Below are 114,763 nucleotides of genomic sequence, written 5' to 3' on the forward strand. Positions count from 1 at the left end.
TCGGCCAGGCACAAGGCGCGCAGCCGCTCGCGCCGCAAACGACCTACGCCGACTATAAGGTGATCCGCCGTAACGGCAGCGTGGTGTCGTTCGAACCGTCGAAAATCGCCATCGCCGTGACGAAGGCATTCCTGGCCGTCAACGGTGGTCAAGGCGCAGCCTCCGCGCGCGTGCGCGAACTGGTCGAGCAACTCACGCAGAACGTGGTGCGCGCGCTCGTGCGCAGCCGCCCGAACGGCGGCACGTTCCATATTGAAGACATCCAGGATCAGGTCGAACTCGCGCTGATGCGCGGCGGCGAACACAACGTCGCGCGTGCGTACGTGCTGTATCGCGAGAAGCGCACTCAGGCGCGCGGCCATGACGAGCAGATCGTCGCCAACACGCCGGGTCTGAACGTCACCGACAACGGGGTGACGCGTCCGCTCGACATGGCAGCGCTGCGCGGCATTATCGAATCCGCCTGCGCGAACTTGGGCGACGCCGTGAACGCCGATCCGATCATCGCGGAAACGGTGAAGAATCTGTACGACGGCGTGCCGATGAGCCAGGTCTACGACTCGGCGATTCTGGCTGCCCGCACGATGATCGAAAAGGACCCGGCTTATAGCCAGGTCACCGCACGCATCCTGCTGCACACGATCCGCCGCGAGATCCTCGAAGAGGAAGTCACGCAGACGGAAATGGGCGAGCGCTACGCCGAGTACTTCCCGCAGTTCATCAAGCGCGGCGTGCAAGCCGAGCTGCTCGACGACAAGCTGCTGCAGTTCGACCTGAAGCGCCTGGGCGCGGCGCTCGACAACAACCGCGACCTGCAATTCGGCTACCTCGGTCTGCAAACGCTGTACGACCGTTACTTCCTGCATCACGACGGCGTGCGCATCGAAATGCCCCAGGCATTCTTTATGCGTGTGGCGATGGGCCTGTCGCTGAACGAGATCGACCGCGAAGCGCGCGCGATCGAGTTTTACAACGTGCTGTCGAGCTTCGACTTCATGTCGTCCACGCCTACGCTGTTCAACTCGGGTACCCGCCGCTCGCAACTGTCGTCGTGCTACCTGACCACGGTCGACGACGACCTCGACGGCATCTACGAAGCGCTGAAGGAAAACGCGCTGCTGTCGAAATTCGCCGGCGGCCTGGGCAACGACTGGACGCGCGTGCGTGCGCTCGGTTCGCACATCAAGGGCACCAACGGCAAGTCGCAAGGCGTGGTGCCGTTCCTGAAGGTCGTCAACGACACCGCAGTGGCGGTCAACCAGGGCGGCAAGCGCAAGGGCGCGGTCTGCGCGTACCTGGAAACGTGGCACCTGGACATCGAGGAATTCCTCGAGCTGCGTAAGAACACCGGCGACGACCGTCGCCGCACCCACGACATGAACACGGCGAACTGGATTCCCGATCTGTTCATGAAGCGCGTGCACGAAGGCGGTGACTGGACGCTGTTCTCGCCGTCCACCTGCCCGGATCTGCACGACAAGTTTGGCGCGGAATTCGAAGCGGCTTACACGGCTTACGAAGACAAGGTCGCGCGCGGCGAGATCAAGCTGTTCAAGAAGCTGCCGGCGGCACAACTGTGGCGCAAGATGCTGGGCATGCTGTTCGAAACCGGCCACCCGTGGATCACGTTCAAGGATCCGTGCAATGTGCGCTCGCCGCAACAGCACGTCGGCGTCGTCCACTCGTCGAATCTGTGCACGGAAATCACGCTGAACACCAGCGACTCGGAAATCGCCGTCTGCAACCTGGGCTCGGTGAACCTCGTCGCTCACCTGAAGGAGCAGGCTGACGGCACCCTGGCGCTCGACCACGACAAGCTCAAGCGCACCGTCAGCGTGGCGATGCGCATGCTCGACAACGTAATCGACATCAATTACTACGCGGTTGCCAAGGCACGTAACTCGAACCTGAAGCACCGTCCGGTCGGCATGGGCATCATGGGCTTCCAGGACTGCCTGCACCTGCTGCGCACGCCGTACGCGTCGCAAGAGGCGGTGGAGTTCGCCGATACGTCGATGGAAGCGGTCTGCTACTACGCTTACTACGCGTCGACCGAACTGGCGCAGGAACGCGGCCGTTACTCCAGCTACCGCGGCTCGCTGTGGGACCGCGGCATCCTCCCGCAAGACTCGGTGAAGCTGCTGGCCGAAGCGCGCGGCGGTTACGTCGAAGTCGATTCGAGCGAATCGATGGACTGGACCGAACTGCGTTCGCGCATCGCCACCTACGGCATGCGCAACTCGAACTGCATCGCGATCGCGCCGACGGCGACGATCTCGAACATCATCGGCGTGTCGGCCTGTATCGAACCGACCTTCCAGAACCTGTATGTGAAGTCGAATCTGTCGGGCGAATTCACGGTGGTCAACGACTACCTGGTGCGCGACCTGAAGGCGCGCGGCCTGTGGGACGAAGTGATGGTCGCCGACCTGAAATACTTCGACGGCACGCTCTCGCGCATCGACCGCATCCCGGCCGACCTGCGCGCGATCTACGCGACCGCGTTTGAAGTCGATCCGAAGTGGCTGGTCGAAGCGGCTTCGCGCCGTCAGAAGTGGATCGACCAGGCGCAGTCGCTGAACATCTACATGGGCGGCGCGTCGGGTAAGAAGCTCGACGAGATCTACAAGCTCGCATGGGTGCGCGGCCTGAAGACCACCTACTACCTCCGCACGATGGCGGCAACGCACGTCGAGAAGTCGACGGTGGCACACGGCGCGCTGAACGCGGTGAGCTCGGGTGGCGGCGAAGGGTCGGGCGGCGCGGGCGGTGTCGGCGGTGGCGCGGCAGGCAGCTTCGGCGCGAACGGCGGTGCGGCTTCGGGCGGCATCCAGGTAGCGGCGGCAGCGCCGGCCGTTGCAGTCGAAGCAGCGCCGGAAGCGGACGGTCCGGTGTGCATGATGCGTCCGGGCGACCCGGGTTTCGACGAGTGCGAGGCTTGCCAGTAAGCGTCTGGCAACTGCGAGGCGAGCACGAAGCAGGCGGCAGGATCGCTGCGTGGCGGATGGGGTAGGTAAAGACCCGCATGCAGCGATCGGCAAGCCTGATAGAAGCAGTACAGAAGTGAAGTAGACGAGCGGCGCGGCGAAACAGAATCGACGTTACACCGCTCGTCGAACAGCAGCGAAGCGTGGCAAGCGGTAAGCAGGCAGTAGATGAAGCAGTCGGCAGCACAGACGAAGCGCTCGACATGAAGCGCTCAGCAAACGCTCCGGTCAAAGGTCGAACGACACAGCCGGCCAGAAGCATCGCTCGACATTGCATTGAACTTCACCTCGCCAGTACTGACGAACAGGCAATCCGCCGCGTCGGCGAGGCAGCAGGAAGCAATCGCAAAACGCTGCAAGCACGCTCCGCAATACAGATAGATAGAGCAGCGAAACGTCGCTTCGACACGTTGCTCTTCGAGCTCGCGCAGCACTTCGACGACACGCGTTCAACACGCTTCACATGAGGCGACACACACAGTCTGTTGAACAAAGTGTTGTATGAACGTAGCAACGCGAATCGAAAACAGGATTTTTCATCAGCGAACTCTTTTATCGCTCGTGAAAAGATGGTACAAACCGTTCTAAATTGATGGTGACATTTATGCTCAACTGGGATGACGAGATCACTGCCGTAACTCCCTCGAGCGCTACGCAACTGAATGTGTTGCGCAACGCTGCGGGATCGGCTGTCGGTTCGCAAGTCGGAACGCGTTCCGCTCCTCATGCTCCCTCGGACCGAAACGTCTTCGCGTCTCAAGACGTTTTCGAAAAAGGCATTGCCGCTGCTCACGCTGCCGGAACGGCTGCGATTTCCGAAGCGCGGGTCAATGTCGCCGACAAGCGCATCATCAACGGCCAGACCGACGTCAACCAGTTGGTGCCGTTCAAATACAAGTGGGCCTGGGAAAAGTATCTGGCGGGTTGTGCTAACCACTGGATGCCGCAAGAAGTGAACATGTCGCGCGACATCGCCCTCTGGAAAGACCCGAACGGGCTGACCGAAGACGAGCGCCGCATCGTCAAGCGCAACCTGGGCTTCTTCGTGACGGCTGACTCGCTCGCCGCCAACAACATCGTGCTGGGCACCTACCGCCACATCACGGCGCCCGAATGCCGCCAGTTCCTGCTGCGTCAGGCGTTCGAAGAGGCGATCCACACGCACGCTTACCAGTACATCGTCGAATCGCTGGGCCTCGACGAAGGCGAAATCTTCAACGCGTATCACGAGGTTGCCTCGATTCGCGCGAAAGACGAATTCCTGATTCCGTACATCAATGTGCTGACCGATCCGGGCTTCAAGACCGGCACGCTCGAGACCGACCAGACGCTGCTGCGCTCGCTGATCGTGTTCGCCTGCGTGATGGAAGGCCTGTTCTTCTACGTCGGCTTTACGCAAATCCTGGCGCTTGGCCGTCAGAACAAGATGACCGGCGCGGCGGAACAGTACCAGTACATCCTGCGCGACGAGTCGATGCACTGCAATTTCGGCATCGACCTGATCAACCAGATCAAACTCGAAAACCCGCAACTCTGGACGGCTGAGTTCCGCGCGGACATCCGCGAGATCTTCCAGCAAGCGGTCGAACTTGAGTATCGTTACGCGGAAGACACGATGCCGCGCGGCGTGCTCGGCCTCAATGCGTCGATGTTCAAGAGCTATCTGCGCTTCATCTGCAACCGCCGTTGCCAGCAGATCGGTCTCGATCCGCTGTACCCGAACGAGGAAAACCCGTTCCCGTGGATGAGCGAGATGATCGACCTGAAGAAGGAACGCAACTTCTTCGAGACGCGAGTGATCGAATATCAGACTGGCGGCGCGTTGACCTGGGAGTGATCCGGGTCCGAGTCGCAGATGCATTTCATTTTGGGGATGCCGGCAGGCTTCGGCCGCGGCAATTTAGTTAGGAGCAGAACCGCCTGATGCAAATCGTGCCCGGTGCGCCGCGTGCCTTCGCGGCCCACAAACATGGCTGGCACTTTGCGAACCCTTCAGTGGGATGGGCAAACTTCCCCCCGGAAAAAGCCGCTGGCGTTCGCGCCGGCGGCCCGATCAAGCAATTGCCGATGCTGATATCCAGCATCGACCAGATCTGGCGCGCGGTGCCCATTGGCACCGCGCGCCTTACCGCATTCATTAGCGTAAGCGCGCGGCACCTGCGTACGCCGATGAATAGCCCGCTTCGTAGCGCGCGCCCTGAGAAGCGTCCGCGGGAAACGGGTTTTGACGAAGGGTGTAGTTTGAACTGACTCTCATCTGAAAACCTGAAGGAGAAAATGATGGCAACTGCAAAGAAAGCGGCAGCTAAGAAACCCGCAGCCAAGAAGGCTGCACCGGCCAAGAAGGCTGCTCCGGCGAAAAAAGTCGCTGCAAAGAAAGTCGCAGTGAAGAAGGTTGCAGCGAAGAAGGCAGCACCGGCTAAGAAGGTTGCAGCGAAGAAAGCTGCTCCGGCCAAGAAGGTTGCAGCCAAGAAAGTCGCCGTGAAGAAGGTTGCAGCGAAGAAGGCGCCGGCCAAGAAGGCAGCACCGGCGAAGAAAGCTGCAGTGAAGAAGGTTGCAGCGAAGAAGGCAGCACCGGCGAAGAAGGCCGCAGCAAAGAAAGCAGCACCGGCTAAGAAGGCTGCTGCGAAGAAGGCTGCGCCTGCGAAAAAGGCTGCTGCCAAGAAAGCTGCGCCTGCGAAGAAGGCTGCTGCCAAAAAGGCTGCGCCTGCCAAGAAGGCTGCCGCGAAGAAGGCCGCTGCTCCTGCCAAGAAGGCTGCGCCTGCGAAGAAGGCTGTCGCCAAGAAGGCGGCTCCTGCACCCGCTGCGACTTCTGTCTCGAGCGCACCGGCAGCAACGGTGAAGACCGCGCTGAACCCGGCAGCGGCATGGCCGTTCCCGACGGGCAGCCGTCCGTAATCTGGACGACAAGCGGAAGAAGTACTTCGACACGCCGTACCTGTGTCGATGATCGAGTAGCGCTTAAGTAGCATGACCGAGCGCTACTCGGTCAGGGTCCCGTTGCCGGGTTTCTGGCGACGGGATTTTTTTTGCCCTGGCGAACGCGCCCGCTACCAGAAACGCTTTAAAACCGGCAGGCGAAAAAAAACGCATGCACAGGGGAGGGCATGCGTTTGAGGTCGTCGCGGAAGCGCGTGAAGCGCGACCGCACGAGAGGGGAAACCTAGTGTGTGACGCGCGTGACGCCGCCGCTGGAGAGCAGCCGGACGCGGTCGCCGGCGCGGAAGATCTCGCCGGTGGCGCTTTGCGTGATTGCGCGCATGTCGCCGTTATCGAGTCGCACGGTGATCTCGAGGCCGTCGTGCACCGCGACGCCGTTCTCGACCGCATTGCCTGCCACCGCACCGGCCAGGCCGCCGATGATGCCGGTCACGATCGAGCCGCGGCCGCCGCCGATCGCGCTGCCGGCTACCGCGCCCAGTGCGCCGCCGCCGATCGCGCCCAGGCCGCTCGGCTGGCCGTTGTTCGAACTGATCTTCACTGCGCGCACGCTGTCGACCGTGCCCATGCGAACCGTTTCTTCCCGCTGTGCCTGCGATGCCGTGTAGACGTCGGCGGAACTGCTGTTGTATGCACACCCCGACATGGCCAGCGAACCGGCGATCAAGGCGGCCACGACCAGGCGACTCGTTGTTCTCATTCCCTAACTCCAATAGCTTGCGGTATTACGGCAGGTCGTATGCGAACGCCTGCTTGAACCGTTCGTTGATCTCCGCCCGGCTGGGCGCGTAGTTTTGCGGGCCCTGGTGTTCGATCTTCAGCGCGCCCATCAGGCTCGCCAGGCGCCCCGTGGTCGCCCAGCCCAGCTTGTTCTCGATGCCGTACAACAAGCCGCCGCGGAACGCGTCGCCGCAGCCCGTGGGATCGAGCACCTGCTGTGCCTTGACCGCCGGAATCTCTTCGATCCCGCCGGCGTGATGAATTCGTGCGCCTTGCTCGCCGAGCGTGATGATCAGCGCCTCGACCTTGCCGGCGATTTCCTCGATCGACCAACCCGTTTTGTTGCTCACCAGTTTGGCTTCGTAATCGTTGACAGCTACGTAAGTAGCAAGTTCAATCATGCGGCGCAGCGACTCGCCGTTGAACAGCGGCAAACCTTGGCCCGGATCGAAGATAAACGGCACGCCGGCCGCTGCCAGATGCTCGGAATGCTGGATCATGGCGTCGTAACCGTCCGGCCCGACGATGCCCAGCGTGATGCCTTTCGCTTCGTCGGCGCGGTTCAGATGCGCCTGCATCATTGCGCCCGGATGGAACGCGGCAATCTGATTGTTTTCCAGATCGGTGGTGATCATCGCCTGGGCCGAATAGGTATCCGGCACCACCAGCACGTTCTCCGTCGACAGGCCGAGTTGCGCGAAACGGTCCATGTAGCGCTGCGCGTCGATCGCGCCGAGCGCGCCCATGATGCGCGCATTGCCGCCCAGCAGATGCAGCGAGTAGGCAATGTTGCCCGCGCAGCCGCCGAATTCACGGCGCATCGTCGGCACAAGGAAGCTCACATTCAGGATGTGAACCTGCTCCGGCAGGATGTGCTCCCGAAAGCGGCCTTCGAAGGTCATGATGTTGTCGTAGGCGAGCGAACCGCAAATCAGCGTAGCCAAGGTGAGCGTCCTGTAAAAATCGATAAAGAAAATGGGCGCGACGACGTGACAGCGCCGCGCATGAAGCGCGGCGCCGGGGTTCGTGCGCGAAGGTCTTACTTCAGCGCGGCGAGTGCTGCGTCGTAGTTCGGTTCGTTCTTGATTTCGCTGACCAGTTCGGCGTGCACGACCTTGTCGTTCTCGTCGAGGACCACCACGGCGCGTGCCGTCAGACCCGTCAGCGGGCCGCTCGTCACGTCGACGCCATAGGCTTGCGCGAACTCATGGCCGCGGAACGTGGAAGCCGTCACGACGTTCTCGATGCCTTCAGTCGTGCAGAAGCGCGATGCGGCGAACGGCAGGTCGCCCGACACGACGATCACGGCCGTGTTGCTCAGCTTGGCCGCGGCTTCGTTGAACTTGCGGGTCGACGTGGCGCAAGTCGGCGTGTCGAGGCTCGGAACGATGTTCAGCACCTTGCGCTTGCCGGCGAAGTCGGCCAGCGACAGCGGCTTCAGATCCTTGCCCACGAGCGAGAAGGCGGGGGCATTCTGGCCCACGGTCGGGAACGTGCCGGCTACTTCGATCGGGTTGCCACCCAGCGTTACTTGACTCATGTTGTTGTGCTCCGAAAATTCGTCAGTGATGACGGTGAATACGCCCGGTCAGTGCCGGGCGCGCGAGGTTGCGTTACGGATAAAAAATCTGCACGCGGAAATTGGATGCGACCGCATTGCCCGTGTCGAGGTGCACGATCATGGTCTGAGTCGTATGCGCCGGCAGGCCGGCTGCGATCGGCGTGCCCGGCGGGACGTAGTCTTGCGGCCACAGTACGCGGCGCACGGCGACATTGTTCTGGTCATCGAGCAGCGTGAGTTCGATGGCCGGATAGGCCAGCGCAATACTGAAGCGGTTGCGCAACGGCATCTTCAGTTCGAGCTTGTGGGGGCCGTCGATCTGACGCAGATCGGACGGCTCGACCAGCAAACCGTCGATGTCGTGCGGCGGCGTGAGCTGGCAGCCGAGTTGCGCGCAGGCCTTTGCATACAGCACCTGTGAGCGCGGCAAGAAGACCTGAACGGCTTCGCGCTGCCACCAGGCGAGTTGCGCGAGCAGCGCGATGGCCAGCAGCGCCGCGACCACCGAGCCGAAGACGATCCAGCCGAGGCGGCGCGGTTCGGGCGCGCGCGTTTCACGCACTACCGGGAAGGGATCGACGCCGTCGTCATTTACCGGCTGGACCGAGAAGGGTTCGCCGCTCGATCCGAATGCGGCTGTGCCGGGGCCATCCGTGCCGGCAGTACCCAAGCCGGCTGCCGCGGCTGAACCAGCGGGGGCGCCTGAGCCTGCGGCTGAACCTAAGCCGGCCCCACCTAAGCCGGCCGCACCGAAATGCGGCTCGTTGTCGGGAATCCCATGCAAGCCGGCCGGCTCGTTCAGAACCGGTTCGTCAGCATCCCCAGGATATTCGGAAGGGCGTTCGGTCTTGTGCCAGACCCGCGGCGCCGCCTCAACAGACGGGTTGGCCGCATGAGCGAAAGGCTCGGCCGGGACATCGGCGGGCACCTGTTCCGTGTAAGCGGAGGCTTCGCCGGGCGTCTGCCCGAGCGTAGGTTCGTTGTCGGCGGGAATCGGCGCGGTGAAGGCGCTCGCCGGCAATTCCGGCTCGGTAGCATGACGCGGCGTGACCGCGACGCCAGCCCCGGTGGAGACCGGCGAAAGAGGCAGATTGCGGGCGTTGTGAAGCAGGCGATTGTCGATCGTGGCGTCGGCGACCGGCGCCCACGGATCCCATGCTTCGGCGCTGAAATCGGGTTCCTTCGGGCGCACGCCGGACAAAGCCTCGATCGCCGCGGCGGCGGCAACCGGCCTGGCGGTGGAGAAGTCGCCGCCCTCGTTCAGTTCGAACAGGCTGCTCGAGGCGTCGAATGCTTCATTGCAATGCCCGCAGCGCACAAGACCGCGGCGCAGCGCGAGCTGCGCCGGTTGCAGGCGGAAGACGGTTTCGCAGAAGGGGCAACGCGTTGCCAGGAGCATATTGAGCCGGTAAGCCGAAAGGCCGTTGGTTGGGCAATACGCCTTATTCTAATGGCTTTCGCGGCGGGTTCCCGTCAGACATACCCAACCTTCGTGTTCGCGCCATATGCCGATGTCGATCCATCGTGCGTAGACCTGCGCCACTTCGTCCGCCTGGCGCGCCAGGATGCCTGACAGCGCGATCCGGCCGCCCGACTTGACCTTCGACGACAGCATCGAGGCCATCAGCTTGAGCGGATTGGACAGAATATTGGCGACCACGATATCGAATTCGCCGGTGGGGCAGGCGTCGGGCAAACCGTAGGTGACTTCCGCCCGGTTGCGCTCGCTGTTGTGGCGTGCCGATTCGACCGCCTGCGGGTCGATATCGATGCCGTACACCGGGTTGGCGCCGCACTTTTTGGCGAGGATCGCGAGGATGCCGGAGCCGCAGCCGTAGTCGAGCACGGATTGCTCCGCTTTGACCGATTGCTCCAGCCATTCCATGCACAGACGCGTGGTGGGATGGCTGCCGGTTCCGAACGCAAGGCCCGGATCGAGTTCCAGCACGAGGGCGTCGGGGTCCGGTGCATCGTGCCATGAGGGCACGACCCAGATGCGCTCGCCGATGGGAATCGGGTCGAATTGCGATTGCGTGAGCCGCACCCAATCCTGGTCCTCGACTTCACGCACGGTAAACGAGGGGGCGGTTTCCAGACCCACTTCATTGGCCGCGGCGGTGAGCAGCACGGCCGGTTCGTGTTCCGGCGCGAGCAGGGCGATCACCCGCGAACGCTGCCACGCCGTGCGATCCGGCGTGAGACCGGGCTCGCCGAACAGCGGCTGCTCGTCGGGCGTGTCGGCGTCCGCATCTTCAACCGATACGGACAGCGCGCCCAACTCGAGCAGCGCGTCGGAGAACTCCTCCGCGTGCTCGCGTGCCAGCTCGGCGATCAGTTCCCGGTAGCTCATGACTTACGCTTCTTCCGGCGCGGCCTGCTGCTTCGCGGCCAACCGGTTTTCGAGGTAATGAATGCTGGTGCCGCCTTCGACGAACTTCGCGTCCAGCATCAGCTCGCGGTGCAGCGGGATGTTGGTCTGAATGCCTTCCACCACCATTTCCGACAGCGCGATGCGCATCCGCTTGATCGCCTGCTCGCGCGTCGCGCCGTAAGCGATCAGCTTGCCGATCATGGAATCATAGTTCGGCGGCACGAAATAGCCATTGTAGGCGTGCGAATCGACGCGAATGCCGGGGCCGCCCGGCATATGCCACGACGTCAACCGGCCCGGCGACGGAATGAACTTGAACGGATCTTCCGCGTTGATCCGGCATTCGATCGCATGGCCCTTGAACACGATGTCGCGCTGACGGAAGGCGAGCTTCTCGCCCGCCGCGATGCGGATCTGTTCCTGCACGATGTCGACGCCGGTGATCAGCTCGGTCACCGGATGCTCGACCTGCACGCGCGTGTTCATTTCGATGAAATAGAACTCGCCGTTTTCGTACAGGAATTCGAACGTGCCCGCGCCGAGGTAGCCCATCTTCTTGCAGGCGTCCGCGCAGCGATCGCCGATACGGTCGATCAGGCGGCGCGCGATGCCCGGCGCCGGCGCTTCTTCGATCACTTTCTGGTGGCGGCGCTGCATCGAGCAATCGCGCTCGCCCAGCCAGACCGCGTTCTTGAACGAATCGGCCAGCACCTGAATTTCGATGTGCCGCGGGTTCTCCAGGAATTTCTCCATGTAGACCTGCGGATTGCCGAAGGCACGGCCGGCTTCTTCGCGGGTCATATTGACCGCGTTGACCAGCGCCGCTTCCGTATGCACCACGCGCATGCCGCGGCCACCGCCGCCGCCGGCGGCCTTGATGATGACCGGGTAGCCGACCTGGCGGGCAATTTTCACGATCTCTTTCGGATCTTCCGGCAACGCGCCTTCGGAACCCGGCACGCAGGGCACGCCGGTTTTGATCATGGTCTGCTTGGCCGTGACCTTGTCGCCCATCATCCGGATGGTTTCCGGGCGTGGGCCGATGAAGGTGAAGCCGGACTGCTCGACGCGCTCGGCGAAGTCGGCGTTTTCCGACAGGAAGCCGTAGCCCGGATGGATCGCTTCGGCGTCCGTCACTTCTGCCGCGCTGATCAGCGCCGGCATGTTCAGGTAGCTCAGATTCGAAGGTGCCGGGCCGATACAGACGGCCTCGTCGGCGAGCTTCACGTACTTGGCTTCCTTGTCGGCTTCCGAATAGACGACGACGGTCTTGACGCCAAGTTCGCGGCACGCGCGCTGAATACGGAGCGCGATCTCGCCACGATTGGCAATGAGGATTTTTTCAAACATAGCGGGTTTTCGACTCATCAATAGGCGCCCGGTTGATCACAACACAGGCTGCCTCAGAGGATCGGCCGCGCGCCGCGGGAGGGCAGGCGCGCGGGCGGCAGGCGCAAAAAAAGCGCAACGCGTGCCGCGTTAGCCGACCACGAACAGCGGTTGGCCGTACTCGACCGCCTGGCCGTTGTCGACGAGGATTTCCTTGACCACACCGGACTTGTCCGACTCGATTTCATTGAGCAGCTTCATCGCTTCGATGATGCAGATCGTCTGGCCTTCCTTGACCGTATCGCCCACCTGGACGAACGGCTCGGCGCCCGGCGACGGCGCACGGTAGAAGGTGCCGACCATCGGCGAGGTCACCACGTGGCCTTGCGGCGCGGCGGCGGCCGGCGTAGCGGGGGCGCCCGCTGCTGCAGCCGGCGCTTCGCCGGCCGGCATCGGCGCCGGCTGCGCATATTGCGGGGCATACGAAGCGGACGGTTGCACGTAAACCGGCGGCGCATTCTTGACGATGCGGACCTTGCCTTCGCCTTCGGTCACTTCGAGTTCGGAAATACCGGACTCCGAGACGAGGTCGATCAGAGTTTTCAGTTTACGTAGATCCATCAGGAAGCCCCTTTCAATGCGTAAAGTGCCGGCGCGTACGCAGCCGGCGCAAATTAGACGTGTTTGGAATCAGCCGCGCGACGAACCGGCGGACAGCCGGTCGAGCGCGAATTCGAGCGCGTACATATAGCCCTTCCAGCCGAGGCCGCAAATCACGCCCTCTGCCTGGTCGGAGAAATACGAGTGATGCCGGAACGGTTCGCGGCGATGTACGTTCGACAGATGAATCTCGACGAACGGGATGCCGACCCCCGCCAGTGCGTCCCGAATGGCCACGCTGGTGTGCGTGTACGCGGCGGGATTGATCAGTATGAAATCGGTTTCTTCAGTCCGTGCGGATTGGATGCGATCGACCAGCGCGCCTTCATGATTGCTCTGGAACGACGCGAGTTCGACACCGGCGTCTGCTGCGCGGTCCGCCAGCGCCTGATCGATCTGCGGCAACGTCACGCGGCCGTAGACCTCGGGTTCCCGGGTGCCGAGAAGGTTGAGGTTGGGGCCGTGCAGTACCAGCAGTCGCGTCATGGTCGCTTCTTTTTCCGTGGAATTGGGCGCACTTTAGCGCTGATTAGAGAAACTTGTCTAGTTTCCCGCGCGTTCGAAACGCCGCCGGCGACCTTTCGCCGCTTCCCCGCACGCCCATCTTCTCTCAAATTCGGCCGATTTGCGCCTAATTTCGCGCCTTTTACCCCGATCTGATCGTCAAAAGAATGTGAAATTTAGAGCGCGTCGAGGGTCTGTTTCAGCGCTTGCGGGTCGATTTGCCCTAATTTTGTCGAGCGGATATTGCCCTTGGCGTCGATAACGACGGTAAAGGGCAGGCCGCCGGCGTTATTGCCGAACGCGCGGGCGAGATCGGCGCCGCCGAAGCCGGTCACGTAGACCGGGTAGGCTACTTTCACCTTTTGCAGGAACGCCTGGACGTTTTTATCCGAATCGACGCCAAGTCCGACGAACTGGATGCCTTTCTTTGCATATTCGCGCTGAAGTTGCGAGAGAGCGGGCATCTCTTCGACGCACGGGCCGCACCACGACGCCCAGAAATTGACGACGATTGGGTGGCCTTTAAGCAAACTTAGCGATTGCGGCTTGCCGTCGACACTGGTAACGGGCGCGCTCCAGAGTTGCTCGACCGCGCTTTGCGCGGAGCCGGGTTGCGCCGCGAGGGCGACTTCCGGGTCGCTGTTGAGCCAATGGTTGGCCAGCATTCCGCCGCCCGCGGCGGCGATCGCGACCAGCGCGCCTGCCAGAATCCGTCTCGTATTCATTCCAGGTCTGTCTAATTAGTTGAAGAGGTGACGTTGCTGCTGTCGAGCAGCGCCTGAACCGCCTGCTGATTCGCCCGGGCCGTACGGCCGCGCGCGTCGGCGCGGACCGCGCCGCGCAAGTCGTCTGTTTCGTACAGCGCGACGTGGATGCCGGCCGGCTCCGCGTCGCGCCCTTCGTTCGTGGGGCGCCAGAGGAAGCTCAGCGTCTCGACATAGCCGCGGCCGCCAAAATGCCGCGTCTCCGACACGTCGTACTGGATGTTGGCGTTCAGAAAGTAGATCGCGACTTCTTTCGGGTTGTCGCAAAACACCTGAAGGTGAATATCCGAGTGCTCGCCAGCGGTACCGCCGAGCACCGCGCCGGTCAGATACGGATTGAACGGCGCGAGCCGCTCCATCCAGTCGATTGCAATGTGACGCAGTCGCCGCAGCAACGCCGGTTGGCTGTCACCCTGGAAGAGCGACTGGTACTCGCGGATTTCTTCTTCGATCTGGTCATTATCCGGCAGCCATTCGCCGGCAACACGGCTCTCGCCGACTACCTGCCGTGCCGCTTTACGCTTGGCCGTTGCGTAGTCCAGACCGTCTTCAGCGATCATCCGGGCAGCCGCGGTGGCGATTTCCTCGCGCACCCGCTGCGGATCGAAATGTGATTTGCGAACCATCTCTCAATCATACTAGAGATTGATGACAGCCCTTTCCGGGCGGGCCGCGCCGGGTACCTGGCACGGGCCGGGCGGACGGCCGCGCTGCCGGTCCCGTTCGTAGGGCGATTCGGAGGCGTCGGTTACAATAGCGTCCTTTGCAGACGGTCGTTTCGGCCGCTTCTCTGCACTCCCCTTCCTTGCAAAAAATACGCCCGCGCGGCACGACAGGCTTATGCACATCCACATCCTCGGCATCTGCGGCACGTTCATGGGCGGACTCGCGGTCCTCGCTCGCGGCGCGGGCCATACCGTGACGGGCTGCGACGCCGGCGTCTACCCGCCAATGAGCACGCAACTCGAGGCGCAAGGCATTCGTCTGATCGAAGGTTATGGCGCGGAGCAGCTGGACGGCCTCAATGCCGACCTATTCGTGGTCGGCAACGTGGTGACGCGCGGCAATCCGCTGATGGAAGCGATTCTCAATCGCGGCCTGCCGTACGTCTCCGGTCCGCAGTGGCTCGGTGAACATGTGCTGAGCGGCAAGTGGGTGCTGGCGGTAGCCGGTACGCATGGCAAGACCACGACCAGTTCGATGCTGACCTGGTTGCTTGAAGACGCAGGTCTCAATCCAGGCTTCCTGATCGGTGGCGTGCCGCTGAATTTCGGGGTGTCCGCGCGGCTGACCGATTCGAGCTTCTTCGTGATCGAAGCCGACGAATACGACACCGCGTTCTTCGACAAGCGCTCCAAGTTCGTTCATTACCGGCCGAAAACCGCGATCCTGAACAACCTCGAGTTCGATCATGCCGACATTTTCCCGGATCTGGCCGCGATCGAAACGCAATTCCATCACCTGATCCGCACTGTGCCGGGCATCGGCCGTATTGTGACCAACGGTCGTGAGGACGCGCTCGAGCGTGTGCTGACGCGCGGTTGCTGGAGCGAAGTCGAGCGCTTCGGCGTGCAAGGCGGCTGGGAAACCCTCCCGGCGGAAGACGGCGAGCCGGTCGACGAGCGCTTTGCCGTGTATCACAACAGCGAGCGTGTCGGGGTCGTCGAGTGGCAGGTTCAGGGTGAGCACAACCGCATGAACGCGCTGGCCGCGATCGCCGCCGCGCGCCATGTCGGCGTGCCGCCGGCACAAGCCGCGAAGTCGCTCGCGAGCTTCCGCAATGTGAAGCGCCGCATGGAAGTGCGCGGCAGCGTCGACGGTGTGACCGTCTATGACGATTTCGCCCATCACCCTACGGCGATCGAGACCACGGTAGCCGGCTTGCGCGCCCGTGTCGGTCACGAAAACACGCGAATCCTGGCCGTGCTGGAACCGCGCTCGAATACCATGAAGCTCGGCGTGATGAAAGCTCAACTGCCGGCGAGCCTCGCCGGCGCCGATCTGGTGTTCGGCTACGGTGCGCCGTCCGGCCGTGACGCGCTCGGCTGGAATCTCGCCGAAGCGCTCGCGCCGCTCGGCGGCAAGGCGCAGGCTTTCGACAATCTCGACGCGCTGGTCAAGGCGGTGGTCCACGCCGCGCGCCCCGGCGACCAGATTCTGGTGATGAGTAACGGCGGCTTCGGCGGCGTGCATCAGAAGCTGCTCGACGCACTTTCCGCGCGAGGCACGTCGTGATCCTCTACCTGCACGGTTTTCGTTCATCGCCCAACTCGTTCAAGGCGCGCGTGCTGGCGGCACGCCTCGTCGAACTCGGGCGCAGCGACGAATGGTGCTGCCCGATGCTGCCGGTCTCGCCGCTCGAGACCGTGGCGCTCGCCGAATCGCTGGTGGCGGCCGCGAAGCCGGCGAACGTCACAGTGATAGGCAGTTCGCTAGGCGGCTACTTTGCGACGCATCTTGCCGAGAAACACGGCTGGCCGGCTGTACTGCTGAATCCGGCGGTGGTGCCGCAGCGTGACCTGAGCGCCTATCTCGGCGAGCAGCCGTTGTGGCACGGCGGCGGCAGCATTACCGTCGAGCCGCATCATCTGGACGAACTGCGCGCTCTCGGCGTCGCGTCGATCACGCGGCCAGAACGCTATTATTTGATAGCCGCTACCGGCGACGAAGTGCTCGATTACCGTGAAATGCTTGCGCACTATCCGGGCGCACGCACTACGCTGATCGAAGGGAGCGACCACGCGATCAGCGAATTCGCGCAATACGTCGACGAGGTGCTGGCCTTTTGCGACGCCGAGGATATCGAGCCGCCGGCGCCGCGCGAAGCGGCCTGACAGTACCGACGATCCCGCGGCGAGGCTGTTGCGGATCACCAGATTCATACCGCCGGCGCGTGTGTCGCGCCGCGGATCCACTACCACGAACACGTTGCCGTGCCGCGCACGCAGTGACCGATAGCTGAACCCAATCGGGCGCGCCGGCGGATGCAAGTCAGAACGAGAGTATTGAGTGAACGTCTTCTTCGAGGAATCGGGCAGTTTCAAGGCGGGCAGCGTGCTGTCGCGCCAGGGCGATGCTTTTCAGGTCGAGTTGCCGGGCGGCCGGCGCACCAAGGTACGCGCGAAAGACGTGCTGATCGAGTTCGAAAAGCCGAGCGCCGCTGAGTTGATGCAGCAGGCTGACGCGGCCGCGCAGGACATCGATCTGGATTTCCTGTGGGAATGCGCGCCGGAAGACGAATTCCCGTTTGCCACACTGGGCGCCGAGTACTTCGGCGATTCGTTCGGCGCGATCGAACGCGCCGCGCTGGTGCTGCGCATGCATGGCTCACCGGTGTATTTCCGCCGCAAGGGCCGCGGCATGTACCAACGCGCGCCGCAGGAGCAGCTCAAAATGGCGCTCGCCGGGCTGGAGCGCAAGCGCCAGCAGGCGCTGGTGCAGGCCGGCTATGAAGAGGAACTGAAGGCGGGGCGCCTGCCGGAAGGCTTCAGCGGCAGCAAGGCGCTGGCCTTGCTCACCAAGCCGGACAAGAACACGATCGAGTACAAGGCGCTCGAAGCCGCGGCGGCGGCGCGCGGCATTTCGCAGGCGCGGCTGATGCTCGAATGCGGCGGGATTGCGTCGGCTCGCGCGTTGCACGAGGCGAAATTCCTCTCCGAGTTTTTCCCGCACGGCACCGGTTTCCCGCCGGTCACGGTCGGCGCGTTGCCGGAGGACCTGCCGGAAGCCGAAGTCGAAGCGTTCTCGATCGACGACATCACCACCACGGAAATCGACGATGCGTTCTCGGTCGAGCACCTGGCGGATGGCCGCGTGCGGATCGGCGTGCACATTGCCGCGCCGGCGCTCGGCATTACGCGTGGCGACGATATCGATGCGATCGCGCGCACGCGTTTGTCGACCGTTTATATGCCGGGCGACAAGATCACGATGCTGCCCGACAGCGTCGTCGAAGCTTTTACGCTGGCGGAAGGCGGCTTGCGGCCGGCGTTGTCGCTGTATGTGATCATCAACCGCGAGACGCAGGAAATCGTCGCGAGCGAAACGCGCGCCGAGCGTGTGTTCGTGAAGAATAATTTGCGCCATAACACGCTGGACGAACTGGTCACCGAAGAAGCGCTGGCCGCCGGTACGGGTGACTATCCGCATAAGGAAGACATCGCCGTGCTGTGGCCGTTCGCGCAGGCGCTGTTCGAAAAGCGTCAGACCGCGCGCGCAGGATACGGCCTGCGGCGTGAAGTGCAGCGCAACACCGATTTCAATTTTTACGTTGAAGGCGAGCACATCACGATCACGCCGCGTCGGCGCGGTTCGCCGCTCGACACGATCGTCGCGGAACTGGCGATTCTCGCCAACTCGTCGTGGGGCGCGTTCCTGCACGACCACGGTGTGCCGGGCATCTACCGGACACAACGCGCGTTCGGCGCGCCGACCGGTCCGAAACGCACCCGCATGCAGACCAATGCCGCTCCGCACGAAGGCCTGGGCGTCACGCAATATGCGTGGAGCACCTCGCCGCTGCGCCGCTATGTCGACCTCGTGAATCAGTGGCAGTTGCTTGCCTGTGTGCAGCACGGCGTCACAGCGAAACTGGCTGCGCCGTTCAAGCCGAAGGACGCCGATCTGTTCGCCGTCGTGCAAGGGTTCGACGACACCTACACCGCATACGCCGATCACCAGCGCCGCATGGAGTACTTCTGGTGCCTGCGCTGGCTGAAGCAGGAGAACCGCAAGCAGGTGGTGGCGTCGGTGGTGAAGGGCGATCTCGTGCGCCTTGAAGAAATTCCGCTATTGCTGCATGTGCCCGGCCTCGGCGTGCATGCGCGCGGCACGCGCTTGCAGATGGAAGTGATGTCGATCGATGAACTGACCGTTGAAGCGTCCGTGCGCCTGTTGCATGTGCTCGACGCGCCGACCGTGACGAGCGGCAGCGAGGCTGAAGAAGCCGACGAGGGCGAAGAGGAAATCATCGACGTGGCGGATGAGAGTGCCGAAGGCGAAGCCGAGGTTCAGGCGGAAGCCGACCTCGACGGTGCCGCGGGAGAAGCGGGCGATGCCGAAAACGGCACCGGCACCGGCGATGCGGCCGCCGATCAGCAGCACGTCGCGGAGCCGGGACGATGAGCGCGGATCAGTTACATGACCGCTACGCCGTGATCGGCAACCCGGTAGGGCATAGCAAGTCGCCGTTCATTCATGGCCGTTTTGCCGCGCAGACTGGCGAGCCGATCGAGTACGGCCCCCTGCTGGCACCGGTCGATGCCTTCGTGCCGCACGTGCGGGCTTTTATCGAAGCAGGCGGCCGCGGCATGAACGTGACTGTGCCGTTCAAGCTCGACGCACATGCCTTCGCCGATACCTTGTCGCCGCGCGCGGCGGCAGCGGGTGCGGTGAACACGCTGAAGTTCGACGCGAGCGGTGTTTACGGCGACAACACGGACGGTTTTGGCCTCGTGCGCGATATCGAAGTGAATCTCGGTGTGTCGTTGAAGGGCGCGCGGATTTTGCTGCTGGGTGCGGGGGGCGCCGCGCGCGGCGTTGTGCTGCCGATGCTGGAACGTGCGCCGCACACGTTGACCATTGTCAACCGGACGGCGGCGAAGGCCGACGCGCTCGTCGACCAGTTTGCGCAGGCCGCGCGCGACGCCGCTTGCCATCTGAGCGGCGGCAGTGCGCGGGCGATCGAAGCAGGCGCATACGACGTGATCGTCAACGCGACGGCGGGCAGCCTGGATGCTTCGTTGCCCGAATGCGACGACCGCGCGTTCGGCAGCGGCACGCTTGCTTACGACATGATGTACGGCGCGCATCCGACGGTGTTCATGGAACACGCGCGGAAGTTCGGCGCACGCGCAGCCGATGGTCTCGGCATGCTGGTCGAGCAGGCGGCTGAATCGTTTTACGTGTGGCGAGGCGTGCGGCCTGACGGCGCGCCGGTGCTGGCTGAATTGCGGGCGTTATTGACGGCGCCGTCGCACGCTTAGGCGCTTTTTTTACCCGGAACTCACCGGCTCACTCACTCGAGGACTCCAGTCACGATGACAGCAACGCGGCGCGCGAGCCGGCCAGGCCCGGTGCGATGGGTGTTTTATCTGGGCGTGGTGGTGGCAATTGCGTGGCTTGCGACGCAGGCGTTTTACTTCGCGCAGATCGCGGTGTGGAATTACGTGAATCCTCAGTCGACGGCTTTCATGCGCTCGGATGCGTGGCGTTTGTCGCAGGATCGGCCTGATCTTTCGGTGCAGCATACGTGGGTACCGTACGAGCAGATTTCGCACAATCTGAAGCGCGCGATTATCGCGTCTGAAGACGCGAACTTCGTGAATAACAATGGCTACGAGACGGATGCCATTTTGCAGGCCTGGGAGCGCAATAAGGCCAAGGGCAGGATTGTTCGAGGCGGTTCGACGATTACTCAGCAGTTGGCGCGGAATCTGTTTTTGTCGCGGGAGAAGAGTTATATCCGCAAGGGTCAGGAGTTGATTATCACGTGGATGCTCGAGACCTTGATGGACAAGCAGCGGATCTTCGAGATTTATCTCAACTCCGTTGAGTGGGGGAATGGGGTTTATGGCGCGGAGGCGGCCGCGCATTATTACTACAAGACTTCGGCTGCGAAGTTGACTGCTGCGCAGTCGGCTAGGTTGGCAGTGATGTTGCCGCAGCCTAAGTACTTTGATGAGCACAGGGGCTCGGGGTATCTGGCGCAACGTTCGCGGGTTATTGCGCGGCGGATGGGGGCGGCGGAATTGCCTGATTGATGGGTAAGGTTTGGGGCTGTTCGGCGGCGGGTCTGGGTTTTTTGGTGTTGCCTTGTTGTCGTAGTGGTCTGTTTTGGTGTTGGTCTTTTGGCCTTTCCTTGCTGTGTTAGTGGTTTATTAGCGTTGCCCCTGTGCGGGGCGGCACTTACTTTCTTTGCCGCCGCAAAGAAAGATAAGCAAAGAAAGCGGCTTCACCCCGCCAGCTCATAAGCGGGTCCCCCGCGCAGTAGCGGCAGTGGTGCATCTGGAATCTGTCGCCTCGCACACTCCGCCTCAGTGACAAGGCAGTCATACCTCCGGCGGCGCTGCGCGCGCCGATACCTCGTTCATATCGCCACCCGCTACGGTTTCCACCCTCGATCCGCTCGCCGCGGTTTCGCGCCTCGATTCGCCCGCTGCGGTTTCACGCCTCGATTTATCCAGATACTGACTCGTCGGCAGCATCGCTGTCACCAGGCTGCGGCCTCCCGCTGCCGTTTGCCTCGGTTCCCTGCTCGCCGTTGCCCAGCCTCTGCCCCGCTGCTGCGAGCGCAACCGCGGCAGCGAAAGCGAAAGCAACACACCGACATTTCCGAAGTGGGGTTGGCCAATCAGAGCGGGGGCATCTCGCCGAGGCGGAGCCGACGGCTCCCGCTGCGCGAAGCGAAGCCGCTGGTTTCCCAGGCAGACCCGTCCGCGACGCACATAGTGCGGAGTGGGAACTGATGAGCGCCTTGTCACTAACGCAGAGTGCGCGAGATCACAGATTCCAGATGCACCACTACCCCCTCCAAGCCAGGGGACCCGCTTAAGAATTAGCGGTTTGAGCCGCTTTCTTTTGCCTACTTTTCTTTGCGGCCGGCAAAGAAAAGTAGGTGCCGCCCCGCACAGGGGCAACGCTAATAGACCACTAACAATTCAAGGAAAGGCCAAAAGACCAACCCAAACAGACCACGAACAAATCGAGGAAAGGCCAAAAGACCAACACCAGAACAGACCACTACGACAGCAAGGCAACGCCAAAAAAAACCCGACCCGCCGAGCAGGCCTAAAACCCAAAACCCAGCCCCCGGCAAGGCCAAATCCCATTATATGAATCCAACACTCACATATTGGAGCTTTTCAAAAAACCGCCCTACAATCCAGCCAACACGCTTCGTTAGCCAGAGAAAGAACGGCCACACCGAGCGACAGCAAGAAAAAAACCGGAGACAAGCCAACCCATGCCCAAGACCCAAAGGCAGCACCCGCATGTCCGCGCCACCGGCTACCCGCCCTGTGCCGCGAACAAAACTGCGAGCAAAACAGGCCTCCTCTCCGGTCCCGCGCTGTAAGCGCAAAAAACCATCGAAAAGCCAATCGCCATGAATAAAGCGATGCCCACTCACGCCGCGAGCGCGTCCGAAGCCGAGCTGGCGCCGTCAGCCAATCACGCGACCCGTGCAACGCCACAGCAGGTTCATGCCGCCAAAGCCCCGCGCGCCGGCGCGCAACCGGCCGTGGTCGACGAAATCGCGTTGCCGAGCACGCTGCTCGACGTCACACCGCAACAAGCCGGTACCCAAACGCTGTTGCGCGGCCTCGCGATTCTGGAAGCCGCCGCCGCCGGCGTACGCGATCTGCGCACCTTCGGCGCCGCACTCGGCACGACGCGCAGCACCACGCATCGGCTGGTGAGCAGCCTCGTGCAGGCGCGCTATCTCCGCCAGGTGCAAGGCGGCTATCTGCTCGGCCCGAAGCTGATCGAACTCGGCACCATCGCGCTCGAACAGATGCCGCTCACCGCAGTCGCGCGTCCCCATCTCGAATCGCTCGCTGAGCAGACACTCGACACGATCCACCTAGGCGTGCGCGACGGCGACGACGTGCTGTACATCGACAAAATCCCCGGCACCCGTGGCCTCGAAATGCGCTCGCGCGTCGGTCACCGGATGCCGCTGGCGTCGACGGGTATCGGCAAAGCCATGATGCTCGACCTCACGCCGGATGTGTGGCAGTCGCTTTTCGAAGCATCGCGGCGCGCGCTCGCCGGCGTCAGTTTCAAGCCGGATAACCGCCCCGACGCGCCAACCTTCATGCAGCGCATGACCAGCTACGCTGCCGGCGGCTATACCTTCGACCTCGAAGAAAACGAAGCATCGATCCGTTGCGTCGCAGCGCCGGTGCGCGACGCATCGGGCTCGGTGGTGGCGGCGCTGTCGGTGGCGAGCACGATTCCGTATATGTCGCTCGAACGCATGGATGAACTGATCCCGGTCGTGCAGCGCGAAGCGCGCGCGATCTCGGAAGAACTCGGCTGGCGTGCGCCGCAACCGGCAACGCGCAGGATCAAACGATGAAGCAAGCGGGTTCTCAAACGCAGGCGCTCGATCCGGTGAACGGCACCGCGGCCGCCGACGCCAGGCTCCAACACGCCGCGCTGATCGCGCTCGATTGGGGTACGACGTCGTTGCGCGCGTATCTGTACGACGCAGCCGGTAACGTACTGGCAACCCGGGCCTCGACGGCCGGCATCATGAATCTGCCGCGCAGCGCGGAACAGGGTGGCTTCGACGCCGCCTTCGATGACGCGTGCGGCGCGTGGCTCGAGCAGGCACCCGGTGCGGCGGTGATCGCCGCAGGCATGGTCGGCAGCGCGCAAGGCTGGGTCGAGGCTCCGTATGTCGACGCACCGGCAAATGCCGATGCGCTGGTGGCCGGCATCGTCCGTGTCAAAGCCGCGGGCGGCGTGACGCTGCACATTGTGCCGGGCGTCCTGCAGCGCGGCGACCTGCCGAATGTAATGCGCGGCGAGGAAACCCAGATCTTCGGGGCGCTCGGTCAGGACTCGGGCGGCGCGGACAGCGGTAAGCGCGCGCTGATCGGCTTGCCTGGCACCCACGCGAAGTGGGCCGTCGTGCAGGCAGGCCGCATCGAACGTTTTCATACCTTCATGACCGGTGAAGTGTTCGCAGCACTGCGCGAGCACACCATCCTCGGCCGCACGATGGATACGCCAGATCGTCCGGATACCGATGCATTCCTGCATGGCGTGAAGATCGCCCGCGACAAAGGTCAGGCGGGCCTGCTGGCTACCGTATTCAGCGCCCGCACGCTCGGGCTCACTGGACAGCTTTCGCGCGAACAGCAGCCGGACTATCTATCGGGCCTGCTGATCGGGCACGAACTGGCCGGCCTCGAAGCCGTGCTCGCGCAACAGCACAACTCGCTCGCCGGGCAGCAGTTGCGCCTGATCGGCAACGAGGCGTTGTGCGAGCGCTATCGCGTCGCACTCGCACAATTCGGCTGCCCTCACGCGGAGCTGGTGAAGTACGCCACCGAACGCGGCCTGTGGCGCGTCGCGACCCAGGCGGGGCTCGTCAATCCGACGCCCCAAGCGGCGCACGCGGGCTAACTGGTAGCGCCGCCGCTCACGAAACAAGGAACCGACATGCAACCTCACATCAATCTGCCCGCCCCGTACATGCCGCACGCGGGTCTGATCGCGGCGTTCGAGGTCTGTCCGCTGATCGCGATCATGCGCGGCGTGACGCCCGCCGATGCCGCCGAGCACGCTCAGGCGCTGTACGAAGCGGGTTTTCGCATCGTCGAAGTGCCGTTGAATTCGCCGCAACCGTTCGACAGCATCGCGGCGATCCGCAAGACCTTGCCGGCCGATGCGATCGTCGGCGCCGGCACGGTGCTGCATCCGGGTTTTGTCACCGACGTCAAATCCGCCGGCGGCGAGCTGATCGTGATGCCGCATAGCGATCCGGAAGTCGTCAGCGCCGCGAAGGCGCAGGGCATGGCGTGCGCGCCGGGCGTGGCCACGCCGAACGAAGCCTTTCTCGCGCTGAAAAACGGCGCGGACGTGCTGAAGATGTTCCCTGCGGAACAACTCGGCTGCCAGGTCGTGAAGGCGTGGCGCGCGGTGATCGCGGCGCAGGTGCCGCTGGTGCCCGTCGGCGGAATCACGCCGGACAACATGGGGCCGTTTTTGAGTGCCGGCGCGAACGGTTTCGGCCTCGGCTCGGCGCTGTATAAGCCGGGCCAGAGCGCGGCGGTGACTGCCTCGCATGCGAAAGCGTTTATCAACGGATTGCGCATCGCTCGCGCAGGCGCGAAGAAATGAAGCGGCTCGCCGACAAGGTTGCGTTGATCACCGGTGCCGGGCGCGGCATCGGCGCGGCGATCGCATTCGCGTTCGCGCGCGAGGGCGCGGCGGTCGTACTGGCGGAGCTGGATATCGAAACGGCGCGGCAGACGGCGGAGCAGATCAAGTCGCAAACCGGTGCGCGTGCGCTGGCCGTGCATACGGACGTGACGCAATCGGCGTCGGTTCAGCACGCGGTGAGCGAGGCGGAACGTACGTTCGGCGCGCTCGACGTGCTGGTCAACAACGCCGGCATCAACGTGTTCTGCGATCCGCTGACAATGACCGACGACGATTGGCGCCGCTGCTTCGCGGTCGATCTCGACGGCGTATGGAACGGCTGTCGCGCGGTGTTGCCGGGCATGGTCGAACGCGGCGCGGGCAGCATCGTGAATATCGCGTCGACGCATGCATTCAAGATCATTCCGGGATGCTTTCCGTACCCGGTCGCGAAGCACGGCGTAATCGGTTTGACGCGCGCGCTCGGCATCGAGTACGCGCCACGCAATGTGCGGGTCAACGCAATCGCGCCGGGCTACATCGAGACGCAACTGACGCATGACTGGTGGAACGAACAAGCCGATCCGGCCGCCGCGAAACAGGCAACGCTCGATCTGCAACCGATGAAGCGCATCGGCCGCCCGGAAGAAGTGGCGATGACGGCGGTGTTTCTCGCCTCGGACGAAGCACCGTTCATCAACGCTACCTGCATCACCGTGGATGGCGGGCGCTCGGCGCTGTATCACGACTGAAAAGTTTCACCGGACGACGCGCTGGCCGCGTGTGTCACAACCGGTACAAGAAGACGCGGCCGATACCTTCTCGTTATCAATTAGTCAGGAGACACGCATTATGAAACGAAGAATTTTCCTCACGCTGGCAGCAGCGGCGGCGGGTGTGCTCTTCAACGCACCGGTCGCGCAGGCTGCCGATCCGGTGAAGATTGGCTTCCTCGTGAAGCAGCCGGAAGAACCGTGGTTCCAGGACGAGTGGAAGTTCGCCGAAATCGCCGCCAAGCAAAAGGGCTTCACGCTGGTGAAGATCGGCGCGCCGTCGGGTGAGAAGGTGATGAGCGCTATCGACAACCTGGCGGCTCAGAAAGCGCAAGGCTTTGTGATCTGCACGCCTGACGTCAAGCTCGGACCGGGCATCGTCGCCAAGGCGAAAGCCGACGGCCTGAAGATGATGACGGTCGACGACCGCCTCGTCGACGGCGCCGGCAAGCCGATCGCATCGGTGCCGCATATGGGCATCTCGGCGTACAACATCGGCAAGCAGGTGGGCGACGGTCTGGCTGCGGAAATCAAGAAGCGCGGCTGGGACATGAAAGACGTGGGCGCGATCGACGTGACCTACAACCAGTTGCCGACCGCAGTGGATCGCACCACCGGTGCAACCGACGCGCTCGTCGCCGCTGGTTTCCCGAAGGCCAACGTGATCGAAGCGCCGCAAGCGAAGACCGACACGGAAAACGCCTTCAACGCCGCCAATATCGCGTTCACCAAGAACCCGCAGTTCAAGCACTGGGTCGCTTACGGTCTGAACGACGAGGCCGTGCTCGGCGCGGTGCGCGCAGCGGAAGGCCGTGGCTTCAAGGCCGACAACATGATCGGTATCGGTATCGGCGGCTCGGACTCGGCTTTGAACGAGTTCAAGAAGCCGTCGCCGACCGGCTTCTACGGCACGGTCATCATCAGCCCGAAGCGTCACGGCGAAGAAACCTCCACGCTGATGTACGACTGGATCACGCAAGGCAAGGAGCCGCCGATGCTCACGCTGACGACCGGCATGCTGGCCACGCGTGACAACGTGGGTGAAGTACGCGAGAAGATGGGCCTTGCATCGAAGTAAGCATTGGTTGTAACGCAGTGCAATGAAGTGAACTGCCGGTGCGTCATTCTCCAGGGATTGGGCGCATCGGCAGCCATCACCGACAGTAATAAAAGACGAGTAGTTGAGACAGACCACGCTTGGTGTCCATGAGGCACCTGAAGAAGCACGGTTCATATGAAGCAATGGGACGGCAGTAAGCGTTAGAACGCTAACTTCCGTCGACATAGGAGGCGAAGTGTCAGCGACGCTACGTTTTGACAATATCGGCAAAGTCTTTCCAGGCGTGCGCGCGCTTGACGGAGTGTCCTTCGACGTCAACGTCGGCCAGGTGCACGGCCTGATGGGCGAAAACGGCGCAGGGAAATCGACCCTGCTGAAGATTCTCGGCGGTGAATATCAGCCCGACTCCGGTCGCGTGATGATCGACGGCAATGAGGTGCGCTTTACGAGCGCGGCGGCGTCGATCGGGGCGGGGATCGCGGTGATTCACCAGGAACTGCAATACGTGCCCGATCTGACGGTCGCGGAAAACCTGCTGTTGGGCCAACTGCCGAACTCGCTCGGCTGGGTCAACAAGCGTGAAGCCAAGCGCTTCGTCAAAGAACGTCTCGAAGCGATGGGCGTGGCGCTCGATCCGAACGCGAAGCTGAGAAAGCTCTCGATCGCACAGCGGCAAATGGTCGAAATCTGCAAGGCCTTGCTGCGTAACGCGCGCGTGATTGCGCTGGATGAACCGACCAGCTCGCTGTCGCATCGCGAGACCGAGGTGCTGTTCAAGCTGGTGCGCGACCTGCGCGCCGACAACCGCGCGATGATCTACATCTCGCACCGCATGGACGAGATTTACGAGCTGTGCGATGCCTGCACGATTTTCCGCGACGGCCGCAAGATCGCCTCGCATCCGACGCTCGAAGGCGTGTCGCGCGACACCATCGTGAGCGAAATGGTCGGGCGTGAAATTTCCGATATCTACAACTATTCGGCGCGTCCGCTGGGCGAAGTGCGCTTCTCGGCGAAAGCGATCGAAGGCCATGCGCTCGCGCAGCCGGCCAGCTTCGAAGTGCGGCGCGGCGAGATCGTCGGTTTCTTCGGTCTGGTGGGCGCGGGCCGTAGCGAGCTGATGCACCTGGTGTACGGCGCCGACCACAAGAAGGCTGGCGAAATCGTGCTCGACGGCAAGCCGATCAAGGTGCGCAGCGCGGGCGAGGCGATCCGGCATGGCATCGTGCTGTGCCCTGAAGACCGCAAGGAAGAGGGCATCGTCGCGATGGCGACCGTGTCGGAGAACATCAATATCAGTTGCCGCCGTCACTATCTGCGGGCGGGGATGTTCCTCGACCGCAAGAAGGAAGCGGAAACCGCGGACCGTTTCATCAAGCTTCTGAAGATCAAGACGCCGAGCCGCCGCCAGAAGATTCGCTTTCTGTCGGGCGGCAATCAGCAGAAGGCGATTCTGTCGCGCTGGTTGGCCGAGCCCGATCTGAAGGTGGTGATTCTCGACGAGCCGACCCGCGGAATCGATGTGGGTGCGAAGCATGAGATCTATAACGTGATTTATCAGCTTGCGGAACGCGGCTGCGCGATCGTGATGATTTCGTCTGAACTGCCGGAAGTGCTCGGTGTGTCCGACCGGATCGTCGTGATGCGTCAGGGCCGCATTTCCGGCGAGCTGTCGCGCAAGGAAGCAACGGAACAAACGGTGTTGAGCCTCGCGTTGCCGCAGAGCTCGACCGCCATGCCCGGAACCGCAGCCACCGAGCAAGCGGCCTGAACATTACTTGGACGAAAGTCCGGCAACCCGTGGGGAACGGGAGGAGTCTTCAAATGCAAGCCAGAGAAAACCTCGCGCAACAAGCCGCCAAAGGCGCGGCTGAAGCGCTGATCCCGCAGTCGAACGACAAGGCGAAATGGTGGCAGCAGATCACCGAGTACAGCCTGATCCTGATCTTCGTCGTGATGTTCGTCACGATGTCGCTGACGGTCGATCACTTCTTCTCGATCGAGAACATGCTCGGTCTCGCGCTGTCGATTTCGCAGATCGGCATGGTCGCGTGCACGATGATGTTCTGTCTGGCCTCGCGCGATTTCGACCTGTCGGTGGGTTCGACGGTCGCCTTCGCGGGCGTGCTGTGTGCGATGGTCCTGAACGCGACCGGTAACACTTTCATCGCGATCATCGCGGCGGTGGCAGCGGGCGCGGTGATCGGTTTCGTCAACGGCGCGGTGATCGCTTATCTGCGCATCAACGCGCTGATCACGACGCTCGCGACGATGGAAATCGTCCGCGGTCTCGGCTTTATCGTGTCGCACGGGCAAGCCGTGGGCGTGTCGTCGGATACCTTTATCGCGCTGGGCGGCCTGAGCTTCTTCGGCGTGTCGCTGCCGATCTGGGTCACGTTGCTGTGCTTTATCGTGTTCGGCGTGATGCTCAATCAGACCGTGTATGGCCGTAACACGCTGGCTATTGGCGGCAATCCGGAAGCTTCGCGTCTCGCCGGTATCAACGTCGAACGCACGCGCGTTTATATCTTCCTGATTCAGGGGGCTGTTACCGCGTTGGCGGGTGTGATTCTGGCTTCGCGGATTACGTCGGGTCAGCCGAACGCGGCGGAAGGTTTCGAACTGAACGTGATTTCGGCTTGCGTGCTGGGCGGCGTGTCGCTGCTCGGCGGTCGCGCGACGATTTCCGGTGTCGTGATCGGCGTGCTGATCATGGGCACGGTCGAGAACGTGATGAACCTGATGAACATCGACGCGTTCTACCAGTACCTCGTGCGCGGCGCGATTCTGCTCGCCGCCGTGCTGCTCGATCAGTTGAAGAACCGCGGTTCGCGAGATTAAACCCGGGGCCCAACCCGCGCTCAACTCGCGACTCACTTACTTTGCTCTATAAGGAATCGAACGATGTCGTCTCCGGCCAATGCAAACGACCGCCTCGCGGACAGCGCGTTTGCCCGCTATCCGAGTCTCGTCGACCGAATCGTACTGATTACGGGTGGTGCGACCGGTATCGGCGCATCGTTCGTCGAACATTTCGCGGCCCAGGGCGCGCGCGTCGCGTTCTTCGATATCGATGCGAGCGCGGGTGAAGCGCTCGCCGATGAACTCGGCGATTCGAAACATAAGCCCATGTTTTTGCCGTGCGATCTGACCGATATCGACGCACTGCAAAAAGCGATTGCCGACGTGAAGGCCGCGCTCGGCCCGATTCAGGTGCTGGTGAACAACGCGGCAAACGACAAGCGCCACACGATCGGTGAAGTGACGCGTGAGTCTTTCGACGCCGGCATCGCGGTAAATATTCGTCACCAGTTTTTCGCGGCGCAAGCGGTGATGGACGATATGAAAGCCGCCAACAGCGGCTCGATCATCAACCTCGGCTCGATCAGCTGGATGCTGAAGAACGGCGGCTATCCGGTGTATGTGATGTCGAAATCGGCGGTGCAGGGTTTGACGCGCGGCCTCGCGCGCGACCTCGGTCACTTCAACATTCGCGTCAATACGCTGGTGCCGGGTTGGGTGATGACGGAAAAGCAGAAGCGTTTGTGGCTCGATGACGCAGGCCGTCGTTCGATCAAGGAAGGTCAGTGCATCGACGCTGAACTGCTGCCCGCCGATCTCGCGCGCATGGCGCTTTTCCTCGCCGCGGACGACAGCCGTATGATCACCGCGCAGGACCTCATTGTCGACGGAGGCTGGGCGTGAGTGCGGGGCCGCGTACAGTTCAGCCGGCGCCTCGCGCGGCGTTGCTGCTCGATACGCAATGCACGCTCGGCGAAGGCGCGACGTGGTGCGCCAGAACAGGCCGCTTCTACTGGACCGATATCGAAGGCGCGCGTTTGTGGCGCTATGACCCGAGCGACGGACAAAGCACGTCCTGGCTCATGTCCGAGCGTCTTGGCACGTTTGCGTTGTGTGCCGACCCCCGCTACCTGCTGCTCGGATTGGCGACGCATCTGGCGTTCTTCGATCTGGCAACAGGTGTGACGCAGCATATCGTCGACGTCGAAGCGGATTTGAATACGCGCGTGAACGACGGCCGTTGCGACCGTCAGGGCCGTTTCGTCTTCGGCACAAAGGACGAAGGCTCTCCGCTGCGGGCGCTCGGCGGGTTTTATCGTCTGAATCACGATTTGTCGCTGGAGCGGTTGCCGTTACCTGCGCCGGCGATCTCGAACAGCATCGCGTTCAGTCCTGACGGTGCGACGATGTATTACTGCGATTCGCCAACGCGTGAAATTCGCGTTTGCGACTATCGCGCGGACGGCAGCATCGCCAACGATCGCGTCTTCACGACATTGACGGACACAACCGGCGAACCCGACGGTTCGACCGTCGACGGTGACGGCGGTCTGTGGAATGCGCAATGGGGCGGCAGGCGAGTGGTGCGATATGGACCCGACGGCGTGGAAACCGAACGCGTCGACGTACCGACTGCGCAACCGAGCTGCATCGCGTTTGGCGGTCCTCCGAGCGGACTTCCCGCTGGACACGCCGCGCAACTGGACACGCTGTACATTACGAGCGCGCGCATCGATCTCGATGCCGTGGCGCTCGCGACCGATGCTCACGCGGGCGGAGTATTTATCGCAACGCCTGGGCGACAGGGTTTGCAGGAGCCGGTGTTTCAAGGCTCGCCTGCCTAGCGCAAAATAGCCCGACCTCGATGTCGAGGCGGCAGCGGAGGGTGGTCGAGCCGTGTTTGAGAAAGTGCAAGGAGTCGATGTCGCAAAACCAGTGGCAGCAAATCGGCAGCATGCCGTTCGGACCCAGAGGCGACCGGTTCAAGAAAATCGCCCAACAGCATCCGTCAGCAATGACGGCAATGTCCCACGCCTCTCGATGGAGCCAGATATGACTGTTGCGAATCCTGTTTCCGCTTCTTCCCAGAGTCGGCGCGCGCGACTCAACGCGGCTGCCAATCCGGTGCATCCGGGGCCGAGTACGTCGGCGGTTGCGGTCGGTGAGACAAGCGGCGGCGAACTTGCATGTATTACGCTTGCCAACGCGCATCTGCGTCTCGACGTCGCGCCGACGCTCGGCGGCGGCATCACCCGTTTCGATTGGCGTAACGACGGCGCGCTCACGCCGATTTTCCGGCGCTGCCGCCATGTCGCCGCCGATACCCAGCCGAACGAGCTGGCCTGCTATCCGTTGCTGCCGTATTCGAACCGGATCGGCGGCGGTCATTTCAATGTGGCGGGGCGGCGTATCGAGGTGCCAAACAATCGCGCCGACGAACCGCTGCCGATTCATGGCGACGGTTGGCTCTCTGCCTGGCAGGTCGCGGAAGCGGACCGTGAAAATGTCCGGCTGACGCTCGATCGCCAGGACGGCAAACCGTACGCATTCCACGCGACGCAAACCTATTCGCTGGACGGCCCCACGCTCGTCATCACGCTGGAAATCGAGAATGCCGGTCGCGAGGCGTTGCCTTTCGGCTTGGGCGTGCATCCGTTTTTCGTGCGCGACACGGACACCGAACTGTCCGCGGCCGCCGGCGGCTTGTGGCTCTCCGGCGACGACTGGCTGCCGGTGCGTCACGTGCCGGCGCCGCCCGCGTGGCAATTCGGTGTGGCGTATCCGCTGCCGGAAGCCATCGTCAATCACGCCTTCACGGGCTGGAGCGGGCAGGCGGCTGTGGTGTGGCCGAAGCGGCGCCTGTCGCTGAATATTGCCGCCGACACCGACTACTATGTGCTCTACACGCCACCCGGCGAAGAGTTCTTCTGCTTCGAGCCGGTGGATCACCCGATCAACGCGATGAATCTGGCGGGCGGTGCGTGCGAGAACGGCATGACGATGCTGAAACGCGGCGAGCGTCTGACGCGCACGTTCCGCTTCAGCGTTGAACGCACGGGTTTGCGCTCGATGCCGGGTACGCGTGGATCGCGGCGGCGCCAGTAGTCAGTAGGCAGGGCCGACCGGCAGCGCGCATCCGTCACGTCCGCCGCGCCCGCCGGTGTGGCGCGTCGGCGCGGCCTCGCGCGCGAGACAGGTAAAATACGCGCCACTTCCGTTATCGGCTCGCCGCGAGACACACTATGTCCAATTTCATCCAGACACTCAACGACGCCTGGCAGCGCACGAACTCGCTGCTGTGCGTCGGCCTCGATCCCGAGCCCAGCAAATTTCCGGGCGCGCTTGCGGGCCGTCCCGAGGCAATTTTCGACTTCTGCCGCACCATCGTCGACGCCACCGCGCCGTATGCGTCGTCGTTCAAGCCTCAGATCGCGTACTTCGCGGCGCATCGCGCGGAAGATCAACTCGAGCAACTGATCGCGCACATTCATGCGAACCACCCGGGCTTGCCGGTGATTCTGGACGCGAAGCGTGGCGACATCGGCAGCACCGCCGAGCAGTATGCGCGCGAGGCGTTCGAGCGCTATCGGGCGGATGCCGTAACGGTGAATCCGTATATGGGTTTCGATTCGATCGAGCCGTACCTGGAGCACGCGGGCAAGGGCGTGATCGTGTTGTGCCGGACCTCGAATCCGGGCGGCTCCGATCTGCAGTTTCTGGAGACGGGCGGACGTCCGTTGTATCAGGTCGTTGCGCAACTGGCGGCGGATAAGTGGAACGCTAGCGGCCAACTGGGTCTCGTGGTCGGCGCGACCTTCCCGAAAGAGATCGAAGTGGTGCGCGGAATCGTCGGCGATATGCCGCTGCTGATTCCGGGCATCGGCGCGCAAGGCGGCGATGTTCAGGCGACGGTCAATGCCGGTCGTACAGCGAACGGCACGGGCATGCTGATCAACTCGTCGCGGGCGATTATTTATGCCGGCAAGGACGACGATTTCGCTGAGGCCGCGGCGAAAGCGGCGATGGAAACGCGTGACCGGATCAATACGTTCCGGTAAGCGACGGCGCTGTGCAGCGCTTTGCGCTTCTGTTCAGACCGGTTGAGCGGCTGGCCCCAGCCGCTCGATAACCACCGAATGCCGCGGATGTTGCGCCTTCAGCGCTGCAATATCCGCCAGCTCGAATTCGCTGAATTCAAATCCTGGCGCGACTGTGCAGCCCACCAGCGCGAACGTCGCCGGGTCCGCACATTCCGCGGCAAACCACCGGCCTGCGGGCACCACCGCTTGAAACACGGCATCCGGATGAGTTAGCGCATTGCCCAGCTTGTGTGTAATCAGCGAGCCTGTTTCGTCGAGCACGTGGACGTTCAACGGCTCGCCGGCGTAGAAATGCCAGACCTCGTCGGATTTGATCCGATGCCACGCCGAATGCGCGCCGTCACAGAGCAGGTAGTAAATCGCCGTGGACGCCGAGCGCATCTGCGTCGAACCGTCATCGCGAAGAACCGCGTCCACGGACCGATACGTCTCGCTAAAGAATCCCCCTTCCGGATGCGGCTTCAGATCGAAGCGGCGGATCAGTTCGTCTTTGGCTGCGGTTGAAGTCAGCGTGTCGGGCATCGTGATGGCGCCTCAGGGTTTGAACCGGACGTTAATGTTCGCGTTCGTCGAGCAGGGCCAGCACGCCGCGCAACGCGTGCGCGGCAGCCTGCACGCGGATCTTCTCGCGGTCGCCCTTGAATACTTTGGTTTCCACGGATGTATGCAGCCGATTGCTCCAGCCGAACGACACCATGCCTACCGGCTTGGTTTCTGTGCCGCCGCCCGGACCGGCCACGCCGGTAATCGACAACGACACCTGCGCGCGGCTGTTGCGTAGCGCACCCTCGGCCATCGCGCGTGCCACCTGTTCGCTGACCGCGCCGTGCTTTTCGATCAGCTCGGCTGGCACGCCGATCATCTCGGATTTGGCCTGATTCGAATACGTGACGAAACCGCGCTCGAACCAGCCGCTGCTGCCGGAAATATCGGTGATCGCGGTTGCCACCATGCCGCCCGTGCAGGATTCGGCGGTGACGAGCATCAGGCGCTCGTCACGCAGACGGTTGCTCACGCGAATCGCGAGCTGATGAACCACGGAATCGGTAGGCATGACATCAATCCGGAAAACGGGGAACTGCTGCAAGAGGCTGCCGGCTTGCAGCCCTTGGCCGGCACTGGCCAACCGGCAACGGTTAAACCGACATGCGCCAGAGCGCAATCACGAGCAGCGTGAAAAACGCGGCGACCAGGTCATCGAACATGATGCCAAAGCCACCTTTCAGTCGGCGATCGAAATAGCCGATGGGCGGCGGCTTCACCATATCGAAGAAACGGAACACGAGGAACGCGACGAACTGCCCGGTCAGCGTGACCGGCGTGACCATCAGCAGCACCAGCCAGAACGCGACGATTTCGTCCCAGACGACCGGCGACGGATCGTCGGTGCCGAGCTTTTTGGCGGTGAAGCCGCAAATCGCAATGCCGCCGAGAAAACCGGCGACGATCAGCACGCCCCAGTCGACCACGGTCAAGTAGCGGCTCAGGACGGCGAACGATGCCCATGCGAACAGCGTGCCGACCGTGCCCGGCGCAACCGGCGACAAACCGCTGCCGAAACCCAGCGACAGGATGTGCAGCGGGTGCGACAGCATGAAGCGCGCGGTGGCGCGGCGCGGCTGAGGGCGTGGGGCGCGGGGCCCGGACGCGTTGGGCGCCGGATTGCCGATAACTTCGTCAGCGGGCACCAGCGGGGGATCAGTCTGCATGGAAATGGTCGAAGCCTTGCAACGTCAGGGTGAGCGGCGTGCCGGCGGCATTGCGCCAGCCGATCGCCGGGCGGTCGGCCGCCGATTGAAGAGCGCTTATTGTACCGATGCGCGTGACCGGTATCGCGGCCTCGCGGCCGGCTGATTCGACCGCGGCGCGTGCCGCAGCCGGGGCGGTGAAGCACAGTTCGTAATCGTCGCCGCCGGCTAGCGTGCAACGTTGCTGGATTTCGGGCGAGAGGCGGCGCAGCGCGTCTGATCTCGGCACAGCGTCGACGTCGACAGTGGCCTGCACGTTCGAGCGTTTCAGGATGTGCAGCAGGTCGCCGGCAAGTCCGTCTGACAGATCGAGCGCGGCGTGTGCGATTCCTCGCAACGCGAGCCCCAGGCGGATGCGCGGCTCCGGGCGTTCGAGGGCGCGACGAAACGTCGCAGTGTCGCTGGCATCGGCGGACCACTCGCCGCGCTGCACACCCAGCCCCGCACGGGCGTCGCCAAGCGTGCCGGAGATCCAGATGTCGTCGCCCGGTTGCGCGGCGTCGCGGCGCAGCGCGGCTTGCGGCGGCACGCTGCCGAACACGGTAAGGCACAAATTCAATGGGCCACCGGTCGTGTCGCCGCCGATCAGAGTGCAGCCATAGCGCTCGGCCAGAGTGAAGAGCCCCTCGCTAAAGGCGGCCAGCCAGACTTCGTCGGCCTTGGGCAAGGAGAACGCCAGTGTGAACGCCTGCGGTCTCGCACCCATCGCGGCCAGGTCCGACAGGTTCACCGCGAGGGCCTTATGACCGAGCGCCCCGGGATCGACATCGGGAAAGAAGTGACGGCCTTCCACCAGCATATCCGTCGATATCGCCAGCATTTCCCCCCGCCGCGGCGCGAGTAGCGCGCAGTCGTCGCCGATGCCGAGTGAGCCGTCATCGGCACGGGGTGCCGCGGCGGCGCGGCGGGCGAAGAAGCGATCGATCAGCGAGAACTCGGAGAGCATGGGGTGATGGATGAACGGATAACTGCAACGAAAAGCTGCTAACGGCGCGCATTATGCGGAAGCGCGAACGGGTAAACACTTTATTCGCACTCGACGCGGGTTTGACGGCCAATCAGCCGACCGCGCGCGACGTTTGCCTTTCACTCTGTTTCAGTCGCGGCAGTTGTACCCGTATTGAAGGAATTGGGCCGGCAATTGGGGCTACAATGCCGTCGAACGTCTATTCTAATCCGCACTTCGAAGCCCGCCTTATGTCGACTCCCGTCAATAGCAAACTCCGCGAAGCCGCCCTCGATTATCACGAGTTCCCGACCCCCGGGAAAATCGCGATCGCACCGACCAAGCAGATGATCAACCAGCGCGACCTCGCGCTGGCGTACTCGCCGGGCGTCGCGTTCGCGTGTGAGGAAATTGTCGAGAATCCGCTGAACGCCGCGCGTTTCACCGCGCGCAGCAACCTGGTCGGCGTCGTCACGAACGGCACCGCCGTGCTGGGTCTCGGCAACATCGGACCGCTCGCGTCGAAGCCGGTCATGGAAGGCAAGGCCGTCCTGTTCAAGAAGTTCGCCGGCATCGACGTGTTCGATATCGAGTTGAACGAGTCCGATCCGCACAAGCTGGTCGACGTGATCGCCGCGCTGGAACCTACCTTCGGCGGCATCAATCTCGAAGACATCAAGGCGCCGGACTGCTTCATCGTCGAGCGCGAATGCCGCAAGCGCATGAAGATTCCAGTTTTCCACGACGACCAGCATGGCACGGCGATTGTTGTCGCGGCGGCTATCACCAATGGCCTGAAGGTGGTCGGTAAAGACATCAAGAGCGTCAAGCTGGTGTCGTCCGGCGCGGGCGCAGCGGCACTGGCGTGTCTGGACCTGCTGGTCGACATCGGCCTGCCGCTCGAAAACATCACCGTCACTGACCTGGCCGGCGTGGTCTATAAGGGCCGCGTCGAACTGATGGACCCGGACAAGGAACGCTTCGCACGCGAAACCGACGCTCGCACGCTCGCCGAGGCGATCGGCGGCGCGGACATTTTCCTCGGCCTCTCGGCCGGCGGCGTGCTCAAGCAGGACATGGTCAAGCAGATGGCCGACAAGCCGCTGATTCTGGCGCTGGCCAATCCGACCCCCGAAATCCTGCCGGAACTGGCGCTCGAAGTGCGTCCGGACGCCGTGCTTTGCACGGGCCGCACGGACTACCCGAACCAGGTGAACAACGTGCTGGTGTTCCCGTTCCTGTTCCGCGGTGCGCTGGATGCGGGCGCGACAACCGTCACGCGTGAAATGGAAATCGCCGCGGTCAACGCGATTGCCGAACTGGCGCGCCAGGAGCAGAGCGATATCGTCGCGACTGCGTATGGCATCCAGGATCTCTCGTTTGGCCCGGAATACCTGATTCCGAAGCCGTTCGACCCGCGCCTGATCGTCAAGGTCGCGCCGGCGGTGGCGAAGGCCGCGATGGATTCGGGTGTTGCCGAGCGTCCGATCGAGGACATGGAAGCGTACGAACAGCATCTGCAGCAGTTCGTGTACCACAGCGGCACCACCATGAAGCCGATTTTCCAGCTGGCGCGCGGCGTCGAGCCGGAGAAGAAGCGCATTGTGTTCGCGGAAGGCGAAGAAGAGCGCGTGCTGCGCGCCATGCAGATCATCGTCGACGAAAAGCTCGCGAAGCCGATCCTGATCGGTCGTCCGGCGGTGATCGAACAGCGCATCGCGCGTTATGGCCTGCGCCTGGTCGCGGGGCAGGACTACACGGTCGTGAACACCGATCACGACGAGCGTTACCGCGATTTCTGGCAGCAATATCACAAGATGATGTCGCGCAAGGGCATCACCGAGCAGATGGCCAAGCTCGAAATGCGCCGCCGCACCACGCTGATCGGCGCGATGATGGTGGAACGCGGCGAGGCCGACGGCATGATCTGCGGCACGGTGTCCACCACGCATCGCCACCTGCACTTCATCGATCAGGTGATCGGCAAGAAGGAAGGCGCGAAGGTCTACGCGGCAATGAACGCGCTGGTGTTGCCGAACCGGCAGATTTTCCTCGTCGACACGCACGTGAACGTCGACCCGACGCCGGAGCAACTGGCCGAGATCACGATTATGGCGGCTGAAGAAGTACGCCGCTTCGGTATCGAGCCGAAGGTTGCGCTGCTGTCGCATTCGAACTTCGGCTCGAGCAATGCGCCGACCGCGCAGAAAATGCGCGACACGCTGGCGATCTTGCGCGAGCGCGCGCCGGACTTGCAAGTGGACGGCGAAATGCACGGCGACCTCGCGCTCGACGCGAACCTGCGCCGCGAAGTGCTGCCCGACTCGACGCTCGAAGGCGACGCGAACCTGCTGGTGCTGCCGAACATCGACGCGGCCAACATCTCGTACAACCTGCTGAAGACCGCTGCGGGCAACAACATCGCGATTGGTCCGATGCTGCTCGGCGCGGCCAAGCCGGTGCACGTGCTGACGGCCTCGGCGACGGTGCGCCGGATCGTCAACATGACCGCGCTGCTGGTGGCTGACGTAATCGCAGCCCGCTGATTCTTGAGCCGGGACTGAAGCGTGGCGTCGCCCGACTGTGGGCGTCACGCAAAAAAAAGGCGTGCCCGCAACGGGCACGCCTGCGGGTGAACAGGGGATAGTCACCCTAAAAAAGGCTGAATGAAACCATTCAGCCTTTGAGAGGCTGCAGCAACCGCAAGGCTTTCACTCCAGAGAACGAACCACGCAACGGACGCCGTGTGCGCCTGGTTTTGCCCTGTATTTGCTTGATTGAGCTAATTTTAGCTTGTATAGGCTAAATATTCTGTCAAAAGTCGTCAAAGCCAGTTCCGTGGCTCTTTCCCGCGCGATAGGATGTGTTTGCCGGTCTGGTGAACGTTGATTCTGTGGGGTTTTAGCGATACCCTTACGACTTTCATGGTCGTAAAACTCGTGATCTAACAGCGGGGAACCTTGATTCATGGCACGCAAGTGGCAGCGCATTAAAGGCGTGCTGATCGGTGCTTTGACGCTCTGCGCTTTATCCGGCTCCGTGCCTGGCGCGTTTGCGCGCGACTACACGGCACCCGCCGATACACAAGCACAGGTGCAGGGCACCATCGCCGCGGCGCAGTTGCCGCGCGAAGCAGTCAATACATTGAACTTGATTGCCGCGGGCGGGCCTTACCCGTATGAGAAGGACGGCATCGTATTCGGCAATCGCGAACGGTTGCTACCGCCGCATCGGCGCGGCTATTACCACGAATACACCGTTCCCACGCCTCGCTCGAGAAACCGCGGGGCGCGTCGCATCGTCTGCGGAGGTCCGCTACAGCGGATCGACAACTGTTACTACTCGGACGACCATTACACCAGTTTTAATCGTATTGTTGAATGACATCGGGATGAACGGCATGAGCGACAACGTCTACGCGCACGACTCCGGAGTCGCGACGGATCTTTTCGCGGCCGGCGACGGCAATTTGTTCCAGCGCGTCATGCGGATGCGCGCCGGCGACCAGGGCCGGGATAACCAGAGCGAAGGCAGCACTGTGCTTTCATCGAACGAGGAGCCCATGAGCCTTTTCAAGACCGTACGACCGAACATCGTACAGTCGATCCGCGCGTTTCGCGTGCAGGATCTCGCTGACGAGGCCAATCAACTCGGCCAGCATTTTCTTTATGCGTACTGCGCGAATGCCCAGTCCAAACAGGAAGTGCTGGAGACCATTGCCACGTCGTTTCTGTTTCCGAAGCATTTCGGCAAGAATTACGACGCGCTCTACGATTGCCTGACCGATCTGGTCCACAAGGCCGGTACGCAGCCCGGGTTCGTGATCGTGCTCGAGCAGTTGCCGGTCGCGCAGAAGTTCGATAAGGAAGGGCGCGAGACGCTCCTCGACGTGTTTCGCGAGGCGGCCGAGTTCTGGGCCGAGCGCAAGGTCGCGTTCCGGGTGTTTTATTCGTTTGCCTAACGGATGCGTTGAGCATTGCTCATCACCGCCAAAAAGAGAAAGGCCCGCCAATTGGCGGGCCTTTCTCTTTTGCATTTCAAATCAGTGGGTTGGCTTACCAGCCGCCCCAGCGGGCGGCCAATGCCGAGAGTACCGCGATGCCGGCGGTTTCCGTACGCAACACACGTGGACCGAGACCGACTGCAGTAAATCCGTGATCGGTCGCAGCGGCTTCTTCGGCTGCGGAAAAACCGCCTTCGGGGCCGACGAGTACCGTTACGCGCCCAAACGGCGGATTGGCGGGCAGCGCTGAAAAGCTGATGCTGGCGCGCGGCGACAGCAGAATGCGCAACTCGCCTTCTTCCGGTGCGCGGGGGGGCGCGCCGAGCCATGTGGCGATCTCGCGCACCGGCATCACCTCAGGCAGGCGATTGCGCCCGCATTGTTCGCACGACGCCCGCACAATGCCCTGCCAGTGAACATGCCGCCGCTGCGCGCGGTCGCCGGAAAGACGCACGACGCTGCGCGTGGTGGTCAGCGGCACGAAACACGATGCCCCGAGTTCGACGGCCTTCTCGATGAGCCAGTCCATCTTGTCGCCGCCGGCAATGCCTTGCGCGAGCGTGAGGTGATACGGCGGCTCCACTTCGATATTGCGGAATTCGTGAATTCTCACTTTGGCCGAGCGGCGTTCGACTTCGACGAGTTCGGCGCTGTATTCGCCGCCTTCGCCATTGAAAAGCACGATCGAATCGCCGGGCTGCAAACGCAGTACGAGGATGTGGCGCGTGACGTCATCGGGCAACGGCATGATGTCGTCGGGCTTGAGAGGCGTACCGACGAAGAAGCGAGGCATCAGAAAAATACTCATTAGTTCAGGAAAGGTGGCGAGCGAGCGCCCAACGGTAGCCGTCCAGATCTTCGACCTGGGCAAACCGGTCGCCCCAGAACTGATCCTGTGGCTCGCTCAGCGATTTTGCGCCAGCGGCCAGCGCCCGCGTGTAAACCGCGTCGACGTCGTCGACATAGACATAAAACGATTGCGGCGCAATCGCGCCCGCGCTCTTGGGGGTTTTCGCCGCCGAGCCGAACGCGCCTTCCGGCGCGAACATCACGATCAGCTGGCCTTGATAGGTCATCTCGACATGCATGACGACGCCGTCGTCCTGAACGCTATCGCGTATCTCGAAGCCGAATGCCGCTTCGAAGAACGCGGTCGCGGCACGTGCGTCGCGCACCGTCAGATAGGGGGTCAACCAGGGCACACCGGCTGGGCGGGAGGCGGTCATGGAGTTCTCCGGATCTATTGGGGTTGCGGGATGCATGTTGCGAGGCCAGGTGAGCGCTCGCGTATCGATATACCGATAGCGCGCGCCGACCGAACCGTGCATTTTGCCCACGCGTTAGCTTGATGGCTTTAAGAATTGACTTAGTTTATCGCGCACGGAGCGGGAAGCCGAGAACAGTCCGGCATGCAGAGCGGCATCGTAGTGTTTTAGCGAATCGATTTGGCGCGCGGCGAGGCGCTGGGTCAGTGTTTCGGCGGTGAGAGCTGCAGGGTCGAGCGTATCGCTGGCGCTAGCCATCATCCAGAGTGAGCCGTAGAGCGGGATGAAGGTATGCATCGTGCGCACGACGGCGAAGGCGTTGCGCAGATCGCCGAGCAGACGGGCGACGCGGTCGGCATGGAAGTACGGCGAGCCGAGATGCAGCGTGAGAACTGAGGCCGGACTCATGACACGCTTGAGTTGCCGGTAAAAGTCGGGTGTGTACAGGTCCGCGGCAGGTGAATCCGGCGGTGTCAGGTCGAAGGCAACCAGATCGAACCGCGCTGCGGCCTTTGCATCGATCCCCGCGACATAATGCGCGGCATCGCCGATTACCAGCTCGACGCGCGGATCGTCGAAAGCGCCATCGTGCACGTCGGCGAGATACTCGCGGGTCAGGCGCACGACTTCGGCATCGAGCTCCGCCACCACGATTCGCGCGATGCCGGTGTGTTTCAGTAATTGCCGCGCAGCGCCGCCGTCGCCGCCACCCAGCACCAGCGCCGCTTTCGGCGCAGGATGCGCCAGCGCGGCTGGATGCACCATGCACTCATGGTAGATAAATTCGTCACCGGTCGAGGTCATCGGGCGCCCGTCGAGCGTAAATAGCCGGCCGAGCTGTGGCGTGTCCCAGACCTCAATACGCTGATAGGGCGAATCGACGCACGCAAGCCGTCGAGCGTTAGGAAATCCGTAGACGGCGTCGGCGGTCGGGCGGAACAGCAGGGGAGCGTTCACGGATGGCGGGCTCCGTTCGGAGCGCGGTGGGTTGGTCTCGCTCAATTGTAAAGGCGCAAACGCGGCGTGGCCCGTCCGCACGCGGCTCCGACCCGAAACCGGGGGGCGGGCACATTCCGGACCCAGCGCGCAGTCAGCCCAGGAGCCAACGCGCAACCAGCCGGGAACCTGCAGCGAGGGGGCCTGCGCGCGGGAGGGCGCCCAACGTTCTGTTAGAATGTCACGCTTTCAGCCTTGTCCGTTTGCTCTGCCCGTTTCGCGTCTCCTGGCGCCGCACCGTGCGCCGAAGTGGACTGGCATTCGAGCATCCGGGCCTCAAGCGCGCACCGCTTTCTGACTCTGTCTCCGGACTCGACATGACGACCCCGTCTCCCGCACCCACCTCCCTGATGGCTAACGCAATCCGTGCGTTGTCCATGGATGCCGTTCAAAAAGCGAATTCCGGCCACCCCGGCATGCCGATGGGCATGGCCGAAATCGGCGTGGCCTTGTGGTCGCGTCATTTGCGCCACAACCCGAAGAACCCGCAGTGGGCCGATCGCGACCGTTTCATTCTGTCGAACGGCCACGGCTCGATGCTGCTGTACTCGCTCCTGCACCTGACCGGCTATGACTTGCCGATGGAAGAGCTGAAGAACTTCCGCCAGATGCACTCGAAGACGCCGGGTCACCCGGAATACGGCATCACGCCGGGCGTCGAAACGACCACCGGCCCGCTCGGCCAGGGTCTCGCGAACGCAGTCGGCATGGCGCTCGCCGAATCGCTGCTCGCCACCGAATTCAACAAGCCCGACGCGAAGATCGTCGACCACCACACGTACGTGTTCGTGGGCGATGGCTGCCTGATGGAAGGCATCTCGCACGAAGCCTGCTCGCTCGCGGGCGTGCTGAAGCTGAACAAGCTGATCGCGTTCTACGACGACAACGGCATCTCGATCGACGGCGAAGTGGTCCACTGGTTCCACGACGACACGCCGAAGCGCTTCGAAGCTTACGGCTGGAACGTGATCCCGAACGTGGTCGGCCACGATGTCGATGCGGTCGACGCCGCAATCAAGCAAGCCAAGCTGTCGGACAAGCCCACGCTGATCTGCTGCAAGACCGTGATCGGTGAAGGCGCGCCGACCAAGTCCGGCAGCCATGATTCGCACGGCTCGCCGCTCGGCGACAAGGAAATCGCGGCCACCCGTGAAGCGATCGGCTGGAAGTGGGAGCCGTTCGTAATCCCGCAGGAAGTCTACGCAGCGTGGGATGCGACGGAAGCCGGCGCGCGCCACGAATCCGAGTGGGACAAGGCGTTTGCCGCGTACGCAGCCAAATACCCGCAGGAAGCCGCTGAATTCAAGCGCCGCGACGCGAAGCAGTTGCCCGCCGACTGGAAGGAAAAGGCGCAGGCCATCATCGCCGGCGCTAACGAACGCAAGGAAACCGTCGCGACGCGCAAGGCATCGCAACAGGCTATCGAAGGCCTGTCGGCCGTGCTGCCGGAACTGCTCGGCGGCTCCGCCGACCTGACCGGTTCGAACCTGACCAACTGGAAGGCTGCCAAGCCGGTGCGCGTGAACGCCGAAGGCAAGGCCGCCGGCAACTACGTGAACTACGGCGTGCGCGAGTTCGGCATGAGCGCCGCGATCAACGGCATCGCGCTGCATGGTGGCTTCAAGGCCTTCGGCGGCACGTTCCTGACGTTCTCGGACTACAGTCGCAACGCGCTGCGTGTTGCCGCTTTGATGAAGGCGCCGTCGATTTTCGTGTTCACGCACGATTCGATCGGTCTGGGCGAAGACGGTCCGACCCACCAGTCGATCGAACATGTCGCAAGCCTGCGTCTGATTCCGAACCTACAAGTGTGGCGTCCGGCTGATACGGTCGAAACGGCGGTGGCCTGGACTCACGCGGTCGAGCATCATGGCCCGTCGTGCCTGATCTTCAGCCGTCAGAACCTGCCGTTCTCGGAGCGTACCGATGCGCAGATCGCCAATATCGAGAAGGGCGGTTACGTGCTGCGCGACTGGAACGACGAAATCGTCGCGCGCAAGATCATCCTGATCGCCACCGGTTCGGAAGTCGAACTGGCGTTGAATGCTGTCGAGCCGCTGGCTCGCGAAGGCATCGCGGCACGCGTCGTGTCGATGCCGTCGACCACGGTGTTCGACAAGCAGGACGCCGAATATCGCGAACGCGTGTTGCCGCACGGCGTGCGTCGCGTCGCGATCGAAGCGGGTGTCACGGATTTCTGGCGCAAGTACGTGGGTCTGGAAGGCGGCGTGGTCGGCATCGACACGTTCGGCGAATCGGCCCCGGCTGGCGTGCTGTTCAAGCATTTCGGCTTCACCGTCGAGCACGTCGTAGAGACGGCCAAAGCCGCACTCGGCTGATCTGCCTTCGAGGCTGCCGCGCGCACCCCACGCGCGGCAATCCCGGCAAATCAGGCCAACCTGGACGATTTTTTTCAGCCATCAGGAGATAGACCATGACGATTCGCGTCGCAATCAACGGCTACGGCCGGATCGGCCGCAACACGCTGCGCGCCTTCTATGAAAACGGCAAGAAGCACGATATCGAAATCGTCGCCATCAACGATCTTGGCGATGCCAAGACCAACGCTCACCTGACGCAATACGACACGGCACACGGCAAGTTCCCGGGCGAAGTCTCGGTGGACGGCGACTACCTGGTCGTGAACGGCGACAAGATTCGCGTGCTGGCTAACCGCAACCCGGCAGAACTGCCGTGGGGCGAGCTGAACGTCGACGTCGTGATGGAATGCACGGGCTTTTTCACAACCAAGGAAAAGGCCAGCGCGCACATCAAGGGCGGCGCAAAGAAGGTCATCATCTCGGCGCCGGGCGGTAAAGACGTCGATGCAACGATCGTCTACGGCGTGAACCACAACGTCCTGAAGGCATCGGACACTGTGATCTCGAACGCATCGTGCACGACCAACTGCCTCGCGCCGCTCGTCAAGCCGCTGAACGACAAGATCGGCCTGGTGAACGGTCTGATGACCACGATCCACGCGTACACGAACGACCAGGTTCTGACCGACGTGTACCACGAAGACCTGCGCCGCGCGCGCTCGGCCACGCACAGCCAGATCCCGACCAAGACCGGCGCTGCATCGGCTGTCGGCCTGGTGCTGCCGGAACTGAACGGCAAGCTGGACGGCTACGCGATTCGCGTTCCGACGATCAACGTGTCGGTCGTCGACCTGTCGTTCATCGCCGCGCGCGATACGACGGTCGAGGAAGTCAATGCGATCATGAAGGAAGCATCGGAAGGCGCGCTCAAGGGCATCCTCGGTTACAACGAGGCGCCGCTGGTGTCGATCGACTTCAACCACAACCCGGCTTCGTCGACGTTCGACGCCACGCTGACCAAGGTGTCGGGCCGTCTGGTGAAGGTGTCGAGCTGGTACGACAACGAGTGGGGCTTCTCGAACCGCATGCTGGACACGGCCGTGGCGCTCGCCAACGCGAAGTAAGCTGTTTGCTTTGCATGCCCCGCGGCCTGCGCGGCCGGCAGGGCAGAAAGATCAAAGCCGCTCCTCGGAGCGGCTTTTTTTACGCCTGCGGCGTCGGGAAATAGACGCCGGCGCGCTGCGCGGCGTTTGAGATGTGGGTTTCGATGGCCTTGCCGGCCGCGGCGGAATCGCGCGCCTTGAGCGCGTCGAGAATCACTCGATGCTCGGTGTACGTGGACAGCACCAACTCACGCCGATAAAACGGCATCCGCTGGCTTTCCTTCATGATTTCCGCGGCACTACTCAGTATCGATTCGATTGCCGCGTTGCCGGCAATGCTCACGATGCGCATGTGAAAGTCGTAGTCGAGGCGGGCGGCTTCGTCGAGTTCGTCGCAGGCGAGCGCTGTTTGCATGGCGGCGATGTTGTCTTCGAACCAGGCGAGGTCGGAATCGCTGATCGCCAGCGCTGCCATGCGGGCAATAAAGCCTTCAAGTGCGAAACGCATCTGGTACGTATCCGGCAACGAAGACTGTTCCGCGAACCGCCATGCCTGGGTGGTCGTCGCCTGTGCGCTGTCCACATAGACGCCCTTACCGGGGCGAATCGTCAGAAGACCGAGCGCTTCGAGCGTGGAGAGCGCCTCGCGCAACGATGCGCGGCTGATCGCGAGCTCTTCGGAGAGTTGGCGCTGCGCCGGCAACAAACTGCCCACGGGATAGACGCCCGCTTCGATCCGTTCGCGGATGATCGCGATGGCGGCATCGGTGACGGTATGCGGAACATTTTTCATGCTTGCTCACTTTGGGTGCGCGGTCTGACCAGCATTGTATGCGTGTTCTGAGCGCTCGTACGATGAGTCGTTAAAGATGCGCAATCCCGCCCCAAAACTGTTAAAAAACAACGGGTAAACGCTATTTAATGATTTCTTGACGTCAGTATATCGGCTTCCTACTATTCGCCATAACAGTACTGGTCGGACCAGTCTGAACAGATGTGATTCCCAATCAGGAGGAAGCCGTGTTGAAGTTCTTCAATTCGCTGTTTGGCCGGGTCGTCATAGCGTTAGTGGCGGGCATTGTGATCGGCGCCGTATTTCCGCATTTCGCCCAATCGCTGCGCCCGCTCGGCGACGGCTTCCTCAAGCTGATCAAGATGGTGATCGGCCCGATCGTGTTCTGCGTGGTGGTGAGCGGCATGGCGCATGCCGGCGATCTGCGCAAAGTCGGCCGCGTCGGCCTGAAGGCGGTGGTCTATTTCGAGGTTATGACGACGATTGCGCTCGTGATCGGCGCGGTGCTGGCCTATGCAACGCGGCCCGGCGTCGGCATGAACATCGACCTGCACTCGCTCGACCCCGCATCGCTCGCGACCTACACCGAAAACGCGAAGAGCCTGAAGGACACAGCCGGCTTTCTGCTGAAGATCATCCCCGACACGGCGATCAACGCATTCGCGACCGGCGACATCCTGCAAATTCTCGTTTTCTCCGTGCTGTTCGGCTCGGCGCTGTCGCTGCTCGGCAATAAGGCGCAACGCGTGAGCAGCCTGATCGACGAGCTTTCGCAGGTATTTTTCCGCGTGATGGGTTTCATCATCAAGCTCGCGCCGCTCGGCGTGCTCGGTGCGATCGCGTTCACGACCGGCACGTACGGGGTCGAGTCGCTCAAGCAACTCGGCATGCTCGTGGTGGTGTTCTACGCGAGCTGCATTGTGTTCGTGGTGGTCGTGCTGGGCGTCGTAATGCGCCTGGCAGGTTTCAGCATCTTCAAGCTGATCCGCTATCTGCGCGAAGAGCTTTCCATCGTGCTCGGCACGGCTTCTTCAGACGCCGTGCTGCCGCAGATCATGCGCAAGCTCGAATGGATGGGCGTCAAGGATTCGACCGTCGGTCTGGTCATTCCGACCGGCTACTCCTTCAATCTCGATGGCTTCTCCATCTATCTGACCCTTGCGGTGATTTTCATCGCACAGGCGACCAATACGCCGCTGTCGCTGCACGATCTGATTGTGGTGGTGCTGGTGTCGCTGGTGACGTCGAAGGGCGCGCACGGCATTCCCGGTTCGGCCATCGTGATTCTGGCTGCGACGCTGTCCGCGATTCCGGCGATTCCCGTGCTTGGCCTTGTGCTGATTCTGCCGGTCGACTGGTTTGTCGGCATTGCCCGCGCGCTGACCAATCTGATCGGCAATTGCGTGGCAACCGTGGTGGTCGCCGTGTGGGAAAACGACATCGACCGGGCGCGCGCCCATCGTGTGCTGAATCGCGACGAAGCACTGCGCTACGTGCCCGCTGGCGACGATGCCGGCGCCGAGCACGCGGCCGGCGACCATGTGCCGGCAGTCTGACGCGGCTTAACCCCGTCACACAGCGGCCAGCTTGACAGTTATTCCACAGCGCGCCGACGCAGCGCGCGTTCTGCATCCGGCGGATGCTCTGACTCCGCCGGCTCCCCTTACTTTTCGTCGCCTGACTGAGACTATGGCTAATCCGATCCTCGACCCCAACGCTCCTGCTTTCACCCGTCGCTACATGAACCTCGCCGACCCCCGGCTGGGCGCGAAGGCGCTCTACGCGAGCGACGAATTCTTCGCGCCGAAAGAACGCATGCTCGAGCCGCAGCCGGCCGTATTCATTCCCGGCAAGTACGACGATCACGGCAAATGGATGGACGGCTGGGAAACCCGCCGCAAGCGCACCACTGGCCACGACTATTGCGTGATCCGGCTCGCGCGCCCGGGCGTCGTGCACGGTGTCGACCTGGACACGAGCCACTTCACCGGCAATTTCCCGCCGGCCGCGTCAATCGACGCGTGCTATGTGGACGGCGAAGTCCCCCCCGACAACGCCGACTGGCAATCGCTCGTGCCTGCCACCACGCTGCAAGGCAACACCCACCACTACGTCGACGTGAACGACGCCCGCGCTTTTACGCATCTGCGCGTGAATCTGTATCCGGACGGCGGTCTCGCTCGTCTGCGTGTGTATGGCCAGCCGAAGCGCGACTGGGAGCGCGTCGAACGCGGCACATTGCTGGACCTCGCCGCGATCGAAAACGGCGCGTACCTGGTTGCTACGAATAATCAGCATTTCGGGCCGGCCTCGCAGATGCTGATGCCGGGCCGCGGCGTCAATATGGGAGACGGCTGGGAAACGCGCCGCCGTCGGGAGCCGGGTAACGACTGGGCGATTGTCGCGCTGGCGCGGCCGGGCGTGATTCACAAGATCGAAGTGGACACGGCGCACTTCAAGGGTAATTACCCCGATCGCTACTCGCTGCAGGCGGCCTCCGTAACGGGCGGCACCGACGACTCACTGATCACGCAGGCGATGTTCTGGCCGGTACTGATCGGCGAACAGAAGTTGCAGATGGACCACGTGCATACATTCGCGGACGGCATCGCATCCCTTGGACCGGTGACGCATGTGCGTTTCAATATCTTCCCCGACGGCGGCGTGTCGCGCCTGCGCTTGTGGGGCGAGATCGCGTAAAGGAGTCGCGGCGATGAAGACCTTGCATGTGGAACGGCTGACGCGCGCGGCTTTCGCGCTGTTCGGCGACGTCATCGAACTGGACGGCGCGCGCCATTTTCCGATCAACGGCGGCACGACCGAGCGCTATCACGACCTCGCGAATGTCGACGTAATGGACGATGGCGGCCGGCCGCTGATCAATCTGTTTCGCGCGCAGCCTCGCGACTTGCCGATCGAAATCGCCATGATGGAACGGCATCCGCTGGGCAGTCAGGCTTTCGTTCCCTTAACGGCTCGCCGCTATCTGGTGGTCGTCGCGCCGGCCGGCGAACTGGATCCGGCGCGCATGCGGGCGTTCTGGAGCGACGGCTGGCAGGGCGTGAACTATGCCAAAGGCGTTTGGCATCACCCGCTGCTCGCACTCGATCAGGTGAGCGATTTTGTGGTGGTGGATCGTGGCGGCGAGCAGCCCAACTGCGACGAATTGCCGTTGGCCGAGCCGTGGCGGCTGTTGTTTGAAGCGAGCGCTGAGTTGGTGGCCTGAAACGGGGGATCGGGCGGGTGGCGCAAGTCGTCGGCCATGCCGGCCATGTAGGGATGCCGCAAGGCACGACCGTCCTCGCGCGGCCTCGGTGCCGCACACGCAAAAAACCCGGCCGATTTTCATCGGCCGGGTTTTTTCTTTCATTGCCCACCGCGCCGCGCACCCCGACGCGGCCGACGTCGCACTAGTCCAGCTTCAGTGCTTGCGATGCGGGCAATTTTCCTTGGTGCACGCGCCGTACAGCGCCAGCGCATGCTCCTGCAGCTTGAAGCCGCGTTCCTTTGCGATGGACTGCTGGCGGCTCTCGATCTCGGAGTCGAAAAATTCTTCGACGAGTCCGCAATCGAGGCAAACGAGATGGTCGTGATGCGACCCTTCGTTCAATTCGAACACCGCCTTGCCCGATTCGAAATTGCTGCGCGAGAGCAGGCCGGCCTGCTCGAACTGCGTCAGCACGCGATACACGGTGGCAAGCCCGATATCGAGTTCTTCGTGCAGAAGGTTGCGGTAGACGTCTTCTGCGGTTAGGTGGCGTACCGGGCTATGCTGGAAAATCTCAAGGATTTTGAGGCGCGGAAGGGTCGCCTTGAGCCCGATATTCTTGAGATCGGTTGGATTGGTCATGACAAGGGATCCCTAGAGTACAATGCTGGGCTCTCATAGTAATGTGTTTTTGCCGTTCTGGTCATCTTCGATGGAATGAAACTCGCGCGGCTCGTCAGCGGGCCCGCACGGTGAGTGAAATGATTTCAAAATCTCAATTGATCTACCGGGGGAGCCGCATGCGGGGTACCTTGATCGCTGTTGCGACTGTCGCGGTTCTTGCCGGATGTTCCACCTACGACAGCCTGACGCAGCGCGTTGCCCAGAGTATTACGCCGTACCGTATTACGGTCGTGCAAGGCAATTTCGTCTCGAAGGAAGCAGCTGCACAGATGCAGGTCGGCATGTCGCGCGCGCAGGTGAAGCAGTTGCTCGGCACGCCGCTCCTGACCGACATGTTCCACGCGGACCGCTGGGACTACGTGTTCTATTTCAAACGCGGCTCGACTAACGTCGTGCAACAGCGTGACTTCGTGATTCTGTTCTCGGGTGACCGCGTCGCCAGCTGGACGGGTGGCGACGATCTGCCTTCCAACCTCGAGTTGCTGGCTGAAATCGACGGCGACAAGCTCGGCAAGAAGAAGGCTGCCGCGCCGAACGTGGCAAGCGCGGCCACGGGCGCCAGCGCGCCGGTCGCTGCTGCGGCGACCGTGGACACCACGCGTTCGCCTTCCGTCGACGGCGCCGCGGCCGCTGCGGCTCTGCCGTCAACGGACGCCAACGCCGAAGCCGCGCAGGCCGCCAATCGGCTGACCAACGCGGTGCAGACGCCGTCGAATGCGCAGCCGTCGGTGCGCTCGGCGGTGCCGACCGCCAACGGTGGCGGTATTCCGTCGCAAGGCCCAACGGCTGCCGGGCAGCCGCAGTTCCAGTTCCACCGTCCGCCGCCGCAGGTTCAGGGCGCGCAGGACAATCCGGTGGGACCAACCGGCTCGCAGAGCGGCAGCGGCGGTCCGACGTTGAACGCACCGCTGACTGCTTCGCCCGCATCTCCCGCGTCTTCGGGAACAGGCAACTAATCGCGCTGTCCGTGTCTTAATAAGACACGGCGAGAACGTCGTGCAGGCGTCGCGTATGGGCAACACGCCGTGCGTGGCGGCTTTCAGGCATTCTGCTGTTTCAGTCTCAGTCAGTGCGGCGCCAGGGCGTGCTGTGCGCCGCCGCTTTTGCCCGCAATTGTCGGAATTTGCCGGGTTTACCCCTTTCGAACCCTCGTAGCCATGAAAATTGCCATTGCTGGCGCATCGGGCCGTATGGGCCGGATGCTCATCGAAACCGTCCTCAACGATTCCGGCGCAACGCTGTCCGGCGCGCTCGACCGTGCGGATTCGCCGCAACTCGGTCAGGACGCCGGCGCATTTCTCGGCAAACAGACCGGCGTGCTGCTGACGGACGATGTCGAGCGCGTGTTCGCCGAATCCGACTACCTGATCGACTTCACGCGTCCCGAAGGCACGCTGATGCATCTGGAAGCCGCGCAGCGCCACAACGTCAAAATGGTGATCGGCACCACCGGTTTCGACAACGAGCAGAAAGCGCAACTGCGCGCCGCGGCGGACAAGATCGCGATCATGTTTTCGTCGAATATGAGCGTGGGCGTCAACGTCACGCTCAAGCTGCTCGAGTACGCTGCGAAGCATTTCGCGACTGGCTACGACATCGAAATCATCGAGGCGCATCACCGTCACAAGGTCGATGCACCGTCCGGCACGGCACTGACCATGGGCGAAGTGATCGCTCATGCGCTCGGCCGCAATCTCGACGACTGCGCGGTCTATAGCCGCGAAGGCGTGACCGGCGAACGCGATCCGTCCACGATCGGCTTTTCGGCGATTCGTGGCGGCGACATCGTCGGCGACCATACGGTGCTGTTTGCCGGGATCGGCGAGCGCATCGAGATCACGCACAAATCGGCGAGCCGCCTGTCGTATGCGCAAGGCGCGCTTCGTGCTGTACGTTTCCTCGAAGGCCACAAGACCGGCTTCTTCGACATGCAGGACGTGCTCGGCCTGCGCTGAGCGTGTCATGGGGCCACGGGGCCGGTTACGGCCCCGATTGCTCTTTTGCAGCACCCCTGTAATCACTTTCCAACGGCGAGATCAGATGACAGGCAGCAGCGGCATCCTCCATTACCTGGAAACCAGCGACGCGATCACGCATGGCGTCGCGTATGTGCTGCTGGCTATGTCGATTGCGAGCTGGTGCTTTCTGATTGTCAAAAGCTGGATCCTCACACGCGCGAAACGCCAGGCCACGCCGGCCATTGCCCAGTTCTGGCAGGCACCGACATTGGCGGAAGGCGTTGCGGCACTGAGGCGCGCCGACCGCGAGCGCGTTTTCACGCCGCTTGCCGAGGCTGCGTTGCATGCAGCCGAAGTGGACATTCCCGGTGCGCTGCTCGCCCGCGTCGAACGCGGCGAGCGGGTGCTGCGGGCGCTGCGTCAGGCGCTCAATATGTCGCAGCGGCGGCTCGAGTTCGGCCAGGTGCTGCTGGCTTCGGTGGGCAGCACGGCGCCCTTCGTTGGCCTGCTCGGCACGGTTTGGGGCATCTATCACGCGCTCGGCAGCATTGCGGCCAGCGGGCAGGCGCAGATCGAGAACGTCGCCGGACCGGTCGGCGAGGCGCTGATCATGACGGCTTTCGGCCTCGTGGTCGCGATTCCGGCGGTGCTTGCCTACAACGTCCTGGGGCGGATGGTGCGGCAGTTGTCGGAAGAACTCGACGGCTTCGCGCACGATCTGCACGCCTATGTGTGCGCGCCGGCGGATCAACCCCGGACGCAGCCTCAGGCGCAACAAGCTCAGGCCCGGACTCCCGAGGCGCAGCGCTGAGAGCGGAAGACGGAAGGAGGCGACATGGCATTCGGCGGACTCGAGAAAAAGCAGGCGGCCGCGCCGATGGCGGAGATCAACATGACGCCGTTAATCGACGTGATGCTGGTGCTGCTGGTGATTTTCATCATTACCGCGCCTTTATTCACGCACGCGATCCGGCTCGACTTGCCCAAAGTCGCAGCGGCGCCCGCGCGGCAAACGCCGCAAACCATCTCTCTTTCAGTCGATGCCGCCGGCAAGCTGTACTGGAACGGCACCGTCATTACGCTGCAGCAGATGCGCGCACGCTTCGTTGAGGCGGGTAAAGCGGGGCAGGCCGACCAGCCGGAAATCCAGCTGCGCGCCGAGCGCTCCACGCGCTACGAGGTGATCGCGCAGGTGATGGGGGCGGCGCAACAGGCCGGGCTCGAGCGGATCGGTTTCGTGACGGACCCGCCGCCGCCTGGCGCGAAGCCATAACGGTCCCGGCAACACTGCGCCCGCGCAGGCGCAACCCAGCCGAAGCCGGGCATCACGCCGCGCGGCGCACCCGTCCGCGAACGGTATAATCAGCCCTTTCCCCCGCAAAAGGGGAAACGAAGCCATTTCATCCAGCAGAGCACCAAAGCGGCCGGTGCGAAAGCACCGAACCAGCGACTCCATCACACCATGCACGAAAAATACGTTCCCTCCGACGTCGAATCCGCCGCGCAAGGGCAATGGCGCGCCATCGACGCGTACAAGACATCGGAAACCACTGATAAGCCCAAGTTCTATTGCGTCTCGATGCTGCCGTACCCGTCGGGCAAACTGCACATGGGGCACGTGCGCAACTACACGATCAACGACGTGATGTACCGCTATTTGCGGATGAACGGCTACAACGTGTTGATGCCAATGGGCTGGGACGCGTTCGGCATGCCGGCGGAAAACGCTGCGATGGCGAACAACGTGCCGCCGGCGAAGTGGACCTACGACAACATCGCTTACATGAAGAAGCAGATGCAGTCGATGGGCCTCGCGATCGACTGGTCGCGCGAAGTCGCGACCTGCAGCCCCGATTACTACAAGTGGAACCAGTGGCTGTTCCTGAAGATGCTCGAAAAGGGCATCGCGTACAAGAAAACCGGCACCGTCAACTGGGATCCGGTCGATCAGACCGTGCTCGCCAACGAGCAGGTGATCGATGGCCGCGGCTGGCGTTCGGGCGCGCTGATCGAAAAGCGCGAAATCCCGATGTACTACATGCGCATCACGCAGTACGCGGATGAGTTGCTGAACGACCTCGAAGGCCTCGGCTGGCCCGAGCGCGTCAAGATCATGCAGCAGAACTGGATCGGCAAGAGCTTCGGCGTGAACTTCGGTTTCCCGTATGAAATCGACGGCGAACAGAAGCTGCTGCGCGTGTTCACCACGCGCGCCGACACGATCATGGGCGTGACCTTCTGCGCGGTTGCCGCCGAGCATCCGCTCGCCACGCGTCTCGCGCAAGACAAGCCGGAACTGCAGGCCTTCATCGAAGAATGCAAGCGCGGCGGCGTCGCTGAAGCCGACATGGCGACGATGGAAAAGAAGGGCATGGCCACCGGCTTCACCGTCACGCATCCGCTGACGCAGGAACAGGTCGAAGTGTGGATCGGCAACTACGTGCTGATGAGCTACGGCGAAGGCGCGGTGATGGGGGTGCCCGCGCACGACGAACGCGACTTCGCGTTCGCGAAGAAATACAGCCTGCCGATCAGGCAGGTGGTCGCTGTTGAAGGCAAGGATTACTCGACTGACGCCTGGCAGGAATGGTACGGCGACAAGGACGGCACGCTCGTCAACAGCGGTAAGTACGACGGCCTGAACTACACCCAGGCGGTCGATGCGATTGCGGCCGACCTGAAGGAACTTGGCCTCGGCGACAAGCAGATCACGTGGCGTCTGCGCGACTGGGGCGTGTCGCGCCAACGGTACTGGGGCACGCCGATTCCGATCATTCACTGCCCGACCTGCGGCGACGTGCCGGTGCCGGAAAAAGATCTGCCGGTGGTGTTGCCCGAAGACCTCGTGCCGGACGGTACGGGCAATCCGCTCGCGAAGTCCGAAGCGTTTGTGAACTGCACCTGCCCGACTTGCGGCGGCGCGGCGAAGCGTGAAACCGACACGATGGACACCTTCGTCGATTCGTCCTGGTACTTCTACCGCTATGCGGCGCCGGACGCGAAAACCATGGTCGACGAGCGCACCGACTACTGGGCGCCGATGGATCAGTACATCGGCGGCATCGAGCACGCGATTCTGCATCTCTTGTATTCGCGCTTCTGGGCGAAGGTGATGCGCGACCTCGGTTTGATCAAATTCGGCGAGCCGGCCAGAAACCTGCTCACGCAGGGCATGGTGCTCAATGAAACCTATTACCGCGAGAACGAAGCGGGTAAGAAGACCTGGTACAACCCCGCCGACGTCACCGTCTCGTTCGACGACAAAGGCCGCCCGGTCGGCGCCGTGCTGAACTCGGACGGCCAGCCGGTGGTGCTCGGCGGCGTCGAGAAAATGTCGAAGTCGAAGAACAACGGCGTCGATCCGCAACTGCTGATCGATCAACATGGCGCGGATACCGCGCGTCTGTTCGTGATGTTCGCCGCACCGCCCGAGCAGCAGCTCGAATGGTCGGGTTCGGGCGTGGAAGGCGCGAGCCGCTTCCTGCGTCGCGTGTGGGGTTTCGGTCACACGAACGAAGCCGCGCTGCGTGCCGGCGGCACGATCGATCCCGCGCAACTCGGCGAAGTCGACAAGGTGTTGCGCCGCGAGATCTACAGCGTGCTGAAGCAGGCCGACTTCGACTATCAGCGTTTGCAATACAACACGGTGGTGTCGGCGGCGATGAAGATGCTTAACGCGCTCGACAGCGCGAAGGGCGCGCAACCGGCGGTGCTGCGCGAGACGTACAGCGTGCTGCTGCGCGTGCTGTATCCGGTCGTGCCGCACCAGACCTTCCAGTTGTGGCAGGAACTCGGTTACGCCGACGAATTTGGCTCGCTGCTCGACGCAGCGTGGCCGAAGGTCGACGAGCAGGCGCTGGAACAGGCCGAAATCGAACTCGTGCTGCAGGTGAACGGCAAAGTGCGTGGCGCGCTCACGGTGGCGAAAGATGCGACGCGTGAAGCGATCGAACAGCTCGCCGCCGCCCATGAAGCGGTCGAGAAATTCAGCGAAGGCAAGGCGCCGAAGAAGATCGTCGTGGTGCCAGGCCGTCTGGTGAACGTGGTCGTTTGAAGCCCTTTGACAGTTTGACAGCCCACCGGGACATGACAGCAGACAAGCGCCGCCGCCTGCGGCAGTGCTTGTCTCTCGCTGCGGAATCTACTGCGAACCAGGAGCCAATGTGACTCGCAGATCGTTATTGACGCTGGTGTGCAGCGTGCTGATGTTGTCCGCCTGCGGCTTCCAGTTGCGCGGCCAGCAGGACTACGCATTCAAACGACTCTATATCTCCGGCGGTTCGGCAGCGGCCGGCGCGCGGCTGACCCGCATCGTGCAGGGCGGCAGCGACACGGTGGTGGTCAGTTCCGTCGCGAATGCCGACGCAACCTTGCAGATCACCGAAGGGCGCGGCGTCAATTCGCTCACGCTGAATTCGCTCGGTGTCGTCGAAGAGTATGCGATTAATCTCTCGATGACCTACTCGCTGGTCGGCAAGGACGGTACGGTGCTGATTCCGCCAAGCGTAATCGCGCTGAACCGTGCAATGACCTATAGCGACCAGTATTCCCAGGCCAAGTCAGCCGAAGCCGATATTCTGTTCGCGGACATGGAGAACGACGCGATCGATCAGCTCACGCGCCGTCTGTCGCTGGTGCGCTCGCTGCATCCGGCTCCGGATCAGCAGGTGCCGGGGGTTGCGCCGCGTGCGCCGTTGCCGCCGCCGCCGTTGTGAGCGTCACGCGTTCGCTTATGTACTTAATCAACCTCCCCGATCAGTAGCCATGCAACTGCGACTTGACGCGCTCGAAGCGCATCTCGCCAAGGGACTCGGCGGACTGTACGTTGTGTACGGCGACGAGCATCTCCTTGCGCAGGAAGCGTGCGACCGGATTCGCGCAACGGCGCGCGCGGCCGGTTTTACCGATCGTTCGGTGTTCACCGTCGAGCGCGGCTTCGACTGGAGTTCGTTGCTGGGCGCGAGTCAGTCGATGTCGTTGTTCGGCGATCGCCAACTGGTCGAGTTGCGTATTCCGTCGGGCAAGCCCGGCAAGGAAGGCGCGGATGCGCTGAAGACGCTTGCCGCCGCTGTGAATGACGACGTGCTGACCATGATCACGCTGCCGCGGCTCGATGCGGCGACGCAAAAGTCCGCGTGGTTCACCGCGCTGTCCGATGCCGGTGTAGCGCTGAAAATCGATCCAGTGGAGCGTGCGCAGTTGCCGAATTGGGTCGGCCAGCGGCTTGCGGCGCAGGGCCAGCGAGTTGTGGCCGGTGAAGAGGGGCGTCGCGCGTTGGCGTTCATTGCTGAGCGGGTTGAAGGCAATCTGCTGGCGGCGCATCAGGAAATCCAGAAGCTCGGGCTGCTGTATCCGGCGGGTTCGTTGAGCTTTGAACAGATTCAGGACGCAGTGCTGAATGTCGCCCGTTACGACGTTTTCAAGCTGAACGAAGCGATGCTGGCGGGTGACGTCGGCCGCTTATCGCGCATGCTCGACGGCTTGCGCGGCGAAGGCGAGGCTGCGGTGCTAGTGCTGTGGGCGGTTGTTGAAGAAGTGCGGACGTTGTTGCGGATCAAGCGCGGCGTTGCGGCCGGCAAGCCGCTTGCGATGCTGGTGCGTGAGAACCGCGTTTGGGGTCCGCGCGAACGGCTGATTGGGCCCGCGTTGTCGCGCGTCACGGAAAGCGCGCTTGAAAAGGCGCTCGCTTTGGCAGCGCGGCTGGATCGGCAGGTGAAGGGATTGTCGGGCGGCACGCCGGGCAATCATCGCAACGATCCGCCGCCCGATCCGTGGGATGGTCTGTTTGAGCTGGCGATGACGGTGGCTTCGCCGTCCAAAGCGGCGCCTGTGCCGCCGCCGCGACCTCGTTCGGCGGCAATTGCGCCGGTGCGAAGGCCAGTCTGATCTGGGCGATCCTCGTCGGCGGCGCTAAGGATCTCACCTCAGCCACTCGCCCACGTGACAAGCAAAGCTGCGCCACCCGACTTACAATCGTTTCATCTTTTTGCTAATTCTGCCTGTCCGCTGCACCTCGATGTGCGCGGCATCACGAGAATCACCATGGATATCGACCAGTACATGACCGACGTCGGTCGTCGCGCCCGCCACGCTTCGCGCGCGATGGCACGTGCGTCGACTGCGGCGAAGAATGCTGCGCTCGCGGCCGTTGCCGAGGCGATCGAGCGCGACGCCGCGTTGTTGAAAGATGCCAACGCGCGCGATGTCGCTCGCGCTCGCGACAAAGGTCTCGACGCTGCGTTTATCGATCGCTTAACGCTGTCGGACAAGGCGTTGAAGACGATGGTCGAAGGTTTGCGGCAAGTCGCCGCGCTGGCCGATCCGATTGGCGAGATCAGCAATCTGAAATACCGACCAAGCGGTATCCAGGTCGGTCAGATGCGCGTGCCGCTCGGCGTGATCGGCATCATTTATGAATCGCGTCCGAACGTGACGATCGACGCCGCCGCGTTGTGCCTGAAGTCGGGCAACGCGACGATTCTGCGCGGCGGTTCGGAGGCGCTCGAATGCAACACCGCGCTGGCGAAGCTGATCGGCGAAGGCCTGGAGGCCGCGGGTTTGCCGCAGGACGCCGTGCAAGTGGTGGCTACGTCGGATCGGGCTGCGGTGGGCAAGCTGATTACGATGACCGAGTACGTCGACGTGATCGTGCCGCGTGGCGGCAAGAGCCTGATCGAGCGGCTGATCAACGAGGCGCGCGTGCCGATGATCAAGCACCTCGACGGCATCTGCCACGTGTACGTGGACGATCGCGCCGACATCGCGAAGGCGCTGACCGTTTGCGACAACGCCAAGACGCATCGTTACGGCACCTGCAATACGATGGAAACGCTGCTGATCGCGCGAGGTATTGCCGCCGAAGTGCTGCCGCCGTTGGGCAAGTTGTATCGCGACAAGGAGGTCGAGTTGCGAGTGGATGCCGCGGCGCGCACGGTGCTTGCTGACGCGGGTATCGGTCCGCTAGTGGATGCCACCGAAGAAGACTGGCGCACCGAGTATCTCGCTCCGGTGCTCGCGATCAAGGTGGTCGACAACCTCGACGCGGCGATCGAGCACATTAACGAGTACAGTTCGCATCATACGGATGCGATCGTCACCGAAGATCATGATCGTGCCATGCGGTTCCTGCGTGAAGTGGATTCGGCGAGTGTCATGGTGAACGCCTCGACGCGTTTCGCTGACGGCTTTGAATTCGGGCTGGGCGCGGAGATCGGTATTTCCAACGACAAGTTGCATGCGCGTGGGCCCGTGGGGCTGGAAGGGCTGACGTCGCTGAAGTATGTTGTGCTTGGGCACGGTGAGGGTCGGCAGTAGGCGGTAACGGGCCGGCGGCGGACTGGCGGCGGACATGAGCTACCGCTAACGGGCGCATTTTTCCGGGAGTGTGCCGACCGGCGGCCGACTTGGTACGCCATCGACACGTTGCAAAAGCTTGGACAAGGATCGCTGATGCTTTGGGTAAAGACGTTTCACATCGTTCTGATTGCCTCCTGGTTTGCCGGCCTGTTCTACCTGCCGCGCATTTTCGTCAATCTGGCGATGGAAACGGAGCCCGCCGCGACGGCGCGACTGTTGACCATGGCGCGCAAATTGTTCCGGTTTATGACATTCATCGCGGTGCCGGCGTTGGCTTGCGGACTATGGTTGTGGCTCGCGGTAGGCATTGGCCGCGGGCAAGGCTGGATCCACGCGAAGGTGGGTGTGGTTGTACTGCTGATCATCTATCACGCGTATTGCGGCGTGCTGCTGCGGACGTTCGAGCGCGGTGAGAACAAGCGCACGGACAAGTGGTATCGAATGTTTAACGAACTACCCGTGCTGGGGATGTTGGCGGCGGTGGCGTTGGTGGTGATCAAGCCGTTTTAAGAATAAGAAATCTCTTATTTATTTTTTTGATGGGTTATGAATTATTTCGTGCGGCATGTATTAGTCGCGCCGAAGTCCATTTCATGACAATTTATCCTGGCGATTTTATTTGATCGTCGGCGATTCCGGGTTGGCGCGTTTCTGTGCCAACTATTAATCCCAAGAATTTCGCAATGCGTTTGACCGATGCGTTCAGAATTGTCTGAATCCGCATGCAGGGCCAATGGCGCGTCAATTGTTGCTTGAGGCAGCTGTGCCTGGCGTTGACAGTTCTGAGTCTTCACACTCGGTGCGGCGCTACCTCATCAATCTCATGTTTATCACCAAGTGAATCCTCTTACAGACCAATCTGGTTTAAGAGTCATCTGATTCATCGTCCGACAGATAAATCCTACATTGACGTCATCCCGGAAGGATTAATGGGATGGTCCGAGAATTCTTATCGTAACGACCACTTTTTCAATCCTTCTGTCACCGGCTGACGTATGCAGATTTCCTGGTACGCGCCTCTTCAAACACAGATCCTGTTACCAGGAAGGATGAAAACGTGAACAAGTCGTATAAAAGCGTATGGAATGAAGCTACTGGCACCTATGTCGCTGCGCCGGAACGGGCGAGAAGTCGTGGCAAGAAAAGCTCGAGCAAGATAGCGCTAGTTTTGGCGATGCTCGCGACGGGAGGCGCTGCGGATGCTTTTGCTGCAACGGGGACAGCCATAGGCGGCTGCACAACTAGCTCTTTCGACTCCAATATTGCAATCGACGGCGCAGCTGCGATCAATTGCACTAAGGCTACCGGGACGAGTTCTATTGCCATCGGATCATCTGCGACGGCGGGAGGGGCTGGTGCTGGCACCTCAGTTTCAGGCAAGGGTTCCGGCGACTACGATCAACTGGCAGTCGGTGTGCGTTCCACTGCCGCGGCCAACGCTGCTACAGCTATTGGTGTGGACTCTAATTCCTCGGGAATTGCTGCGGTCGCGCTTGGCTCCGCGGCGTCCGCCTCGGCAAATTCGGCCATCGCGATCGGTGACGCGGCGCAGGCCTCGCAACTTGGAGCGATCGCCGTGGGCGCGACGGCGATCGCTCAGGCTGCCAACGCTGTCGCTTTGGGCGCTGGCGCAGTTGTAAGCGGAATCAATTCGGTTGCTTTGGGCGCCAATACGGTTGCCGACCGCGCTAACACCGTCTCGGTCGGTTCTACGACTGCACAACGTCAAATTGTGAACGTGGCGGCGGGTACGCAGAACACGGACGCCGTGAACGTTGCACAGTTGAAGGCAGCAGGCCTGACGACGGACACCAGCGGCAACGCTACGAATTCGTTCGTTGCGTATGACGACAGCACGAAGGCGAAAGTTAGCCTCGGCGGCGGCGCATCTGGCACGAAGATTACGAATTTGATGGCTGGCGCTGTTTCGGCAACCAGCACGGACGCCGTGAATGGTGCGCAGCTGTTCAAGCTGACGGACGGATCGACCGCGATGAATTCCGCGTACGTGAAAGTGCGCGGTGCTGGCAATGGAACGGACAATGCATCTGCCGGTGGGGGCGGTGGGATTGCAATCGGTGCTAATGCGCAGACGGCATCCGACGGGACTACCGCATATGGAGTGATTGCCATTGGTCAGAACGCTTCTGCGGGTTCTAACGGCTATACCGGTGCAGTGGCTTTGGGCGCTGATTCGCAAAGCCTTTACAACTCGGTTGCGCTTGGTCGAGGGGCAACGTCATTGGCAACGGGCGGTCTCGCGGTGGGTGGGTATGCGAGCGCTACTCAGGCCAGCGCTACAGCAGTGGGAGCCAATTCGAACGCGAGTTACAACGCAACTGCCTTGGGCACCTCCGCGACGGCTAGTGCTACCGATTCGGTCGCGCTTGGTCGTGGTTCGGTGGCTAGCGTTGCGAATACGGTTTCGGTGGGCACGGTAGGCGGCGAGCGGCAGATCGTTAATGTGGCAGCGGGTAAGCAGGATACGGCGGCGGTCAACCTCAAGCAGTTGAAGGATGCGGGTCTGACGACAGACACGTCGGGCAACGTGACGAACGCATTCGTGGCATATGACGACAGCACGAAGGCGAAGATCAGCCTGGGCGGTGGTGTGGCAGGCACGACGATCACGAACGTGAACGCGGGCGCGCTGAGCGCAACGAGCATGGATGCGGTGAACGGCTCACAACTGTTCGCGACGAACACGAACGTGACGAACCTGAGCAACACCGTCAATAGCATTAGCAATGGCAGCGGCATCAAGTATTTTCATGTGAACTCCACCGGTGCAGACTCCGTGGTGACCGGCGAAGCAATTGCGATCGGTCCTGGCGGCACAGCGACCGGTGGCGGTAGCATCGCAATTGGGCGTGGGGCGAGTGCGCTGATGACAACGTCGTATGCGTCGACCTTAGCGGTCGGTGACGGTGCATCAGCGAAAGGCAGGTCCGTGGCATTGGGCGCGAGCGCATCAGCGTCCGACCTGAGCATGGCAGTTGGCATTGGGGCCACTGCCTCGGACGGCAATGCCGTTGCGGTTGGTAATTCCTCCCAAGCGGCATCTGGATCGGCCATTGCCCTTGGCACTTCGGCTGCAGTAGACACGACTTCGACGTACGCCATGGCGCTGGGGGCCAACGCAAGCATAACGGGCGGCGTCAACAGTATTGCGCTGGGCGCGAGTGCGAGCGTAACGCAGGCCAGCTCGGTTGCGCTGGGTAATAATACATCGGTTACGGCTGGCAACGCGGTGGCGCTGGGCGCCAACTCGGTGGCGAATCGTGCAAATACTGTATCAGTCGGTACTGGAACGGCGCAGCGCCAGATCGTGAACGTGGCAGCGGGGACGGCGGACACGGACGCGGTGAACGTCAAGCAGTTGAAGAACGCGGGTCTGACGACAGACACGTCGGGCAACGTGACGAACGCGTTCGTGGCATATGACGACAGCACGAAGGACAAGGTAACGCTCGGCGGCGCGGCTGGCACGACCCTCACGAATCTGAAAGCCGGCGCGTTGTCTGCATCGAGCACCGATGCCGTCGTCGGCTCGCAGTTGTACACGACGAACCAGAATATTGCTCAGAACACCGCCGCGATCGCGCAAAACACGAGCGACATCGCGAAGAACGCCGGCGATATCACGAATATCGATTCGCGTGTGTCAACTGTCGAAGGCTCGGTGACGAACATCACGAATCAGATCAACAGCGGTGAACTCGGTCTCGTGCAGCAGGACCAGACTTCGCGCAACCTGACCGTAGGTGCGGCGACGGACGGCACACAGATCAGCGTGGCCGGCACGGCTGGCAATCGTGTGGTGACAGGTGTAGCCGCCGGTAGCCTCACCGCGTCGAGCAATGATGCCGTGAACGGTTCGCAGCTCTACGCGACGAACCAGAATGTCGCGCAGAATGCCGCCGCTATTGCACAGAACACCAGCGATATCGCGGAGAATGCAAGCGCCATCACGACGCTCAATACGACGGTCAATAACATCAACAGCGGATCGGTAGGCCTCGTGCAACAGGATGCGACGAGCCATAAAATTACTGTCGCGAACGCGACCGCCGGCACGACCGTGGACTTTGCCGGCACCGCCGGCGCACGCCAGTTGAAGGGCGTGGCAACCGGTATCGCCGACACCGACGCAGTCAACGTTGCGCAGTTGAAGGCAGCGGGTCTGTCGACTGACGCAAGCGGCAATGTGACCAATGCCTTCGTCGCGTATGACGACAACACGAAGGATGTATTGACCTTGGGCGGCGGCGTGACGGGTACGTCGATCACGAACCTGAAGGCCGGTGCTCTTTCCGCGTCCAGCACGGATGCGGTTAATGGTTCGCAGCTTTACACGACGAACCAGAATGTCGCGCAGAACACCGCCGCAATCGCGCAAAACGAGAGTGACATCGCCCAGAACACAAGCGACATCGCGAAGAACGCCGGCGACATCACGAGCATCGATTCGCGTGTCACGAATGTTGAAGGCTCGATGACCAATATCACGAACCAGATCAACAGCGGCGAATTGGGTCTCGTGCAACAGGATCAGACGTCACGCGATCTGACTGTCGCAAAGAACACGGACGGTACTCACGTCGATTTCGCCGGCACAGCGGGTGCGCGTGAACTGCTCGGCGTCGCAGCCGGTACGACCCTTGGTTCGGCCGTGAATCTTGGTCAGTTGAGCCCGGTCGTGGCAGCCCTCGGCGGCGGCGCGCAGGTGAACGCGGACGGCTCGATCATCAGCCCGACGTACCACATGCAGGGCGGCACGCAGACCACCGTCGGCGGCGCGTTGGACGCGTTGGACACCAATCTGTCGTCGCTGACCGCGCAGATCAATACCGGCAGCATCGGCATGGTCACGCAGGACAGCACGTCGCGTGATCTGCGCGTCGGCGCGAGCACCGATGGGTTGCGCATCAGCATGGCGGGCACCGCTGGAAATCGCGTTGTGACTGGCGTGGCAGCGGGCGCGGTCAATGTATCGAGCAGCGACGTGATGAACGGTTCGCAGTTGTACGCGAATGCAACCAGCACGGCCTCCGCACTGGGTGGCGGTTCGATCGTCAACGCGGACGGCACGATTTCGGCGCCGACCTACAGCGTGGGTGGTACGACGGTGAACAACGTCGGCGCGGCGATCAGCAATATCGACGGCCGCGTCAGTCAGAACACCTCGGACATCGCGAGCCTGCAATCGACGGTCGGCACGATCAGCGGTTCGGTCGCGAACGCGGTGCAGTATGACTCCGCCGCGCATGACAAGGTGACGCTGGGTGGTATGGACAGCGCGTCGAAGGTCAAGCTGAGCAACCTGCAGGATGCCGAACTGTCGGCGACCAGCACGGACGCCGTGACCGGCGCGCAATTGTGGAACACCAATCAACAGATCTCCGATCTGAATCAGACTGTGCAGAACTATCAGACCACCGGCGCCGCCGGCATGTCGATCGATAACGGCGGCGCACCAGCGGCCGCCGCGACTGGCAGCGGTTCGATGGCGATGGGTGGGGGTTCACAGGCGAGCGGTGATAATTCGATGGCCATGGGCAGCGGCGCGAACGCAAGCGGCAGCGGCTCGATGGCGATGGGTGCGGGTTCGCAAGCCAGCGCGGACAACTCCGTCGCGCTCGGCGCGGGTTCGGTGGCCGATCAGGCGAACACCGTGTCGGTCGGTTCGCCGGGTAACGAGCGACGCATCACGAATGTCGCCGACGGTAAGGCGCCGACGGACGCCGTGAACATGCGCCAGTTCCAGTCCGGCATGGGCGCGGTGGCACGCAATGCTTACAGCGGCGTGGCAGCAGCTACTGCGTTGACGATGATTCCCGAAGTCGATCCGGGCAAGACCCTGGCGGTCGGTGTGGCAGGTGGCAGCTACAAGGGTTATCAGGCTGCGGCGATTGGTGCTTCGGCGCGTATCAACGCGAACCTGAAGGTAAAGGTAGGCGCGGGTATCAGCGCGGCCGACACGACCTACGGTGTCGGTGCGTCGTACCAGTGGTAAGCCGGTGAGGATGGCGAGAAGCGGTGTCGGTGGGCCGCGGTTCGCCAGCCAGCCTAGCCATCGCGTTGTACTTTAGTAGAAACAAGACGGGCTCCCATCAGGGAGCCCGTCTTGTTTTGCACGCCGATTCGAGAACGACAGACAGATGCTGCGCCGGTTGCCGCGCAAACCAGGCTACTGGCGCGTGACGCAACTCGACTAAGCGCCCGGATCGATCCGCCGCCGGGTGATCACTTCCTTCGCTTGCGCCATTTTTTCCACCAACTCCGGTCCCCGGCTCAGTGCCACCCCCACCGCCAGAATATCGCCGATCGCGAGATGCGAGACGCGCGAGGTCATCGGCGAAAAAATGTCCGTGTCTTCGTCGACGTTGGCGAACAGGCCAACCGTAGCCAGTCGCGCCAACGGCGAATTGCCGTGTGTGATCGCAATCACCTTGGCGCCGGTTGCAAGCGCGGATTTCACCGCGTCCACGATGTCGCGTGTGCGGCCCGTGTTCGAGATCGCCACCACTACGTCGCCCTCTCCAAGCAATGCGGCCGACATCAAAAACGTATGCGGGTCCGAATACGCGACGCTCGGCATTCCCAGGCGGAAGAACTTGTGCTGCACGTCCAGCGCGGCGATGCCCGAGCCGCCCGCGCCATAGAACTCGATTCGCCGTGCGTGGGCCAGCAATTCGATCGCCGCCGCCACGCTGTCCGACGACAAATTGTTGCGCACCTGGATCAGCGCGCCGATGGTCCGGTCCAGCACCTTCGCGGCAACGCCTGGCGCCGGCTCGTCCGGCCTCACGTCGCGATAGACGGCTGGTACTTCCGCGGCAATGCCCTGCGCGAGCCGGATCTTGAACTCGCGGAAACCCGAAAATCCGAGTGCATGACAGAACCGCGCGATGGTCGGCTGGCTGACGCCCGCGCGTGCGGCCACCTCGGTCATCGAAAGATCGAGCACCTCGCGCGGCGCTTCGATCACGTAGTCGGCCAGCTTGCGCTCGGACGGACGCAACTGGTCGCGCATCTCTTCCACCTGAGACAGCATCATCGGAAAACTCGCACTATGCTGAAGAATGCGTGGACTATATCTGATTGCAGAAGAAGGTACAAAAACTACATATTGGGTGCTAGGTGTATTCCCTGGGTTTTGGTGTCTATGCCGCCAAGGCAGTGTGGGTAAGGATGTTAGGCGATTCAAATATGCCGCGACGCAGCAAGAATCGTCGTTGCGATCGTGTAGTTTTTCTACTAAGATTGCGTCGTCGACTGATTCGACATCCCCGCGATACCTGCCTGGCATAGTGCGTGCGCGCTTCAAGCCAGCGACGAAGGAGCTCCGATGGTTTCCCCGCATTCGCAATTGTTGAAGGTCACGCAACGCGTGATCGAGCGCAGCAAACCCACCCGCGAGTCATATCTGGCGCGCATCGAGCACGCGCAAGGCAAATTTCCGGCGCGCGGCGCGCTCTCCTGCGCCAATCTGGCCCACGGTTTTGCCGGCCTCGTAGGCAACGACAAGCTCGTGATCAAGCAGGTTCGCGAACCGAACATCGGCATCGTGTCGTCGTATAACGAAATGCTGTCCGCGCACGCGCCGTACAAAAACTACCCGGACATCATCAAGGAGGCCGCGCGGGAAAACGGCGGCGTCGCGCAGTTCGCGGGCGGCGTGCCGGCCATGTGCGACGGCGTCACGCAGGGCAACGCGGGCATGGAACTGTCGTTGTTCTCGCGCGAAGTGATCGCGATGAGCACGGCGGTCGCCCTCACGCACAACATGTTCGACGCGGCGCTGTGCCTGGGCATCTGCGACAAGATCGTGCCGGGTCTGCTGATCGGCGCGCTGCAATTCGGCCATCTGCCGACGATTTTCGTGCCGGCCGGCCCGATGGGTAGCGGTCTGTCGAACGACGACAAAGCCAAGACCCGCCAACTCTTCGCCACCGGCCAGTGCGGCCGCGACGCGCTGCTCGAAGCGGAAGCCGCGGCGTATCACAGCCAGGGCACCTGCACGTTCTACGGCACCGCGAACAGCAATCAGATGCTGATGGAAGTCATGGGCCTGCATCTGCCGGGCTCGGCCTTCGTCCATCCGCATACGGCGTTGCGCGACGCGCTGACCGCGCAGGCCGCGCGCCGCGTGCTCGATCTGACGGTGGAGCGCGGCAACTACACGCCGATCGGCCATGTGGTCGACGAGAAAGCGGTCGTCAACGGCATCGTCGCGTTGCTGGCAACGGGCGGATCGACCAACCATACGCTGCACCTGGTGGCGATTGCGCGGGCGGCCGGCATCGTGATCGACTGGAACGATTTCGATACGTTGTCGCAAGCGGTGCCGCTGCTCGCGAAGATTTACCCGAACGGCAAAGCCGACGTGAATCACTTCCACGCGGCCGGCGGTGTTGCGTTCCTGGTTCGCAATCTGCTTGAAGGCGGTTTGCTGCATGAAGACGTGAACACCGTCGCGGGCAAGGGGCTCAAGCACTACACGGAAGAGCCGAAGCTGATCGACGGCAAGCTGCAATGGGCGCCGGGCGCGGACAAGAGCGAAGACACGGCGGTGCTGCGCGGCATCAAGGAGCCGTTCCAGCCGGACGGCGGCTTGCGTCTGATGCAGGGCAAGCTCGGCCGCGGCGTGATCAAGATTTCCGCGGTGGCGGCGCAGCATCGCAAGGTGAAGGCGCCGGCTATCGTGTTCGATTCGCAGGAAGCGGTGCAGGCCGCGTTCGACAACGGCGAACTGAAGCGCGATTTCATCGCGGTGGTGCGCTTCCAGGGCGCGCGTGCAAACGGCATGCCAGAGCTGCATCGTTTGACGCCGCTGCTCGGTGTGTTGCAGGATCAGGGTTTCCATGTCGCGCTGGTTACCGACGGCCGCATGTCGGGCGCTTCGGGCAAGGTGCCGGCGGTGATCCATCTGTCGCCGGAAGCATTGCTGCAAGGCCCGATCGGCAAGGTCCGCACGGGCGACATGCTGGTGATCGACGCTGACGCAGGCGTGCTCGACATCGAGATCGATGTAGCCGAATGGGCGGCGCGGCCGGAAGCAGTGCCGCAGCATCAGGCGGAAAATGAAGTCGGTTTCGGCCGTGAACTGTTCGGCGTGTTTCGCGCGGCGGCGGCGCCGGCGGAGCTCGGCGCCTCGGTGTTCGGTCCGATGGTCGGCGAGCGCGCGGCGCACCATGGTGAGCCGGCCCAGGCACACACCAAAGCACACGGCAACGCACATACAAGCACCACGCAAGCCAGCTAAACGCTGCAGAAATAAGGAGTTTGACTATGACGTCGAAAACAGTAAGCGAGATCGTGCGCCTTGGCCCGGTGATTCCGGTGCTCGCGTTCGATTCGGTCGAACAGGGTGAGCACGTGTCGCGCGCCTTGCACGCGGGTGGCGTAAAAGTGCTGGAAATCACGCTGCGCACCGCGGCCGGTCTGGAAGCGATCGAACGCGCGAGCCAACTGGCGGAAGACATCGTGGTCGGCGTCGGTACGATCACGAAGCCCGAGCACTGCGCTCAGGCAAAGAAGGCCGGCGCGCAGTTCGGCGTCTCGCCCGGCCTCACGAAAGACATGCACAAGGCCGCGCAGGATGCGGGTTTGCCGCTGCTGCCGGGCGTCATGACGCCGTCTGACATCATCGCCGCGCTCGAACTCGGCTACGAGATCGTCAAGTTCTTCCCGGCGCAGCAGGCCGGTGGCGTGCCAATGCTGCAGGCATTTCATGGCCCGTTCCCGGCACTCAAGTTCTGCCCGACCGGCGGCATTACCGCCGAAACGGCCCCTAACTTCCTCGCACTGCCGAACGTGGTGTGTGTCGGCGGCTCGTGGTTGACGCCGAAAGCCGCGCTCGCCGCGCAGAACTGGGACGAAGTCACGCGTCTCGCGCGTGCCGCCAGCCAGTTGGCTGCACCTGCCCATTGAATTGAAGCGGTCGGTACTTTAGTCCGGTAGCCTGGCTCAAGGAAAAAGAGCCTCGTCGAAGCAGCCTGTCAGGTTGTCGCGGCGAGGCTCTTTTCGATATGTGCGCCGGATTCGCACGCGTCTAGCTGCAACAAACAGTAAAATTCAGCGTCCGCGCGGCTTGCCGGGTTTTCTGGCACCGCTGCAGGTCGCCGTGAGGCAGGTGCCAGCCGTGTTCCGCACCAACATCAATAACGCAAAGGAGGAGCTTCATGGAAGCTGTCCACGGCAGCACGCTGCTGGTCTTCGCGGTGATCGCCATCGCACTTCTGATCCTGCTGATCACCCGCTACAAGGTTTATCCGTTCCTCGTCCTGATCATCGTTTCGCTGCTGCTGGGTCTCGCATCCGGCATGCCGATCGGCACGATCGTCAAATCCTTCGAAACCGGCAACGGCAACACGCTCGGCCACATTGCGATCGTGGTCGGCCTCGGCACGATGCTCGGCAAAATGATGGCCGAATCGGGCGGCGCGGAGCGTATCGCGACCACGCTGATCGACAAGTTCGGCGAGAAGCACATTCACTGGGCGATGATGGTCGTGGCGATCATCGTCGGCTTGCCGGTGTTTTTTGAAGTCGGTTTCGTGCTGCTGATTCCGATTGCGTTCAACGTCGCCAAACGCACCAACAAATCGTTGCTGCTGATCGGCTTGCCGATGGTCGCCGGTCTGTCCGTCGTGCACGGTCTGATCCCGCCGCACCCCGCTGCAATGCTGGCGGTGCAGGCGTATCACGCCGACATCGGCAAGACGATTGCGTACGGTCTGATCGTGGGCGTGCCCACCGCAATCGTCGCCGGTCCGTTGTTTGCGCTGCTGATCAGCCGCTACATCAAGCTGCCGGAGAACAATCCGCTGTCCGCGCAGTTTCTAGGCGAGGCCAACAAGCAAAAGGAAGCGCGCGAACTGCCGGGCTTCGGCATCACGCTGTTCACGATCTTGTTGCCGGTGATTCTGATGCTGATCGGCAGTTGGGCCGATCTCGTGTTCGAGCCGAAAACTCTGGCGAACGACCTGCTGCGTTTCGTCGGCAACTCGGACGTCGCGCTATTGATCGCCGTGCTGGTCAGTTTCTGGACCTTCGGCGCGAGCCGCGGCTTCAATCGTGAGCAGATTCAGAAGTTCTGCGGCGAATGTCTGGCGCCGATCGCGGGCATCACGCTGATCGTGGGCGCGGGCGGCGGCTTCGGGCGTGTGCTGATGGACAGCGGCATCTCCAAGGAAATCGTCAATGTGGCGACGGCCATGCATCTGTCGCCGCTGCTGTTCGGCTGGCTGGTGGCCGCGCTGATTCGTCTGGCTACAGGCTCGGCGACCGTGGCGATGACAACCGCGTGCGGCATCGTCGCACCGATCGCTTCGGCTAGCGGTGTGCAGGTCACGCCGGAATTGCTGGTGCTCGCCACGGGTTCGGGTTCGCTGATTTTTTCGCACGTGAACGACGGCGGTTTCTGGCTGATCAAGGAATACTTCGGTATGACAGTGGGGCAGACCTTCAAGACATGGTCGCTCCTCGAAACCATCATTTCATTGATGGGCTTGGGTTTGACTTTCGCGCTCGCGACGGTCGTGTAAGGAGTTTTTGATGATTCTGATCGCAATGGGCGTATCGGGCGCCGGCAAAACGAGGATTGGCGAAATGCTGGCGGAGCGCCTGCACTGCGCGTTCACTGACGGCGACGCGTTTCACAGCGCCGCCAACAAAGAGAAAATGCACCACGGCATTCCGCTTACCGACGAAGACCGTTGGCCGTGGTTGCAAACCATCCGTGCGGCGATCGAAGAGAAGCAGAGGGCGGGCGAGAAGGCGGTGTTCACGTGTTCGTCGCTGAAACGTTCGTATCGCGACGTGCTGCGCGGCGGTAGCGGCGGCGACAAAGGTGTCTGCTTCGTTTATCTGAAGGGCTCGTTTGAAGTGCTGCGCGAGCGGTTGACGACGCGTACCGGCCACTTCTTCGATCCTTCCCTGCTGCAAAGCCAGCTCGATACGCTCGAGGAGCCGGGTCCGGACGAGGCGATCACGGTGAGTATCGAACTCTCGCCGGAGCAGATCGTCGACGAAGTGTTGAGGCAACTGGCAGTGCGCTAAGGCTTCACGGCCGACGCTGCCTATCGACGACCCGGCCGCGCAAGTGGCCGGGTCGTTTCAATTTGAGAGCCGTGTGGGTTGTGCCGGCGCGCCGACATTTCAGGCATGAAGCGCTGTGCTTTGGGACGTGTCCGATTCTCTTGTTTTCCGCGCTTTGATCCAATCGCAGTCTTTCTGACGGATCGAAACTCAAAGGCGGTGAACATGGTGCACATCGAGGGAGACAGGCTGAACCCAGTCGCAAGCATTTCAAGCTGCAAGATTTGCCGGGGTACGGCGCCGCTTTGCGGCGTGGTCGACTTCAACAAGAACTGCGAAGAACGCCGTGGCCATTTCTTGCCGCTTGCTGCGATACCGATTTACTACCACCGCTGCGACGATTGCGGACTGGTTTTCACGCATGCGTTCGATCGATGGAGCAAGCATGCGTTCGCGACGCACATTTACAACGCCGCTTATGCAGACGTCGATCCCGACTATATCGCGACCCGTCCCGCAGCCAATGCACCGGCGATCGCGAATATAGCCGCGCGAGGCGACCGGCTCAAGTGTCTCGACTACGGCGGCGGCAATGGGCAACTGGCCGCGATGTTGCGCGAACGTGGCGTGGATGCGCACAGTTGGGATCCAATGGGGCAGGCTGGTACCGAACCGTCGTCGGACTCTTTCGACCTGGTGACGGCGTTCGAAGTGCTGGAACATACGCCCGAGCCGCGCGTGACGGTTGCGAATGCGCTCAGCAAGCTCAGGCCGCAAGGCGTGATGCTGTTTACGACCTTGACGATCGACACGCTGCCGCCGCGTGCGATGGACCATTGGTACATTGCGCCGCGCAACGGCCACATCACGATTCACACGTGCCGCTCACTGGATACGCTCTTCGAGGCGTTCGGCTATCGCGTGCAGCATCTCGACCCGAATACCCACCTCGCCTTGCGCGAAGTGCCGGACTGGTTGTCTTAAGCCGCTTGCGGCGGCTCAAATGAAAAACGCCGTTCAGTGTTCGACTGAACGGCGTTGCTTGCGCGGTAAGGTTGCGCGCGGCGGGGTGCTGCCTTAAGCCTTAAGCGATCCGCTTGGCCAGCTCCACAGCCTTGCCGATATACGAACCCGGTGTCATGGCGAGCAAACGGTCCTTCGCATCTTGCGGAATCGCGAGACCGCTCACGAACGTTTGCAACGCTTCACGCGTGATGCCCTTGCCGCGCGTCAATTCCTTCAGTTGCTCGTACGGGTTCTCGATGCCGTAACGGCGCATCACCGTTTGCACCGGTTCCGCCAGCACTTCCCAGCAGTTGTCGAGGTCTTCGTTCAGACGCTGCGCATTCACCTCAAGTTTGTCCAGACCGCGGATCAGCGAGTCGTACGCAAGCAGCGAGTAGCCGAACGCGACACCGATATTGCGCAGCACCGTCGAGTCGGTCAGGTCGCGCTGCCAGCGCGAAATCGGCAGCTTGTCGGCGAGGTGGCGCAGCGTGGCGTTGGCGAGACCGAGGTTGCCTTCCGAGTTTTCGAAATCGATCGGATTGACCTTGTGCGGCATCGTGGACGAACCAATTTCGCCGGCCTTCGTGCGTTGCTTGAAGTAACCGACCGAGATGTAGCCCCACACGTCGCGGTCCAGGTCCAGCAGGATCGTGTTGGCACGCGACACGGCGTCGAACAGCTCAGCCATGTAGTCGTGCGGTTCGATCTGGATCGTGTACGGATTGAACGTGAGCTTCAGACGCTTTTCCACTACTTCGCGCGAGAACGCTTCCCAGTCGAATTCCGGATACGCCGACAGATGCGCATTGAAGTTGCCGACCGCGCCGTTCATCTTGCCCAGCAGTTCGACCTTCGCGATGCGCTCGATCGCACGTTCCAGACGCGCGGCGACGTTCGCGATTTCCTTGCCGAGCGTGGTGGGGCTGGCCGGCTGGCCGTGCGTGCGGGACAGCATCGGCTGTTCGGCTTGCGCATGCGCCAGCGCCACGAGACGTTGGTGCACCGAGCGCAGCGCCGGCAGGATCACGTGTTCGCGCGCGCCCGCCAGCATCAGGCCGTGTGACGTGTTGTTGATGTCTTCCGACGTGCAGGCGAAATGGATGAACTCGCTCGCGCGTTCCAGTTCTTCCTGACCCTTGACCGATTCCTTCAGCCAGTATTCGACAGCCTTCACGTCGTGATTCGTCACGCGTTCGATTTCCTTGATGCGCGCGGCGTCGTGAGCGGTGAAGCGCTCGGCCAGTTGCAGCAGGAATTGTTCGGACGCTTCGGAAAAGCGCGGCACTTCGGCGAAACCGGCGTGCGAGAGCGCGATCAGCCAGTGAATTTCGACGGTGACGCGATTGCGCATGAACGCGGCTTCCGAGAGCCAGTCGCGCAGGGCTTCGGTCTTCGAGGCGTAACGGCCGTCGAGCGGGGAGAGCGCGTTAAGCGCGAACAGGGTGTCGGGGCGGGTGTCGGACATGGTGGAGGCGCGAGTTGTGGCTGATTGGGGCGTTGAGCGTTCGGGGGGCGCTCAATGACCGGTTCTGGAACGGAGGGAAGCGCGAATTTTACCACTGTGCGGCGCGCGGCCCGAAGTTGGCGGCTTTCCCGGCGGTGACGGGCCGGGATCGGGACGGGTATGGAGCATGGGGCGCCTTTCTCGCCGTTCTGGCCGGGGAATTCCGGGCAGTCCCTAACGGCGGGTTCAGTGCACGCCTCGCGCGCAACCCCGCGCCCCGGCCGCGCCGCTAGAATGCTGACTTCTTCCCTTCCGCTGGCAGCAGGCTTCGCATGGAACTGAAATGGCTCGAAGACTTCGTTTCGCTCGCGGAAACGCGTAGTTTCAGCCGCTCGGCCGAATCGCGCCACGTCACGCAGCCGGCGTTTTCGCGACGGATTCAGGCACTGGAAGCGTGGCTCGGTACGGAACTGATCGATCGTTCGGTGTATCCGACGCGGCTGACGGCGGCGGGTCAGGTTTTCTACGAGCAGGCGCTTGCCATGCTCTCGCAGTTCCACGAGGCGCGTGCTCTGCTGCGCGGGCACACGGCGACGCCGCAGGCGACCATCGAGTTCGCGGTGCCGCACACGCTGTCGCTCACGTACTTTCCGCGCTGGCTGCAACGCATCGAGGCTCAAATGGGCCCGATCCACACCCGGCTGCGGGCGCTGAACGTGCACGATGCGGCGTTGGCGCTGGTGGAAGGCGGCTGCGATCTGATGATGGCGTATCACCATCCGAGCCACCCCATCGCGCTCGATCCGGCACGGTACGACATGCTCACGCTCGGCAACGAGCCGATCAGTCCATTTTCGGCGCCCGGCCGCGCCGCCCGCCCGCGGCACACGCTGCCGGGCACGGCGCAGAACCCGACGCCCTATCTGACCTACACACCGAACGCATACCTGGGCCGGATGACCGAAGTGATCCTCGCCAATGCGCCCGAGCGTCTCTATCTCGACCGGCTGTACGAAACCGACATGGCCGAGGGGCTCAAGGCAATGGCGCTGGCCGGCCACGGCATCGCCTTTCTGCCGTACAGCGCGGTGGAAGACGCGGTTGCCGACGGCAAGCTGATTCGCCTTGATCGCGCCACGCGTGGCACGCCCGAGGGGCAACTCACGCTGACCATGGAGATTCGCCTCTATCGCGACAAGCTGGCCGCGAAAGGCGACGATGCGCGGCAGATACTCGTGCGGCAGTTATGGGACGTGGTATCGGAGGAGTTGGCGCAGGGCACGGGCGCTACCTGAAAACCTGCGTCCCCACGACGTGAATTTGCGGCTTCTTGATGGTTATGCAAAAAAAACATAACTGGATAAGGAAACGGCATTGGATTTCAAAACGGCGTTTTTCGACAATGCTGTTATTCGATCAACGCCGGAGCGTTCATGTCATCCCAGCAACAAGCCGCACAATCCGCATCAACGTTGCAGTCCGTTCCTTCCTACCTGAATAAAGACGACCTCGGCCCGTGGGGCAACTACCTGCGTCAGGTCGACCGCGTCGCGCCGTACCTCGGCTCCCTGTCCCGCTGGCTCGAAACCCTGAAGCGCCCGAAGCGCATTCTGGTCGTCGACGTGCCGATCGAACTCGATAACGGTACGGTGGCGCATTTCGAGGGCTATCGCGTGCAGCACAACGTGTCGCGCGGTCCGGGTAAGGGCGGTGTGCGCTATCACCAGGACGTGACGCTGTCGGAAGTGATGGCGCTGTCGGCGTGGATGTCGGTCAAGAACGCGGCCGTGAACGTGCCGTACGGCGGCGCGAAGGGCGGTATTCGCGTCGACCCGCGCACCTTGTCGCGTGGCGAGCTGGAGCGCGTGACGCGCCGCTACACGAGCGAAATCGGCATCATCATCGGACCGAACACCGACATCCCCGCGCCGGACGTGAACACGAACGAGCAGATCATGGCGTGGATGATGGACACGTACTCCATGAACCAGGGCCAAACGGCGACGGGCGTCGTGACAGGCAAGCCGATCGCGCTGGGCGGTTCGCTGGGCCGTCGTGAAGCGACCGGCCGTGGCGTATTCGTGGTGGCTTCCGAAGCGGCGCGCCGCATCGGCGTCGACATCGAAGGCGCGCGTATTGCCGTGCAGGGCTTCGGCAACGTGGGCGGCATTGCCGCGCGTCTGTTCCAGGAAGCGGGTTCGAAGCTGGTGGCGGTGCAGGATCACACCGGCTCGCTGTACAAGTCGACCGGTATCGACGCTGTCGCGTTGGCGGATTACGTGGCGAAGAACGGCGGCGTGGGCGGTTTCCCGGAAGCCGATGCCGTCACGAACGAAGAATTCTGGACGGTCGAATCGGATATCCTGATTCCGGCCGCACTGGAAAACCAGATCACCGAAAAGAACGCCGGCAAGATCAAGACGAAGATCGTCGTGGAAGGCGCCAACGGCCCGACCACCACGGCAGCGGATGACATTCTGCACGACCGCGGCATCCTCGTGATTCCGGACGTGGTGGCCAATGCCGGCGGCGTGACGGTATCGTACTTCGAGTGGGTGCAAGACTTCTCGAGCTTCTTCTGGACTGAAGACGAGATCAACCAGCGTCTCGAGCGCGTGATGCGCGAAGCATTTGCCGCCGTATGGCAAGTGTCGAGCGAACAGAAAGTGTCCGTGCGGACCGCGGCCTTTATCGTTGCGTGTAAGCGGATTCTCGAAGCGCGCGAACTGCGCGGCCTGTACCCCTGATCTGATTGCGTGAAACGGCGGGTCCGCTACCTCGCGGGCCTGACCGGTCCTTGCTTCAACGCGGTTCAAAAGACCGCGTGTTCGACCCGGCGGGCGGCATCGTATCGATGCCGCCCGCCTTCGTCTGTCCGGAAAGGTTGAGCGACCGTCCGGGAAGCGCCGCCTTGAGCGACAAGCCGCGTAACGGGTGCCCGGCATGCCCGACGCGCCGGGCGCCGCCGCGCCGGGCGCCGACGCGCAAGGGCTTTGGGCGATACACAACAACATGGTTTATAGCAATACTTTCAGAATAATTACTTTGCTAAACTGGCGCCGGTTCTTGCCAAGGAGATCACCAAATGAAGGTTAAAAAAGCTGCGCTGCTGCTCGCGACTCTCGGACTGTTCACGGTCGGCGCGCACGCGCAAGACGCTGGTACGCTGAAAAAAATCAAGGACACGGGTGTCATTTCGCTGGGCCACCGCGAATCGTCGATCCCGTTCTCGTATTACGACGACAAGCAGAATGTCATCGGCTACTCGCAAGAATTCGCGCTGAAGGTGGTTGAGGCGGTCAAGCAGAAGCTGAACATGCCGAACCTGAAGGTCAAGCTGACGCCCGTCACGTCGCAAAACCGGATTCCGCTGGTGCAGAACGGCACCGTCGACATGGAATGCGGCTCGACCACGAATAACGCCGAGCGCCAGCAACAGGCTGCCTTCTCGAACACGATCTTCGTGATCGGCACGCGCCTGATGACCAAGAAAGACTCCGGCATCAAGGACTGGGCCGATCTGAAGGGCAAGACGGTCGTGACCACCGCCGGTACGACGTCCGAGCGCCTGCTTCGCAAGATGAATCAGGACAAGAGCATGGGCATGAACATCATCAGCGCGAAGGACCACGGCGAGTCGTTCCTGACGCTTTCCACCGGCCGCGCTGCCGCGTTCATGATGGACGACGCGCTGCTCGCAGGCGAGCGCGCCAAGTCGAACAACCCGGGCGATTTCGTGATCGTCGGCACGCCACAATCGCATGAAGCTTACGGCTGCATGATTCGCAAGAACGATCCGGAATTCAAGAAGGTGGTGGACGACGCGATCGCGAAGGTCGAAACTTCGGGCGAAGCCGATCAGATCTACAAGAAGTGGTTCGAATCGCCGATTCCGCCGAAGGGCCTGAACCTGAACTTCCCGGAAAGCGACGACATGAAGGCGCTCTTCAAGAGCCCGAATGACAAGGCAATCGATTAAACCTTAGCCGTTTTTTTGAAACGCTGAACGAAACGGAAGGGGCCACGCGCTTCTTCCGTTTCTTTTTGCTGGAGTCTTGGTCATGTCATATCACTGGAACTGGGGCATTCTGCTGAGTCCCGTCTCCACCGGCGAGCCGACCACTTATCTGGGCTGGCTAATGTCCGGCTTCTGGGTGACGATTACCGTGTCGCTGTCGGCGTGGGTGATCGCGCTGATCGTCGGCTCGTTTTTCGGTGTGCTGCGCACGGTGCCGAACAAATGGGCATCGGGTATCGGCACGCTGTATGTCGCGATTTTCCGCAACATCCCCCTCATCGTGCAGTTCTTCATCTGGTATCTGGTGATACCGGAGCTGCTGCCGGTGTCGATCGGCAACTGGTTCAAGCAACTGCCGCCGGGCGCGCAGTTCTTCTCGTCGTCGATCCTCTGTCTCGGGCTGTTCACTGCCGCGCGCGTCTGCGAGCAGGTTCGCTCGGGCATCAACGCGTTGCCGAAGGGCCAGCGCGCCGCGGGTCTGGCCATGGGGTTCACGCAGTGGCAGACGTATCGCTACGTGCTGCTGCCGGTGGCGTACCGGATCATCGTGCCGCCGCTGACGTCCGAGTTTCTGAACATCTTCAAGAACTCGGCGGTGGCGTCGACCATCGGTCTGCTGGACCTGTCCGCGCAGGCGCGGCAACTGGTCGACTACACGTCGCAGACGTATGAGTCGTTCATTGCGGTCACGCTGGCTTATGTGCTGATCAACCTGGTCGTGATGCAACTGATGCGCTGGGTCGAACACAAGTCCCGGTTGCCCGGCTATATCGGAGGTAAGTGATGCATCATTTCGACTGGAGCGGTATTCCGGGCGCACTGCCTACGCTGTGGACCGGCGCTATCGTCACCATCAAGATCACGCTGATCGCGATCGTGATCGGCATTATCTGGGGCACGATTCTCGCGATCATGCGGCTCTCGCCGTTCAAGCCGTTCGAATGGTTCGCGAAGGGTTACGTCACGATCTTCCGTTCGATCCCGCTGGTCATGGTGCTCCTGTGGTTCTTCCTGATCGTGCCGCAGGTGCTGCAAAACGTGCTGGGTTTGTCGCCGGATATCGACATCCGGCTGGCTTCGGCAATGGTCGCCTTCTCGCTGTTCGAGGCCGCGTACTATTCGGAGATCATCCGTGCGGGCATCCAGGCGGTGCCGCGCGGACAGGTCAATGCCGCGTTTGCGCTCGGCATGAGCTACCCGCAGGCAATGCGCCTCATCGTGTTGCCGCAGGCGTTCCGCGCGATGGTGCCGCTGCTGCTTACGCAAGGTATCGTGCTGTTTCAGGATACGTCGCTCGTCTACGTGATCAGCCTCGCCGACTTCTTCCGCACCGCCACGAATATTGGCGATCGTGACGGCACGAATGTCGAAATGGTACTGTTCGCGGGCGCGTGTTATTTCGTGATCTGCGTGATCGCGTCGAGCCTCGTCAAAGGTCTTCAGAAAAAGGTCGCAAGATGATCTCTATCAAGAATGTTTCGAAGTGGTACGGTCAGTTTCAAGTGCTGACCGACTGCACGACGGAAGTCAAAAAAGGTGAAGTGGTGGTGGTGTGCGGGCCGTCGGGCTCGGGCAAGTCCACGCTGATCAAAACCGTCAACGGCCTCGAGCCGTTCCAGAAGGGCGAGATCGTCATCAACGGCCAATCGCTGACCGACAAGAAAACCAATCTGTCCAAGCTGCGTGCGAAAGTCGGCATGGTGTTCCAGCACTTCGAGCTGTTCCCGCATCTGTCGATCGTGCAGAACCTGACACTCGCACAGGTCAAGGTGCTTGGCCGCTCGAACGACGAAGCCACGGCGAAGGGGCTGAAGCTGCTCGATCGCGTCGGTCTGCGCGCGCATGCGGATAAGTTTCCGGGGCAGTTGTCCGGCGGTCAGCAGCAGCGTGTGGCGATTGCGCGCGCATTGTCGATGGACCCGATCGCGATGCTGTTCGACGAACCGACTTCCGCACTCGATCCGGAAATGATCAACGAAGTGCTCGACGTGATGGTCGAACTCGCGCAGGAAGGCATGACGATGATGTGCGTCACGCACGAAATGGGCTTTGCGAGGAAGGTCGCGCACCGCGTGATCTTCATGGACAAGGGCTTGATCGTGGAAGACGACAAGAAGGAAGATTTCTTCGCGAATCCGAAGTCGGATCGCGCGAAAGACTTTCTGGCCAAGATCCTGCACTGAGCTTGTTGCCGGGCCGAGTCGGTTAGTTGGCGTGGTCTGGGCAGAAAAAAAAGCCGCTTCGGAAGAAGCGGCTTTTTTGTATCGACTTCGGATCAGGACTCGAACGCGGCGGTATCGTCCGCGGCTTCAAGGTCAAGCTCGGTCGTGCCTATCGCCATTGCCCCGGCCGAAGCCGCGATCGTGGTTGCCGAAGCCGACGCGTCCAGCGCCGGATTGCGCAGCTTCTCCAGCACCGAAGCCGGGACCGGCACGTTGACCCGGCCAATCACTTCGCCGTGCTGGAACATCAACAGATCGCCCGGTTGGAAGGCGGACCACACTTCGTTGTCGGTGAGCGGCTTGGTCGCGATTACGGCGACGCGGTCTTCCGGCGTGGTGTATTTGGCGAAATCGATCGACACGTCCGCATCGACCAGATGCGCGGTCGAGAACGGCCAGCGCCGCACGATGTAATGCAGATGCGTCGAACAATGCGCGAACAACGCCTGGCCGTTCGACATCAGAAAATTGAACACGCCGAATTGCGTGATCTCGCGCGTGAGCGTTTCGAGCGCCGCGAACAGTTCTTCCAGCGGCGGCTGGCAGCCCGGAAAAGCCTTGCGTAAGCCTTGCAGCAGCGCGCAGAACGCCAGCTCGCTATCGGTCGTGCCGACCGGTTGATAGACGCCGGTCAGCGCCGGCGAATAGTCTTTCAGATCGCCGTTGTGGGCGAAGATCCAGTGGCGCCCCCACAGTTCTCGCATGAACGGATGGCAGTTTTCGAGCAGGATGTGCCCTTGCGTCGCTTTGCGAATGTGCGCGATCGTGTTCTTCGATTTGATCGGGTAGCGCTTGACCATTTCGGCAATCGGCGAGGTTGCCGAAGATTGATGGTCGATGAACAGGCGGCAGGCTTTATCTTCGAAGAAGGCGATGCCCCAGCCGTCCGCGTGGTGATCGGTGACGCCGCCGCGCGCCGCAAAGCCGGTGAACGAGAACGTGACGTCCGTTGGCGCGGCGCAGTTCATTCCGAGAAGTTGGCACATGTTGCAGGTAAGCCTGTGAACGGGGCGAGCCGTTACAATGATGATTTTCCAAGCATATCACCGAGCCAGAAGCGCCAAATAGCAAAATTGACGTGTGTTTAGGTCTCAGCGCTGCGATTTGCTGTGATTTGTACCGCTTTGAGCATGCTGATCTGTTTTTTTGCCGCCGAATCTCGTCCCCTTCTCGCCATGACCGCTTCCAACGCTCCTCTCGATTTCGTCGACTCCATCGACTCCGTTACGCTCGCCCGCCCGGACGACTGGCACCTGCACGTTCGCGACGGCGAGATGCTCGCTGCGGTGCTGCCGGATACCGCGCGCCAGTTCGGCCGCGCGATCATCATGCCTAACCTGAAGCCGCCGGTCACCACGACCGCGATGGCGCAGGCGTACCGCGAGCGCATCGTCGCCGCGATCCCGGCCGGGGCGAAGTTCGAACCGTTGATGACGCTGTACCTGACCGACAACACGCCGCCCGATGAAATCCGCCGCGCGCGTGAAAGCGGCTTCGTGCATGGCGTGAAGCTGTACCCGGCGGGCGCGACGACCAACTCGGACGCGGGCGTCACCGACATCATGAAGTGCGCCAAAACGCTCGAAGTGATGCAGGAAACCGGCATGCCGCTGCTGGTGCACGGCGAAGTGACGGATTCGTCGATCGACCTGTTCGACCGCGAGAAGGTGTTTATCGACCGCGTGATGACGCCGCTGCGTCGCGCGTTTCCGGCGCTGAAAGTAGTGTTCGAGCACATCACCACGAAGGATGCTGTCGACTACATCCGTGAAGCCGGCGTGGCGCCGGGGCTGCTGGGCGCGACGATTACCGCGCATCACCTGCTGTACAACCGCAACGCGATCTTCCAGGGCGGCATCCGTCCGCATTACTACTGCCTGCCGGTGTTGAAGCGTGAGACGCATCGTGTGGCGCTGGTCGAGGCGGCGACCTCGGGCAATCCGCGCTTCTTCCTCGGCACCGATAGCGCGCCGCATCCGAAGGGTTTGAAGGAGCACGCGTGCGGCTGTGCAGGTTGCTACACGGCGCTGCATGCACTTGAGCTCTACACGGAAGCCTTCGACAAAGCCGGCGCGCTGGACAAGCTTGAAGGCTTCGCCAGCTTCTTCGGCGCCGATTTTTATGGTCTGCCGCGCAGCGAAGAGAAGGTCACGCTGCGTCGTGAGGAATGGACGTTGCCGGCCGAGTTGCCGGTTGGCGACACGCCCGTGGTACCGCTGCGTGGCGGCGAGTCGATCGGCTGGCGGCTCGTTTGAGCTTGCGTTAGATGCTGGACCGGGAGGCGGCGCGCGTGGGTTTCGGTTTTGCCGACATCGATTGGTCGAAGCCGTGGTTCGCGCAGTTCGCGGCACGCGGCGAGCGCTGGCAGCAGGCCGCGCTTCAAAGCTATGCGGCCTTGCTCGCCGAGATGAATGCGGATGCGCGTGCCATGCAGCAGCGTACCGGCCGTGGCCAGCGTCTCGCGTTCATTGCGCAGGACGATCTGCCGCCCGGAGCGGCTTACGAGGCGCACATCGCGTCGACCGGCTGCGTGCCTACGCGCCATAACCTGCATGACTTCTTCAACGGGTCGATGTGGTTCGCGTTTCCGCGCATCAAGGCGGCGCTGAATGCGCGACAGTCGGCGGCGATCGATGCGCTAGGCGTCGGTCCGACCCGTGGCGGCGTGCGCGACACGTTAACCTTATTCGACGAAAACGCGTTGTTGTTCGCCTGCGCCGATCCGGCGTTGAGCGCGGCATTGCGCGGATTCGACTGGCAGACGCTGCTGGTGGTTCATCGCGATGCCTGGGGCACACGCTGCGAAGTGCGCTGCTTCGGTCACGCGCTGCTGGAAAAGCTGATCGCGCCGTTTAAAGCCTGCACGGGCCATGCGTGGATCGTCGATGTTCCATCCGGGTACTTCGGCTGGGGCGTTGCGGCACGCGACGCGTGGCTCGACGAGTCTATCAGCGCGGCACTCCTGAACACCGATGCATTGACCAGCCGGATGTTTGCACCGCTGCCCGTGCTGGGAATTCCGGGTTGGTGCGGAGAGAACGAGTCCCCGGCGTTTTACGACGACACATCCGTCTTTCGCACGGGGCGGCGCGCGCGTTAAAGCGCTTCCCGGTCCGCCGCAGTGTTAAAATGCGCCCCAGCAAAGCAGGCCAGGCAGTCGCGGCCTCTGCGGTTTCGGCCAAAGAGGGCGAGGAAAGTCCGGACTCCATAGGGCAGGGTGATGGCTAACGGCCATCCGTGGCGACACGCGGAACAGGGCAACAGAAAGCAAACCGCCGATGGCCCGGCGCAAGCCGGGATCAGGTAAGGGTGAAACGGTGCGGTAAGAGCGCACCGCGGCTGCTGCAAGGCAGACCGGCACGGTAACCTCCACCCGGAGCAATTCCAAGTAGGCAGGCTAGCATCTTCGAGATGCAGGACGGGGCCCCCGTCACGTCTGCGGGTAGGAAGCTTGAGCGCGTCAGTAATGGCGTGCCTAGAGGAATGACTGCTACGCGCGTCGTGTTTTCGGACGCGGCGCGTGCACAGAATCCGGCTTATCGGCTTGCTTTGCCACCTAATGAAAAATGCCGGCGCCCAAACGGACGCCGGCATTTTGTTTTGTGCGCGCTTCGGCTGCTTGCGCCGAGGCGAGGCCACCGCCGAGCCGGGTTCAGCTCGCGACGATATCGAACGAGTGCGACAGTTCGGCGGTCTTCGCGATCATGATCGACGCCGAGCAGTATTTGTCATGCGACAGATTGATCGCCCGTTCCACGGTAGCCGGGTTCAGATTCTTGCCGGTCACGGTGAAGTGGAAGTGGATCTTGGTGAACACCTTCGGATCTTCGCTGGCGCGTTCGGCCTTCAGTGTTACCGAGCAGCCCGCCACTTCCTGGCGGCTTTTCTTCAGGATCATCACGACGTCGTAGGCCGTGCAGCCGCCCGTGCCGAGCAGAACCATTTCCATTGGACGCGGCGCCAGATTGCGGCCGCCGCCTTCCGGCGCGCCGTCCATCATGACCAGATGGCCGCTGCCCGTCTCGGCGGCGAACGCCATTCCGTCCTGCCCCATCCAGCTAACTTTGCATTCCATGCTGTGCTCCACCGCGCTGTGCTGATATCGAAACGGCATTGTAGCCCGGTGTTTGCGTGTCCGCCCGAAGGGACTTTCGACGGAACTTATGCGCAATGGCTGCTTGCGTGTTGCGGTGCGGCATGTTTCGGCGATTCGGGAATGCCCGGACTGCTTTAGGGGTTTTACTCTAGTCGATGTCCGCTTTCGTAATTAGCTGCAGCCGTATATGCTTTTGATTTTAAAGGGAATTGGCTGATATTTGATCCACAGCCCGGACTGCCGCATTGTGAAATTCGATTTCACAATGCAAATGTTCTTGCGTCGCACAAGGGTGCCTCATATAATCAGCTCCATCGGTTGCAGCAGTTCTGCAACCTCCGCTGTCTCCTCCACCTCCTCCTTTGGTGGATTAAACCCGAACCGCTCGTTCGGGTTTTTTTTCGTCCGTGGATTGCCGGGCAATGTCCTTTACCTGGAGTCCAGTCCAGGCATTTTCTGCGGATGAATCGGCACGTAGAGCACCGAGCCGGATACCGGCGCGACCTCCCGGAGCAGGGAGCCGTAGTCGAGGTCTTCGCCGGCCGTCAGGCTGTCCAGACCCACCCGGTTCACCCGATACGGCGTCAGATAAGAGATGATCGCGCGACCGCGGGCGTCGGTGCGGGTGGACAACTGACCGTCCACGCTGGCATCCGCGTAACCGGGCGCATCGACCACGGCAATCGTGTCGCCCAGCGACTGACCGAGCACGATGCCTTGCGCCGCCCGGTCGTCGCGGCTGTGAAAACCCACCACGCTTCCCGCCACCGCCATGTCCACTTTCCGGTAGCCGCGGCCTTGTCCGTAGCCGGTATCGAGGCGCCCGCCGTCGCCCTGATAGGACACGTGGCCAGTCCCTTCGCTGCCCACAGCGCCGGAATGCTGCTGGGTCAGCGCGTAATTGAGCCGGTAGTCACGGAGCGCGGAGCCGGACAGGCTATTGCTCCAGACCAGCGCGCCGTCGTCGTCGCGGCTGGCAGCAAGGCCGTAGCGCAGGCTGCCCGTTTTGCTGCCCAGCGAAAGCGGGATCGAGAGCGTGGCCTGAAACGACTTGCTGCGCGTGCCGCCAATCTGCCGGATGCCGGCCTGCAGATCGACGTCGAATTTGTCGCCGTACCAGGTCGCGCCCAGTTGCAGCGTCCCGCGTGCGGGATGGCTGCTGGCGTAATTGTTCGCGCTCAGGGTGGCGTAGACGTTGCCGGTGTCGCCGACGTTCTGTTGAACGTTGAGGCGGATCTGCCGACGCGGCACGGATTCGTTGAATGCCGCGCCATCCGTGTCGCCGAACAGATCGCGCCAGAATGCGGCGTCCGCTTCGCGCTGCAACATGTCTTCCATTGTGCGGAAATGGCCGCCGCCGAATTGCCGCCAGTCGACGCTCATGCCGGTCCCGGTCGACGCGAACGACTTCGCGTAGCGCGTGCGAAAGCGCAGGCCGCTGGGCATCGTCGCGGATGGCGCATCGACTTGCGAGCGTGCGAGGTCGAAAGAAAGCGCGCCGGCTTCGCCCAGGTCCCAGCCGAGTCCGGCCGCCATGCTACGGTAGCCGCGCGCCTGCAGCGCGCCCCCGAATGCGCTCAGACGGTGCGGCAGTCCGATGCCGAGCGTGGCCTGCACGAATGGCGGCTGGTCGAAAGCCGCGTTCGTGCTCGCGCGACGGTAGCGTCCGGCGCTGAACGCGTACTTGATCGCGTCCTGATGCACGAGCAACGGCATCGCGATAAACGGCACGACCGACACGTGTTCGGTGCCGTCCGCCTCGCGCACCGTCACGCTGAGGTCGCCGCTACTGGAAGGCGGCCGCACGTCGTAGAACGCAAACGGGCCGGGCGCGACCACCGCGTGATAGAAGAGCAGCCCGCGCTGGCGAATGAACACTTCGGCGCTGCCGTGCGCGTTGCCTCGCACCACGGGCGGCGCGGCGCTCAGATGGTCGGGCAGGAGATTGTCGTCGGAGGCGAGCTGCGCGCCGGAGAAAGGGATGCTGTCGAACAACAGACTGTCTGTTGCGCCGTCGCCCAGCAGCAACTTGCCCCGCACGCGTCGCACGTCGCGCTGCACGTAGGTTTCGAGGCGCTCCCATTCGGGTTTGCCGATCGTGGGACTCGAGTAGACGTGGTTCGAACGGAACTGCCACACGTCGACGTTCGCGCCAGCGTTGAGCGTGGCGAATGCGGACGTGCGGCGGTTGTAGTCGAGCGCGTTCGCGCCTTCGGTGTGTGACGCGCTCAACTGGTAGTCGAACCGCACGGCGTCGACGCCGTTATCGAGTCGCGCGGGCGCAACGTAACCGCGCGCGCGGCTCATCAACGGATCGGCGATGCGCACGTTGAGTTGCTGCTGGTGCGCGTCGTATCGCACGCGCGCCGCCGGCTCGGCCGCTTCCTCCAGGGCTTCCCCGGCCGCTTCGCGTTCCTCGGGTGTAGCGTCGTCAGGGATGTCCGGCGGCGCAGCGTCGGCGTCGTGCGGGTGTTGTGAACGCTGCGGCATCACGCAACGCGCGTCGCCGGCGTCCGCTTGAGCCGCGAACTCGGCCGCCGGCATGACGCCCCACTCGAGCCAATCGGCCACTTCGGCGCATGGTTTGCCGTCCGCGCCCGTCGCGAGCCATGAGAAGCCGCTCCAGTGTCCATTGACCACCACGGCGTACCGTGTGAACTCGCGCTGCAGCGCGCCTTCGTCTCCAGGCGGCCCTGCTTCTGCGCCGGGCTCCGGCTCACCCTTCAGGGCGCCCAGCAGCGCCGCCCGAAAGGGCGCATCGGCAAGGCGTGCACTGTTGGCGGGGACGTCGTCCGCGCCGGACGAGCGTGCTTCATTGGCGAAGGCTTCATTGGCGAAGGCGAAGGCCGGGGCAAGCCAGGCCAGGCTCCAGGCGGAAGAGAGTAGGCGCTTGCGCAAAATGATCCGTCTGACGCGAAAAACAAAAAACAGGGGCGAGGCCCCTGTTTGCTCCGAACCGAAGCGCCGCACGCGGCGCTTGTGGCGGTTAGCCCTTCAGTGCGGCGAGATCGGCTTGCGCGCTGCGCAGGTCGTCCATTTTTTCGCGCAGTTTGTCCTGCTTGTCGCTGACTTTCTCCTGAGCCTTCTGGATCTTCTTGGCGTCATTGCGTGCCTGTGCTTCGCGCAGCTTGGCTTCGGCGTCGCGCACTTCGTCCTGAGCCTTGCGCACGTCGTTCTGCTTATCCTGAACCTTGCGCTCGGCGCGCTGCACCTGGCCTGCGTCCGTGCAATGCGCCTGCACTTCGGCGAGCGCGCCTTGCAGCGCACGGACCTTTTGCGTGTTGCCGTATTGTTGGGCCGTCTGGATCTCGGACTTGAGGGCGCTGACGCGCGTCGCGCAGTCCTGCGTGCCGGCGAAAGCAGTCGTGCTCAGGAGGACAAAAGGAATAACAGCGGCGATCAAAGTCTTTTTCATGAGGATACCTTTCTACTTCAGGTTAAGAGCGGCGGGGTGTGCCGTTCGATGACACTTTGCCCGGCCGTGAGGGCGCCCACCATCGTATAGATTCGAAAGTGCAGGCCGTTTCTTTTAGAGACGGCCTGCGTTCACGACGGCGACGTGACGTTGCAGCAGCGCTTCGAGTCGCGCGTACTGCGCGTCCAATGCGGTGGCGACATCCGGCGCACGTCGGCAGGCCTGCATCTCCAGAACGATGCAGGCGTGATCGACGGCTTCATCGGGCGACGCACAGGCGATCACGCCGCGCATCCGATGCGCATAGTCGGCGGCGGTTTGCCATGCGCCGCGATCAATCGAGGCCTTCAGCGCAGCGAGATCCTCCGCGAGGCTGGCGGCGAGTTCGGGTGTGACCGGTTGCGGCGCCGCTTCGCATGCGGGAGGCTCGCGGGCCTCGCTCATTACGAAGCGCGCCGGCAACCAGCGCGCCAACGCAGCCGCGAGTTGCCCCAGCGCAAGTGGCTTCACCAGCACCTGATCCATACCCGCAGCAAGGCAATCGGCATGCGCCTCGGGCAGCGCGTTGGCGGTGTAGCCAAGAATCGGCAGGCGAGGGCGCACGGCGCCGTTTTCGGCGGCGCGGATGAGACGCGTGAGTTCGAGCCCCGACATGCCCGGCATGTTGCAGTCGGTGAACACCAGGTCCACGCCGGAGTCGAGTGTGGCCAGCGCGGTGTCTGCGTCGCAGGCCTCGACGGGCGTGCAACCCAGTTCCCTCAACTGGTCCGCCAGAATGCGCAGGTTCAACGGATGATCGTCGACCGCGAGGACGCGCAACGAAGCGCCCGCGCGCAGCCTCGCCGGAGCGCCTGACGAACCGGACTCGAACCCGTCGCCGGATGCCGCGGCCGGCGGATCGCACGCGATGCACGGCAGGCGCAGCAGGACGCAGGTACCGCGGCCTGCTGCGCTGGTAACGTCCACGCTGCCGTTCATCAGCGTGACCAGCCGCTTGACGACCACGAGGCCCAGGCCCGTCCCGCGGCGCACCGCCGCCGCCGAAGTCTGTCTGAACGGTTCGAACAGACGGTCGAGTTCGTCGGGCGGAATGCCTTCGCCGGTGTCGCGGATGTCGATGCACAAGATTGGCTTGCCATCCGGATCGACCCCGAGCGAAGCGTGCAGCACGACCTCGCCGCGCTCGGTGAACTTCACCGCGTTCGACAGCACGTTGCCGATCACCTGGCGAAGCCGGAGCGGATCGAAGCGGGCGCCGTGCGGCACATCGGGCGCCGTCTCGGCGCGCAGTTCGATGCCTTTCTCATGCGCGGCGGCGGCGAAAAGCGTCGCGGTCTCGGCGAGCAGGGCGCGCAGATCGACGGCGCGCGGCGTGACGCGCAGCTCGCCGGCCTCGGACTTGTGCACGTCGAGCAGATCGCCGACCAGTTCCAGCAGACCAAGCGCCGAGCGGCGCGCGATCGCCAGCGGCGCGGGATCGGCGATGCCCGCTGCGGCGCGCCGTTGCGCCTGTTCCAGCAGGCCGAGCACGGCGCTCATCGGCGTGCGGATTTCGTGGCTCATCAGCGCGAGAAATTCGCTCTTGTCCGCGCTTGCCCGTTCGGCAGCATCGCGCGCCGCTCGAAGTTCGCGCTCCACCTGGCGCCGTCGGCGGATCTGGTATTGCAGCAGGCTGTTCCACACCGCCGCGAGCGCCAGCGCCGCGAGTCCCCACGGCAGCCAGCGGAATACCGAGCGGCGTAGACTGTCCCACGTGCTGCTCGGATAGTTGATGTGCGCGAGCCAGCGTGATGCGATCGCGGCGCGCTCGGCCGGCGTGATCGCGGCAAGCGCCTTGTCGAGGATGCCGAGCAGTTCGGGCGCCGCGGGCGAGACGCCGAACCGGACCTGATCGGGGTCGTCGAACGCGGTGCCGGCGATGCGCAGCCGGTTGGGGAAAAATCGCTCGATCGAATAACTCGCGCCGCCCATGGTTTGCAGCGTGGCGTCCGCGCCGCCCCGGGCGACCAGATCGAGCGCGTCGGCGGCGGTGCGCACGAACACGAGCCGGATCGATGGATGCACGGCCAGCACGACGCTCGCAAGCGCATGTCCGGTGACCAGCGCGAGCCGTTTGCCGTGCAGACTGCGCAGACTCGTGATGGACGCGTCGCCTTCGCGCGCGACGATTGCCCAGATCAGCGGCATGACGGGGTCGGAAAACGCCATGAAGGCGTTGCGCGCGGGTGTGGGCATGAGCGTCGTGACGAGCGCGGTGTGTCCGGCGCGCAGATCCGCCTCCAGCGCCGGCAGGGTGTCCCGCGCGACGACCTTGAAGCGCAGCCCCGTGCGCCGGCCGATCAGCTTGAGCAATTCCGCGTGCACGCCCGAGAATTCGCCGGCCGAATCCACGAAGGTGTACGGCGCGTCGGCCGTATCGACACCCACCGGCACGACCGGGTGCGCTGCGATCCAGGCGCGCTCGGCCGGACTCAACGGCAGCGGGCCGTCCTGCATATCCTGCGCCGCGCCGGCCGCCCAGCGGCGCAGCACGCTCGCTTCGAGCCACGCGGGGAGTGCGCCGAAGGAGGTCTCGACGGCGTCTTTCAAGGCCGGCCGGTCGGACGCCACGGCGACGGAAAACGCGGTTTGCGCACTGTCGACTCGCGCCACGCGGAGGTTGAGATACATGCCTTGCTCCACGCAAAACGTCGCGGAGACCAGGTCGCCGATGTAATAGTCCGCTTCGCCGAGCGAGACGGCGGCGAGCGCCCGGTAGAGCGATGGTTCGTCGAGCGGTGGGGCCGCTGCGGGCTGATGGCGCCGCAGCACCGCAAGGGCGTCCCGCTGATCTTCGACGACGGCCGCGCGTCCATGCCACGCGCCGTCTGTGTCCAGCGCGGGGCCGGCGCGACGCACGATCGCGAGCGGCATGCGCAGATACGGCACGCGCTCGACGTCGTCGAACGCCCGGGCGCCCGGCGAGCCGATCACGCTGAGCAGTTCGATATCATGCGACTTGAGGGCCGCGAGCGCAGCCGCCTGGCTCGCGAACCAGCGGACGCGGATTGGCGTGTCGAGCGAATTGGCCAGCAGGTGCAGGTAGTCCGCGGCAATGCCGGCCATCGTGTTGTTACCTGGGCGGAATTGGACCGGCGCGTAGTCGTTGCCCCACACGCCCACGGTCAGCATGCGGTGACTGGCGAGCCATTGACGGGACGTGAGCGTCAGCGGCGCGGCGAATCGGGTGGGCGCCAGTTGGCTGCCGAGACGCAGCGGCGCGGCGGAGGACGCGCTCTGGCGGTCGGGCGCCCGAGCCAGCAGCCCCGGATTGGCGCGCTCCGACGCCTCAGCGCCGGACGCAATGCCAGCGGCGCTGAGGCGGGGAGCCGCCGCCAGCATCATGACCCAGGCCGCCGCCGCGAGAGCCCGCCGCAACCGGCTCGCCGTGCGCCTGGTTGCGCCCGGGTCTCGCGTGTCAGGCAATGCCGAGCTCGTAGGCGTAGCGCACCAGGTCCGCGTTGCTCGTGAGCCCTAGCTTCTGCATGGCGTTCTGTTTGTGCGTGGCCACGGTAGTTTTGGCGCGATTCAGACTGGTCGCGATCTCGTCGAGCGAATGGCCTTGAGCGAACAACCGGACCACGTCGGTTTCTCGTTGGCTGAGCCGCTGCGGCGCGCGGCTCCTGCGCGCGCCGATCGACGCCCGCACGCCGGGCGATAGAATAGGTGGCTCGCCGCCGACTGATAGCGCGCGCATGGCGGCCAGCACTTCGGCGCGGTCGTCGCTCTTGCTGACGATCCCGTGCACGCCGAGCGCGGCGAGCTGTTCGCAGAGCGCCGGATTGGCGAGCATGGTGAAGACGATGACCCGCACGGTGGGAAACTGGCGCAGCAACTGCGCGATCAACGCGAGGCCGTCGCCGCCGGACATGCCTTGGGTCATGGAGTAATCCGTGACCACGGCGTCGCAGGGGTGGGCGCGCAGCGCCTCAATCAACTGGGCGCCGGTGCGCGCCTTGAACACGACGCTGAATCCGCCCGCTTCGACAAAGGCCGATTCGAGCGCGTCCATGATCACGGGATGGTCGTCCGCCAGACCGATCCGGAGCATTGGGGATCCTTACGGAGTGAAAGTCGGACAACCTTAGCAAACCCGGGCTATCGATTTGTGCGTTTTGATGTCGCAATAGGCGCAGTTCGTGACGTGGAACACCGTTTTCGATGAAGAAAATTCACTTTCACGAGTGGCCATCGGCATTCACGCCGGGCCGTCGCGCCACGTCAGGCGCCACTTTTGACTTGCGCCTTGATTTTCCTTTATAATTCAGAGCTTTTCCGCATCCGCGCCCGCGGAGGAAGAACCAGGGAGAGCCTGCACGCGCCTCGATGCGCACACTACAAGCAGGAAAAAACACATTGGGCGCAGCAATTTTTTTGGATCGATCATGAAGACGTTTTCCGCAAAAGCCCATGAGGTTACGCGTGAATGGTACGTGATTGACGCGACGGATAAGGTTCTCGGGCGTGTCGCCAGCGAAGTGGCACACCGTCTTCGCGGCAAGCACAAGCCTGAATTCACTCCGCACGTCGACACCGGTGATTTCATCATCGTTATCAACGCCGGCAAGCTGCGTGTCACGGGCAACAAGGCTACTGACAAGAAGTACTACCGTCACTCGGGCTACCCGGGCGGTATCTATGAAACGACGTTCGGCAAGATGCAAGAACGCTTCCCGGGCCGTGCGCTCGAGAAAGCGGTCAAGGGCATGCTGCCGAAGGGCCCGCTCGGCTACGCGATGATCAAGAAGCTGAAGGTCTACGCTGAAGCAACGCATCCGCATTCGGCACAACAGCCGAAAGCGCTCGAGATCTAAGGGGAGCCCACATGATCGGTAACTGGAATTACGGCACGGGCCGCCGCAAGAGCGCCGTCGCACGCGTCTTCATCAAGGCTGGCAAGGGCGAGATCATTGTAAACGGCAAGCCTATCGCCGATTACTTCTCGCGCGAAACGTCGCTGATGATCGTGCGTCAGCCGCTGGAACTCACGAACCACGGCGTCACGTTCGACATCAAAGTCAACGTGAACGGTGGCGGTGAAACGGGTCAAGCCGGTGCGGTTCGCCACGGCATCACCCGCGCGCTGATGGACTACGACGCAACGCTGAAGCCGGAACTGTCGAAGGCTGGCTTCGTTACGCGTGATGCTCGTGAAGTCGAACGTAAGAAGGTCGGCTTCCACAAGGCACGTCGCAGGAAGCAATTCTCGAAGCGTTAATCGCTTCGGGTGCGATCCGGCCTTCGTGCCGGAGCGCTGCAAAAGCCGCCAACGCTTTCGCGAAGGCGGCTTTTTTTATGGTTTTCCACGTCGGTTGGCGGCAACGTTTTTTTCGCTTTGGCGGCGGGGTAAGCCGCTCAGGCAGGCTGACGGCGGCTGGCGCCCCGCTCGCTTGTGTTTCCTGGAAGAACCCATTGGTTTTGTGGGCTTCAGCACGATATTGAGATCAGCCCTACAATAGCGGTTAGAAGCTTTTTGGAGAGTTCGAATGAACGCAGTCACCGATACACCCGTGACCGAGATGCCCGCCCCCTTCGTTTTTACCGACGCAGCGGCTGACAAGGTCAAGCAACTGATCGAAGAAGAAGGCAATGCGGACCTCAAACTGCGCGTTTTCGTGCAGGGCGGCGGCTGCTCGGGCTTTCAGTACGGTTTTACGTTCGACGAAGCCGTCAACGAAGACGACACCGTCATGAACAAGAGCGGCGTCCAGCTGCTGATCGATTCGATGAGTTACCAGTATCTGGTCGGCGCTGAGATTGATTACAAGGACGACATCAACGGCGCCCAGTTTGTCATCAAGAATCCGAATGCGACCACGACCTGCGGTTGCGGTTCGTCATTCTCGGTTTGATGGCTGGTTAGGCGACAGGTTGTAAAGAGAACGGGGCCGCTTTCGGCCCCGTTTTTTATTGCCTGAGCTAAAACCCAGATACCTGGCTTAGCGTGCGTAGATCGCGCCTAGTACACGTTCCGCTGCGGCGCCGGTGACGGCCGGCAAATTGCCCGGCAGGCGCGCCACGCAGCGCATGGCGAGCCATGCGAACGCCAGCGGCTCGACCTGGCTCGGCGGGACGCCGAGCGCGTCGGTCGTCATAACGGGCACGCCGCTCACGCCGCTGTCTTCGAGCGCCTGTTGCAGGGCTTTCATAATCTCCGGATTGCGCGCACCGCCACCACACACGTAGACCGCCTTCACATCCGATGCATGCCGTTCGATTTCGCGAGCCACCGTTACCGCGGTCAGCGCGACCAACGTGGCTTGAACATCGGCGGGGGCGAGGGATGCGAAGGGCTGGAGTTTGGCATCCAGCCATTGCGCGTTGAACAGGTCGCGACCCGTGCTTTTCGGCGGTTGTTGCGAGAAAAAGGGCTCATCGAGCAGCGCATTCAGCAATGTCCGGTCGACCTGTCCGCTCGCGGCGAAATGGCCGTTTTCATCGAACGGCTTGCCGATATGGCGCTGCGCCCATTCGTCGAGCAGCGCGTTCGCCGGCCCGCAGTCGAAGCCGCGCACGCCGCCGGTCGCGTTCAGGATCGTGATATTGCTGATCCCGCCGAGATTGCAGACCACGCGGGTTTCGTCTTTCGCGCCGAACACCGTGGCGTGAAACGCGGGCACGAGCGGCGCGCCCTGGCCGCCGGCCGCGACGTCGCGGCTGCGGAAGTCGGCCACCACGTCGATATGCAACATTTCCGCGAGCAGCGCGGGATTGTTGATCTGCCGCGTGTAACCCTTTTCCGGCCTATGCCGCACCGTCTGGCCATGCACGCCTATCGCGCGCACTTCCGAGGCCGGCACGCGGCTGGCTTGCAGCAACTCGTGGCAGCAAACGGTGTATCGCGTGGCGAGTGCATTGGCGGCCAGCGCTTCGCGTTCGATCTCGTTGTCGCCCGGGTGTTGAAGCGCGAATAGCGCCTCGCGCAAACCTGCCGCGAAGCCGACAAACGCTTCGGCCAGCACCACCGGCGGTTTGCCTTGGGCAAACCGGACAGCGACACCGTCGACACCGTCCATGCTCGTGCCGGACATCAATCCAAAGTAGACGCCATCTGCTGGGTCTTGCGCCACGTTGCTGCTCCTCTCGATGACTTATTGCGATCCGTTTTAGCAGATTATCGACGCAAGCGCGGCCGAATATAAAGCGTCGCAACGCCAATGGCGCGGTCGGCCACGCCGAAATCATGCGCCGGCAGGGGGCTTATGGCCCAGTCAGTGGGCGCGGCGGCGCGCATCTATGGGACAATCTCTTTTTTCGCGACTTCACGTTTCCAGCATGACCACCGAGTCCACCAAGCCTAATCCCGCTGCCGCCTTCCCGATCACCGACGAAGTCCGTCATGCGCTCGCCGTTACCAAGCGCGGCGTCGACGAACTGCTGATCGAAGACGAATTCGCGCAAAAGCTCGCCAGGAGCGCGGCGACAGGCAAGCCGCTGCGTATCAAGCTCGGCCTCGATCCGACCGCGCCCGACATCCACATCGGCCACACGGTCGTGCTGAACAAGATGCGCCAGTTGCAGGACCTGGGTCATACGGTGATTTTCCTGATCGGCGATTTCACGTCGCTGATTGGTGACCCGTCGGGGCGCAACGCCACGCGTCCGCCGCTTACGCGCGAGCAGATCGAATCGAACGCGAAAACGTATTTCGAGCAGGCCGCGCTGGTGCTCGACCGCGAGAAGACCGAAATCCGCTACAACAGCGAATGGTCGATGCCGCTCGGCGCCGACGGCATGATCAAGCTGGCGTCGCGCTACACGGTGGCGCGTATTCTCGAGCGCGAAGATTTCACCAAGCGCTTCCAGGGCGGTGTGCCGATCTCGATTCATGAATTCCTGTACCCGCTGATGCAAGGCTACGACTCGGTCGCGCTCAATGCGGATCTGGAGCTGGGCGGCACCGACCAGAAGTTCAACCTGCTGGTGGGCCGTGAGCTGCAGAAGCAGTATGGCCAGGAGCAGCAGTGCATCTTGACGATGCCCTTGCTCGAGGGCCTCGACGGCGTCGAGAAGATGTCGAAGTCGAAGAACAACTATATCGGCATCAGCGAAAAGCCGACGGACATGTTCGGCAAGCTGATGAGCATCTCCGACGTCCTGATGTGGCGTTACTTCGAACTGCTGTCGTTCCGTCCGATGGATGAGATCGCCGGCTTCAGGAAAGAGATCGAAGCGGGCCGCAATCCGCGTGATTTCAAGGTGATGCTCGGCCAGGAAATCGTCGCGCGCTTTCACTCGCAAGCCGACGCCGAGCGCGCGCTCGAAGACTTCAACCATCGCGCGAAGGGCGGCGTGCCGGACGACATTCCGGCGGTGACGCTCGCGGGCGCGCCGCTCGCGATTGGCCAGTTGCTCAAGCAGGCGAACCTCGTGCCGTCCACCAGCGAGGCGCTGCGCAACATCGAGCAGGGCGGCGTGAAGATCGATGGCGCGACCGTGTCCGACAAGGGCTTGAAGGTCGAGGCCGGCGAGTACGTCGTGCAGGTCGGCAAGCGCCGCTTTGCGCGCGTCACGCTGACCGCTTGACCGTGCGGCCATAGCACGATGAGCACGATGGTGACGCAAGCGTCGTTGCATCCGGAGTCGAACGCATGATCGCGCTGATCCAGCGTGTTCGGCGCGCGGAAGTGCGCGTGGGCGAGCGCGTGACCGGCGCGATCGAGATGGGCCTGCTGGCGCTCGTCTGCGCTGAACGCGGCGACACCGAAGCCGCCGCCGACCGTTTGCTCGCCAAGATGCTCGGCTACCGTGTCTTCAGCGATGCGGCCGGCAAGATGAATCTCTCCGTGCAGAACCTCGACGGCGCAGGGCGCGCTGGTGGCCTGCTGCTCGTTTCGCAGTTCACGCTGGCCGCGGACACCAACAGCGGCCTGCGTCCCAGCTTTACGCCCGCCGCACCGCCCGACGAGGGCAAGCGGCTATTCGATTACTTCGTCTCAGCAGCCCGCGCCAAACACCCGATCGTCGAGACGGGCGAATTCGGCGCCGATATGCAGGTGTCGCTCGTCAACGACGGGCCGGTCACGTTCTGGCTGCAGACCAACGCCTGAATTTCAACTACCGCGCGCCTGGCGCACGCGGCGGCACGCCTCTACTTCTCCAGCCGCTTTTTGCGACAATAGCGGCTCGGCATAAATCGGCTACTGGCGCCCACTCATTCCATGACCACGCAGATTCTGTTCATTCGCCACGGCGAGACCGACTGGAACCAGATCAAGCGCATTCAAGGCCATATCGACATCCCACTCGCGACGACCGGCCTCGCGCAGGCACAACGCCTCGCGCGCCGTATCGCGAATGAGGTGAAAGAGGGCGCGCGGCTCGATGCGATTTATTCGAGCGATCTGCAACGTGCACAGCAGACTGCGCAGCCGATCGCCGACGCGCTCGGCTTGCCACTGCAGTTGCGTGAAGGTTTGCGCGAGCGTTCATACGGCGCGTTCCAGGGGCATGATAGTGACGAGATTGCAGTCCGTTTCCCCGATGAATACGCGCATTGGCAAACCCGCGATCCGGGTTTCGCGCCGCCCGAGGGCGAATCGCAGCGCGTGTTTTATCATCGCGTGCTGCATGCGGTTGAACCTTTGGTGGCGGCGCATCCGGGCGGACGAATCGCTGTCGTCGCGCATGGCGGCGTGCTGGACTGCGTGCGCCGTTTTGCCTGTGGTTTGCCACTCGAAGCGCCGCGCGATTACGCGCTGCTGAATGCGAGCATCAATGTAGTGGACTACGCCGACGACGGCAGCAAGGCAACGGTCGTCGCGTGGGCCGATGTGTCGCATCTCGATGCGCCGAGCACCGACGATAGCTTCAAGCGGATGCCGGAACCGGGGCGTTAAGCGGCGCGCTTCCCGAACTCTCAAGCGTGGGGGCGCTGCCGGTGGCCAGAGGCGCGACGTTCAGGTCGCGGCCGAATCCCACAGGCCAGGGATGGGGCTCGAAGCGTCCGGCGCGGCGAGGCCGAAATGCCGGTACGTAAGCAGCGTGGCGACACGCCCGCGCGGCGTGCGCTGCAAGAAGCCTTGCTGGATCAGATACGGTTCGAGCACGTCTTCGATCGTGTCACGCTCTTCGCCGATTGCCGCTGCGAGGTTGTCGACGCCGACCGGGCCGCCGTCGAACTTGTGCAGGATCGCCTCAAGCAGCTTGCGGTCCATCAGGTCGAAACCGACCGCGTCCACGTCGAGCATTCTGAGCGCGGCGTCGGCCACCTGCGCGGTGATATTGCCGTCCGCCTTCACCTCGGCGAAATCGCGCACACGGCGCAACAGCCGGTTCGCGATCCGCGGCGTGCCGCGCGCGCGCTTGGCGATTTCGAACGCACCATCCGGGTGAATCTGCGCATTCAACAGCGACGCCGAACGGGTGACGATGCGCGCCAGTTCTTCGGCGTTATAAAACTCGAGCCGTGCGACGATGCCGAAGCGATCGCGCAACGGATTGGTCAGCATGCCAGCGCGCGTGGTGGCGCCGACCAGCGTGAAAGGCTGCAGATCCAGCTTCACGCTGCGCGCGGCCGGTCCTTCGCCAATCATGATGTCGATCTGATAATCCTCCAACGCCGGATACAGAATTTCTTCGACGACCGGCGAGAGCCGGTGGATTTCGTCGATGAACAGCACGTCGTTGGCTTCCAGATTGGTGAGCAACGCGGCAAGGTCGCCGGCGCGTTCGAGCACCGGGCCGGACGTTTGCCGCAGATTGACACCCATTTCCCGCGCGATGATGTGCGCGAGCGTGGTTTTGCCGAGACCGGGCGGTCCGAACAGCAGCACGTGGTCGAGTGACTCCGAGCGGCGCTTGGCGGCTTCAATGAAGATTTCCAGTTGACCGCGCACTTTTTCCTGCCCGACATACTCGTCGAGCTGGCGCGGGCGCAGCGCGCGCTCGAACGCTTCTTCATTCGGCGAGACGGGCGTGGCCGCGATGATGCGCTCGGCGGCGAGTTTGTCGGTTTCGATCATGCGGTCATTGTACCGCGCCCCGCCCGTGGCGAAACCCGGCCGAACGGCCAGGGTGCGCGTCGCGCAGCCATGTGCGAAGCTCTACATGTCGCACGCAGCGCCACCGTCACGGCATGCGCTATTAACCCTTGGAGAGCGCCTTCAGCGCGAGCTTGATCCCTTCGGAAACGCCGGTGCCCGCTGGCACGTTCTTGACGGCCGCCAGCGCTTCTTTTTCGGAGTAACCCAACGCGATCAGCGCGTTCAGGATATCGGAGGCGTGATCGGACGCCGACACCGTGCCAGCCATTGCGCCCAGATCGGCGCCGATCTTGCCCTTCAGTTCGAGAAGCAGGCGCTCGGCTGTTTTCTTGCCGATACCGGGCACGCGTGTCAGGCGCGCAGCGTCCTGCATGGTGACGGTCTGCGCGAGCTCATGCACGCTCATGCCGGAGAGCACGGCGAGCGCCATGCGTGCGCCGATGCCGGTGATTTTCAGCAATTCGCGGAAGGTCGAGCGTTCCTCGGCCGTGCCGAAGCCATAGAGCAGATGCGCATCTTCACGCACGATCATTTGCGTGAGCAGCACGACGCGCTCACCGGTCGAGGGCAGGTTGTAGAACGTACTCATTGGCACGTCGACTTCGTAACCCACGCCGTTGCAGTCGACGAGCAGATGTGGCGGGTTTTTTTCCAGCAGAACGCCGGCAATGCGACCGATCATGGCGGATTCAATCTCGAGAGAAAGGGCGAGTGTAGCGCAGTGGATGCGCGGCGGGTCTGGCAGCGCGGTGGCGTACCGGCCCGCTGTGCAGTGGCGCGCCGCGCTATCCGCGATCGCGGTTGACCGGCGTGTTACGGCCCACTAGACTGAGATCCCTTTTGGCGGGTTCTCGCCCGGCACAACCAGAAGGAGCGTCCATGCTAAGCCTCACCACTCTCGCGCTGTTTGCCGGTGCGTGTCTCGCGTTGACCGCCACGCCCGGCCCCGACATGCTGCTGATCGCTTCGCGCAGCGTGAGCCAGGGACGTCCCGCCGGTTTCGCCTCGTTGGCGGGTATCCTGGTCGGCACTTACTGTCATGCGCTGGCCGCCGCATTCGGTCTGTCGCAACTGTTTCTGGCCGTGCCGATGGCCTATGACGTCGTGCGTTTCGTCGGCGCCGCTTACCTCCTGTATCTCGCCTGGAAGACATTCCGCACGCAAGGCACCGTGCTGTCGCCGAATGCGTCGATGAGCCGTTACCCGGTTGGCCGGATATTCCGCCAAGGTCTGTTCACCAACCTGCTGAACCCCAAAGTCGCGCTGTTCGTCCTCGCGCTGTTTCCGCAGTTCGTGCGGCCCGAAGCGGGCTCGGTGGCGTTGCAGATCATGGTGCTCGCGACCGTGCTGAATCTGATCGGCTTCTGTGTGAACGGCGCGGTGATTCTGATGGCGAGCAAGCTGAGCCGTAAGCTCAGTGCCGGGCGCCGGCCGTCGCGCCTGCCGCAGTATCTGCTCGGAACCGTGTTTGCCGGGCTGGCTTGCCGGCTTGCGCTGGCGAGCCGGAACTGAGGGCCTAGCCCACCAGCCGTCCACGCCGCACACGCAAGCCCTTTTTCGCGAGCGACGGTGCAATACCACCCAGCGTACTCAGCGTCGAGCCCCCATGTGCGTGGCAAATCGCCATGCCGAGGGCGTCGGCCGCATCGGTGCCGGGCACGCCGGAGAGGTTGAGCAGCCGGACCACCATCTGCTGCATCTGCTCTTTGGTTGCGCGGCCGTAGCCGACCACGGCCTGCTTCAACTGCAAGGCCGTATATTCGGCAACCGGCACGCCACCCGCCACCAGCCCACAGATCGCCGCGCCGCGAGCCTGGCCAAGCAGCAGGGTGGATTGCGGGTTGACGTTGACGAACACCTTTTCGATTGCCGATTGATCCGGTGAATGCTGACGGATCAGCGTCGAAATGCCTTCGAAAATAGTGCCGAGACGCGAGGGCAGGTCGGCGTCGGCGGTTTTAATCGTGCCGCTCGCGACGTAGCTGAGCCGGTGGCCGTGTTGATCGATCACGCCGAAGCCGGTCACGCGCAAGCCGGGGTCGATGCCGAGAATTCTCATGAGGTGCCGCACGTGCGGTAAAAACTGGGTGCTTGCGATACTACAACGAACGCGCCGTGCGGCGGGCGGCGCGGCGCGAAGCCGGCGGAATAAAAACTGCTGCGCTACGAACGGGACAGGCGCAACCGGGCCAACAGGAGGCAACGCGGATGGAGCGTTATCGGAATCTCAGCGGCGACTCAGGCGTCGTAGCCTATGAAATCGGTGACGACTTCATCGCGGTCCGCTTCAGGCCGGGCGTCACGTATTGGTACACATCGGCGAGTGTCGGCGCGAAACATGTCGCCACGCTCAAGCGCCTTGCGCGGCGAGGGCAGGGGCTCAGCACCTACATCAGCCAGCACGCAGACGTCAGCGGCGGTTATGACCGCAAGGAAGAGGATTGAGCGGCCGGGCACGCCCCATAGCTAGAAAGCAGAACGGCCCGGCGGAATCTCCGCCGGGCCGTTTCATCGACAGCGAGGTTCGACGAGCGCCGCGCAACACCCACGCCGCCCGCGAAGCCAAAATCAATGCCGGAAGTGCCGCACGCCGGTCAACACCATCGCGATGTTGTGCTCGTCCGCCGCGCTGACCACTTCGTCGTCACGCATCGAACCGCCCGGTTGAATCACGCAGGTTGCGCCTGCCGCGACCACCACATCCAGACCGTCGCGGAACGGGAAGAACGCATCCGACGCCACGGCCGAACCCGTCAGCGTCAGCCCGGCGTTCTGCGCCTTGATGCTGGCGATACGCGCCGAGTCCACGCGGCTCATCTGGCCCGCGCCGACGCCGAGCGTCATGCCGTTGCCGCAGAACACGATCGCGTTCGACTTCACGTACTTCGCGACGCGCCATGCGAACAGCAGGTCGTCCATTTCTTTCGGCGTCGGGTGACGCTTCGTGACCACGCGCAATTCGCGCGGCTGCACGTTCTTCGAATCGAGCGATTGCACCAGCAGGCCGCCGCCGACGCGCTTCAGATCGAACGCGTTATGGCCTTCGCCCAAGGCGATTTCCAGCAGACGCACGTTCTGCTTGGCCGCGAACACCTGGCGGGCCGCCGCGCTGAACGACGGGGCGATCAGCACTTCGACAAACTGCTTGGCCACTGCCTGCGCGGTCGTCTCGTCGACCTCACGGTTGAACGCGATGATGCCGCCGAACGCCGAGGTCGGATCGGTCTGGAACGCCTTTGCATACGCTTCGTTCGCGTCCGCGCCGACTGCCACGCCGCACGGATTCGCGTGCTTGACGATCACGCACGCCGGCACGTCGAACGTCTTCACGCATTCCCACGCAGCATCGGAATCGGCGATGTTGTTGTACGACAGTTCCTTGCCTTGCAACTGGACGTAGTTCGCCAGCGCGCCCGGCTGCACCGCCAGGTCGCGGTAGAACGCGGCGCTCTGGTGCGGGTTTTCGCCGTAGCGCAGGTCCTGCGCCTTGCTGAACGCCAGGTTGAACGTAGCCGGATACGTGTTGCGCGACGAGTGTTGCAGTTCGTCGGTCAGGCTCGTCAGGTAGTTCGTGATCGCGCCGTCGTACTGCGCGGTGTGCGCGAACACTTTGGTGGCGAGGCAGAAGTTCGTCTTGTACGAAACGGCGTTGCTGTTCGTGCGCATTTCGTCGAGCACGACCGCGTAATCCGCCGGATCGACCACCACGGTCACGTCGCGATGATTCTTCGCGGCCGAGCGCAGCATGGTCGGGCCGCCGATGTCGATGTTCTCGATCGCGTCTTCCAGCGAGCACTCTTCTTTCGACACGGTCTGCACGAACGGATACAGATTCACGACCAGCAGGTCGATCGTCGGGATGTCGTGCTTTTCAAGCGCTGCCATGTGTTCCGGCAGGTCGCGGCGCGCCAGAATGCCGCCGTGCACCTTCGGATGCAGCGTTTTCACGCGCCCGTCCAGCATTTCCGGGAAGCCCGTGTAGTCGGCGACCTCGGTGACGGAGAGACCCGCGTCCGCGAGCAGTTTCGCGGTGCCGCCGGTCGACAGGATCTTGACGCCGAGGTCCGACAGCGACTTGGCGAAGTCGACGATGCCGGACTTGTCGGAAACGGAGATGAGCGCTTGCTTGATCATGATGAAGACGAAAAGCCGAAGGGAAACGTGGCAGGGCGCCTGAAACTACAACGAACTACAACAGACCGTGCTGTTGCAGTTTCTTGCGCAGCGTATTGCGGTTGATGCCGAGATACTCGGCGGCCAGCGACTGATTGCCGCCGGCCTGCTCGAGCACCACTTCGAGCAAGGGTTTTTCCACGCATGAAATAACCATGTCGTAGACGTCATGCGGATTGGAGCCGTCGAGATCCTGGAAATACATCCCCAGGCTGTCGCGGACAGATTGTTCGATATTGTTCTTGCTCATGCTGCTAGTCGGTCGGTATGGTCCGGCTCGCCGTCGTTCTTGCTGAGCGTCTCGTCGACGTAGACGAGGCGGTCGGAGATCGCCTTTTGGGCGTCGAAGAATTCGTTGACGGCGAGGAGTTGTTCGCGCGTGGTGTCCAGCGTATTCATGCGGTGCCGGAACACATTGGCGCCAGAAAGGCCGCGAGTGTACCAGCCGATATGCTTACGCGCAGTGCGCACGCCCGTAAATTCGCCGTAGAACGCGTAGTGATCTTCGAGATGTTCGTTCATCACCTGCTGGATTTCGTCGATGCGCGGCGGCGGCAGCAATTCACCCGTCTGCAGGAAATACTCGATCTCGCGGAACAGCCACGGCCGACCCTGCGCGGCGCGGCCGATCATGATGGCGTCGGCGCCGGTGGCGGCGAGCACCTCGCGGGCTTTTTGCGGCGACGTAATGTCGCCATTGGCGACCACCGGAATGCGCACCGCCGCTTTGACGGCAGCGATGGTCTCGTATTCGGCGTCGCCGTGATACAGATCGGCGCGCGTGCGGCCGTGCACGGTCAGCATGGAAATGCCGGCGGCTTCGGCCAGACGGGCGACCGTCAAGGCGTTTTTATTGTCGCGATTCCAGCCGGTGCGGATCTTCAAGGTGACGGGCACCGCATCGGGCCCGACGCCCACCGCGCCCACCACGGCCTCGACGATGCGCTGCACCAGCGGTTCGTTCTGCAGCAATGCGGAACCCGCGGCCACGTTACACACCTTCTTGGCCGGGCAGCCCATGTTGATGTCGATGATCTGCGCGCCGTTCGCCACGTTGTAGCGCGCGGCTTCAGCCATCATGGCCGGATCGGCGCCGGCGATCTGCACGGCAATCGGTTCGACCTCGCCCGTGTGATTGGCACGGCGCATGGTCTTTTCGCTTTTCCACAACTGCGCATTCGAGGCGACCATTTCCGACACCGCATAGCCCGCGCCCAGCCGTTTGCACAATTGCCGGAACGGACGGTCGGTCACGCCGGCCATGGGGGCGACGAACAGGTTATTACGCAGATTGTGGGAGCCGAGAGTGGGCATGAGTTGGACGCGCCTGCGGCCGATTGCTTCAGTTTCTTTTCAGAATCTGTCAATCGGAGCGTTCGCGAAATGCGAGGGAAAACCGCTATTTTAGCGTTAACGGATAGCCGGCACCCGACTTGAATCCCTCGTAACTTGTTAAATCTTCTATGAAAGTGCTCTGGTTCATAGAATCGACACCGCTCGCGCGGAGCCGTCGGCGCTGCCTAAAAAGGCTGCAACGGCGGTGGGGCGCAAGCGGGGAGTAAGCTCAGCGGCGCTGCCCGAACATCATTTGCCGCGCCAGCGCGGTTTTCACCGGCGGCACGAATTCCAGCGCGGTGAGGGCGAGACCTCGCAAGGCGGCGAGCGGCGGGAAGTCGACGGTGAAAAGGCGGGCGAGGGTGTCGGTCGCGCCGATTGTCAGGCGCCGGTCGAGCGCGCGGCGTTGTGCGAAGGTGGCGAGAGCGAGCGGCGTGGGGCCTTCCGCCGACAGGGCGTCGGCCAGAGCGTGCGCGTCGCGCAAGCCCAGATTCAGGCCCTGACCCGCCACCGGATGCAGCGTCTGCGCCGCGTTGCCGATGGCGACGACATGACCCTTCACGAGCGTATCGGCGGCGTTCAGCCCCAGCGGAAACGACGCGCGCCCCTTGATTTGCGTAAAGCTACCCATGCGGCTGCCGAACGCGGCGCCGAGTTCGCGCAGGAATTCGGCGTCCGGAAGCTGGGCGCGCCGGGCGGCTTCGTCGGGGGCGCAACACCAGACCAGTGCGTAATTCGCGCCGCGCACGCCGCCCATTGGCAGCAGCGCGATGGGTCCTTGCGACGTGAAACGCTCCCACGCCACATGCGGTTGCGGTGCCGACACCGTGACCGTGCCGACCAGCGCAGTTTGTCCGTAATCGCGCGACCCGCCGCCGGCGCTGTTGCCCGCGCTTCCGGCGGTTTTCTGGTCGCCGAACAGGCCGCCCTCGGCATTCACCAGAATTCGCGTGCGCAGATTGCGTGTGACGCCCGCGGTTTCGATCGGCAGCGTGACGCCGTCGAGTTCCTGAGTCGGCGCCGAGGCGGCGGTGGAACGGAACCAGTGCACCGCGCTCGCGTGAACCGCTTCGGCGAGACCGTGCACGATCGCGCCATAACGCAGCACGTAGCCGAGCGCCGGCAAACCGTGCTCGCTATGGTCGATCAATGTGCGGCCGAAATGGCCGCGCTGCGATACGTGGATGCGGTGGATCGCGGTGGCCTCGGCAGGCCAGCGCAGCGGCTCGAGAATCATCCGGCTGCCCTGCGAGACGGCGATCGCGCGCGGATCGGCAATCGAATCTTCCGGCTCGCGCGCGTCGATCAACGCGATTTTCAGCGCCCGAGTCGCGCTGCGGCGTGCCAGCCAGCCGGCCAGCGCGAGCCCGACCGGCCCGGCGCCGACGATCGTCACGTCGAAATCGAAGGCGCGGTCGGCCTCGGCGGGTTTCAGAATCACCGTCGACTGGGAAACGTCGTTCATTGCGGGTTGCTTCCTTCGCTTACTTCCTGAATTACTGCCGAGTTGGCTGGGCCGCGCGGGCTTCCAGCATCAGCGCTTCGATCTCGTCGGCGGCCACCGGCACATCGCGCGTAATCAACTCGCAGCCGGTGGGCGTGACGATCGCGTCGTCTTCGATGCGGATACCGATATTCCAGTAGCGCTCGGGCACGCCTTCGGCCGGACGAATGTACAAGCCGGGCTCGATGGTCAGCGTCATCCCTGCCTGCAGCGTGCGCCATGGCAATGCGCCTGCCTCGTCGCGCGGCGCGCCGCGCTCGCGGTAGTCGCCGACGTCGTGCACGTCCATGCCGAGCCAGTGGCCGGTGCGGTGCATATAGAACGGCGCGTAGGCGCGCTCGGCGATCACTTCGTCGACCGAGGCGAATTTCGTGCGCTCGAGGATGCCGGTATCGAGCAAGCCTTGCGACAGCACGCGCACAGCAGCCTGGTGCGGATCGTCGAACGTGGCGCCGGCGCGTGTGGCGTCGACGGCGGCCTGCTGCGCGGCCAGCACGATGTCGTACAGCTCGCGCTGCGCCGGCGTAAAGCGGCCGCTCGCCGGGAAGGTACGCGTAATGTCGGACGCATAGCCATCGAGTTCGCAGGCGGCGTCGATCAGGATCAGGTCGCCGTCCTGGGCAACCGCGTTGCCGGCCGGGTAGTGCAGCACGCAGGCGTTGGCGCCCGCCGCGACGATCGATGTGTAGGCCGGCGCCTGCGCGCCGAACTTGCGGAACGTGTAGAGCAGCTCGGCTTCGAGTTCGTACTCGCGCACGCCGGGGTGGCAGGCGGCCATGGCACGGCGATGCGCCTGCGCTGAAATCTGTCCGGCGCGGCGCATGATGGCGAGTTCGTGATGATCCTTGACGAGCCGCATGTCGTCGAGCAAGGGGATCAGGTCTCGCGCGACGGCGGGCGTGGCGACGCCGCTGCGGCCCTGGGCGCGCACGGTATCGAGCCAGCCACGTACCTGTTCGTCCAGTTCCGCCGACGTGCCAAGCGCGTAGTGCAGCGCCGGCTTGTCGGCAAGAATCGGCGGCAGCCGCGTATCGAGTTCGCCCACGGCGAAGGCGGCATCGAAGCCGAACACCTCGCGCGCGCCGTCGGGTCCGAAACGGAAGCCTTCCCACGTCTCGCGCTCGACATTCTTTTCGCGGCAGAACAGGATCGACGCCGGCTCGCCCGGCGCCGCGCTCGCATCGAGCACCAGCCAGGCCTCGGGTTCGGTGAAACCCGTCAGATAATAGAAGTAGCTATCGTGCCGGTAGGGGTAGTCGGCGTCCCGGTTGCGCAGTTTTTCCGGCGCGGTGGGGACGATGGCGACGCCCCCACCCGCTGCGCGCAGCGCGGCGAGTACGCGCTCGCGGCGCGTGCGGTAGACGTCGACGGCGATGGTGGGTTCGGTCGGCTGGTTCATGTCGCGATTGTAGCGCCCAATGCGCAGACTTATTTTGCGCGGATACTGACGGGGAGAAGGTGGTTGTCCCGGCCACGTTGGCCATTCGGCCGGGTAGACGGCGCGCGGGCGCTGCGGCAATGTTGCAATCCATCCACAGCGAGCATCCATGCGGCTTGCGAAGCGGCCCCCCGTGTTCGGGAAGGCCGCCGACCACTTATACTTTCGCCGAATTCAAGAAAAGGCAGATGGTCATGATGAAACTCATCGGTTCGCTCGCCAGCCCGTTCGTGCGTAAAGCGCGGATCGTTCTGGCCGACAAGAAGATCGACTACGAACTCGTGCCGGAGAACGTCTGGGCGCCCGAGACCACGATTCACACCTTCAATCCGCTCGGCAAAGTGCCGTGTCTCGTGATGGAAGACGGCGAAGCCGTGTTTGACTCGCGGGTGATCTGCGAATACGTGGATACGCTGTCGCCGGTGGGCAAGCTGATTCCGCCGTCGGGTCGCGAGCGCGTCGAGGTGCGGTGCTGGGAGGCGCTCGCCGACGGTATCCTGGACGCGGCGGTGCTGATTCGTCTCGAAGGCACGCAGCGCACGCCCGAGCAGCGCGTGGAAGCCTGGGTCGCGCGGCAGCAACGCAAGATCGACGAAGGCCTGATCGCGATGTCGCAGGGCCTCGGCAGCAAACCCTGGTGCACGGGCAATCACTACACGCTGGCGGACATCGCGGTGGGTTGCGCGCTGGGCTACCTCGATTTCCGCATGCCTGAGTTGAACTGGCGCGAAGGGTATCCGAATCTGGATAAGCATTTCCAGAAGCTATCGTTGCGCCAGTCGTTCATCGATACGGTGCCGGCGGATTGAGTGAGGTACTCGTTGCCGCGTGGCGGTGAGGTTGTCTGGAATCGAGCCGCCCGTGCGCAGCATATTCAGCAGCGGATCGCATCGAATCAGTAAGACCTGATTCTTGATAAAGCGCGCTCACGGTTTTCCACAGCGCGCTTTATTGCTTGCCGTTTTGACGCCGTGTAATCGCCGGACCGAACGCAAACCCGAACGCCAGCAGCAGTAACGAAATCGCCAGCACGGTATTGTTGCCGCTCGTCACATAGGGCGTGCTGCCCGAGGTTCCTTGTACCGTCACGTCGAGCGAGCCGATCGTGTACGGCGTCAGGCGCCCGATCACCCGGCCGTTGGCATCGATTGCAGCGGTCATGCCGGTGTTGGTGGCGCGCAGCATCGGGCGGCCGGTTTCCAGCGAGCGCATGCGTGCAATCTGCAGGTGCTGATCCAGTGCGATGGTGTCGCCGAACCAGGCAAGATTGGTCGAGTTGACCAGCACGCCGGCCGGCGTAGCGCTCTCGCGAATGCTCCGTGCGATTTCCTCGCCGAAAATATCCTCGTAGCAGATGTCGACGGCGACCGGCTGGTTGTGCACGATGAATGGTTTTTGCACTGGTGCGCCGCGCGCGAAATCCCCAAGCGGGATACTCATCAGATTCACGAACCAGCGGAAACCCCATGGCACGAATTCGCCGAACGGCACGAGGTGGTGTTTGTCGTAGCGATACACGTCGCGCGTGCCCGGCGTGACGCCGAACAGGCTGTTCGTATAGTCGATTACCTGACCTTCCGGCGTGATGGTGCCGCCGATTGCGCCGAACACGATCGCGGTGCCAGTGGTATCGGAGAAGTTGCGCACCGCCGACGCGAACTGCGGCGGCAGTTGCTGCGCGAGCACCGGAATGGCGGTTTCCGGCGTGACGACCAGGTCGGCCGGCTTCGACGTAATCATCTGCTGATACTGATCGATCGCAGCGCGCATGCCGGATTCTTCGAACTTCATTTCCTGCTTGATGTTGCCCTGGAGCAGGCGCACCGTTAGCGGCGCGTTGGCCGGCAGCGTCCATTGCACGAGCGGCAGGAGGAGGCCAGCCGCGATCAGCGCAAGCGCGACGGCCGCCGGCACCGCGACTCGTGCGATACCAGGCTTTGCCGCATTGACGGCGCTTCTGCTGTCGTTAGCCTTGGCTTGCCCGCGCGAGGCCAGCAGCGGCAACAGCGCCTGCACGATCAACGCGGCTACCAGCGCGAGCATCCAGCCGACGCCGTACACACCCGCCACCGGCGCAAAGCCGGCGAACGGGCCATCTACCTGTGCGTAACCGCTCGCGAGCCACGGAAAGCCGGTGAACACCGTGCCGCGCAACCATTCGCCGATCGCCCACGCGCTCGCAAACGCCAGCGCGCCGTGCCAGGTCGGCGAGAACGGTTGATCGGCGCCGACCGCGCTGTTGCGTGCATGGCCGGCGCAGAACGACCAGATGCCCGCAGCCAGAGCCGGGTACACGGCCAGATACAGCGAGAACAGTGCGACCGCCGCGCCTGCGAGCGGTGCGGCCATGCCGCCGTAGTCGTGCATGCTGACATACAGCCACCACACACCGGTGACGTAGTTGCCGAAGCCGAAAGCGCCACCTGTCAGCGCGGCGCTTTTCCAGCTGGTGGTGCGAGTCAGCCACGCAAAAAAGAACACGAAGATCACGAGTTCGAGCCAGCCGCCGTGCGGCGTCGGGGCGAACGACAGCGTATTGGCCGCACCGGCGGCCAACGCGACGAGGTAATGCCAGCGGGGCAGTGCGCGGCCGCGGGTTTCCCGGGTGGCGGGGGCGGCAGGAGCACTCACGCCGCGGCGCGAACGGGATGTAATCGGGTCGGCCATTGTTGCGCGGTCGGCGTGAGGAGTTAAGGAAGCAAAGAGAGAAAGCGACTCAGAAGCGGTTCAGAAACGACTCGGAAGCGGCTCAGGTCTGCACATGCTGGGCTTCGCGCTCACGCTGGCCGGCGAGCGGGTCGCGGCGCACCAGCAGCATGTGAATCTGGCGGGCATCGCCGCGCAGAATCTCGAAGATCAGATCGTCGAGCCGGACTTTCTCGCCGCGATGCGGCACCCGTCCGAAATGATGCGTGACCAGACCGCCGATCGTATCGACTTCATCGTCTGAGTAATGCGTGCCGAAAGCCTCGTTGAACTGCTCGATTTCGGTGAGCGCGCGCACGCGGAAACGGCCGTCCGGCGAGGCAATGATGTTGCCGCTTTCCTCGTCGAAATCGTATTCGTCTTCGATATCGCCGACGATCTGTTCCAGCACGTCTTCGATCGTGATCAGGCCGGCCACGCCGCCGTATTCGTCGACCACCACCGCGAGGTGGTTGCGATTCACGCGAAAGTCGTGCAGCAGCACGTTCAGGCGCTTCGACTCCGGGATGAAGACGGCGGGGCGCAGCATGCCGCGCACGTCGAATTCTTCTTCGGCGTAATAGCGCAGCAGGTCTTTCGCGAGCAGCACACCGATGATGTTGTCGCGATTGCCCTCGTAGACCGGATAGCGCGAGTGCGCTTTTTCCAGCACGTAGGGGATGAATTCGGCGGGATTGTCCGCGATGTTGATCGCGTCCATTTGTGCGCGCGGCACCATGATGTCGCGGGCGCTGAGTTCGGACACCTGGAACACGCCCTCGATCATCGACAGCGAGTCGGCGTCGATCAGGTTGCGCTCGTGGGCGTCCTGGAGGATCTCCAGGAGTTCCGCGCGCGAGTCGGGCTCAGGCGAGATGAAGTCGGTCAGACGCTCGAGGAGTGAGCGTTTTTCTTGCGTTTTGTCGGTTTGGCGTCGACTGGGATACGTGTCGTTCATGGTAGTGCGCCCGGCGAGACTGGGCGCGCTGTTGCAGAGCATTAAGGATACACCAGGCACATGGCAGGACCGTGTCCCGCCTGGCCGGGCGATGAGTGAAGCGGTAATGAAAGCCTCCAGCCGCGCGCGGCAAAGGCGTGGGTCAATCCTAACTGATTACCGGAGAAAAAGCGTTTTCGAGCAAAAAAGCGTGGTTACCCGCGCTTACTTCGCCTCCGCGTTACGCCTGCCCGGCCTCGCGGCTTTTTTCACGGCAGCGCTCGAGCAAGGCTTCGAGCGCGCGGTCGGGCATGCCGCTTTCGCGCAGCGCGTGGACGGTGCGGCTGACATAGTCGAGTGTGGTGCCGTAACGGCCGCTCGCGCAGCCGAACACGGCTTTGACGACCTCGTCGCGCAGCTTGCCGGTGTAGGTCGGCACGTCGCGGCGCATCACGAACGCGAGCGCATCGACGCGCCGGCCGTCGGCGAGCACGCAGGGCAGCCACGCCGGGCGGTACGACCCCATCGGCATTTCGCGGCGCCACAAGGCCTCCAGATGCGGCATCGCGCCCTCGGCGGCGAGCCGAAAGGCGATGCCGGAGCACGAACCGCCGCGGTCGAGCGCGAGTACGAGGCCCGGCTGTTCGGGCGTGCCGCGATTCACGCGCGACCACAGATACAGTCCGCGATGATAGCCGTGCACTCTCGAACGGGTGGCTTCGACGGTGGGCAAACCGGGATTCCAGATCAGCGACCCATAGCCGAACAGCCAGAGATCGCTCTTGCGGTCCCAATCGCGCAACGTGCATTCGAGCGACGCGCGCAATTCCTCGTCCGTCAACAGCCGCGATTCGCCTAGCGCGGGCGGATAGTCCGGGCAGGGCGTGTTGCGAAGATCGGCTTCAGGGGAGGACGTGCTCACGGTAGTTTTTAACGGTGATGGCAAAGACTATTGATAAGGATCCGGGAAACCGAGCTTGCCGAGGATTTCAGTCTCGATCGCTTCCATTTCCTCGGCCTCTTCCTCGACCTCGTGGTCGTAACCTTGCGCATGGAGGGTGCCGTGCACCAGCAGATGCGCGTAGTGCGCAAGCAGCGGTTTGCCCTGTTCGGTGGCTTCTTTCTCCACCACGGGACAGCACAGGATCAGGTCGCCGGTTACCGGATCGTCTTCCGATTCAGCGTAGGCGAACGTCAGCACGTTGGTCGAATAGTCTTTGCCGCGATAGGTACGGTTAAGCGTGCGGCCTTCCTCGGCGTCGACGAAACGCACGGTCAGCTCGCCGTCCGCGAAGAGCGCCGCCTTGATCCAGCCGGCCACGGTGGCGCGCGGCAGCAGCGCCTTGTGTTCCGGCCAGGCCTTGGCGGCGGGGAATTGCAGATTCAACGTCAGTTTCGGTGCGCGGCTCATGCGGTTTTGACGACTTGTTGCTCTTGTTGCTTGGGTTGCTGCGGCATATCGAGTGAATTTTGCTGCATATCAGCGCAAATTAGCGCGAATCCGCCGGACCGGCGCTTTTCTGCGAATGCGCATCGTACGCCTCCACAATTCGCGCGACCAGCGGATGCCGCACCACGTCGGCGCTCGTGAAACGCGTGAGCGCAATCCCACGCACGTCCGACAGCACCTGCTGCGCTTCGATCAGCCCACTCTTCGCGCCGCGCGGCAGGTCGACCTGCGTCGTGTCGCCGGTCACCACCGCCTTCGAGCCGAAGCCGATCCGCGTGAGGAACATCTTCATCTGCTCGGGCGTGGTGTTCTGCGCCTCGTCGAGGATGATGAACGCGTGATTCAGCGTGCGGCCGCGCATATAGGCGAGCGGTGCGATTTCGATCATCTGCCGCTCGAACATCTTGGCGGTTTTATCGAAGCCAAGCAGGTCGTACAGCGCATCGTACAGCGGGCGCAGATACGGATCGACCTTCTGTGCCAGATCGCCCGGCAGGAAGCCGAGGCGCTCACCCGCTTCGACGGCCGGCCGCGTCAGCACGATGCGTTTGACCTGATCGCGTTCCAGCGCGTCCACCGCGCAAGCCACGGCGAGATACGTCTTGCCCGTACCCGCCGGACCGACCCCGAAAGTCACGTCGTGCGAAATGATCTGCTTCAGATACTCGCGTTGCGCCGGCGTGCGGCCGCGCAGGTCGGCGCGCCGCGTGTACAGCTTCGGGCCGAGTTCTTCGAGGTCGTCTTCGCCGGTGTCGGCGGGTTGATCGAACGGATGATCCGGGTTGCCGGGGAAGCGCGCGTCGACCGTTTCCGCTCCCTGGCCGTTGCCGTTCGCACGATGGCGCGCCGGGTGGCGCACTTCGACGAGCGCGAGCTGGATGTCGTCGACCGACAGCGGCTCGCGCGCGTTGTTGTAGAAGTTTTCGAGCGCGGTGAGCGCGAGTTTCGCGCCGCGCCCGCGAATCGTGATGCGATGGCCACGGCGTTGCAGCGTCACGTCGAGCGCCTGCTCGATCTGCCGCAGATTTTCGTCGAGCGGTCCGCAGAGGTTGGCGAGCCGCGCGTTGTCGTCGCGCGGTGCGGTGAATTCCAGATGCTGCTGAGTGGTCTTCAAGGCGGTGGATCGATCCTGTCGGGTTCGCGACGCCGGGCGGGCGTCGCTCAGTGAGTGGTCGCGGGTGCGTCGTCGTGCACCAGCACGAGTTCGCCGCGTAACGAATGTGGGTACGCATGGACGATTTTCACGTCCACCATCTGACCGATCAGCCGCGCATGCGAGGCGACCGGTGCGGGAAAATTCACCACGCGATTGTTTTCCGTGCGGCCCGCGAGTTCGTTCGGGTCCTTGCGTGCCGGGCGTTCGACCAGAATCCGCTCGACCTTGCCGACCATCGAATCGCTGATGCGCTGCACGTTTTCTTCGATCGTGGCCTGCAGATGTTGCAGACGTTTGAGTTTCACTTCACGCGGCGTGTCGTCGTGCAGATTCGCGGCGGGCGTGCCGGGACGCGGGCTGTAGATGAACGAGAAGCTGGTGTCGTATTTCATCTCGTGAACCAGCGCCATCATCTTGTCGAAGTCTTCTTCGGTCTCGCCGGGGAAGCCGACGATCATGTCGGTCGACAAGGACAGGTCCGGGCGGATTGCGCGCAGCTTGCGGATCACCGACTTGTATTCGAGCACCGTGTAGCCACGCTTCATCGCCATCAGGATGCGGTCTGAGCCGTGCTGCACCGGCAGATGCAGATGGCTGACGAGCTTCGGCACCTTGGCGTAGGTGTCGATCAGGCGCTGCGTGAATTCCTTCGGGTGCGACGTGGTATAGCGAATCCGTTCGATGCCCGGGATATCCGCGACATATTCGATCAACTGGGCGAAGTCGGCGATTTCGGTCGAGCCGAGCGTGATGCCCGCGCGGTACGCATTCACGTTCTGGCCGAGCAGCGTGACTTCACGCACACCCTGGTCGGCGAGACCGGCGATTTCGGTCAGCACGTCGTCCAGCGGGCGCGACACTTCTTCGCCACGCGTATAAGGCACGACGCAGTAGCTGCAGTACTTGCTGCAACCTTCCATGATCGACACGAACGCGCTCGGACCGTCGACGCGCGCCGGCGGCAGGTGATCGAACTTTTCGATTTCCGG

At 62.9% G+C, this 114,763-nt stretch carries 102 protein-coding genes, 1 other RNA gene and 2 pseudogenes (2 of these 105 only partly in view); 63 read left to right on the top strand and 42 right to left on the bottom strand.

Annotation, left to right across the window (positions count from 1 at the left end; all coding sequences use genetic code 11):
* The 5 genes from HWX91_RS14755 to HWX91_RS14775 form a co-directional block, all read left to right on the top strand.
* Positions 1-2,948, top strand: the 3' portion of a protein-coding gene (locus tag HWX91_RS14755; protein WP_028196463.1) for a ribonucleoside-diphosphate reductase subunit alpha. Its footprint begins 58 nt before the window's first position; only the last 2,948 of its 3,006 coding nucleotides appear in the window; its start codon lies beyond the left edge, outside the window; it ends in the stop codon at positions 2,946-2,948.
* A 182-nt stretch (positions 2,949-3,130) separates the two neighbouring features.
* Entirely contained in the window at positions 3,131-3,454 is a 324-nt protein-coding gene (locus HWX91_RS14760; protein WP_127837952.1) for a hypothetical protein, read from the top strand.
* Positions 3,455-3,591: 137 nt separating this feature from the next.
* On the top strand, positions 3,592-4,824 hold the full coding sequence (locus tag HWX91_RS14765) for a ribonucleotide-diphosphate reductase subunit beta (protein ID WP_028196461.1): 1,233 nt from the start codon (positions 3,592-3,594) through the stop codon (positions 4,822-4,824).
* Positions 4,825-4,910: 86 nt separating this feature from the next.
* Complete coding sequence (locus HWX91_RS14770; protein ID WP_028196460.1) at positions 4,911-5,237, top strand: hypothetical protein; 327 nt, start codon at positions 4,911-4,913, stop codon at positions 5,235-5,237.
* Positions 5,238-5,267: 30 nt separating this feature from the next.
* Positions 5,268-5,885 (top strand): histone H1-like DNA-binding protein, encoded by a 618-nt coding sequence (locus tag HWX91_RS14775; protein WP_028196459.1) that lies wholly within the window; start codon positions 5,268-5,270, stop codon positions 5,883-5,885.
* 265 nt (positions 5,886-6,150) lie between these two features.
* Here the strand turns inward: HWX91_RS14775 and HWX91_RS14780 are convergent, their stop codons facing one another.
* From HWX91_RS14780 to HWX91_RS14825, 10 genes are all read right to left on the bottom strand, one after another.
* On the bottom strand, positions 6,151-6,627 hold the full coding sequence (locus HWX91_RS14780) for an outer membrane lipoprotein (protein ID WP_028196458.1): 477 nt from the start codon (positions 6,625-6,627) through the stop codon (positions 6,151-6,153).
* Positions 6,628-6,652: 25 nt separating this feature from the next.
* A complete protein-coding gene (locus tag HWX91_RS14785) occupies positions 6,653-7,591 on the bottom strand; it encodes a carbohydrate kinase family protein (RefSeq protein ID WP_028196457.1) in 939 nt (312 codons plus the stop codon).
* Between the two features lie 95 nt (positions 7,592-7,686).
* Positions 7,687-8,187 (bottom strand): thiol peroxidase, encoded by a 501-nt coding sequence (gene tpx, locus HWX91_RS14790; protein ID WP_028196456.1) that lies wholly within the window; start codon positions 8,185-8,187, stop codon positions 7,687-7,689.
* Between the two features lie 73 nt (positions 8,188-8,260).
* Positions 8,261-9,607 (bottom strand): zinc-ribbon and DUF3426 domain-containing protein, encoded by a 1,347-nt coding sequence (locus tag HWX91_RS14795; RefSeq protein WP_028196455.1) that lies wholly within the window; start codon positions 9,605-9,607, stop codon positions 8,261-8,263.
* Positions 9,608-9,655: 48 nt separating this feature from the next.
* Positions 9,656-10,558 carry a 50S ribosomal protein L11 methyltransferase gene (prmA, locus tag HWX91_RS14800; protein ID WP_028196454.1) on the bottom strand — a complete coding sequence of 301 codons (903 nt, stop codon included), beginning with the start codon at positions 10,556-10,558 and terminating at the stop codon, positions 9,656-9,658.
* A gap of 3 nt (positions 10,559-10,561) precedes the next feature.
* Positions 10,562-11,929 carry an acetyl-CoA carboxylase biotin carboxylase subunit gene (gene accC, locus HWX91_RS14805; RefSeq protein ID WP_007180351.1) on the bottom strand — a complete coding sequence of 456 codons (1,368 nt, stop codon included), beginning with the start codon at positions 11,927-11,929 and terminating at the stop codon, positions 10,562-10,564.
* Between the two features lie 129 nt (positions 11,930-12,058).
* Positions 12,059-12,529, bottom strand: coding sequence for an acetyl-CoA carboxylase biotin carboxyl carrier protein (gene accB / locus HWX91_RS14810; RefSeq protein ID WP_028196453.1), 471 nt, complete (start codon positions 12,527-12,529; stop codon positions 12,059-12,061).
* 69 nt (positions 12,530-12,598) lie between these two features.
* Positions 12,599-13,054 carry a type II 3-dehydroquinate dehydratase gene (gene aroQ, locus HWX91_RS14815; RefSeq protein WP_028196452.1) on the bottom strand — a complete coding sequence of 152 codons (456 nt, stop codon included), beginning with the start codon at positions 13,052-13,054 and terminating at the stop codon, positions 12,599-12,601.
* Between the two features lie 194 nt (positions 13,055-13,248).
* Positions 13,249-13,797, bottom strand: coding sequence for a TlpA family protein disulfide reductase (locus tag HWX91_RS14820; RefSeq protein ID WP_028196451.1), 549 nt, complete (start codon positions 13,795-13,797; stop codon positions 13,249-13,251).
* 11 nt (positions 13,798-13,808) lie between these two features.
* Positions 13,809-14,462, bottom strand: a complete 654-nt coding sequence (locus tag HWX91_RS14825; protein WP_028196450.1) for a hypothetical protein — start codon at positions 14,460-14,462, stop codon at positions 13,809-13,811.
* Between the two features lie 214 nt (positions 14,463-14,676).
* Between HWX91_RS14825 and mpl the strand changes: the two genes are divergently transcribed.
* The 16 genes from mpl to pyrF all read left to right on the top strand — a co-directional run bounded on the left by mpl (position 14,677) and on the right by pyrF (position 33,401).
* Positions 14,677-16,071: a UDP-N-acetylmuramate:L-alanyl-gamma-D-glutamyl-meso-diaminopimelate ligase gene (gene mpl, locus HWX91_RS14830; RefSeq protein WP_028196449.1), complete on the top strand. Its 1,395-nt coding sequence runs from the start codon at positions 14,677-14,679 to the stop codon at positions 16,069-16,071.
* A complete protein-coding gene (locus HWX91_RS14835) occupies positions 16,068-16,670 on the top strand; it encodes a YqiA/YcfP family alpha/beta fold hydrolase (RefSeq protein WP_028196448.1) in 603 nt (200 codons plus the stop codon). The genes mpl and HWX91_RS14835 overlap by 4 nt, the downstream gene beginning before the upstream one ends.
* A gap of 175 nt (positions 16,671-16,845) precedes the next feature.
* Positions 16,846-18,960, top strand: coding sequence for a ribonuclease catalytic domain-containing protein (locus tag HWX91_RS14840; protein ID WP_028196447.1), 2,115 nt, complete (start codon positions 16,846-16,848; stop codon positions 18,958-18,960).
* A complete protein-coding gene (gene aroE / locus HWX91_RS14845) occupies positions 18,957-19,820 on the top strand; it encodes a shikimate dehydrogenase (RefSeq protein ID WP_028196446.1) in 864 nt (287 codons plus the stop codon). Before HWX91_RS14840 ends, aroE begins: the two co-directional genes overlap by 4 nt.
* Positions 19,821-19,874: 54 nt before the next feature.
* Complete coding sequence (gene mtgA / locus HWX91_RS14850; RefSeq protein WP_028196445.1) at positions 19,875-20,597, top strand: monofunctional biosynthetic peptidoglycan transglycosylase; 723 nt, start codon at positions 19,875-19,877, stop codon at positions 20,595-20,597.
* A 1,343-nt stretch (positions 20,598-21,940) separates the two neighbouring features.
* Positions 21,941-22,915: an IclR family transcriptional regulator gene (locus tag HWX91_RS14855; protein WP_028196443.1), complete on the top strand. Its 975-nt coding sequence runs from the start codon at positions 21,941-21,943 to the stop codon at positions 22,913-22,915.
* The gene (locus HWX91_RS14860; RefSeq protein WP_028196442.1) at positions 22,912-23,970 is read left to right on the top strand and encodes a 2-dehydro-3-deoxygalactonokinase; all 1,059 of its coding nucleotides are present in this window, start codon (positions 22,912-22,914) and stop codon (positions 23,968-23,970) included. The genes HWX91_RS14855 and HWX91_RS14860 overlap by 4 nt, the downstream gene beginning before the upstream one ends.
* A 36-nt stretch (positions 23,971-24,006) precedes the next feature.
* A complete protein-coding gene (locus HWX91_RS14865) occupies positions 24,007-24,687 on the top strand; it encodes a 2-dehydro-3-deoxy-6-phosphogalactonate aldolase (protein ID WP_028196441.1) in 681 nt (226 codons plus the stop codon).
* Positions 24,684-25,460 carry an SDR family oxidoreductase gene (locus HWX91_RS14870; protein ID WP_028196440.1) on the top strand — a complete coding sequence of 259 codons (777 nt, stop codon included), beginning with the start codon at positions 24,684-24,686 and terminating at the stop codon, positions 25,458-25,460. Before HWX91_RS14865 ends, HWX91_RS14870 begins: the two co-directional genes overlap by 4 nt.
* 100 nt (positions 25,461-25,560) lie before the next feature.
* On the top strand, positions 25,561-26,559 hold the full coding sequence (locus HWX91_RS14875) for an arabinose ABC transporter substrate-binding protein (RefSeq protein ID WP_028196439.1): 999 nt from the start codon (positions 25,561-25,563) through the stop codon (positions 26,557-26,559).
* 217 nt (positions 26,560-26,776) lie between these two features.
* A complete protein-coding gene (gene araG, locus HWX91_RS14880; protein ID WP_028196438.1) occupies positions 26,777-28,312 on the top strand; it encodes an L-arabinose ABC transporter ATP-binding protein AraG in 1,536 nt (511 codons plus the stop codon).
* A 53-nt stretch (positions 28,313-28,365) separates the two neighbouring features.
* The gene (gene araH, locus HWX91_RS14885) at positions 28,366-29,382 is read left to right on the top strand and encodes an L-arabinose ABC transporter permease AraH (RefSeq protein WP_028196437.1); all 1,017 of its coding nucleotides are present in this window, start codon (positions 28,366-28,368) and stop codon (positions 29,380-29,382) included.
* A 63-nt stretch (positions 29,383-29,445) separates the two neighbouring features.
* Entirely contained in the window at positions 29,446-30,246 is an 801-nt protein-coding gene (locus HWX91_RS14890; RefSeq protein WP_028196436.1) for an SDR family NAD(P)-dependent oxidoreductase, read from the top strand.
* The gene (locus HWX91_RS14895; protein WP_028196435.1) at positions 30,243-31,187 is read left to right on the top strand and encodes an SMP-30/gluconolactonase/LRE family protein; all 945 of its coding nucleotides are present in this window, start codon (positions 30,243-30,245) and stop codon (positions 31,185-31,187) included. The genes HWX91_RS14890 and HWX91_RS14895 overlap by 4 nt, the downstream gene beginning before the upstream one ends.
* A gap of 208 nt (positions 31,188-31,395) precedes the next feature.
* Positions 31,396-32,448: an aldose 1-epimerase gene (locus HWX91_RS14900; RefSeq protein WP_028196434.1), complete on the top strand. Its 1,053-nt coding sequence runs from the start codon at positions 31,396-31,398 to the stop codon at positions 32,446-32,448.
* A gap of 137 nt (positions 32,449-32,585) precedes the next feature.
* On the top strand, positions 32,586-33,401 hold the full coding sequence (gene pyrF / locus HWX91_RS14905) for an orotidine-5'-phosphate decarboxylase (protein WP_028196433.1): 816 nt from the start codon (positions 32,586-32,588) through the stop codon (positions 33,399-33,401).
* A 33-nt stretch (positions 33,402-33,434) separates the two neighbouring features.
* Here the strand turns inward: pyrF and HWX91_RS14910 are convergent, their stop codons facing one another.
* From HWX91_RS14910 to thiL, 4 genes are all read right to left on the bottom strand, one after another.
* The gene (locus HWX91_RS14910) at positions 33,435-33,965 is read right to left on the bottom strand and encodes a cupin domain-containing protein (protein WP_028196432.1); all 531 of its coding nucleotides are present in this window, start codon (positions 33,963-33,965) and stop codon (positions 33,435-33,437) included.
* A gap of 31 nt (positions 33,966-33,996) precedes the next feature.
* Positions 33,997-34,497, bottom strand: coding sequence for a CinA family protein (locus HWX91_RS14915; RefSeq protein ID WP_028196431.1), 501 nt, complete (start codon positions 34,495-34,497; stop codon positions 33,997-33,999).
* 82 nt (positions 34,498-34,579) lie between these two features.
* Positions 34,580-35,152, bottom strand: coding sequence for a phosphatidylglycerophosphatase A family protein (locus tag HWX91_RS14920; protein ID WP_028196430.1), 573 nt, complete (start codon positions 35,150-35,152; stop codon positions 34,580-34,582).
* Positions 35,142-36,137, bottom strand: coding sequence for a thiamine-phosphate kinase (gene thiL / locus HWX91_RS14925; RefSeq protein WP_028196429.1), 996 nt, complete (start codon positions 36,135-36,137; stop codon positions 35,142-35,144). Before thiL ends, HWX91_RS14920 begins: the two co-directional genes overlap by 11 nt.
* A 206-nt stretch (positions 36,138-36,343) precedes the next feature.
* On the opposite strand from thiL, the gene HWX91_RS14930 reads away from it, so the two are divergent.
* The 3 genes from HWX91_RS14930 to HWX91_RS14940 all read left to right on the top strand — a co-directional run bounded on the left by HWX91_RS14930 (position 36,344) and on the right by HWX91_RS14940 (position 40,098).
* The gene (locus HWX91_RS14930; RefSeq protein ID WP_028196428.1) at positions 36,344-38,683 is read left to right on the top strand and encodes an NADP-dependent malic enzyme; all 2,340 of its coding nucleotides are present in this window, start codon (positions 36,344-36,346) and stop codon (positions 38,681-38,683) included.
* 421 nt (positions 38,684-39,104) lie between these two features.
* A complete protein-coding gene (locus HWX91_RS14935) occupies positions 39,105-39,521 on the top strand; it encodes a ribonuclease (protein ID WP_028196427.1) in 417 nt (138 codons plus the stop codon).
* Between the two features lie 16 nt (positions 39,522-39,537).
* Positions 39,538-40,098, top strand: coding sequence for a barstar family protein (locus HWX91_RS14940; protein ID WP_028196426.1), 561 nt, complete (start codon positions 39,538-39,540; stop codon positions 40,096-40,098).
* Positions 40,099-40,192: 94 nt separating this feature from the next.
* On the opposite strand, the gene HWX91_RS14945 is transcribed toward HWX91_RS14940, so the two are convergent.
* The 3 genes from HWX91_RS14945 to speE form a co-directional block, all read right to left on the bottom strand.
* Complete coding sequence (locus tag HWX91_RS14945) at positions 40,193-40,933, bottom strand: 16S rRNA (uracil(1498)-N(3))-methyltransferase (protein ID WP_028196425.1); 741 nt, start codon at positions 40,931-40,933, stop codon at positions 40,193-40,195.
* Positions 40,934-40,952: 19 nt separating this feature from the next.
* Positions 40,953-41,366 (bottom strand): VOC family protein, encoded by a 414-nt coding sequence (locus HWX91_RS14950; RefSeq protein WP_028196424.1) that lies wholly within the window; start codon positions 41,364-41,366, stop codon positions 40,953-40,955.
* Between the two features lie 114 nt (positions 41,367-41,480).
* Entirely contained in the window at positions 41,481-42,362 is an 882-nt protein-coding gene (speE, locus tag HWX91_RS14955) for a polyamine aminopropyltransferase (RefSeq protein WP_028196423.1), read from the bottom strand.
* Between the two features lie 356 nt (positions 42,363-42,718).
* Between speE and tkt the strand changes: the two genes are divergently transcribed.
* Together tkt and gap are read left to right on the top strand one after the other, a co-directional pair.
* Positions 42,719-44,740, top strand: a complete 2,022-nt coding sequence (gene tkt, locus HWX91_RS14960; protein WP_028196422.1) for a transketolase — start codon at positions 42,719-42,721, stop codon at positions 44,738-44,740.
* A gap of 95 nt (positions 44,741-44,835) precedes the next feature.
* On the top strand, positions 44,836-45,846 hold the full coding sequence (gene gap / locus HWX91_RS14965; RefSeq protein ID WP_028196421.1) for a type I glyceraldehyde-3-phosphate dehydrogenase: 1,011 nt from the start codon (positions 44,836-44,838) through the stop codon (positions 45,844-45,846).
* Between the two features lie 79 nt (positions 45,847-45,925).
* On the opposite strand, the gene HWX91_RS14970 is transcribed toward gap, so the two are convergent.
* Positions 45,926-46,618 (bottom strand): FadR/GntR family transcriptional regulator, encoded by a 693-nt coding sequence (locus HWX91_RS14970; protein ID WP_028196420.1) that lies wholly within the window; start codon positions 46,616-46,618, stop codon positions 45,926-45,928.
* 227 nt (positions 46,619-46,845) lie between these two features.
* Between HWX91_RS14970 and HWX91_RS14975 the strand changes: the two genes are divergently transcribed.
* The 3 genes from HWX91_RS14975 (at position 46,846) to HWX91_RS14985 (ending at position 49,844) form a co-directional block, all read left to right on the top strand.
* Complete coding sequence (locus HWX91_RS14975; protein ID WP_028196419.1) at positions 46,846-48,174, top strand: C4-dicarboxylate transporter DctA; 1,329 nt, start codon at positions 46,846-46,848, stop codon at positions 48,172-48,174.
* A gap of 133 nt (positions 48,175-48,307) precedes the next feature.
* Positions 48,308-49,318, top strand: coding sequence for an allantoicase (gene alc / locus HWX91_RS14980; RefSeq protein WP_028196418.1), 1,011 nt, complete (start codon positions 48,308-48,310; stop codon positions 49,316-49,318).
* 13 nt (positions 49,319-49,331) lie between these two features.
* Positions 49,332-49,844: an ureidoglycolate lyase gene (locus HWX91_RS14985; protein ID WP_028196417.1), complete on the top strand. Its 513-nt coding sequence runs from the start codon at positions 49,332-49,334 to the stop codon at positions 49,842-49,844.
* 195 nt (positions 49,845-50,039) lie between these two features.
* On the opposite strand, the gene fur is transcribed toward HWX91_RS14985, so the two are convergent.
* On the bottom strand, positions 50,040-50,468 hold the full coding sequence (gene fur / locus HWX91_RS14990) for a ferric iron uptake transcriptional regulator (protein ID WP_012434340.1): 429 nt from the start codon (positions 50,466-50,468) through the stop codon (positions 50,040-50,042).
* 158 nt (positions 50,469-50,626) lie between these two features.
* Here fur and HWX91_RS14995 point away from each other — a divergent pair, with 158 nt between their 5' ends.
* The 11 genes and pseudogenes from HWX91_RS14995 to HWX91_RS15040 all read left to right on the top strand — a co-directional run.
* Entirely contained in the window at positions 50,627-51,466 is an 840-nt protein-coding gene (locus HWX91_RS14995) for an outer membrane protein assembly factor BamE (protein WP_028196416.1), read from the top strand.
* Between the two features lie 201 nt (positions 51,467-51,667).
* Positions 51,668-52,465 carry a 4-hydroxy-tetrahydrodipicolinate reductase gene (dapB, locus tag HWX91_RS15000; protein ID WP_028196415.1) on the top strand — a complete coding sequence of 266 codons (798 nt, stop codon included), beginning with the start codon at positions 51,668-51,670 and terminating at the stop codon, positions 52,463-52,465.
* A gap of 85 nt (positions 52,466-52,550) precedes the next feature.
* A complete protein-coding gene (locus tag HWX91_RS15005) occupies positions 52,551-53,279 on the top strand; it encodes a MotA/TolQ/ExbB proton channel family protein (protein WP_028196414.1) in 729 nt (242 codons plus the stop codon).
* Positions 53,280-53,303: 24 nt separating this feature from the next.
* Positions 53,304-53,741, top strand: coding sequence for an ExbD/TolR family protein (locus HWX91_RS15010; protein WP_028196413.1), 438 nt, complete (start codon positions 53,304-53,306; stop codon positions 53,739-53,741).
* Between the two features lie 189 nt (positions 53,742-53,930).
* Positions 53,931-56,522 (top strand): leucine--tRNA ligase, encoded by a 2,592-nt coding sequence (gene leuS / locus HWX91_RS15015; RefSeq protein WP_028196412.1) that lies wholly within the window; start codon positions 53,931-53,933, stop codon positions 56,520-56,522.
* A 109-nt stretch (positions 56,523-56,631) separates the two neighbouring features.
* A complete protein-coding gene (locus HWX91_RS15020) occupies positions 56,632-57,183 on the top strand; it encodes an LPS-assembly lipoprotein LptE (RefSeq protein WP_028196411.1) in 552 nt (183 codons plus the stop codon).
* Positions 57,184-57,232: 49 nt separating this feature from the next.
* Positions 57,233-58,354: a DNA polymerase III subunit delta gene (gene holA / locus HWX91_RS15025; protein WP_028196410.1), complete on the top strand. Its 1,122-nt coding sequence runs from the start codon at positions 57,233-57,235 to the stop codon at positions 58,352-58,354.
* 156 nt (positions 58,355-58,510) lie between these two features.
* Positions 58,511-59,782 (top strand): glutamate-5-semialdehyde dehydrogenase, encoded by a 1,272-nt coding sequence (locus HWX91_RS15030; RefSeq protein ID WP_028196409.1) that lies wholly within the window; start codon positions 58,511-58,513, stop codon positions 59,780-59,782.
* Between the two features lie 135 nt (positions 59,783-59,917).
* Entirely contained in the window at positions 59,918-60,334 is a 417-nt protein-coding gene (locus HWX91_RS15035) for a CopD family protein (protein ID WP_028196408.1), read from the top strand.
* A gap of 547 nt (positions 60,335-60,881) precedes the next feature.
* Positions 60,882-61,004, top strand: a pseudogene (locus tag HWX91_RS41315) (ESPR domain-containing protein); the annotation flags it as partial.
* A gap of 276 nt (positions 61,005-61,280) precedes the next feature.
* Positions 61,281-65,840: pseudogene (locus HWX91_RS15040) on the top strand (beta strand repeat-containing protein); the annotation flags it as partial.
* 198 nt (positions 65,841-66,038) lie between these two features.
* Here the strand turns inward: HWX91_RS15040 and HWX91_RS15045 are convergent.
* Positions 66,039-66,884: a MurR/RpiR family transcriptional regulator gene (locus HWX91_RS15045; RefSeq protein WP_028196407.1), complete on the bottom strand. Its 846-nt coding sequence runs from the start codon at positions 66,882-66,884 to the stop codon at positions 66,039-66,041.
* 291 nt (positions 66,885-67,175) lie between these two features.
* Here HWX91_RS15045 and edd point away from each other — a divergent pair, with 291 nt between their 5' ends.
* The 5 genes from edd (at position 67,176) to HWX91_RS15070 (ending at position 72,853) form a co-directional block, all read left to right on the top strand.
* Complete coding sequence (gene edd, locus HWX91_RS15050; protein WP_028196406.1) at positions 67,176-69,092, top strand: phosphogluconate dehydratase; 1,917 nt, start codon at positions 67,176-67,178, stop codon at positions 69,090-69,092.
* A gap of 26 nt (positions 69,093-69,118) precedes the next feature.
* Positions 69,119-69,760, top strand: a complete 642-nt coding sequence (gene eda / locus HWX91_RS15055) for a bifunctional 4-hydroxy-2-oxoglutarate aldolase/2-dehydro-3-deoxy-phosphogluconate aldolase (protein ID WP_028196405.1) — start codon at positions 69,119-69,121, stop codon at positions 69,758-69,760.
* A 251-nt stretch (positions 69,761-70,011) separates the two neighbouring features.
* Positions 70,012-71,376 (top strand): GntP family permease, encoded by a 1,365-nt coding sequence (locus tag HWX91_RS15060; protein ID WP_028196404.1) that lies wholly within the window; start codon positions 70,012-70,014, stop codon positions 71,374-71,376.
* Positions 71,377-71,386: 10 nt separating this feature from the next.
* Positions 71,387-71,890, top strand: coding sequence for a gluconokinase (locus tag HWX91_RS15065; RefSeq protein WP_028196403.1), 504 nt, complete (start codon positions 71,387-71,389; stop codon positions 71,888-71,890).
* A gap of 204 nt (positions 71,891-72,094) precedes the next feature.
* The gene (locus HWX91_RS15070) at positions 72,095-72,853 is read left to right on the top strand and encodes a class I SAM-dependent methyltransferase (RefSeq protein WP_028196402.1); all 759 of its coding nucleotides are present in this window, start codon (positions 72,095-72,097) and stop codon (positions 72,851-72,853) included.
* A 100-nt stretch (positions 72,854-72,953) separates the two neighbouring features.
* Here HWX91_RS15070 and purB read toward each other — a convergent pair whose 3' ends face one another.
* Positions 72,954-74,342, bottom strand: coding sequence for an adenylosuccinate lyase (gene purB, locus HWX91_RS15075; RefSeq protein WP_028196401.1), 1,389 nt, complete (start codon positions 74,340-74,342; stop codon positions 72,954-72,956).
* A gap of 311 nt (positions 74,343-74,653) precedes the next feature.
* On the opposite strand from purB, the gene HWX91_RS15080 reads away from it, so the two are divergent.
* The 6 genes from HWX91_RS15080 to HWX91_RS15105 all read left to right on the top strand — a co-directional run bounded on the left by HWX91_RS15080 (position 74,654) and on the right by HWX91_RS15105 (position 80,522).
* Positions 74,654-75,616, top strand: a complete 963-nt coding sequence (locus HWX91_RS15080; protein ID WP_028196400.1) for a LysR family transcriptional regulator — start codon at positions 74,654-74,656, stop codon at positions 75,614-75,616.
* Between the two features lie 138 nt (positions 75,617-75,754).
* A complete protein-coding gene (locus HWX91_RS15085; RefSeq protein ID WP_028196399.1) occupies positions 75,755-77,068 on the top strand; it encodes a Glu/Leu/Phe/Val family dehydrogenase in 1,314 nt (437 codons plus the stop codon).
* 338 nt (positions 77,069-77,406) lie between these two features.
* Entirely contained in the window at positions 77,407-78,300 is an 894-nt protein-coding gene (locus tag HWX91_RS15090; protein WP_028196397.1) for a glutamate/aspartate ABC transporter substrate-binding protein, read from the top strand.
* An 82-nt stretch (positions 78,301-78,382) separates the two neighbouring features.
* On the top strand, positions 78,383-79,123 hold the full coding sequence (locus tag HWX91_RS15095; RefSeq protein ID WP_028196396.1) for an amino acid ABC transporter permease: 741 nt from the start codon (positions 78,383-78,385) through the stop codon (positions 79,121-79,123).
* The gene (gene gltK, locus HWX91_RS15100) at positions 79,123-79,800 is read left to right on the top strand and encodes a glutamate/aspartate ABC transporter permease GltK (RefSeq protein ID WP_028196395.1); all 678 of its coding nucleotides are present in this window, start codon (positions 79,123-79,125) and stop codon (positions 79,798-79,800) included. The genes HWX91_RS15095 and gltK overlap by 1 nt, the downstream gene beginning before the upstream one ends.
* Entirely contained in the window at positions 79,797-80,522 is a 726-nt protein-coding gene (locus HWX91_RS15105) for an amino acid ABC transporter ATP-binding protein (protein ID WP_028196394.1), read from the top strand. The genes gltK and HWX91_RS15105 overlap by 4 nt, the downstream gene beginning before the upstream one ends.
* Positions 80,523-80,614: 92 nt before the next feature.
* Here the strand turns inward: HWX91_RS15105 and HWX91_RS15110 are convergent, their stop codons facing one another.
* A complete protein-coding gene (locus HWX91_RS15110; RefSeq protein ID WP_081833049.1) occupies positions 80,615-81,547 on the bottom strand; it encodes a class II glutamine amidotransferase in 933 nt (310 codons plus the stop codon).
* Positions 81,548-81,736: 189 nt separating this feature from the next.
* Between HWX91_RS15110 and pyrC the strand changes: the two genes are divergently transcribed.
* The 3 genes from pyrC to rnpB all read left to right on the top strand — a co-directional run bounded on the left by pyrC (position 81,737) and on the right by rnpB (position 84,116).
* Complete coding sequence (gene pyrC / locus HWX91_RS15115; protein WP_028196392.1) at positions 81,737-82,816, top strand: dihydroorotase; 1,080 nt, start codon at positions 81,737-81,739, stop codon at positions 82,814-82,816.
* An 11-nt stretch (positions 82,817-82,827) separates the two neighbouring features.
* Complete coding sequence (locus HWX91_RS15120; RefSeq protein WP_028196391.1) at positions 82,828-83,661, top strand: DUF3025 domain-containing protein; 834 nt, start codon at positions 82,828-82,830, stop codon at positions 83,659-83,661.
* Between the two features lie 41 nt (positions 83,662-83,702).
* Positions 83,703-84,116: RNase P RNA component class A (rnpB, locus tag HWX91_RS15125), an RNA gene on the top strand.
* Positions 84,117-84,213: 97 nt separating this feature from the next.
* Here the strand turns inward: rnpB and HWX91_RS15130 are convergent.
* The 5 genes from HWX91_RS15130 to HWX91_RS15150 all read right to left on the bottom strand — a co-directional run bounded on the left by HWX91_RS15130 (position 84,214) and on the right by HWX91_RS15150 (position 92,162).
* A complete protein-coding gene (locus HWX91_RS15130; RefSeq protein WP_028196390.1) occupies positions 84,214-84,636 on the bottom strand; it encodes an OsmC family protein in 423 nt (140 codons plus the stop codon).
* 450 nt (positions 84,637-85,086) lie between these two features.
* Complete coding sequence (locus HWX91_RS15135; protein WP_028196389.1) at positions 85,087-87,555, bottom strand: fimbria/pilus outer membrane usher protein; 2,469 nt, start codon at positions 87,553-87,555, stop codon at positions 85,087-85,089.
* Positions 87,556-87,643: 88 nt separating this feature from the next.
* Positions 87,644-88,072: a DUF1090 family protein gene (locus tag HWX91_RS15140; protein ID WP_028196388.1), complete on the bottom strand. Its 429-nt coding sequence runs from the start codon at positions 88,070-88,072 to the stop codon at positions 87,644-87,646.
* A 114-nt stretch (positions 88,073-88,186) separates the two neighbouring features.
* Positions 88,187-91,537 carry an ATP-binding protein gene (locus HWX91_RS15145; RefSeq protein WP_127837951.1) on the bottom strand — a complete coding sequence of 1,117 codons (3,351 nt, stop codon included), beginning with the start codon at positions 91,535-91,537 and terminating at the stop codon, positions 88,187-88,189.
* Complete coding sequence (locus HWX91_RS15150) at positions 91,530-92,162, bottom strand: response regulator (RefSeq protein WP_028196386.1); 633 nt, start codon at positions 92,160-92,162, stop codon at positions 91,530-91,532. The genes HWX91_RS15145 and HWX91_RS15150 overlap by 8 nt, the downstream gene beginning before the upstream one ends.
* 334 nt (positions 92,163-92,496) lie before the next feature.
* Here HWX91_RS15150 and rplM point away from each other — a divergent pair, with 334 nt between their 5' ends.
* From rplM to erpA, 3 genes are all read left to right on the top strand, one after another.
* Positions 92,497-92,925 (top strand): 50S ribosomal protein L13, encoded by a 429-nt coding sequence (gene rplM / locus HWX91_RS15155; protein ID WP_007180422.1) that lies wholly within the window; start codon positions 92,497-92,499, stop codon positions 92,923-92,925.
* 11 nt (positions 92,926-92,936) lie between these two features.
* Positions 92,937-93,329 carry a 30S ribosomal protein S9 gene (gene rpsI, locus HWX91_RS15160; RefSeq protein ID WP_007180423.1) on the top strand — a complete coding sequence of 131 codons (393 nt, stop codon included), beginning with the start codon at positions 92,937-92,939 and terminating at the stop codon, positions 93,327-93,329.
* 268 nt (positions 93,330-93,597) lie between these two features.
* Positions 93,598-93,963 (top strand): iron-sulfur cluster insertion protein ErpA, encoded by a 366-nt coding sequence (erpA, locus tag HWX91_RS15165; RefSeq protein ID WP_007180424.1) that lies wholly within the window; start codon positions 93,598-93,600, stop codon positions 93,961-93,963.
* A gap of 87 nt (positions 93,964-94,050) precedes the next feature.
* Here the strand turns inward: erpA and HWX91_RS15170 are convergent, their stop codons facing one another.
* Entirely contained in the window at positions 94,051-95,181 is a 1,131-nt protein-coding gene (locus HWX91_RS15170; RefSeq protein WP_028196385.1) for an anhydro-N-acetylmuramic acid kinase, read from the bottom strand.
* A 205-nt stretch (positions 95,182-95,386) separates the two neighbouring features.
* Between HWX91_RS15170 and tyrS the strand changes: the two genes are divergently transcribed.
* The 3 genes from tyrS (at position 95,387) to HWX91_RS15185 (ending at position 97,950) form a co-directional block, all read left to right on the top strand.
* Positions 95,387-96,637: a tyrosine--tRNA ligase gene (gene tyrS, locus HWX91_RS15175; protein ID WP_028196384.1), complete on the top strand. Its 1,251-nt coding sequence runs from the start codon at positions 95,387-95,389 to the stop codon at positions 96,635-96,637.
* A 65-nt stretch (positions 96,638-96,702) separates the two neighbouring features.
* Positions 96,703-97,161, top strand: coding sequence for a D-aminoacyl-tRNA deacylase (gene dtd, locus HWX91_RS15180; RefSeq protein ID WP_028196383.1), 459 nt, complete (start codon positions 96,703-96,705; stop codon positions 97,159-97,161).
* Between the two features lie 111 nt (positions 97,162-97,272).
* Positions 97,273-97,950 carry a histidine phosphatase family protein gene (locus tag HWX91_RS15185; protein WP_028196382.1) on the top strand — a complete coding sequence of 226 codons (678 nt, stop codon included), beginning with the start codon at positions 97,273-97,275 and terminating at the stop codon, positions 97,948-97,950.
* Positions 97,951-98,010: 60 nt separating this feature from the next.
* On the opposite strand, the gene ruvB is transcribed toward HWX91_RS15185, so the two are convergent.
* Entirely contained in the window at positions 98,011-99,075 is a 1,065-nt protein-coding gene (gene ruvB / locus HWX91_RS15190; RefSeq protein ID WP_028196381.1) for a Holliday junction branch migration DNA helicase RuvB, read from the bottom strand.
* Positions 99,076-99,196: 121 nt separating this feature from the next.
* On the bottom strand, positions 99,197-99,778 hold the full coding sequence (gene ruvA, locus HWX91_RS15195; RefSeq protein ID WP_028196380.1) for a Holliday junction branch migration protein RuvA: 582 nt from the start codon (positions 99,776-99,778) through the stop codon (positions 99,197-99,199).
* Between the two features lie 197 nt (positions 99,779-99,975).
* On the opposite strand from ruvA, the gene HWX91_RS15200 reads away from it, so the two are divergent.
* Positions 99,976-100,608 carry a LysE family translocator gene (locus tag HWX91_RS15200; RefSeq protein WP_028196379.1) on the top strand — a complete coding sequence of 211 codons (633 nt, stop codon included), beginning with the start codon at positions 99,976-99,978 and terminating at the stop codon, positions 100,606-100,608.
* A gap of 4 nt (positions 100,609-100,612) precedes the next feature.
* On the opposite strand, the gene ruvC is transcribed toward HWX91_RS15200, so the two are convergent.
* Positions 100,613-101,155 (bottom strand): crossover junction endodeoxyribonuclease RuvC, encoded by a 543-nt coding sequence (ruvC, locus tag HWX91_RS15205; RefSeq protein WP_028196378.1) that lies wholly within the window; start codon positions 101,153-101,155, stop codon positions 100,613-100,615.
* 149 nt (positions 101,156-101,304) lie between these two features.
* On the opposite strand from ruvC, the gene HWX91_RS15210 reads away from it, so the two are divergent.
* Entirely contained in the window at positions 101,305-101,541 is a 237-nt protein-coding gene (locus tag HWX91_RS15210; protein WP_028196377.1) for a hypothetical protein, read from the top strand.
* Positions 101,542-101,664: 123 nt separating this feature from the next.
* On the opposite strand, the gene purH is transcribed toward HWX91_RS15210, so the two are convergent.
* The 5 genes from purH to HWX91_RS15235 all read right to left on the bottom strand — a co-directional run bounded on the left by purH (position 101,665) and on the right by HWX91_RS15235 (position 107,507).
* Positions 101,665-103,230: a bifunctional phosphoribosylaminoimidazolecarboxamide formyltransferase/IMP cyclohydrolase gene (purH, locus tag HWX91_RS15215; protein WP_028196376.1), complete on the bottom strand. Its 1,566-nt coding sequence runs from the start codon at positions 103,228-103,230 to the stop codon at positions 101,665-101,667.
* Positions 103,231-103,285: 55 nt separating this feature from the next.
* A complete protein-coding gene (locus HWX91_RS15220; protein ID WP_007180440.1) occupies positions 103,286-103,519 on the bottom strand; it encodes a Fis family transcriptional regulator in 234 nt (77 codons plus the stop codon).
* Positions 103,516-104,583: a tRNA dihydrouridine synthase DusB gene (gene dusB, locus HWX91_RS15225; RefSeq protein ID WP_028196375.1), complete on the bottom strand. Its 1,068-nt coding sequence runs from the start codon at positions 104,581-104,583 to the stop codon at positions 103,516-103,518. The genes HWX91_RS15220 and dusB overlap by 4 nt, the downstream gene beginning before the upstream one ends.
* Positions 104,584-104,833: 250 nt before the next feature.
* The gene (locus tag HWX91_RS15230; protein ID WP_028196374.1) at positions 104,834-106,069 is read right to left on the bottom strand and encodes a UbiH/UbiF/VisC/COQ6 family ubiquinone biosynthesis hydroxylase; all 1,236 of its coding nucleotides are present in this window, start codon (positions 106,067-106,069) and stop codon (positions 104,834-104,836) included.
* 31 nt (positions 106,070-106,100) lie between these two features.
* Positions 106,101-107,507: an aminopeptidase P N-terminal domain-containing protein gene (locus HWX91_RS15235; RefSeq protein WP_028196373.1), complete on the bottom strand. Its 1,407-nt coding sequence runs from the start codon at positions 107,505-107,507 to the stop codon at positions 106,101-106,103.
* Between the two features lie 233 nt (positions 107,508-107,740).
* Between HWX91_RS15235 and HWX91_RS15240 the strand changes: the two genes are divergently transcribed.
* Positions 107,741-108,355 (top strand): glutathione S-transferase C-terminal domain-containing protein, encoded by a 615-nt coding sequence (locus tag HWX91_RS15240; RefSeq protein WP_028196372.1) that lies wholly within the window; start codon positions 107,741-107,743, stop codon positions 108,353-108,355.
* A gap of 139 nt (positions 108,356-108,494) precedes the next feature.
* Here HWX91_RS15240 and lnt read toward each other — a convergent pair whose 3' ends face one another.
* The 6 genes from lnt to miaB form a co-directional block, all read right to left on the bottom strand.
* The gene (gene lnt, locus HWX91_RS15245) at positions 108,495-110,213 is read right to left on the bottom strand and encodes an apolipoprotein N-acyltransferase (protein ID WP_028196371.1); all 1,719 of its coding nucleotides are present in this window, start codon (positions 110,211-110,213) and stop codon (positions 108,495-108,497) included.
* A gap of 82 nt (positions 110,214-110,295) precedes the next feature.
* Positions 110,296-111,189 carry an HlyC/CorC family transporter gene (locus tag HWX91_RS15250; RefSeq protein ID WP_028196370.1) on the bottom strand — a complete coding sequence of 298 codons (894 nt, stop codon included), beginning with the start codon at positions 111,187-111,189 and terminating at the stop codon, positions 110,296-110,298.
* A 220-nt stretch (positions 111,190-111,409) separates the two neighbouring features.
* On the bottom strand, positions 111,410-112,090 hold the full coding sequence (locus HWX91_RS15255; RefSeq protein ID WP_042274871.1) for a gamma-glutamylcyclotransferase: 681 nt from the start codon (positions 112,088-112,090) through the stop codon (positions 111,410-111,412).
* Between the two features lie 27 nt (positions 112,091-112,117).
* Positions 112,118-112,579 (bottom strand): rRNA maturation RNase YbeY, encoded by a 462-nt coding sequence (ybeY, locus tag HWX91_RS15260; protein WP_028196369.1) that lies wholly within the window; start codon positions 112,577-112,579, stop codon positions 112,118-112,120.
* Between the two features lie 79 nt (positions 112,580-112,658).
* Positions 112,659-113,732, bottom strand: a complete 1,074-nt coding sequence (locus HWX91_RS15265) for a PhoH family protein (protein ID WP_028196368.1) — start codon at positions 113,730-113,732, stop codon at positions 112,659-112,661.
* A 47-nt stretch (positions 113,733-113,779) separates the two neighbouring features.
* Positions 113,780-114,763, bottom strand: the 3' portion of a protein-coding gene (miaB, locus tag HWX91_RS15270) for a tRNA (N6-isopentenyl adenosine(37)-C2)-methylthiotransferase MiaB (RefSeq protein WP_028196367.1). Its footprint extends 390 nt past the window's final position; 984 of the gene's 1,374 nt are visible here — the last part of the coding sequence; its start codon lies off the right edge, out of view; it ends in the stop codon at positions 113,780-113,782.

It is taken from the genome of Paraburkholderia fungorum (genome assembly GCF_902833645.1).
Taxonomy (GTDB): domain Bacteria; phylum Pseudomonadota; class Gammaproteobacteria; order Burkholderiales; family Burkholderiaceae; genus Paraburkholderia; species Paraburkholderia fungorum.

Excerpts from the sequence above, each read along its gene's own strand:
- HWX91_RS14890 (WP_028196436.1), top strand. The coding sequence starts at position 29,446 with ATGTCGTCTCCGGCCAATGCAAACGACCGCCTCGCGGACAGCGCGTTT.
- ruvC (WP_028196378.1), bottom strand. The coding sequence starts at position 101,155 with ATGAGAATTCTCGGCATCGACCCCGGCTTGCGCGTGACCGGCTTCGGC.
- tyrS (WP_028196384.1), top strand. The coding sequence starts at position 95,387 with ATGACCACCGAGTCCACCAAGCCTAATCCCGCTGCCGCCTTCCCGATC.
- HWX91_RS15200 (WP_028196379.1), top strand. The coding sequence starts at position 99,976 with ATGCTAAGCCTCACCACTCTCGCGCTGTTTGCCGGTGCGTGTCTCGCG.
- HWX91_RS15035 (WP_028196408.1), top strand. The coding sequence starts at position 59,918 with ATGCTTTGGGTAAAGACGTTTCACATCGTTCTGATTGCCTCCTGGTTT.
- araH (WP_028196437.1), top strand. The coding sequence starts at position 28,366 with ATGCAAGCCAGAGAAAACCTCGCGCAACAAGCCGCCAAAGGCGCGGCT.
- HWX91_RS15250 (WP_028196370.1), bottom strand. The coding sequence starts at position 111,189 with ATGAACGACACGTATCCCAGTCGACGCCAAACCGACAAAACGCAAGAA.
- HWX91_RS15240 (WP_028196372.1), top strand. The coding sequence starts at position 107,741 with ATGATGAAACTCATCGGTTCGCTCGCCAGCCCGTTCGTGCGTAAAGCG.
- HWX91_RS15220 (WP_007180440.1), bottom strand. The coding sequence starts at position 103,519 with ATGAGCAAGAACAATATCGAACAATCTGTCCGCGACAGCCTGGGGATG.
- HWX91_RS14970 (WP_028196420.1), bottom strand. The coding sequence starts at position 46,618 with ATGAAAAATGTTCCGCATACCGTCACCGATGCCGCCATCGCGATCATC.
- leuS (WP_028196412.1), top strand. The coding sequence starts at position 53,931 with ATGCACGAAAAATACGTTCCCTCCGACGTCGAATCCGCCGCGCAAGGG.
- HWX91_RS15235 (WP_028196373.1), bottom strand. The coding sequence starts at position 107,507 with ATGAACCAGCCGACCGAACCCACCATCGCCGTCGACGTCTACCGCACG.
- eda (WP_028196405.1), top strand. The coding sequence starts at position 69,119 with ATGACGTCGAAAACAGTAAGCGAGATCGTGCGCCTTGGCCCGGTGATT.
- HWX91_RS15010 (WP_028196413.1), top strand. The coding sequence starts at position 53,304 with ATGGCATTCGGCGGACTCGAGAAAAAGCAGGCGGCCGCGCCGATGGCG.
- gltK (WP_028196395.1), top strand. The coding sequence starts at position 79,123 with ATGCATCATTTCGACTGGAGCGGTATTCCGGGCGCACTGCCTACGCTG.
- dusB (WP_028196375.1), bottom strand. The coding sequence starts at position 104,583 with ATGCCCACTCTCGGCTCCCACAATCTGCGTAATAACCTGTTCGTCGCC.
- fur (WP_012434340.1), bottom strand. The coding sequence starts at position 50,468 with ATGACCAATCCAACCGATCTCAAGAATATCGGGCTCAAGGCGACCCTT.
- HWX91_RS14870 (WP_028196440.1), top strand. The coding sequence starts at position 24,684 with ATGAAGCGGCTCGCCGACAAGGTTGCGTTGATCACCGGTGCCGGGCGC.
- lnt (WP_028196371.1), bottom strand. The coding sequence starts at position 110,213 with ATGGCCGACCCGATTACATCCCGTTCGCGCCGCGGCGTGAGTGCTCCT.
- dtd (WP_028196383.1), top strand. The coding sequence starts at position 96,703 with ATGATCGCGCTGATCCAGCGTGTTCGGCGCGCGGAAGTGCGCGTGGGC.
- HWX91_RS15230 (WP_028196374.1), bottom strand. The coding sequence starts at position 106,069 with ATGAACGACGTTTCCCAGTCGACGGTGATTCTGAAACCCGCCGAGGCC.
- pyrF (WP_028196433.1), top strand. The coding sequence starts at position 32,586 with ATGTCCAATTTCATCCAGACACTCAACGACGCCTGGCAGCGCACGAAC.
- dapB (WP_028196415.1), top strand. The coding sequence starts at position 51,668 with ATGAAAATTGCCATTGCTGGCGCATCGGGCCGTATGGGCCGGATGCTC.
- HWX91_RS14775 (WP_028196459.1), top strand. The coding sequence starts at position 5,268 with ATGGCAACTGCAAAGAAAGCGGCAGCTAAGAAACCCGCAGCCAAGAAG.
- HWX91_RS15085 (WP_028196399.1), top strand. The coding sequence starts at position 75,755 with ATGTCATCCCAGCAACAAGCCGCACAATCCGCATCAACGTTGCAGTCC.
- HWX91_RS15110 (WP_081833049.1), bottom strand. The coding sequence starts at position 81,547 with ATGTGCCAACTTCTCGGAATGAACTGCGCCGCGCCAACGGACGTCACG.
- ruvA (WP_028196380.1), bottom strand. The coding sequence starts at position 99,778 with ATGATCGGTCGCATTGCCGGCGTTCTGCTGGAAAAAAACCCGCCACAT.
- HWX91_RS14945 (WP_028196425.1), bottom strand. The coding sequence starts at position 40,933 with ATGCCTCGCTTCTTCGTCGGTACGCCTCTCAAGCCCGACGACATCATG.
- ruvB (WP_028196381.1), bottom strand. The coding sequence starts at position 99,075 with ATGATCGAAACCGACAAACTCGCCGCCGAGCGCATCATCGCGGCCACG.
- HWX91_RS15045 (WP_028196407.1), bottom strand. The coding sequence starts at position 66,884 with ATGATGCTGTCTCAGGTGGAAGAGATGCGCGACCAGTTGCGTCCGTCC.
- HWX91_RS14940 (WP_028196426.1), top strand. The coding sequence starts at position 39,538 with ATGAGCGACAACGTCTACGCGCACGACTCCGGAGTCGCGACGGATCTT.
- HWX91_RS14865 (WP_028196441.1), top strand. The coding sequence starts at position 24,007 with ATGCAACCTCACATCAATCTGCCCGCCCCGTACATGCCGCACGCGGGT.
- HWX91_RS15030 (WP_028196409.1), top strand. The coding sequence starts at position 58,511 with ATGGATATCGACCAGTACATGACCGACGTCGGTCGTCGCGCCCGCCAC.
- HWX91_RS14860 (WP_028196442.1), top strand. The coding sequence starts at position 22,912 with ATGAAGCAAGCGGGTTCTCAAACGCAGGCGCTCGATCCGGTGAACGGC.
- gap (WP_028196421.1), top strand. The coding sequence starts at position 44,836 with ATGACGATTCGCGTCGCAATCAACGGCTACGGCCGGATCGGCCGCAAC.
- rpsI (WP_007180423.1), top strand. The coding sequence starts at position 92,937 with ATGATCGGTAACTGGAATTACGGCACGGGCCGCCGCAAGAGCGCCGTC.
- HWX91_RS15095 (WP_028196396.1), top strand. The coding sequence starts at position 78,383 with ATGTCATATCACTGGAACTGGGGCATTCTGCTGAGTCCCGTCTCCACC.
- accC (WP_007180351.1), bottom strand. The coding sequence starts at position 11,929 with ATGTTTGAAAAAATCCTCATTGCCAATCGTGGCGAGATCGCGCTCCGT.
- HWX91_RS14825 (WP_028196450.1), bottom strand. The coding sequence starts at position 14,462 with ATGGTTCGCAAATCACATTTCGATCCGCAGCGGGTGCGCGAGGAAATC.
- HWX91_RS14900 (WP_028196434.1), top strand. The coding sequence starts at position 31,396 with ATGACTGTTGCGAATCCTGTTTCCGCTTCTTCCCAGAGTCGGCGCGCG.
- HWX91_RS14920 (WP_028196430.1), bottom strand. The coding sequence starts at position 35,152 with ATGCAGACTGATCCCCCGCTGGTGCCCGCTGACGAAGTTATCGGCAAT.
- HWX91_RS14770 (WP_028196460.1), top strand. The coding sequence starts at position 4,911 with ATGCAAATCGTGCCCGGTGCGCCGCGTGCCTTCGCGGCCCACAAACAT.
- HWX91_RS14935 (WP_028196427.1), top strand. The coding sequence starts at position 39,105 with ATGGCACGCAAGTGGCAGCGCATTAAAGGCGTGCTGATCGGTGCTTTG.
- holA (WP_028196410.1), top strand. The coding sequence starts at position 57,233 with ATGCAACTGCGACTTGACGCGCTCGAAGCGCATCTCGCCAAGGGACTC.
- HWX91_RS15130 (WP_028196390.1), bottom strand. The coding sequence starts at position 84,636 with ATGGAATGCAAAGTTAGCTGGATGGGGCAGGACGGAATGGCGTTCGCC.
- HWX91_RS14985 (WP_028196417.1), top strand. The coding sequence starts at position 49,332 with ATGAAGACCTTGCATGTGGAACGGCTGACGCGCGCGGCTTTCGCGCTG.
- HWX91_RS15065 (WP_028196403.1), top strand. The coding sequence starts at position 71,387 with ATGATTCTGATCGCAATGGGCGTATCGGGCGCCGGCAAAACGAGGATT.
- HWX91_RS14915 (WP_028196431.1), bottom strand. The coding sequence starts at position 34,497 with ATGCCTACCGATTCCGTGGTTCATCAGCTCGCGATTCGCGTGAGCAAC.
- aroQ (WP_028196452.1), bottom strand. The coding sequence starts at position 13,054 with ATGACGCGACTGCTGGTACTGCACGGCCCCAACCTCAACCTTCTCGGC.
- HWX91_RS15060 (WP_028196404.1), top strand. The coding sequence starts at position 70,012 with ATGGAAGCTGTCCACGGCAGCACGCTGCTGGTCTTCGCGGTGATCGCC.
- HWX91_RS14780 (WP_028196458.1), bottom strand. The coding sequence starts at position 6,627 with ATGAGAACAACGAGTCGCCTGGTCGTGGCCGCCTTGATCGCCGGTTCG.
- accB (WP_028196453.1), bottom strand. The coding sequence starts at position 12,529 with ATGGATCTACGTAAACTGAAAACTCTGATCGACCTCGTCTCGGAGTCC.
- ybeY (WP_028196369.1), bottom strand. The coding sequence starts at position 112,579 with ATGAGCCGCGCACCGAAACTGACGTTGAATCTGCAATTCCCCGCCGCC.
- purB (WP_028196401.1), bottom strand. The coding sequence starts at position 74,342 with ATGTCCGACACCCGCCCCGACACCCTGTTCGCGCTTAACGCGCTCTCC.
- aroE (WP_028196446.1), top strand. The coding sequence starts at position 18,957 with ATGAGCGCGGATCAGTTACATGACCGCTACGCCGTGATCGGCAACCCG.
- tpx (WP_028196456.1), bottom strand. The coding sequence starts at position 8,187 with ATGAGTCAAGTAACGCTGGGTGGCAACCCGATCGAAGTAGCCGGCACG.
- HWX91_RS15080 (WP_028196400.1), top strand. The coding sequence starts at position 74,654 with ATGGAACTGAAATGGCTCGAAGACTTCGTTTCGCTCGCGGAAACGCGT.
- alc (WP_028196418.1), top strand. The coding sequence starts at position 48,308 with ATGGCTAATCCGATCCTCGACCCCAACGCTCCTGCTTTCACCCGTCGC.
- mpl (WP_028196449.1), top strand. The coding sequence starts at position 14,677 with ATGCACATCCACATCCTCGGCATCTGCGGCACGTTCATGGGCGGACTC.
- tkt (WP_028196422.1), top strand. The coding sequence starts at position 42,719 with ATGACGACCCCGTCTCCCGCACCCACCTCCCTGATGGCTAACGCAATC.
- pyrC (WP_028196392.1), top strand. The coding sequence starts at position 81,737 with ATGACCGCTTCCAACGCTCCTCTCGATTTCGTCGACTCCATCGACTCC.
- prmA (WP_028196454.1), bottom strand. The coding sequence starts at position 10,558 with ATGAGCTACCGGGAACTGATCGCCGAGCTGGCACGCGAGCACGCGGAG.
- HWX91_RS15185 (WP_028196382.1), top strand. The coding sequence starts at position 97,273 with ATGACCACGCAGATTCTGTTCATTCGCCACGGCGAGACCGACTGGAAC.
- HWX91_RS14820 (WP_028196451.1), bottom strand. The coding sequence starts at position 13,797 with ATGAATACGAGACGGATTCTGGCAGGCGCGCTGGTCGCGATCGCCGCC.
- HWX91_RS14995 (WP_028196416.1), top strand. The coding sequence starts at position 50,627 with ATGCGGGGTACCTTGATCGCTGTTGCGACTGTCGCGGTTCTTGCCGGA.
- HWX91_RS15070 (WP_028196402.1), top strand. The coding sequence starts at position 72,095 with ATGGTGCACATCGAGGGAGACAGGCTGAACCCAGTCGCAAGCATTTCA.
- purH (WP_028196376.1), bottom strand. The coding sequence starts at position 103,230 with ATGATCAAGCAAGCGCTCATCTCCGTTTCCGACAAGTCCGGCATCGTC.
- thiL (WP_028196429.1), bottom strand. The coding sequence starts at position 36,137 with ATGCTCTCCGAGTTCTCGCTGATCGATCGCTTCTTCGCCCGCCGCGCC.
- erpA (WP_007180424.1), top strand. The coding sequence starts at position 93,598 with ATGAACGCAGTCACCGATACACCCGTGACCGAGATGCCCGCCCCCTTC.
- HWX91_RS14765 (WP_028196461.1), top strand. The coding sequence starts at position 3,592 with ATGCTCAACTGGGATGACGAGATCACTGCCGTAACTCCCTCGAGCGCT.
- rplM (WP_007180422.1), top strand. The coding sequence starts at position 92,497 with ATGAAGACGTTTTCCGCAAAAGCCCATGAGGTTACGCGTGAATGGTAC.
- HWX91_RS15090 (WP_028196397.1), top strand. The coding sequence starts at position 77,407 with ATGAAGGTTAAAAAAGCTGCGCTGCTGCTCGCGACTCTCGGACTGTTC.
- HWX91_RS14855 (WP_028196443.1), top strand. The coding sequence starts at position 21,941 with ATGAATAAAGCGATGCCCACTCACGCCGCGAGCGCGTCCGAAGCCGAG.
- HWX91_RS15105 (WP_028196394.1), top strand. The coding sequence starts at position 79,797 with ATGATCTCTATCAAGAATGTTTCGAAGTGGTACGGTCAGTTTCAAGTG.
- HWX91_RS14795 (WP_028196455.1), bottom strand. The coding sequence starts at position 9,607 with ATGCTCCTGGCAACGCGTTGCCCCTTCTGCGAAACCGTCTTCCGCCTG.
- HWX91_RS14930 (WP_028196428.1), top strand. The coding sequence starts at position 36,344 with ATGCCGTCGAACGTCTATTCTAATCCGCACTTCGAAGCCCGCCTTATG.
- HWX91_RS15140 (WP_028196388.1), bottom strand. The coding sequence starts at position 88,072 with ATGAAAAAGACTTTGATCGCCGCTGTTATTCCTTTTGTCCTCCTGAGC.
- HWX91_RS15005 (WP_028196414.1), top strand. The coding sequence starts at position 52,551 with ATGACAGGCAGCAGCGGCATCCTCCATTACCTGGAAACCAGCGACGCG.
- mtgA (WP_028196445.1), top strand. The coding sequence starts at position 19,875 with ATGACAGCAACGCGGCGCGCGAGCCGGCCAGGCCCGGTGCGATGGGTG.
- HWX91_RS14950 (WP_028196424.1), bottom strand. The coding sequence starts at position 41,366 with ATGACCGCCTCCCGCCCAGCCGGTGTGCCCTGGTTGACCCCCTATCTG.
- HWX91_RS15150 (WP_028196386.1), bottom strand. The coding sequence starts at position 92,162 with ATGCTCCGGATCGGTCTGGCGGACGACCATCCCGTGATCATGGACGCG.
- HWX91_RS14875 (WP_028196439.1), top strand. The coding sequence starts at position 25,561 with ATGAAACGAAGAATTTTCCTCACGCTGGCAGCAGCGGCGGCGGGTGTG.
- HWX91_RS15120 (WP_028196391.1), top strand. The coding sequence starts at position 82,828 with ATGCTGGACCGGGAGGCGGCGCGCGTGGGTTTCGGTTTTGCCGACATC.
- edd (WP_028196406.1), top strand. The coding sequence starts at position 67,176 with ATGGTTTCCCCGCATTCGCAATTGTTGAAGGTCACGCAACGCGTGATC.
- HWX91_RS15210 (WP_028196377.1), top strand. The coding sequence starts at position 101,305 with ATGGAGCGTTATCGGAATCTCAGCGGCGACTCAGGCGTCGTAGCCTAT.
- HWX91_RS14910 (WP_028196432.1), bottom strand. The coding sequence starts at position 33,965 with ATGCCCGACACGCTGACTTCAACCGCAGCCAAAGACGAACTGATCCGC.